Raw genomic sequence first — 115343 nt, forward strand, 5'->3', positions numbered from 1 at the left:
GGAGTCATCCGCCGGGCGATCCTTTTGCGATCAATGCCGGTGCTGGAGACCTTGCCCACGGCCGACCTGGGCAACGTTGACGTTCTGATGGTCTCCGGCTCGCGCGACCCGTTGGGCGACGGCTCCCGGCTGGCGGATTGGCTCGCAGCATCCGGCGCGACGCTGGACATGCACGTCGTCGAAGCAGTGCATGAGCTTACACCGGAGGATACGGCGGTCGCACAGGAATGGTTTGGCAGGAACAACGGAGAAGATCATGGCTGACATTGAAATCAGCAAGGAACAAACCGGGGAGCGGCATGGACGCTATGTAGCCCGCATAGAGGGGATCGACGCAGAGGCCGAGATCACCTTCACGAAGAGGGGCGCCGATCTGATCAGCGCCGATCACACGGGTGCGCCGGAGACGATGAGGGGAACTGGCGCTGCCGCTGCTTTGGTTTCCTTCATGGTGGAAGACGCACGCAGAAACGGCTTCAGGATTCTGCCGATATGTCCCTATGTCCGCGCGCAATATCGCAAGCATCCCGAGTGGGCCGACGTCATGACGATGCCTCCGGGCGCGGAGCCCAATCCCGGGAAGCACGGTTGATCCATCCGGATTTGTAGCTCGCTCGCGGCTGACGTGTCGGAGTGGTACAACGAGGGAAGCACCGTCACGATGCTGCCGGAGACGGTGCGGCCGAATCCTGGCGGGAGGGGGCCTCGTGCCGCATGAGAAAACGCTCAATGGAGCGGATGATCGCGATCAACAGCAGATTGATCACCAGATAGAGCACCCCGGCGATGGCGAAAATCTCGAAGATCGCGAAGGTCTGGCTCATCAGCCGCTTGGCATAGCCGGTGATTTCGAGCACCGTGATTGTCGATGCGAGGCTGGTGCCCTTGACGACGAGAATGAGTTCGTTGCCATAGGCCGGCAGCGCCTGGCGGATGGCGAGCGGAAACTCGATGCGCCGGAACCGTAAGATGCGCGACATGCCGCACGCTTGGGCCGCCTCGACAAGCCCGACCGGAACCGACATCAATCCGCCGCGCAGGATTTCGGATGTATAGGCGGCCGTGTTCAGCGCCAGCGCCAGCACGGCGCAGCGCGCACCGTCGCTGATCACCCACCACAGAGCCGCGTTGTCCTTGATCAGGGAAAGCTGGCCGAGCCCGTAATAGAACAGGAATATCTGCACCAGCAGCGGCGTCCCGCGAAAGACGTTGCTGTAATATTTGGCGAAGCCTGACAGGAGGCGGTTGGAGGACAGGCGCATCAGCGCCAGGCCGAGACCCAGATTGAAGCCGATCAGCACCGAAACGAACGTCAGCGCCGCCGTGACCCATAGGCCCTTGAGCAGAACGGGAACCGCAAGCTGGATGAGGTCCATCATACTACTTTCTCGTCCGCAGCCTGAGCAGGCGTTCGATCCCGTCGAACCCTGCCTGACTTGCAAGCGTGATGAGGAGATAAACCACTGCCGCGATCAGATAGAAGATGAACGGATGGCGGGTGGAATTGGCGCCGATGAATGAAATGCGCATCAATTCCTGAAGGCCGACCACCGAGACCAGCGCCGTGTCCTTGATGGTGGTCTGCCAGACATTGTTGATGCCGGGAACGGCGATGCGCAGCATCTGCGGCGCGATGATGCGGCGGAAGATCCGGCCGCCGGGCAGTCCGAGCGCGCGAGCGGCCTCGATATGCCCATTGGGGATGGCGCCGAGCGCCCCGCGCACGACCTCGGTCGAATAGGCGCCTGAAATGGCGCCGATGGCGATGACCGCGATAACGAACGCATAGCCGCTCTCGGCGACGCCGGCATAGCCGAAAGCGGTCACGACCCTGGTCACGAATTCAACCGAACTGAAAAACAGCAGGTAGATGATCAGCAGTTCGGGCACGCCACGCACCAGCGACGTATAGACATCGACCAGCAGCGAAAGCGGAAATATCCGGGCCCACTTGATCAGGCCGCAGACAATGCCGATCACCAGCCCGGCCGCCATGCTGACGAGACCGACGAGGATCGTTATCGAAGCGCCGCGCAAGATCGCGGGCACCCAACCCGCTTCCCAAACCTGCCAGAGACCGAATTCCATGTGAGTGCCCTAGTCTGCGCGAATGATACGAAGCCCGGATGCATGCGCCCGGTTGCCCGGGCACATGCGATAGAAGTCCACGGCGTTATTGGCAGGGCCGGGAAATGTCCGTCTTGAACCATTTCTGGCTGGCCTTGCCGACCGAACCATCGGCGATCAGCTCGCAAAGCCCCTTGTCGATCTTGGCCTTGAGTTCGGTGTTGTCCTGCGCGATGCCGACGCCGATGCCCTCGCCAAGCGTCGGATCGAACGTGCTCTTGATCTCGACACCGACCAGTTGGAAGTTCTTGCCATCCGGCTTGTCCAGAAAGTCCTGCAAGGCGGATTGATCGGCGAAAGCGGCGTCGATACGGCCGCTCGCAAGGTCGATCTGCATCTGGTCGAGCGTATCGTAGGTTTTCAGGTCGGCGTTCGGCGCACGCTTCTCGAGGAAATGCGCGTGCGTCGTGCCGGCCTGCACGCCAACCTTCTTGCCGTCGAGCGATTTCAGCAGCGTGTCGACGTCGGTGATGGCGGCCAGATCGGAGTCCTTGGCCGCGACGAACATATTGGCCAGTTCGGCGTATCCGACGCTGAAATTGATCTCCTTCTTGCGATCGGCGGTGATCGACATGCCCGAGATGATGACGTCGAATCGCTTGGCCTTCAGCGCCGGGATCAACCCGTCGAAGGCCTGCACGACGAAGTGGCACTTCACTTGTAGCTTGGTGCAGAGCAAGGCGCCGACATCGGCGTCGAAACCGGTAACATTGCCATTGGCGTCGGACATGCTCCATGGCGGGTAGGCGCCTTCCGTTCCGATGGACAATTCGCCTTCGGCGGCCAATGCGCTGCCCATGCCTCCCGCGAGAAAGGCGAGCAGCGTCAAGACTTTCAGTTTCATGTCAGTTCCCCTTGTTGTTGATCTTCATTGCCGTTGTCCGGTGCGAACCGAACGCTTCGAGGGTGCGGTTTTTCCTCACAGCGTGCGCGCCAGGAACTGACGCAGACGCTCCGAGCGCGGGCTGCCGAACAGCTCCGCGGGTGCACCCTCTTCCTCCACCTTTCCCTGGTGGAGAAACAGGACCTTGTGGGAGACCTCGCGCGCGAACTGCATCTCATGCGTCACGAGGATCATGGTGTTGCCTTCCTCCGCCAGTTGACGGATCACCCGCAGCACCTCGCCGACCAATTCGGGATCGAGCGCCGATGTCGGTTCGTCGAAAAGAATGACCTTGGGCCGCATCGCAAGCGTTCGGGCGATCGCCGCCCGCTGCTGCTGGCCGCCGGAAAGCTGGCCCGGATAGTGGGCGTGCTTGTCGGCAAGACCAACCTTCTTCAACAGGGCGTGGGCGTGTTCGATGGCCTTCTCGCGGGGCTCCTTCAGCACATGCCTGGGCGCCTCGATGATGTTCTCGACCACCGTCATGTGCGGCCAGAGATTGAAGTTCTGGAAGACCATCCCGACGCGGGCGCGGATGCGTTCGACCTGCGCCATGTCGGCCGGCCCGACACGGCCGTTGGACAACGGCTTCATCTTGATGACCTCGCCGTCGATGGCGACCTTGCCGCCATCCGGCTGCTCCAGAAGGTTGATGCAGCGCAGGAACGTGCTCTTGCCGGATCCGGACGAGCCGATCATGGAAATCACCTCGCCGGCATGCGCGGTGAGATTGACGCCCTTCAACACCAGAAGAGAGCCGAAGCTCTTGTGAAGTTCGTCGATCTGCACGGCTGGCGTCGTGGGCTTCGGTTCCTGGGCGGGAGCCTCGGCAACCATCGCGGCGCGAACGGTTGGCGACGTTTGTTCGCTCCCGATGGCCTCGTCCTGGCCTATCTCGACAGCCTCCAGGTCCGCCAGCGCACGGTCGAAGTATCGCAGGCTGCTCGACAGGCAGGTCCGCTGCCAATCCGCGTCGGCCGGAATGAAGGCCGAGCGCAGCGTGTCCCGGATGCGCCTGCCCAGCGGCGAATCGAGCTTGCCGAACAGATGCAGCCAGTTGTCGGCTTGCACCGCTTCCATCACGGTCGGACCGTCCAGCGTGCCGCATTCGATGACAAGCGGCAGCACCCGCGCCTTCGGCATCGCCTTGCGGACGGCATCGGAGACATAGCCGGTCGCAGTTGCGGCGATGCCGGTTCCCGTCTTGGCGCCCGGACCGGTAAGGACTGTCGCAAGCGCCGGCCCGAAGATGGATTTGCCCCAGGCAAGGCCGGGATGCTCGGAACTCGCCACCGAAAGCAGAGCCGGATAACCATAGGGCCCGGCGCCGGTATGCAGGTCGAAGACGATGACCTGACGCGCGCCGCCGGCAAAGGTCTTGAGGATTTCGTTCAAGGTTCGGTTCGACCAGACGGGACCGCCGCCGCCGTAATACAGTCCGTCTGCGAATTCATACTGGCCGGCCTCGACGATTGCCGCCAGCCCGGGATGCCCGAGTTTCTTGCGCGCCGCGGCGAGCTTCTCGTCGGCCGCTATGCGGTCCGACCCTTCCCATTCATGGTAGGCAAGCGCATCGTGCAAGCCGGCATAGCCGTTGTTGACGGGAGCACCCGCCGCCCAGTCGATGAAGTTGCGGTTGAGGTCGACATTGTCTTCATTGACGCGCCGCGACCATGCCGTGCCCCAGGGATTGATGAGGTGGATGGCAAGGATCGCTATGTCGTCGGGCAGACGCCGCAGGTTCTTCTGGCCCAGCCACGCGGTCTGGCAGGCCGAGCCGAACGGCCCCTCGACACCATGCGTTCCGGAGATGAGCACGATCAGCTTCGGCGCATCGCGGCGACCAAGCAGCGCCACATCGGTCGCCAGAGCCTCGCCATCCGGTCCGTTCAGCGGATGGGGATATTCGGACAGTTCCGCGCCCGCCCGCTTGGCCGCTTCGCGGAATCCCTGGCGCAAGCCGGCGAAATCCGAGGCATAGGGCGGCACCTTCTCATCTTGGCGCGCCATCGGTCCCGCCGGGCGACTGGCGGCCGCGGTTAATCCGTTCATTCCCTGTCGTTCCGCCGTGGGGCTATTCATCGTTGAGATCGCTCGCGTTCTTAAGGGGCAGTCGGCGCTCGCTGCCGGAAGGGAGCGGCCTGGAGGACCGGACGAACCAGGCATCGCAGGCAAGCACCTTGTCGGGGTTCATGATCGACTGATCGTCCAGGGCTCTTTTCACCCGCTCCATCGCGGCGAGCTTCGTCGGGTCGGCTGTCGCCACCAGGGAATGGATGCGCTTCGACCCAACGCCATGCTCGGCGGAAAAGGAACCGCCAATCTCCCGAAGCTGTTGATACAGGACGTCCTCGACCGCCTTCGCGATGTAAGGAGCCAGCGGACCCTGGCGGTTGAGCACGATATGCAGGTTCCCATCGGCCAGATGTCCGAAGACATAGGGCGCGAGACCCGATTCGATCGCGGCAAGGCCGGGTATGGTCTTTTCGAGATAGGTTGAAATCTCCGACAATGGCACGGATATGTCGAAGGAAGGCGCATTGGGATGAGCGCGGTAAAGCACGCCGGTGTCCTCGCGCAGCCGCCACAAATCGTCCTCCTGCCACCGTGAGCCGGCAATGATGCCGGTCGCTTCGGGATGACGCTCCATCGTCTCCGAATAAATCCGCTCGAAATCCTCTCGCAGCGCCTCCTCACGGGCCCCGCCAAGCGACAAAAGCAGGAACAAAGGCTGCCCGGGCGCCACGCCGGCTTCGGACCATCCATGTGCGGCGGCGGCCAGCCTGAAATACGAGTTCCACATCGCCTCCGCCGCGCGCAGATGCCCGACATCCGATTCCAGCGCCATGCGGATGATCTGCAAAGCCGCGTCGACCGACGGCAGGCCGAAAAGCGCGGTGGCGGTCGCTCTCGGCGAAGGATCGAGCTTGACGACCACGCGGGTGACGATGCCGAGCGTTCCCTCGGCACCGATGAAGAGATGCTTCAGGTCGTAGCCGGCGGAATTCTTCACCACCCGGGTCAGATCGGAATAGATCAATCCGTCGGCCAGCACGGCCTCAAGGCCAAGCACGCGATGGCGCATGACGCCGTTGCGAAAGGCCATCACCCCACCGGCATTGGTGGACACCATGCCGCCGATCGTCGCCGAGCCGCGCGCTGCAAGGTCCATGCCCGGTTCCAGCCGGTGTTCGAGCGCGGCCTGCTGCAGGGCTTCCAGAGTGACGCCGGCGCCGACCACCGCCACGCGCTCGATCGGATCGAGCCGATCGATGTGGCTCAAGCGCGCCGTCGACAGGACGATCTCGCCCGGCCGCGAAATGCTGCCGCCGACCAGGCCGGTCCGCCCGCCTTGCGGCACGATGGGAACCTCGTTGCGGCGGCAGATGCGCACCACCGCCGCGACCTCCTCCGTCGACGAAGGCGTGACGACAATGCCGGCGCCGCAATCCATACCGTTCGACCCAAGGTCGATCGCCCTGGCATCGTCGCCGGTCCGCACGTTCGAGGCGCCGACGACACCGCGGATGCTGTCGACAACAGGCAATGGCACCGCCTGGCCGATCCAGCCCGTTTGCCCTGGAGAAGCGAGGCCGGTCATTGTGCCACCAATCCCTGGAGCGCCGTGATCAGCCGGTCGTTTTCCGCCGGGGAGCCGATGGTGACGCGCAAAAAGCGCTCATAGCCGGCCTCACGCCACGCCTTGACGATAATCGCCTGCTTGAGGAGACCAGCGGCAAGGCTCGAACTGTCGACCTTGCCGTCGAAGAACAGGAAGTTCGTTTGCGACCGCGCAACCTGGAAGCCAAGGCCGGCAAGCGCGGCGGCTGTGCGGGCACGCTCGGCTCTGATGCGACCCACCGACGCCTTCATCCAACCTTCGTCGGCAAGGGCAGCGACAGCGGCGGTCTGCGCCGCGGCGTTGACGTTGAACGGCGTCTTCGCGGCGGCAATCACTCTCGCCAGTTCAAGGCTGGAACAGACGGCATAACCCACGCGCAGTCCCGCCAGGCCATAAGCCTTCGAAAACGTCCGCAGCACGACATGGTCGATAGAACTGTCGCGCAGAACCTCGATGCCGTCCGGCGCGCCGGGATCGGCAAACTCGAAATACGCCTCGTCGAGGACGAGAAGCGTGCCGGGCCGAACGGCGCCGATCAGCCGTCGCAAGCTGGAGCGGTCGAGACCGGGGCCGACCGGGTTCCAGGGCGAGGATATGAAGACCACTCGCGGCACGGCGGCGATCGCCGTTTCGAGCGCGGCAAGGTCGAAGCTCATCTCCGGCGTCATGGCGATCTTGACGACATCAGCACCGGCCGCCAGCGGCTCTATCTCATGCAAGCCGAAGCTCGGCACCGTCGTCACCACCGAGGCGCCCGGCACCAGGACGGCACGCGAGATGGCGGCGATCATCTCCTCGGAGCCATTGCCGACGACAATCAGGTTGGGGTCGACCGTCAGTCTATCGCCAAGTGCCGCCCGCAACGCCGTGCAGGCCGGATCGGCATAACGCCATGGCTCAAACGACGAGGAGGCCAGCGCGGCGGTGACGGCGGGAGAACAACCGTCGGGGTTTTCGTTGCTGGCAAGCCGGGCGATGTCGTGGCGCCCGCTCAGAGCCCGCGCCATCGCGATGTTCATGCCGGCATTGTAGGACGGCAATGCCGCGACATGCGGATTGAGTGGCAGGCTTGACGCTGGTTTGACCGACTGTTCCAAATCCGACTTCCGTTTCCCCCGGCCACGCGCGGCACGACGATCTTGTCAAATATCCAGGACGACTGATCCGCGCGGCTTCGAGCAGCACAGCAGCACTTCGCCTGCCCTAAGTTCGTCCAGCGGTTCTTCGAAATAGGCGACCTCGCCCGAGACCAGCCGCGACTTGCAAGTGCCGCATATGCCGGTCCGGCAGCTGAATTCCGGTGTCAGGCCTTGATCCTCGGCGAAGTCGAGCAGCGATGCCGCCGAGCCATCCCAGACAGCCCGGAGGCCCGACTTTCGGAACTCCACTGTTATCGCCTCGCCATCCGCTTCGATACTTGCCGGCTGCACGGGACCCGGGAGGACTCGCACCGCGTCCGGCTCGAGCACCGTCGCCGGGCCAAAGAATTCGTAAGCGATACGATGCTTCGGCACGCCAAGCCCGCGCAACAGGCCGTAGATCGCCTGCATGAACGGCGGTGGCCCGCAAAGATAGAAATCATAGTCATCGATCGGCAGCAGGCGCTGCAGCACGTCTCGCGAAATCATGCCCTCGGTGTGGAAGCGCCGCTCGGCCCTGTCGCGCTCGGACGGCGATCGGTAGCAGTAATGGGCGATCAGCCCGGGCCGGGTGGCGACAAGGCCCGCCACCTCGTCGCGCAACGCATGCACCTCGCCATTCTCGCAGGCATGAATGAAGGTGGCATGGCGGCCCGGCGTCAAGGCCAGCGCATGCAGCATCGAGACCATCGGCGTCAGCCCGACGCCGCCGCTGAGCAGCACCACCGGGCGGGTGCTGGTCCTGTCGAGCACGAAATCGCCGCGCGGCCCTTCAGCTTGAAGCACATCGCCGACATCGATCCGGTCATGCAGGAAGCACGAGCCTGTCCCGTCGCGAAGCCCCGGGGCGGGTGCGACCTCGCGTTTGACGCTGATCCGGTAGCGGCCCTTGCTGGCCGGCGAACAGGAGACGCTGTAGTTGCGCAGCACGTATTGCCTTTCGCCGGCGGCATTCCCAGGCACCGGAATGCGAAACACCAGGAACTGGCCTGGCTCGAAAGCGCGCCAGTCGCGTGGATTGACCGGCTCGAAATGAAACGACGTGATGACGGCGCTCTCCTTCACCTTCGCGACCACCTTCAGGTCGCGAAACCCGCTGCTTGCGATAGTGTCGCGGGCGGTGAATGCGTTCATTCGGCGGCCGCCAATTCCTGGCTCTCGCTGGCGATCAGCTTGGCCAGATTGCGGCGGAAGCGCAGCGGCCCGACGTCGATCTTCAGATCGAGATTGGGTGTGTGCTTGTTCGCCATGCCCTTGTGCACGGCATTGAGCACGACGCGATCCTCGTCGAAGGCGCCACGCACGGATGTGGCGAACTGGCGCGAAACCTCCAGGTCGTCGGGCGCGAAATTGCGCATCTGGAACCAGTAGTATTTCGTCTGGTTCTCATCGACCGGCGTCATGAAGTTGTAGCTGTCCATGAGGAACACATCCTCGTGCAGCGGCTTGCCCTCGCCGCCAGTGCGGGCCGGCACGAAGATCGCCTTGATGATCGCGTTTGAGGGGTAACGCACCTCATAGTGCTGCTTGCGGTCGCATTTGCCGCTGAATTTGAGAAAGGGCGCATAGAAGGGCGCCGGCTCGGCATCGACCACCCAGCGCCACACGGTCACACCGTCCGCGCCGACCGTCGTTTCGAGCGGCGCATCCTCCATGGCCTGGACGCCGCCGAAGGAAGATTGGTGGACCCATGACACATGCGAGGGATCGAGCAAATTATCGGTCATGTAGAGATAATTGCAATCCAGCGACATCGACTCGCCGCGGTTGACGCCCCATGCCGGATCGCCCCAGTGGTCGACCTCGAAAATCAAGGCGGGATCGGCCTTGGCCGCCTCGCCCATCCATATCCAGAGCAGTCCGTAGCGTTCGGCGATCGGATAGGAGCGGACGCACGCGACATGCGGTATCTTTTCCGCGCCCGGCACACGCGTGCAGGTTCCCGTGCTGTCGAAGGTCAGGCCGTGATAGCCGCATTCGACCGTGTCGCCCTTGATGCGGCCCATGGACAAAGGCAGCTTGCGATGCGGACATGCGTCTTCGAGCGCCGCCACCTGCCCATCGGTCCGTCGGTAGAGGACAATGTCCTCGCCGAGGATTCGGGTTGGCACCAGCCGGTCGGCGACCTCATGATCCCATGCGGCAACGTACCAGCAGTTTCGAAGAAACATGGCGTCCTCCCCAGCTTGTGAACACGAAAACGAATATCGTGCGAGCCTGGGGCGACATAGGGCTTGCATCTGCGTTCTATTTTAGAAAAACTAAATCAAGCTGGCCCTAGGATCGTTGCCCAGGTGAACAAGACGCCCCCGTTGCGTGCGATACAGGCCTTCGAGGCTTTCGGCAGGTGCGGCAGCGTGACTGCCGCGGCAAACGAGCTTGGAGTGTCGGTCGGCGCGGTCAGCCAACAGATACGCAAGGCCGAAGATGCCCTGGAGGCGAGGCTGTTGGAACGGCGCGGCAGGAGCGTGGCCCTCACGGCGTTGGGCCGTGTCTATCACGCAGCGGTTTCCGTCGGATTCGAACAGATTCGCGAGGCTCAGGATGTCATCGAACGGGCCCGCTCCGCGGACACTTTGACCATCTCCTGCCTGCCATCACTGGCCAGCAAATGGATCGGCCCGCAACTGCTGGATTGGCAGGCCAGCCATGCCGGCGCGACGGTGCGCCTGGTTGGCGCCGAGACAGAGCCCCGATTGGACACAGAAGAGTTCGACTTCCGTATTTCCTACGGTGACAAGTATCGTGATTTCAACCACTACACCGAACTGTTCACGGATTGGGTGGTGCCGGCATGCTCGCCAGCGCTGCTCGCAAAGCATCCTGTGCGCAAACCCGCCGACATTCTCGATCTGCCGCTTCTCAGCATAGAGTGGGCTCGCGACCACCGCTCACCGCCAAGTTGGGCGGAATGGGCCGCAAGCATCGGGGCATCGTACCGAAAGGTTTCGGGCGAGGTCGCCTTCTCCTTGTCGAGCGCCGCGATCGATGCCGCGACGAACGGAAGGGGCATAGTGCTGGCGCAACTTTCGATGGCCGCCGAGGATATCGCGTCCGGCCGGCTCATTGTCCCTTTCGATCAGCGGCTAAAATTGTCTCAGGCCTATTTCCTTGCCTGGGACCGTGCAGCCTTGCAAAAGCCCTTCGGTCCGGAACTGCGCGCATGGATCGTTTCGATTTCCAAGCGGATGGGCGCGGCATTAAGCTAATGTCCTCATGTCCCGCTCTCGGTCGCCGCCGAGCGGCGGATGCGAAGGCGTGTGCCGCAGTGGTCTTTCAACCGTTAATGTGTGGAGCGAGAAGATCTTTGAGACCGATGTTTCGAAACATCTCGCGGCGCATGCGATCGCCGATCCTGAACACTTCTTCTGCCCCATCCTGTGAGGGATCAACGAAGACGCGATAGGGCCGTTTTCCGAACGGCGCATTCACGACGTCGGCAATTGCTATTGCGACAGCCGAGGCATCGGCGTCTGCGGGTTCCAATGCGGCCAAACCTTTCAGCGCCTGGTCAGCGACCCCCGCATAAGGGCCGCTCTCATAGGCCGCGACCACGCCTTTATCGGCTGGCGTGCCAGAATGAGCGAAGTGGTTAGTGCCCTTGGTGAAGGCGCCCGGAACCACGATTGAGGTTTCAACGCCCCAGCGTGCGACTTCGCTCGCATAGGATACAGCGAGCGAATCCATAGCAGCTTTGGCGGCGAAATACGGTGCTAGAAACGGCGGTGTCCCACCGCGCGTGGATGAGGACGAAACCCAGACCAACAGGCCACGCCCTTGTTTGCGAAGCTGCGGCAACGCCACCCGGTTGATGCGCTGCGTCGAAAGAACGTTGATGTCATATAGTTCGGCATATTGCTCGGGCGTGAAGGCCTCTGCTGGTCCAAACACCATATGGCCAGCGTTATGCACGATAACGTCGAGCCGGCCATTGTCCGCGATTATCTTGGTAACCCCGGCGGTCACGGACGGATCAGAACTGACGTCAAGTTCGACCGTCCTCAGGTCAACGCCCAACTCCTTTGCATAAGCCTCAACCTCTGCAACTCGCGGCGCGTTGCGCCCGGTGGTCTCCCGCATTGAAGCGTAGACCGTGTGGCCCGCTTGAGCGAGTGCTCGGGCGGACAGCAGGCCGAAGCCGCTAGATGCGCCGGTGACAAGGATCACTTCTTTCATGGTGAGGCTCCTAGACAGTGAGTGGGGATAAGCTTGAGGGGGTTCCCGTCAGCACATTCCGCCGTTCGCGCGAATCGTCTGGCCGTTGATCCAGCCGCCCTCAGGGCCAGCGAGAAAGCCGACGACGCGCGCAATATCCTGGGGCTGGCCGAGACGTTCGAGCGGATTCATCTTCGCCATGTGATCGATGAGTTCCGGGCTCTTTCCGCTCAGGAAGAGGTCAGTGGCGACAGGGCCGGGCGCGATCGCGTTCACACTGATGCCGCGGCCGCGCATTTCCTGAGCTAAGACCTGGGTCAGGCCTTCGACAGCGGCCTTGGTAGCGATATAAACCCCATAGGTCGGCAGGCGAACGCCGATGACACTGGATGAGAAATTGATAATGCGTCCACCGACTCGCAAGCGCTTTGCCGCTTCACGGCAGACGTTGAACGTGCCCTTTAGATTGATTGCGATGGTCTGGTCGAATGTCTTGTCGTCGAGGTCGGCGATTTTAGCGAGCTTCAGGATGCCGGCACAGTTGACGACAACATCGACCCCGCCAAAGGCATTCTCGGCCGCGTCGAACATAGCGATGACCGCCGCGGGATTGGCGACGTCAGCCTGTGCGACGATCGCTTCGCCGCCCGACGCTGCAATCTTGTCGGCAACTTCCCGGGCTGGACCCGCACTGCCAGCATAATTCACGACGATCTTAAACCCGTTCATCGCGAGGTGAAGGGCGAGTTCTGCACCGATACCGCGCGATGAGCCGGTGATTAGTGCAACCTTTCCAGTCTTGCTCATGTGTTGCTCCTTCATGTCTTGCATCGCCATCAAAGGCGGTGGCCGGGAGCAATCTAGGACTTGAGTGAGGCTAAAAAAAATGCATAACTTTCACTGAAAGGATAACTGAAAGTATGCCTATATGGCTTTCGACACTAGATTGCTGAGCGGGGTCGGCGTTCTCTCAGCCGTGGTCGAGGCTGGCAGTTTCGCCCGAGCAGGTGAAGCCATGGGCCTAACTCAGCCCGCGGTGAGTCGCGCCGTAGCTCGCCTAGAGGAGCGGGTCGGCATCCGAATCTTCAATCGCACCTCTCGTGCGATCTCGCTAACTGACGAAGGTCGGCGCTTCTATGAAGCAATCGCGCCACTTCTCGCCGGAATCGAGGATGCATCAGTGACGGCCAGCGGGTCAAAGGCGGTTGTTCGAGGGCGGCTAAGAGTCAACACGGACGGTACATTCGGTCACTATATATTAGCGCGGCGAATGAACGAATTCCTTGACCGTTTCCCTGATCTTTCCGTCGAAATAAGTGTGCGCGACAGAATGGGCGATCTGGTCGCAGACGGCTTCGACGTCGCGATCCGTTTCGGAGAACCAGAGTCCTCTTCCCTAAAAGCTAGGTTATTGCTCGAAACGCGTGTCCTGACGTGTGCTTCCACCGCCTATCTTGCGCGCCGAGGCGAGCCCAAGCATCCGAGGGATTTGGAGAAAGGGCATCAATGCATATTAATCCGCGATCCGACGACGGGGCGTCCCTTTGAGTGGGAGTTTCAGCGAGGCCGGGAAGTTGTTCCATTCGAGGCTCCCGGGCGGCTGATGGTCAACGACACAGCCTCCTTAGTTGGGGCTTGCGTCGGGGGAGTTGGCATCGCGCAATTGCTGGAGCTCTATGTCAAAGATCTGCTCTCGGAGGGGCGAGTTGTCCAGTTGCTTCCGGACTGGGTAGACGAGACTTTCCCTCTCTATGCCTATCATCATGCGTCGAATTTAGTCTCCGCCAAAGTTCGCGCCTTTCTAGATTTCGTACAGGAATTGACCGTCTGATACAGAAACATAGGCACATCAGCAATCGCGTCCTCGGCGCGTCTTAAGAGCTGGATCCCCACTTTGCGCCCGATAGAGCGCGCGGCGATCTAGCGTTTCACAAAGGCCAGCAGGTTCTGGTTGATAACGTCGGCGTTCGTCGTGCACATACCATGTGGGTAGGCTAGTGCCCGCCTAAGGTGGATTGAGTGCATCTCCCAGATGGATTTCCAAACCACTCCAATCAAAATCGGATCTAAGCGAAAGAGACGACACGGAGACAAACCGTGTCGCCCCGGATCGCTCCTCTACTTTGCGATATGCTCGCGAATGCCATCGGCGATTTGCCGCAATGCTGCATCCGTCGATGGAACATGACGTAGCGCGTTCAGAAGCACGAAATCGTGTATCGTACCATTGTAGCGCACGGCAGCTACGTCGACGCCGGCCTGCTCCAGCTTGTGGGCATAGGCCTCCCCTTCGTCGCGAAGAGGATCGTTTTCGGCGGTGATGACGAGCGCTGGTGGCAAGCCCTTCAACTGATCGAGCGTGGCGCGTAGCGGCGAGACGTAAGGATTGTCGCGTGTCTTGGCGTCGGGTGCATAGAGATCCCAGCCGTACTTCATGAATGAGCGCGCCAGAAAGCGGTCCGTGCCATAGTCCAGATAGGACTGGGTATCGACGCTGGCGTCCGTAGCGGGGATGAGCAGCACCTGATAGCTGATTTTCGGACCATTGCGATCTTTCGCCATCAGTGACAGGGCTGCAGTCATATTGCCGCCGACCGAGTTGCCAGCGACCGCGATGTGCTTCCCATCAGCACCGAACTCGCCGGCATGGGCAGCAACCCACTGGAGCGCGGCGTAGGACTCCTCCAATTGGGTCGGGAATTTGGCCGTCGGCAGCGGCGTATATTCGACGAACACACCAATCTGGCCCGATCCAACCACCAGATCGCGCAGCAGGCGCTTATGGTTCTCGTAGTTGCCGACAATCCAAACGCCACCATGGATAAAGAGCAAGACACCCGTCTTCCCACTCACCTTCTCAGGCTTCATGACGTAAAGCTTCACTTGGTGCCCGTTCTGCGTGATGGTCTTCTCCGCCGTGGTGACGCCGGACATGTCAACCTGCGTCTGGTTCTGGAGTCCCGTCAGAATCTCCTGCGGCTTCGGCTGAGGCAGTTCCCAGAAGGGGCTAGGGTCCTTGTTGATCTGCTCCAGGAACGAACGAACCTGCGGATCAATGTTCGGGTCGCTGACGACGTTCGGGGCGGCAAGGGCAGATTGGGTCATGATCGTGGCTCCTGCAAACAGAGAGATGAACTTCAAGAGGCGGGATAGATGCTCTCGGATGGTCGGCGGCCCGGAGCCGTCGTTCTGGATAGTGGTGATAATCACTGCTGGTCTCCTTTGTGGCCCTGTGTAGGGCATGACGCCCTTCGAAGGGCTTCCGATGGCCGCCTCCTGAAAGGGTTCGGGTTTGGGGCATTTGGTTGCGGCTAGCCGTTCACGCTGCGCCAGGCTCAAGCGCAGTTGCAGACGTTGCTCGGCATACTGGACCTGACATCGCGGTCTCGCATCGAACCGTCGAGATCGAGCACCCTCTCCCTCTCCGTTGCTACGGTATTGGCGGCCATTCTGGTCGCGTCACGTAATTCAACTCGATAGAAATCCGCACCAGTCGAACGGCTTTATTTCTCAAACGGTTGGTGGTCCCACTCCTTGTCTGACATCACCGTCAGGGTTGGCGGCGAGAGATAGTGTAGGAGTTGCGTATAACTAAAAGAAATGCATAGTGATCAATGAAATAATGACTAAAAGTATGTCTTGAGCCGGTCAGATCTGACGCAAATCCCTTCCGGTGCCTTGGGACAGCCTTGAAATCATTCTCTGGAGTGTCCGATATGCCGTTTACGCGCAGCGTAGCCGCCGGAATTCCCAACGGCTGATGGCCGAGTTGCTCCGATCCTGGCGAACGCCAGTAGATCTGTCACCGGAGTTCGAGCCACGCAACTCGCCGCGAACAGGATCCGGGCTATTGCACAATCTGTCTGCCGTCCGCGCCGAAGCACGCGTCAGACGCCTTGTGCGATGTACACGCGAGAACGCGATAGAACGTGTCCGATGCCCTCTCGGGCTTCTGACGCCATTCCCGAGCAATCTGCCCCGCATCGCTGGCCATCGCTTGGTCAACACTTGGCGACGTCAAAACAGAAAAGCTCGCGGAAATTGCCGTTTGGTTCGTCCCGATCGATGGTGTCGCTATCAGGTAGCTTTTTCTCCCCGGCCGCTGCCGTACGATCACAAGCGCCACCGCGATTGTTCGCTTGTCTTGAAGCTTCCCCTCGCGCGGGCCAGTCTGGATCCGCGAAGGCTGGCAACGCTCGATCCCGGTTGGAGTGCAAGGTTCGCGTCTTTTCTGACCAAGCAGGATCCTGAAATCTTGAAGGGCGAAGTCGAGAACGCGGAAGATACACTTCGTGGTGCGATTTTATGGCGCTAACGAGAAGTCGAAACGGCAATGATCGTGCTGGCCTTCGCAGGCGCAGTGTATCTCCTCCGCTTCGATCTTGCCCCACTTCGCCGCCGAGTGACGAAGCAGAAACGAAAGCGCGCCGGTGACAAAGCCCTCGAACATGTAGCAGACGCGCTGGCCGGGTCGGTGCCCGGCCTCGAGGGCAAAGATCGAATTCCTGAGGCTGATGCTTCCGCGACTGCCGGCAACGTCCAACATATCGATCGAGAACTGGCCCCAGCCGCGCTGCGACAGGCGCTGGAAATAGTGGCGGAATGTCGCCTCGCGATCGAGGCCCTTGCCACGGACTTGCGCCTCGCACCATTCGATGGCGGACTTTGCCGTCGCCTGACGCAGGATGGCGCGGTAGGTCTCGCGACCGAGGGCTTCCTCGACCGCGAGATGATTGTTCACGAGGAAGTGCCTGGGCAGATAGACCATGGGCAGCTCGTCGGTCCGCCAGATGCCGCTTGTCTCATCGACATCGATCGGAACCTGCGGCTGCATGATCTCAGGCTGCCTGCCGCTGCGCGGCGACGGAGGCGGACTGATCCTTGTAAAGCTCGCCATCCTTCATGATGACGACGAGGTTCTTCTCATGCACCATCATGTCGAGGTCCTTCAGCGGGTCGCCATTGACCAGCAGGAGATCGGCGATGAAGCCTTCCTTGACCATGCCAAGCTCATCGCCAAGGCCCATCACCTGGCCGCCGAGCCGTGTGCCGCACTGCAAGGCTTCGCTGGGCGAATAACCGAGCAGGTCTACGAAATGCTTGAGGTCGCGCGCATTGGTGCCTTGCGGCGTCTGCGCGAAACCGTAGTCGCCGCCGATCAACGCGCGCACGCCGCGCTTGCGGAGTTCCGTGTAGACCTTGCGGCTGTCGTCCAGGATGCGCTGCATGCCGAACTTCACCGCCATCTCATGGGTGAAGCCGAAGGGCTCGCCCTCATAGAGCGTGCCGTAGATGATGCCGATGGCCGGGCCGACGAAGATGCGGTCCTTGGCCGATTCCAGCGCGTCCAGCGCCTCCTCGTCGGCGGATTCGCAGTGGTAGATGACGTCGACGCCGCATTTGACCGCGCGCTTGACCGAGCCGGCGGCGCGGGCATGGCAGTTGATCTTCTTGCCGAAGTCACGCGCCACCTGCACCGCCGTCCGCACTTCGGCCTCGCTCATGACGGTAAGGCCGCCATGCGCCGCGGGGCTCAGATCATCGCCGGAGATATTGATCTTGATGTTGTCGGCGCCTTCGCGGCAGCAGAGCCGCACCGCCTTGGTGATCTCCTCGACACCATCGGCGATCATGCCGAAGCTCTCGTGGTACATATGCTGCTGGCGCTCGTCGCCGAGGCCGCCGGTGACCGTAATCTCCGGGCTGCCGGCGCGCATGCGCGGACCCGGCAAGCGGCCGGCATTGATCTCATTGCGGATGACGATGTCGAGCCTGAGCTTCGAGGTTGCCGCACTATAGGCACTGGTGAACCCATGGTCGAGCAAGGTCTTGGCATTGCGCATGGTGAGCAGAAGATGCTCCTCGGGCGGGATCAGGCCGAGATCGGAATCCTTGATCGCGCCGCCAAAGGAGATATGGGCATGGCCTTCGACGAGGCCAGGCATCAGCGTCATACCGCGGCATTCAACCGTCGTCGCACCGTCGCCGGACAATTGATCTGGCGTGCGCGCAATGGTGACGATGCGGCCATTGTCGACCAGCAGATCGGCCGGATAGGCGTCGGCGCCCGTGCCGTCCCAGATCATGGCATTTCTAAACATCACTCTTGTCATGACATCGTCCTTTCGGGTTTGGCGGGGTTATTGGTTGACGGCTTGCCGGGCGGCAACGTCGTCGGCCACGAAATTGGAGAGGATGCCGACGCCTTCGAGTTCGACCTCGCAGACATCGCCATGCTTCATGAACAACTGCGGCTTGCGCGCCACGCCGACGCCCGATGGCGTGCCGGTGACGAGAATGTCGCCCGGCTCCAGCGTGATGGCTTCGCTGATGATCGAGATCAGCGAGACGACGTCGAAGATCATGTCGTCGGTCGAGGCGTTCTGGACGACCTCACCGTTGAGACGCGTCTGGATGCGCAGGCCCTTGCCGCCCGGCGGCAACTCGTCTGATGTCACGAAGATCGGACCGAAACAGCCGGTGCCGTCGAAATTCTTGCCGACGGTCCATTGCGGCGCCTTGGTCTGGAAGTCGCGGATGGAGGCATCGTTGAAGATGGAATAGCCGGCGACGTGGCTCAACGCCTGGGATGGCGCGATGTGGCGGCCGGCCTTGCCGATGACGGCCACCATCTCGCCCTCATAGTCGAGCTGGATCGACGCTTCCGGACGGCGGATGGCAGCACCATGCCCGATCAGGCTGGTCGAGAAGCGGGCGAACAAAGTGGGATAGGTCGGCGGCACGAAGCCGCTCTCGATCGAATGATCGACATAGTTCAGGCCGACACAGATGATCTTGCCGGGCCTTGAGATCGGCGGCAGCCATTCTACCGATTCCGGATCGATCCGGCGCCCGCAGGCCAGCCGCCCGCCAGCGGCATGCAACGCCTGCACGCCATCAGCGATCAACTCGTCAAGCCATCCGGGAAACATCGCGTCGCTTGCGTCGATGCCGCGGAACTCGCCTGCCGGCAAGGCGATCGCCAGCCCAGGTCCCCGCGGCGATTTATAGGCTGCAAATCGCACTGGTCTTTTCCTCGCTTCTGAAGACTGGACTTTGTTGAGAAATTATATATCTGTCAACATAGAATATATTATTTTGCATTCTGACTTCTGCCAGAGATAATGTATCAAGGCTCCTCGATGGACGGATTCGCCGCAGGCAAACGGATGGCTAGGGAAGGCTCGATCAATCTCACCCAGGGCGCGTATGAAGATCTGCGCGCCGATCTCTTGTCGTGCCGGATCGAACCGGGCAGCCGGCTCAAGGTCCAGGAGCTCTGCGACAGGCTGTCCGTCAGCCTTGGCGCTATACGCGAGGCGCTGTCGCGGCTGACCTCCGAGGGCCTCGTCGTGGCCGAACCGCAGCGTGGCTTTCGTGCCGCTCCGATCTCGGCCGAGGACCTGCTCGATCTTACCAAGACGCGCATCCAGATCGAGACTTTGTGCATCCGCCGCGCCATCGAGGTTGGCGACGTCGTCTGGGAATCGCAACTGGTGGCCGCTCTCCACAGGCTGTCGCGCACCCCCGAGCACACGCCCGACGATCCCGTGCATTCGAGCGACGAATGGGCGACCGCGCACGCAGCCTTCCACAAGGCGCTTGTCGCCGGCTGCGATAGCCATTGGCTGCTGCGCCTGCGCGACCAGCTTTACGACCAGAGCGAGCGCTACCGCCGCCGTTCGGTCTCGCTGGCGCCAAGAGCCCGCAACATCGGCAAGGAACATCAGGACCTCGCCGCTGCCGTGCTCGACCGCGATGCAGAAAAGGCAGCCGAACTGCTGGCGGCGCATCTGGCTGTCACCACCGACATCCTGCTTGCGGCGGAGACCTCCGACCTTCCGGCACGCAAGACGACGGTGCGGGCGTAGCGTTTCATCCAACTTTCTCCGGAAGTACAAAACGCCGTCCGTGCAACTGGACGGCGTTTTGCATCGCCGCCTACTGTCGCAGATTGGTCCAGATGCGGTCATAGGCGCGGATCGCCTTCTCGTCGCATGACGGCGCGAAGGTGATCTTGAGATCGGCCGGCGGATTGAATTCGGGCGAGCCGCCGACATCGGGCGCCAGGAGCTTGTTCGATCCAGCGATCGCGCTCTGGTAGCCGGTATATTTCTGCTGCAGCGCGATGTTTTGCGGATCCATCAGAAAATTGAGGAACTTCTTGGCGTTCTCGACATTGGGCGCGCTGGTCGGCACGGCGACATTATCCATCCAGCCGACAACGCCTTCCTTGGGATAGACGTATTTGACCGTCGATTTCTGCTGTCGCGTCGCCAGCGCCTTGCCCGACCATTGCTCGTGCATGACCGTCTCGCCGGCAACCTGGCGCTCGACGATACCATCGGAATTGTAGACCTTCACAAAGGGCTTCTGCGCCTCGAGCAAGGCGTCAAGTTCCTTGAGGTCGGCTGGATTGCTGTTGCACTGGTCCTTGCCGAGATAGACCAGCGCCAGCGACATCACTTCGGTCGGCGAGCCGAACATGCCGACCTTGCCCTTGAGTTCCGCCGGCGGATCGAACAGCGGTTTCAGGCTGTCGGTCGGGCCTTTGTAGACTGATGTGTCGACCGAATAGGAGGTGGTACCCCACACCCATGGCACGGTGTATTTAGCATCGGGATCCCAGGGACGGTGCTGCCATTTCGGATCGACGTTTTTAAAATTCGGCATCGCGCCCGCATCGACTTCTTGGAACAGCTTCTGCTTGACGAAGATCGGCACGAAGTCGTTGCTGATGATCATCACGTCATAGCCGGCAGCACCCGAACTCAGCTTGGCGAGTGCGGTCTCGTTGGAATCGTAGGTGTCGATGGTGACCTTGATCCCGGTCTCTGCCTCGAACTTCTTGATCATTTCGTCCGAGGTATAGTCGGTCCAGTTGTAGATATGCAGTTCACCGGCATCGGCGAGTGCGGTGGTGGTGATCGCCCCCAGCATGGCGGCGGCCAAGGCTGTTTTCGAAAGTCCTTCCTTCCATTTGGTCACGGTCGTTCTCCTCTGACTGGTTTCTTTGTTGTGACTTCTTGTTTGACCATGATCTCCTCCGAAAACCGGTTCCCACTTTTCAGGATCATGGTCAGGCAAATCGGTTGCGCCGTCCGACGAGCAGGGCCGCCGCGACGAAGATGATGGAAGCGGTAAGAAGGATGGTGGAGATGGCGTTGACCTCGGGCGTCACGCCAAGCCGCATCATGCCGTAGATGTAGACCGGCAGAGTGGTCGAGCCGGCGCTCGACACCATCATCGAGATCAGGAAATCATCGAGCGAGACGACGAAGGCCATGATGGCGCCTGCCAGAATCGCCGGGGTCAGCAAGGGCAGCGTGATCCGGCGAAACAGCCGCCACTCGTCGGCATAGAGGTCGCGTCCCGCCTCCTCCAGCGTGCCGCCCATGTCGCGCAGCCGCGCCTGGATCGGCAGCAACGCGAACGGGATGCAAAAGACGGTATGGGCGATCATCAGGTTGATCAGCCCGTGATGCATGCCGAGCCCGGAAAAGAAGATCAATGTGGTGATCGCCACCACGATCTCCGGCACCACCAGCGGCATGGCGATCAGAGCGGTTGCCGCGCCGCGCCCGAAACGCAGCCGGCCGCGTTCGAGCGCCAGAGCACCGGCCGTGGCGATGGCCGTCGAGGCGATGGTGGCAACGATAGCGATGATGAGGCTGTTAAAGGCGGCATCGCGGATCGCGCCATTGTTGGCGACCGCGATGAACCATTTGAAACTGAAGCCGGACCACACGGTGACCAGCCGGCTCGAATTGAAGGCGTAGATCACCAGGATCAGCAGCGGCGCGTAGAAGAACACGAATATCAGAGCGGTGTAGACCGACAGGCCCGGCGTGTGCCGCCAGTCGAACGGTTTTGCGCCATTCATCGCCGTTGCTCCCCGGCTTTACGCGAGCGGATGACAAAGACGGTCAGCACGACGATAGTAACCACGGTTGAAAGCGCTGCACCAAAAGGCCAGTTGCGCGACGAGGTGAACTGCATCTGGATCAGGCTGCCGATCAGCAACTTCTTGCCGCCGCCGAGCAGGTCCGGCGCCAGGAACGAGCCCAGCGCCGGCGCGAAGACAAGCGTCGCGCCGGCCAAGGCGCCGGGCCTCGCCAGCGGCCAGACGATGCGGCGGAAGACGGCGGTGCGGCTGGCGTAGAGATCGTAAGCGGCCTCGATCAGCCTGGAGTCGAGGCGCTCCAGCGTCGAATAGATCGGCAGCACCATGAAAGGCAGGAAGGTGTAGACGAGACCGAGCAGGATCGACCCGTCATTGTAGAGCAGCGGCAATGGATCGGAGATGATCCCGGCATGACGCAGCGCGCCATTGGCCAGGCCCTCGTCGCGCAGGATCAGGATCCAGCAATAGGTGCGGATCAGCGTGTTGATCCAGAACGGCAGCGTGACGGCGAACAGAAGCACCCGACGCCGCTCCGGCGTCTGGCAGACGATATACCATGCGACCGGCAGGCCGAGCACGAGGCAGATCAAGGTGGTGGCGACAGCGAGATAGACCGAGCGCAGGATGATCAGAGCATAGCTCGGCGAGAACACCAGGCTGTCGTCGAAATCGCGCTGGTAGAGGAATTGCAGATAGGCGTCAAAAGTTGGCGGCTGGGTTACGCCGCCATAGGGGTTGGCGGTCATGAAGGAATAACCGACCGCCAGGAACAGCGGCAGGACCATGAAGATGCCGATGACCAGCATGGCCGGCGCAATCAAAAGATAGGTGCGGTTCGGGCCCATGTCAGTTCGCCAGTTCGCGTTCGACATGGCGCGCCCAGTCGACGACGACGCTGTCGCCTGTCGACAGCGTCGCACCGCCGCGCGTGCGCGAATGCAGCTTTGCTCCCTCCTCCAGCACGATCTCGTAGAGCGTGTCGGAGCCAAGGAAGGTGATGGCCGAGACCGCGCCCCTGGCATGTCCCCGGACGCCATCCAAGGCCGGCGAGACGACGATGTGTTCAGGCCGCACGACGATCGTCTTTGCCGGATCGCGGCCAAGGGCGGCACCCGGCAAAAGGTTGGACTCGCCGATGAAGTCGGCGACGAAGCGGTCCTGCGGATTGTCGTAGATATCCTTGGGCGTACCGATCTGCAGCACGTCGCCGCCGCACATCACGGCGATGCGGTCAGACATGGCCAGCGCCTCCTCCTGGTCGTGGGTGACCAGCACGAAGGTGATGCCGGTTTCGCGCTGCAGCCGCTTCAATTCGCTCTGCATGCCCTTACGCAGCTTGAGATCGAGCGCCGAAAGCGGCTCGTCGAGCAGAAGCACGCTGGGCTTCGGCGCCAGCGCGCGCGCCACCGCGACGCGCTGTTGCTGACCACCCGACAATTGCGCCGGGCGCCGCGCGGCGAAGCCTTGCAGCCGCACCATTTCAAGCGCTTCTCTGACGCGGTCATCGATCAGCGATTTCGGCGCGTTCTGCATTTCCAGCCCGAACGCGACATTCTCGGCCACGCTCATATGCGGGAACAGAGCGTAGCTCTGGAACACCGTGTTGACCGGCCGCTTCTGCGGCGGCAGCGCGGCGACGTCGCTGCCGGCGATGCGGATGGCGCCTGAACTCGGCGCTTCGAAGCCGGCGATCAGGCGCAGCAAGGTTGTCTTGCCGCAGCCCGACGGGCCGAGCAGCGTGAAGAACTCGTTGTCGTAGATCTCCAGGCTGACTTCATTCAGCGCGCGGACCGGATCGGCGTCCCTGGTCACGAAGGATTTTGACACGCTCTGGATGTCGATCATGACCGGCACATTCCTGGGACTGCATGGAGATGGCCCTCTCGTCGAAGGTCATCACGGTCGTCTGGCGCCGCATCTAAAAATTCGCTCCAAAATTATATTTGTCAACGGATAATATATTGTTTTTGGGTTTTGACACGTGAAAGTGTGGCGGAGCCGTTGTCGTCTGTGCGGAGCCTTCAGAGCACCTTGCCACTTTCGGGATCGAGAAGGTGCATGTGGCCCATGCCGAGCGACAGCGTCGCCATCTCGCCCGGTTTCGGCGTCGCCGCCGGGTCGATGCGCGCCGTCGCCTCGGCGCCGGCGATCAGAACATGCAGCAGCGTCTCCATACCCATCGGCTCGACGACCTCGACCGGCACCTTGATGCCGACGGTGTCAGGCCGCTCGCGATGCTCGGTGATGTGCTCGGGCCTCAGGCCGAATTCGAGCTCGCGCCCGACATGGCCAGCATAGCGCGCGGTGCGGGAATCCGGCACGGCGAGCGCGGTGTCGTCGCCCAGCACCACCGCCAGCCCGTCGCCGCGCGCCTCCAGCCGGCATTTGAAGAAGTTCATGCCGGGGCTGCCGATGAAGCCGGCGACAAAGCGGCTGGCCGGCTCGTGGTAGAGGTCGTTGGGCGGCCCGATCTGTTCGATGCGGCCCTTGTTCATCACCACGACACGGTCGGCCAGCGTCATCGCCTCGACCTGGTCGTGCGTGACATAGACGGTGGTGGTGGCGACCATCTGGTGCAGCTTCTTGATCTCGGCGCGCATCTTGACCCGGAGCTTGGCATCGAGATTGGAGAGCGGCTCGTCGAACAGGAAAACTTTCGGCTGCCGCACCATGGCGCGGCCCATGGCGACACGCTGGCGCTGACCTCCAGACAATTGGTGCGGTTTGCGCTGCAGGAGTTCGCTGAGATCGAGGATGTCGGCGACGCGGGCGATACGTTGTGTCACCTCCGCTTCCGGCACCTTGCGGATGCGCAGGCCGAAAGCCATGTTCTGCGCCACCGTCATCTGAGGATAGAGCGCATAGCTCTGGAACACCATCGCGATATCGCGATCCCTGGGCTGGACATTGTTGACCAGCTTGCCGCCAATATGGATCTCGCCGCCGCTTGGCCTCTCCAGTCCAGCCACCATGCGTAATGTCGTCGACTTGCCGCATCCGGACGGTCCGACGAGAACGACGAATTCGCCCTTGTCGATGTCGAGATCAATATCGTGCACGACCTTCAGATTCTGGAAGCTCTTGGAAATCTTGCGTAGTTCGACGTCGGACATGGCGCTATTCCTTTGCCGTGGGCGCGAACATGTCGAGCGCCAGTGCCGCGGTTCCGATCACGCCGGCATCATTGCCGTGCTCGGCAGCCACGATCACCGGCGGGCGTCCGGGCTTGAGCAGCACGAAATCCCTGACGTTCAGTGCGATGCGGTCGGTGAAGAAGGGACCGGCCAGCGACAGGCCGCCGCCGATGATCGCCGCCTCGATGTTGAGCATGTTCGACATGATGCCGATCATCTGGCCGAGCCAGCGCGCCACCTCGTCGACCACCTGCAGCGCGACCGCATCGCCATCCTTGGCGAGGTCGACAACGGTCTCGGCGTTCCTTGCGTCGGTGTCCGGCTCCAGCTGGCGGTAGCGGTTGACCAGGGCGCGGGCGCTGGCCAGATTCTCGACCATGCCCGGCACCGGATCGGCGATATCGGTGCGGGCCGGGTCGAGCGAGATGCAGCCGAACTGCGGCGGCAACCCATCCGGGCCGTCGATGACCTTGCGGTCGATGACCATGGCACCACCGATTCCGGTGCCGAGCGTGAGCAACGCAAAGCGTGAGAACGGACGTCCGGCACCGTGGCGCATTTCGCCATGGGTGGCGCTGACGGCATCGTTGCGGACGACGGCTGGCACACCGAAGCGAATGGCGAACAGTTTCGACAGCGACCCCTTGAGCAGCGCCGGGATCGCGGGACAGCGCCCGTTGAGCATGCCGGTCTCGGGATTTGGCGTGCCTGGAACGCCGATGCCGATCGCGGCGATGCCGGGATGCGCCTTGCTCAGCTTTTCGGTCGCCTCGGTAACCAGATGAACGAAATCGGCGAATTCGATGTCGCGATGCACAGGGACTGTGTCGCGCGCCAGGACCTTGCCCGAACCGTCGACCACGCCGAGCTTGACCAGACTGCCGCCGATATCGATTCCGATCGCGGTTACCATCAGGCTTCCTTGCGGATGCGCACGTTGAGCCGCTTTCCCAGGTTGGGGTAGATCATCTTGTCCGGATCGATACCGCGCGCGATCGCCAGCTCGCAGCCATACCATTGCAGCGGGATGGGCGCCCAGCAGCCGGCGAGCCATTGCTGTTCCGGCGCGAGCGGCCAACTGACATCCAGGTCGAAGCGGGTCGGATGGCCGGAAAGGTTGAGAACGACAGCGCGCGGCCCGAGTTCGGCCAGGGCTTCGCCCAGATTGGCGGCGACCTTCGCCTCGATCTCGGTCTGCGCGATGGCGATCACCAGGCTCTTGTCGGTTGTGCCGTAGACATGCCCGTGCAAAGCCTCCTCGGTGTCGAAGGCCGCGGTCGGTACGCCACTGATCTCGGCGATCTTGAGCGATGCCTCGAGCGCGGTGCCGAGATGTGTCGCCTGTCCGGCGACCAGGATGTAGTCGGGTACACCAAACCGGGCGACCAGATCCTTAGCTGCCGCAAGACCGGTTTCGGCCGTCTGCTCCAGTTGCGCGAGCAGCTCCGACAGATCGACCGTCTTGTTGGCAAGCTTTGCGGCGACCGCCAGCACCGAAATGACGGTCGCGGTATAACCCATGGTCTTGGGCCCGACCATTTCCGGACCGATCGGCATGACGATGACCTCGGCACCCGCCCGGGTGATGAGGCTGTCGGCCTCGCCGGTGATGACGAGCGTCGGGAAGCCGCGCTCCACCGACAGGCGCACCGCCTCGATCGTGGTGATGCTCATGCCGGATTGTGAGGCGGCCAGAACCAGCGTGCGCTGGTCCGATGCCTTTGGCGGCAGACGCAAGAAAGCCTCCGGCTCCTTGGCGATTACCGAAGCGCCTGTGCCCTCCTCCAGCGCCTCGGCGCCGGCCAGCAGTGCATTCATGGAGGAGCCAGTGCCGAGTAGCACAATCCGCGCTGGCCTCTGGCGCAGGCTGTCGAAGTTGGCGAGATCCGCACCGATCGCGGCGGGTAGATCGGTTAGGGTCGAAGGCTGCCGTCGGATGTAATTGCCTATCTGCATCTTGGTGTTCCATCAGTTCGAAATTGCTGGTGCGTGGGAAATTATTTGCTGTAGCCCTTGCTGAGGCCGCTGATGAATTGCCGCGAGAACAGAGTGAACAGCAGAACCAGCGGCACCGCACCCAGCGTGAGTGCGGCGAGCAGTGCTGGATAGTCGTTCATGAACTGGCCAACGAACTGCTGCACGCCGAGCGTCACCGTCTGGTTCTGCCGGCTTGGCGCCAGGATCAATGGGAACCAGAGGTCGTTCCAGACCGGCAGCATGGTCAGCGCGGCAACAGCCGCGAGGCCCGGCCTGACAAGGGGCACCACGATCCAGAAGGTGCGCAGCTCACTCGCGCCATCCATGCGAGCCGCTTCCTTGAGATCGGTGGGCACGGTGCGGAAATAGGTGACCATCAGCGTCACCGCGATGGGGATGCTCATGGCGGTGTAGACGAGGATGAGCGCGGCGAGCGTGTCTATCAGCTTCCAGGCGAGCATCATCTGGATCAGCGGGATGGTGCCGAGCCGGATCGGCAGCATGATGCCGAGCACGAACAGGCCGCCGAGCAGCGATGCCAGCCGATTGCGGTACTCGACCAGGGCAAAGGCAGCGAGCGTCGACAGCACCACCGTCAGCACGATCGTCGTCACCGTGACGATCAGGCTATTGCGGTAGTTGACGATGAAATTGCCCCGCGTAAGGACCCGCTTATAGCCTTCGAGGCTGAAGGTCTTGGCCGTGGGCAGGTCGAACGGCCCGCCGAAGATCGCCGGCGTCGTCTTCAGCGAGTTGACGATGACGATCAGTACCGGCCCGATAGCAAGCAGCACGAAGACGATCAGCAGCGCATGCACGATCACGTGCTCCATCGTCCACGGCTCGCGGTGCTGGCGGCGGGCGGCCGGTATTGTGAGATCGGATGTACGGCCAGGGGTGCTCATCCCAGCTCCTAGACCGAATAGGATTTCAGGCGACGCTGGATCAGCCGGAAATAGGCCGCGGTCACCAACAACACAGTGAGGAAAATGACCGTCGCGACCGCGGCACCAAGATCAAGATCGGCAAGCTGTCCGCTCGAACCGAAGAAGGTCCGGTAGAAATAGGTACCGAGAATATCGGTGCTGTAGTTCGGGCCGGGCGCCGAACCGTTGAGCGCGAACACCAGGTCGAAACCGTTGAATGTCCAGATGTATGTGAGGATGGCGATCAAGCCGAATTGCGGTGCGATCAGCGGAAACTTGATCTTCCAGAAGGTCGTCCAGCCGCCGGCGCCATCGATGTTGGCGGCCTCAACGAGTTCGTTGGGCACCGCCAGCAGGGCGCTGTAAAGGAAGACCATGGGAATGCCGAAATACTGCCAGACCGACATCAACGAGATGGTGGTGAGCGCGGTCGATTCCGTTCCCAGCAATGGAAAGCCGACCAGACCCCATAGCGGGTTGATGATCAGACGCCAGACGAAGCCGACGATGACCACCGACAGTGTCGCCGGGATGAACAGCAGCGTGCGGTAGATGCCTTCCGAGCGCGCCAGCTTGCCCGATGTGAGCAACGCAGCCAGCAGCAGCCCCATCGGCACTTCGACAATCAAATGGATGGCGAAATACTGCATATTGTTGAGCAACGCATTCCAGAAACGGGCACTGATGGTCGGGTGTGTGAACAGGCGTTCGTAATTGGCGAGGCCGACAAAAACGTCACCCGAGACGCCGCTGGTCTGGAAGAAGCTCATGACGATCGACGTCGCCAGCGGCAGCACTGCAAAGACCAGATAGACGGCCAGAGCCGGCAGCACGAACAGCAGCAGGTTTCGGTGGGCGGCAGCAGGAGATATCAACTGGGAACCTCATGTTCACGCCGGCGTGGATGGCTTCGGCCTGCCGGAGCTTGCGCATGCCCCGCCACCTGGCAAGGCATGCGCGAAGCATTGCCGGATTACTTCTTCTGCGGCCCGTACCAAGAGGCAAGACCCGCCTGGAGTTCGGTCGCAACCTGCTGCGGCGTGACGTCGGACTTGGTGAACATCACCTGCAGGAGACGCCAGGTCTCATCGTCGAGCGGCGGCGTACCGGCACTCAGGCGGTCCAGAGCCAAGCGCGGGGTCAGTTGAGCACCCTTCTTGAGATCGGCGAAATCCTGCGCCAGCTTGTTCTTGTAGGTGACCGGTTTGCTGCTCATGGCAAAGAAGCCCGGGGCCGCGTTGACATACAGTTCCTGGAACTCCGGTCCGGCGACCCAGTCGAGGAAGGTTTTTGCTGCATCCTTGTGCGTGCTCTTGGCGTTGATGCCGATGCCCATGTCGGGCATTTCCTGCAGATAGCGCTGGTCGCCAGTCTTGGGCACCGGCGGCCCGAACACGCCAATGTTGAGGCCGGTCGAGGTTGCCTGGTTGATGTCCCATGAGCCGTCGGGAAGGATCGCCGCCTTGCCGAGCGTGAACAACTGCGTCATGTCGGCATAGTTCAGGCTCTCCTGGCCGGCGGGCAGGAACGGCTTCCAGGCCTCGAAAGCGGCGATGGCATCGACGAACTCAGGATCCGTCAGCTTCTTCTTGCCATCGATCAGGCCAAGCCGTCCCTCCTCGCCTTTCCAGTAGGCCGGGCCGATGCTGTAGAGCCCATTGTAGGCCAGTTGCCAGGACTCCGCCGAACCGTAGGCCAACGGCGTGTAGCGGCCGTCCTTCTTGATCGCCTGCAGCACATCGATGAACTCGGCACTGGTGGTCGGCACCTTGAGGCCGAGTTCCTTGAAGATGTCGGCGTTGTAGTAGAAACCGGCGAGCACCGCGGCGACCGGCAAGCAATAGGTTTTGTCGTCGGCGCCGGTCCAGGCCGCCCTGGAGGTCTTGTCGAAATTCGCCAGACCCGGAAGCCCTTCCAGCGGCTCGAAATAGCCGCGCTTGATCCATTCGCGATTCACGTCGAAGGGGCGGCAGGTGATCAGGTCGCCGCCGGCGCCGCCTTCGATCTGCGACTGGATGGCGGCATTGTATTCGTTGGTGTTGATGGGCGCGAACTCGACCTTGATATCGGGATGCTTGGCCTCGAAGGCAGGCAGGATGGTGTCCTGCCAAACCGCGATGTCCTCGGTGCGCCAGCTGTTCAAGGTGATGGTGACAGGGTCGGCATAGGCCATGCCGACGCCGCCGGAAAACATTACGCCAAACGTCATCGCCAGCGGGATTGCTGTCCGTATCGAACGCATTTTGGGGCTCCTCCCTCAACACGGTGCTTCGTGTGGATTCACGATTTTGCACTGTTGCCTCGGACCATACCTACTGATACATCTTGTGACAAGTGGTATTGTGTTGTCTTTTTGCAGCGCCGACCTCATTCGGGTCGAACACAGCCGGATCGCCGCGCTACTGGATTGGAACTTCTGGGGAGGAATTGATGATTGGAGTTGGAATTCTAGGCTCAGGCTTCATTGCCGAGACTTATGCGGACTCCCTGCTCGACGTGCGCAACGCCGAACTCGTGGCGTGCTCTTCGCGCGGCTTCGAGCGTGCCGCCGCCTTCGCCACGAAATGGGGTCCCAAGGTCACCGCCCACAAAGACATGGAGGCGCTTTGCGCCGATCCTGCGGTCGACCTTGTGGTCATCGCGCTGCCCAACGAGATCCATCTCGAAGCCGTCAGGATCGCCGCGCGCCACGCCAAAGCCGTCATCTGCACCAAGCCGCTGGCGCGCACGGGAAGGGAAGCCCAGGAAATTCTTGAGATCGTCCGGCGTGCCGGCGTCTGGCACGGCTATGCCGAGAGCGCCGTTTTCTCGCCCAACATCGAAAAGGCATATCAAATGGTGAAGGCAGGCGGCATCGGCGACCTGCTGACCATGAGGGCCCGCGAGGCGCATTCGGGGCCGCATGCCCCGCACTTCTGGAACGCTGAGCTCGCTGGCGGCGGTGCACTGCTCGACATGGGCTGTCACACCGTCGAAAGCGCCCGCCATTTCTTCGGCAAGGATAATCTCGTGACTGAGGTGATGGCTTGGGGCGCCACCATGGTCCATGGTGACAAGACCACGGGAGAAGATACGGCGATCGCGCTGTTGAAATTCGCAGGCGGCCAGCTCGCCACCATCGAATCGTCTTGGATCGAGAAAGGCGGCATGCAGCTGCGCCACGAGTTGGTTGGCTCAGCCGGCCGTATCGTCACGGACACGTCCGTCGGTCCTGTTTGGGGCTTCATCGAGAAACCGGTGGGTTACCTCGTGGAGAAAGCGGACGCCGAGACCGGTTGGGTGTATCCCGTTCCGGAGGAAACAAGGGCGTACGGCTTTTCGCAGCAGATGCGGCACTTCTGCGACCATTTCGCGGCAGGCACGGCGCCGTCAGAGACCTTCGAGGACGGTGCCGTCGTCAACCAGATAATTGACGCCTGCTATCGGTCGATGCGAACGGGCGTGTGGGAAAGGGTAAAGGCGGATGGATGACTGAGATGGAGGGCGCTCCGCTGCAGTCGGATGGGCCAGAGCCGCTGTGGCGGCTGGCGGCCGACGCGATCCTGCATGAGATTGCTACCGGCAAGCTTGCTTCAGGCGCGCGCCTGCCGCCCGAGCGCGATCTGTTCACCCGCATGTCGATCAGCCGGGTCACCCTGCGCCGAGCGCTGCAGAGCCTCGTCGAGGAGGGTGTGCTTACTCCTTCGCATGGGCGTGGCTGGTATGTATCGGCCAAGGTGCCGAAGGAATTTCCCAACACGCTTGAATCCTTCAGCGAGACCGCAAGACGTCTTGGCCTGACGCCCTCCTCCGATGTGTTGCGCGCCGAGGAAGCGCCAGCCTCGCTGGACGAGGCCGAGGAGCTCTCGATCGCGCCCGGCGCGACCTTGTTCCATCTGGAAAGAATCCGACGCCTGGACCAGGTTCCAGTCGCCGTCGATACCTCGTTCTTCGCCGTCGCCCTCTTTCCCGATCTTGGCCGTATCGACTTTCGGAATGCGTCGCTGTTCGGCCTGCTGATCGATGCCGGCGTCGACCTGGCGCGCGCCGAAACCACGATCGAAGCGCGCGGCGCCGATCCTGCACTCGCGCGCCATCTCGACCTTGACGTCGGCAAATCCACCCTGGTGATGCGCCAACTCATCGTCGATTCGGCCGGTCGGCCGCTCCTGTCCTCGACAATCCGCTACGCTGGCGACCGTTACCGCCTTCGGACGTCATTCTCCCGCGCGGGCAAGGCCGCCGTCCCCCGTGTCCCGCTGCCACGGTTCACGGCTTGAATTCAGCAAGCTTTGTCGAGGATCCTGATTCCAACTCCGACACAACCGAACGGTGCCGACTTCGCGGGCGCCTTCCCAATATGTCCGAGTATCCCGCCAACGTCCCCGTGCCGAACAGCAATCTGCTGCTCTCTGCGGCGTCCATCCATCGAGGCGGTCTGTTTTCCCAAAGTCACAAGCGACCGACGTCAATGACAGCCTCGGCGAAAGCCTGCGGTGCTTCCTGTGGCAGATTGTGTCCGATGCCACCCTTGATCGGGCGGTGCGAATACTTCCCGGTGAACATTTTGGCGTAAGCGCTGGCGTCCGGATGGGGAGCGCCATTTGCGTCGCCCTCGAGTGTGATCGTGGGAACGGTGATAACCGGCGCCCTCGCCAACCGCCGCTCCAACTCATCGTATTGCGGTTCGCCGTCAGCCAGGCCTAACCGCCAGCGATAGTTGTGAATCACTATTGGGACATGATCCGGATTGTCGAAGGCGGTGGCACTGCGCTCGAAGGTGGCATCGTCAAAGTTCCACCGCGGAGAAGCCGTCTGCCAGATCAGTCTCGCGAAATCGCGCCTGTATTTCTCATAGCCGGCGCGGCCACGATCGGTGGCAAAGTAGTACTGGTACCACCATTGCAGCTCTGCCTTGGGCGGCAAAGGCACCATGCCGAGTTGCTGATTGCCGATCAGGTAGCCACTCACTGAAACCATCGATTGGCAGCGCTCCGGCCAGAGCGCGGCAACGATGTTCGCGGTTCTCGCACCCCAGTCGCAGCCACCGATCGTGGCCTTTTCGATGCCAAGCGCGTCCATTAACGCGATCACATCAGCGGCGATTACCGACTGCTGCCCATTGCGCGCTGTCTCATTCGACCGGAAGCGTGTCGATCCGTGACCGCGCAGATAGGGCACGATCACCCGGTACCCTTTCGCAGCCAGCAGCGGCGCCACGTCGACATAAGTATGAATGTCGTAGGGCCAGCCGTGCAAGAGGAGGACCGCAGGCCCGTCGCGAGGGCCTGCTTCGGCGTATCCGACATTCAGCGGCCCGGCGTTGATCTGCTTCAGCGTTCCGAACGATGCTCTGGCTCCAGCCCCGACCGCAGGCGCCGCTGTTGCAGCTGTTGTCGCGGCAGATGTCACCTTGCCGAATTGAAGCATGGCGACCGAAAGCGCTGCCAAGCCAAAGAAGTAGCGGCGATGTTTGTTTATTGCGAACGGCTGCATTGGACACTCCCGTCACTGATGATTGCGGAACGGCCAGGACATGACTCCGAAGTGTACCGGTTTGGCGGAGGATCATGATCAAACAGACAGATAGGCCTCATTCCGGTTCTATCGGAATGGAACAGGCTCTAGCCGAATGTGAAGGCAAAGACCTCCACGCTGGGGCCGGAAAACTGGATTTCGAACTCTCGATCGGCGATCGGCGTCGGTTGACGGATCAATTGATACAGACGCTGTTCGGTGACCAGGCCCTGCCCTTGCCCACCGTCCCTGTCCGCCCCCTGAGAGGTGACTGGGGTGCAAGCACCCCATTCACTTCAGATTTCCTGGCGTAGCGGCCGGAAGGCTGTCCTCAACTCGTCACAGAAGACTTTCGGCTGTTCCCAGGCGGCAAAGTGCGTGCCCTTGGCAATCTTGTTGTAGTGGATAAGCTTGGGATAGGCCTGCTTCGCCCAGCTCTGCGGGACTTGATAGATTTCGTCGGCGAAAGCACTTACAGCGACCGGGATCTGGACGCCCCTTACATCGAAGAAGCCGCCTCCGTTCGAGACCTGTGTGGTGTCCCAGTAGAGACGCGCCGAGGAGATGGCAGTGTTTGTAAGCCAATAGAGCGTGACGTTGTCGAGGATGTCGTCGCGCGTCAGCCCTTCGGACTGACCGGCAAACACGCGGGCGATCAGTTTCTCACTGGCGTCGTCGTGATCGATCATCCAAGCCGCGAGGCCGATCGGCGAGTCGGCGATGCTGTAGAGCGTCTGCGGGCGGTTGCCCATCTCGATCGCGTAGCCCAGTCCTTTGCCGTAGAAGAGGCTCAACTGGTCCCAGGCCTTGCGCTCCTCGGCCGTCAGATCGGCAGGCGGCGGCTCGTGGAACGCGAGCGCTTTCGAGATGTTTGCCGGAACAGTGGCCGCCATGTTGGTGTGGATACCGAGCAATCCCGGCGGCTGCTGCAGGGCCATCAGCTCCGTGACGGCGTTCCCCCAATCGCCGCCCTGCGCCACGTACTTCGTATAGCCAAGGCGTTGCATGAGCGTGGCCCAAGCCATGGCGATGCGCACTGGGTGCCAACCAGGCGCCGTCGGCTTGCCTGAAAAGCCATGCCCCGGAAGCGACGGGATTACCAGATCGAAGGCATCAGAGGCGGTCCCGCCATGGGCTGTCGGATTGGTGAGCGGATCGATGATCTTCAGTTGCTCGATGATGGACCCTGGCCAACCATGCGTGACGATCAGCGGCAGGGCACCTTCATGCTTCGACCGCACATGAATGAAGTGAATGTCGAGTCCATCGATCTCGGTCACGAACTGCGGCAGGTCGTTCAGCCGCGCCTCGATCTTTCGCCAATCGTGCTCTGTAGCCCAATAGCGCGCGAGTTGCTGCATCGTGGCGAGTTGCACGCCTTGCGATGTGTCTGAGACAGTCTCCTGGTCTGGCCACTTGTTTGCCTTGATCCGCCGGCGCAAATCGGTCAATTCCGCGTCCGAAAAATGTATATGAAACGGACGAATTGCATCCTTGCCGGCTGATTGCCCGGCGACCTTTGTTGCACTTGCCTGGGCCATACCCTTCTCCTTTTGAATTTGTGCGGCGTGAAGCGCTTTGGGGAATAGTCCCAAAGCAGCGGCGGCAGCCGCGGCGGCGACAACTTCGCGGCGAGTCGCCGGTAACGAAGTTACTGACATAACGTTCTCCTAGACATTCGATCTGTTCGGTACGGATATAACTGTCAGCGACGGGAAATCTATTACACGATGGTGTCGATGATACTTTCGAATGAGTCGATGAAACCGATGCAATGGAGCCTGATCACTAGCCCTTGTCTTTTCGATTTGCGTGGCAGCAAATGACCCGATCCGCCTGCCATGGCACATCGGAGGTCAATCCCGAGATCGACACTGCCGGCCATAGCCCGGAGGCGCAGATGCAAGCCTCCAAGCCGGGCGGAAGAATGGGATCGCTCGAAGTTCTTCTGGTCGTCGTTGCCGGCGATCGGACCAGATGGCGTGCAGAGACTTTCTGCCTGTAGGTGGTCAGGCCGGGAGCTTGAGAGCGCTGCTGTCGATCGGCATCTTTCGGAGGCGTTTTCCCGTGGCGGCAAAGATTGCGTTGGCCACGGCTGGGACGATCGCCGAGGTTCCGGTCTCGCCCATCCCGCCTGGCGCTTCGGTGCTGGGGATGATGTGAACTTCGACGGTCGGAGCTTCGTCTATGCGAAGAATTTCATATGTATCGAAGTTAGACTGTTCGACCCGGCCATTCTTCAGGGTTATCTCGCCATGAAATGCCGCCGTGATGCCAAACATGACTGCGCTCTGAATCTGTGCCTCGACCGTGTTGGGATTAACGACCATCCCGCAATCGACTGCGCAGACCACGCGCCTGACGCGAACCTTGCCGTCTTTCGAGACTTCGACCTCGGCAATCTGTGCGAGATAGCTGGCGAATGCATGCTGGACCGATGCGCCGCGACCGACACGTTCGGGTAGCTTCTCGCCCCAGCCGGCTTTTTCAGCAGCCAATTGCAGCACGGCCTTCGCGCGAGGCGTTTTGTCGAGAAGGGATAGCCGGTAAGCCACCGGGTCCTGCTTCGCGGCTGCGGCAAGCTCGTCCATGAAGCTCTCGGTCACGAACACATTGTGGGACGGTCCGACACTGCGCCAAAACGCGGTCTGAATGCCTGGCGGCTCCACCCGAACATATTCGACGTGCAAATTGGGTAGATCATAGACAAGATCTATCGCGCCCTCGGTGGTGTCGGAATCGAGCCCGTTCTTGAACACGGGAGGCGCCCATCTCGCGATCACCGAGGAACCAGCAAAACGGTTGCTCCAGGCGACCGGCATTCCTGCCTTGTCGAGACCGGCAGACAGCCGGTCGACGAACATTGGACGGTACATGTCGTGCTGAATGTCTTCCTCACGCGTCCATATGACCTTGATCGGTCCATCGACCTGTTTAGCGATCTCGACGGCACGAGCGACACCATCGACTTCGAGCCTACGACCGAAACCGCCGCCGATCAGGTGATTGTGTACGACGACCCGATCAAGCGGCAGACCCGCCACCTTCGCGGCGACAGCCTGAACGCGTCCTAGAACCTGGCTGCCCACCCAGATTTCGCAGCCATCCTTGTGCAGATGGACAGTGCAATTCATCGGCTCCATTGTCGCATGCGCGAGGAACGGTACCTGGTAGCCTGCTTCAACTTTGACGAGAGCGCCCGCCATCGCCGCATCGACGTCACCGACCGTCTGCGCAACGGTGCCCGGACCCAGTATCGCCTGCTCCAGCGCAGCGGCGACTGCTTCCGTGGTCAGGGCGGCGTTGGGTCCATCATCCCATTCGATCACCAGCGCATCGAGGCCCTTTTTCGCGGCACCCATGTGATCCGCCACAACGGCAACGGCATCCGCGAGCCGAACGATCTGTCGCACGCCGCTGACCGCCTTTGCCGCGGTATCGTTCACGCTCCTCACACGGCCGCCGAATACAGGCGATTGCGATAGCGTTACGATCTTCACGCCCGGCGGGCGGGCGTCGATGCCGAAGACCGCGGTTCCATTCACTTTGGCCGGCAGGTCAAGACGTTTGGCCGGTGTGCCGATGAGCTTGAACTCGTGCGGCAGCTTCAATGCAACGTTTTCTGGAATTGGCATTCGCGCCGCGTCGGTGCCGAGTTCGCCGAAGCCGAGACGTCGCCCTGTCGCGGCATGGATCACTTCACCACGCTCGGCATGGCAAGTCGCGGGATCGACATTCCAGCGCGTTGCCGCCGCCGAGATTAGCATTTGACGCGCGGCCGCGCCGGCCTGGCGAAGCGGCTTCCAGGCTCCTCGGATCGCATTCGAATTGCCGGTCGCCTGAACCCCGATGAGCGGGTTGGCGTAGAGCTTCTCATTGGGCGGCGCATGTTCCAGCCTCACCTGCCCCAATTCGACCTCCAGCTCTTCGGCGATGAGCATCGGAATCGACGTGTAGGTTCCCTGCCCCATTTCGACATAGGGCATCGTCAGCACGATCTGCCCATCGCTGCCGACGCGGATGAAGGCATTGGGGATGAACGTGCCGGCGTCGGCTGCCTCGGCCTCGCCGTTTGCCATTGGCAGGCCAAGACCGAGAACCAGGCCGCCTCCCGCAGCCGCGGCTACTTGCAAAAAGCCCCGCCGCGAGATGCCGTTTACCCTTGGTTGATGCCGAGGGGTAACTTGAGCTTCACCGTGACTGATCATGACTACCCTCCCCTCAACCTGCGGCGGCCTGTTTGATCGCATCGCGGATGCGAACATAAGTCCCACAGCGGCAGATGTTTCCTGACATCGCGTCATCGATGTCGCTGTCTGTCGGATGGGGGTTGCTGGCAAGCAACGCCGCCGCGGACATGATCTGTCCCGACTGGCAGTAACCGCACTGTGGCACTTCGAGGTCGAGCCAGGCCTGCTGTATCTTGGCGCCTGTCGCCGTCTTACCGACCGCTTCGATTGTCGTGATCGACGATTCGCCGATGCTGTCGATTGTGGTGATGCATGAGCGGAGTGGCTCGCCGTCGACATGCACGGTGCACGCACCACACAGCGCCTTGCCGCATCCGAATTTCGTGCCTGTCATTCCGAGCACGTCACGCAACACCCAAAGAAGCGGCGTGTCGTCATCGACATCGACGTTGTGCGTCTCACCGTTGACTTTGATGGCGAAGGGCATGGCTTCCTCCCTGGACCCTATAGTGGCGAGAGCGGCTCGCGCGTTGATGCGAGGATGCAGGAGCAGCACGCATGGATCGATTGTACGATGGTGTCGGCGATACCTTGGTATTGGGCGGTGTTTGTCAGCATGTCCGACCGCAGGAGGCTCCTAGGCCATCGTGTGAGCCACCCGCTTGGGCGCGGAAGAGACCTTCTAGTGCCCGATGTCGAGCTTGGCGGCGATATTGACAAGGTCGGCAAGGGAGTTGGCGTCCATCTTGCGCATGACCCGGCCCCGGTGCGCCTTTACGGTGATCTCGCTGATCCCGAGTTCGAAGGCGACCTGCTTGTTCAAAAGGCCAGTGACCACAAGCGCCATAACCTCCTGCTCACGGCGGCTGAGAGAGGCGTAATGGTCGCGCAGCGACTGCATCTCGGCACTGGCGGCAAGTGCAATTCGACTGCGGTCGATTGCCTGCTCGATTGCAGCCAACAGAACATCGTCAGAGAAGGGCTTTGTCAGAAACTCCACCGCTCCGGCTTTCATCGCCCGCACAGTCATCGGCACGTCACCATAGCCGGTGAGAAAGATAATCGGCATGTCCGCGCGCTCAACGGAAACCATTTTCTGCAAATCGAAACCATTGAGATCGGGAAGGTTTACGTCCAGGACCAGGCAATTCGGGACTGTCACCCGTGGGTGAGCGAGGAATTGCCGTGCGGACCCGAAAATTTCCGGCTGCCAGCCTGCCGAGCGGACTACCAGTTCCAGGGATTCGCGAACAGAAATGTCGTCGTCGACGATAAACACAATAGGCGTCTCTCCTGGCATGGATGCCGTTCCCCCTTCGTTTCGTGCGGTCTCCGAATGCATCGCAGCCATCCTCCAGTGATTGACCCTAGCGTAATGCCAAGTTCAGCGCGTGCTTAAGCTCTATATCGCTGAAAGGCTTGAACAGGCATTCCACCGCGCCCAGTCTTATAAGACGTTGGCGCACTGCATCATCTCTCTGGGCAGTGATGAAAACAATGGGAATGGATCGGCCGAGGCGCACCAGTTCCCGCAGCAATTCTGGGCCTGTCATGCCAGGCATACCGACGTCAAGGAGAAGGCAGCCGGCGGTTCCAATACCATCCGAGGCCAAAAACTCTTCCGCCGAAGAGAAAACTTTAGCGCCATAACCAAGCTCCTTGACAAGATCCGGCAAAGACTCGCGTATAGACTCGTCGTCATCGACAACGCACACAACCGGACGCCTAGCGTTCATGAATCTCCACCATTTTTTTGGTCCTGCTGACGAGGGCGCCCGTGGCGTCAGCGTCATCGGTCGTGATTTTGTTCTGGAAGGCCTCGCAAACAGCGAAACTGACCGCTCGGGCTATTCTTCGGTCGTGCGAAGTCGATGGCCCTGCTGACTGCTTCAAAGTGCCCTGCCCTTCAGTGCGACGGCGTCGGAATGGTTTAGGCTGCGGTTTGAAATCAAACTGACGGCCAAGACCCTGCGACCGTTCAATGGCTTCTCCAAGCATCAGACACACGGTGCCGGACCGGGCTGCAAGAGCGTAAGACGGACTGGCAAAAAACAGCGCGAGCAAGTCATGGCGCTGTCGGGCTCGCGGCCACCGAATTCGATCGCCATTGCCGTCCTCATCAGCTGCATGTGCGCCTGTGACAGTGCGCTGCTGCTCTGTCCGCGTCTATAGTCCCTTGGTGTCGGTTCTGGTTCTTTGCATGGTCGGCCAATCTGAACAGACACGAAGACGTCACGGATACCTTCCTGCAATGGATTTGCGGCGGCTCTTGGTCGATCTGTCTGCGCAGCCTTCCCAATCCCGATTTGAGCGCCCTGGCGACCAGCATCGGTCACGCAGCTGCTCTTCACCGAGAATCCAACTTGGCGGCAGGGGGGCGCGCATTGAGCGTGGTAAGATCAATTCAAAGGTACTGCATACACCTAAGTGTAATTGAATCCGTTCGCCGAACCTCAAACTATGTGGGTAGCCAAACCGTTCATCCAAAAAGGGAAGTCATGTCGGCAATCTCGTTATCACTAATGCGGGGCGAATTTGTCATGGCGCTTGCTGCGGGGCTGGTCCTGCTGCCGGCGATTGCCCGCGCCCAGGACGTCGAGGCGGGCAAAACTGTCTTCAAGAGATGCAGTGCCTGTCACAATGCGGAATCTGACAGCAACAAGATCGGCCCGACCCTCAAGGGGGTCGTCGGCCGGAACGCAGGTAGTCTGCCCGGCTTCAGTTTTTCCCAAAAGATGAAGGAAGCCGGAGCGAATGGGCTGGTTTGGAACGAGGCTGCGCTGGCCGAATTTCTGGCAAGCCCAAAGACCAAAGTCCCCGGCAACAGCATGACTTTCGCCGGGCTCAGAAATTCCGATGATGTAAAAAATGTAATCGCCTATCTGAAGAGCACGTCCCAATAACGGCTTGACGCGCGGGCCGACAAACTGATCCCCGTATGAAAAGCGGCCGGAACTCCCGGCGGATCGAATGTAACCATCGCGGGTAAATCATGCAGGAGCAGCTCTATCTTGATGACTTGGCCGTAGGCCGTCGGTTTGCCACCGGCACGCATCTCATCGATTCATCCCAGATCAAGCGGTTCGCCGCCGAATACGATCCGCAGCCGTTTCATCTCGATGAGGAGGCCGCGAACAACACCTTCTTCCATGGCCTCGCCGCCAGCGGCTGGCAAGTAGTTGCCATAACGATGCGGCTTATCGTCAGCAGCGGGCTTCCGATAGCAGGTGGCAACATCGGGGCGGGAGCTGAGATATCCTGGCCCAGGCCCACCCGACCGGGCGACGTTCTGCGGGCGACCGGGGAAATTGTCGACGTCCAGCCTTCGCGGTCAAAGCCCGACCGCGGCATGCTCACCTTGAAAATCGAGACGTTCAACCAGAAGGATGAGGTCGTTCAGGTAATGATTGTCAGGCAACTCGTCTTCCGGCGGCCGCCACAACCGGGCTAGGTATGGGTCCGCTGACGTCCACGACCGTCTCGGCTAACGTCCTGTGGTAGGTGTACACGATTCCACCCTTGGAGTGCGATGATGCGTTATATATCGGTCGACGTTGGATGCACGCGCGGGAACCTCCACGCGCCGGCGATTATCCCAGGTCGATCAGCCACGGTATTCAACGGGCTGGTGTCGCTTCCGAGACCTATTTTGCCGGCTTGGACAGCGTGAGCAATTGCGGACCTCGGCGCGCACATTGATCGATACGGCCTAATCTTCCCAGCCAAGATTCCGAGGGACGAAGAGACGCAAAGGATCGCGCAAATTCGTTGCTCTCGAGAGAGAGAGAGAGAGAGAGAGAGGCATATGGGGCGACCGGCAAAGCAACGGACGACTGGCATTTCCCCGGCAACGCGATACGATTTCTCCTGAGTGGCCTGGCTCCATCCGTGGCCGCCGGAGTTCGCGATATGGTGTCCGATCCACCCAGTGGCGCGCGTGCGGGTATCGGCTCTCAGGCCGTCTGGGAGGACGGCGAACGCGTTTTCCGCCGTGGCTGGCGACCGGATGAGAGCGGAAGGCAGCACGCTGTGCTGTTTGTGCAGCCCGCAACCGACCACCCTTCCCGTTCAAGCCTTGATCGTCTCGCCCATGAATACGAACTCAAGGATCAGCTCGACGAGACGTGGGCAGCGCGGCCATTGGACCTTGTGCACGGCGCCGGCCGCGTCGTGCTGGTACTCGAAGATGCAGGTGGCGAGCCACTCGACACGCTGCTTGGCGTCCCCATGGAGATGGGACATTTCCTGGGCCTCGCCATCGCAATCGCGACGGCGATTGGCAAGCTCCATCAGCGCAGTCTCGTCCACAAGGACATCAAGCCAGCCAATATTCTGGTCAACGCGCCGAGCAACGAGGTGCGGCTGACCGGGTTCGGCATCGCCTCTCGCCTATCGCGCGAGCGGCAGCAGCCTCACCCTCCGGAGACCATCGCCGGCACGCTCGCCTTTATGGCGCCAGAGCAGACGGGACGGATGAACCGGTCAATCGACTCCCGCAGCGACCTCTACGCACTCGGCGTCACGTTCTACCAAATGCTCACCGGCGTTTTGCCGTTTGCCGCTTCGGATCCTATGGAATGGGTCCACTGTCATCTGGCCAGGCGGCCGATGGCACCTACCGAACGGCTCAAAGAAATTCCAGGCGTCGTCTCGGCGATCGTCATGAAGCTGCTCGCGAAAAGGGCGGAAGACCGCTATCACACGGCCACCGGCCTCGAACGCGATCTTCGCCGCTGCCAGAGGGAATGGCAGGCACAGCGCCGGGCTAACGACTTTTCGCTTGGCGAACACGACACGCCCGACCGGCTGCTGATTCCAGAAAAACTCTACGGGCGGCGGCGCGAAGTGGAGACCCTGCTCGCTTCCTTTGATCGCGTCGTCAAAGGCGGCCCGCTGGAATTGGTCCTTGTGTCGGGCTATTCCGGTATCGGCAAGTCTTCAGTCGTCAATGAATTGCAGCCGGTGCTGGTACCACCACGCGGCCTTTTCGCTTCCGGCAAATTCGATCAGTACAACCGCAACATTCCTTACGCGACGTTGGCACAGGCCTTTCAAAGCCTCCTCCGGCCGCTGCTTGGCAAAAGCGAGGCCGACCTCGCGTCCTGGCGCGAGGCATTGCGGGCGGCACTCGGACCGAATGCAGGACTGATTGTCGATCTCGTCCCTGAAGTGAAGCTCATCATCGGAGAGCCACCACCGATCCCTGAGCTTCCGCCACAGGAAACGCAACGGCGTTTCCAGCTGGTGTTCCAACGATTCATCGAACTCTTCGCTCGGCCCGAGCATCCGTTGGCGCTTTTCCTGGATGACCTGCAATGGCTCGACGCGGCAACGCTCGATCTGTTGGAAGACCTGTTAAGTCGTGACCTGCGCAATCTCTTGCTTATTGGCGCCTACCGCGACAATGAAGTCACGGCATCACATCCTCTCATGGCTAAACTGGAGGCTATTCGGGCAACCGGCCGTGTTCAAAGCATCAGGCTCAATCCGCTGACGGTCGAAGATTTGGGAAGGCTTGTCGCCGACTCGCTTCATTGCACTGCGGAGCACGCCACCCCGCTCGCACAGCTGGTGCATGCGAAAACCGATGGCAATCCATTCTTCGTGATCCAATTCCTTCAGGCGCTGGCCGAGGAGGATCTTTTAGTCTTCGAACACGTGCAGGGGCGATGGTCCTGGAATCTCGCTGGCATCCACGCCAAACAATACACGGACAACGTTGTCGAGTTCCTGGCGCCACAGCTGACGCGACTACCGCTCGATACGCAGACCGCTTTGCGCCAGCTCGCTTGCCTGGGCAACACTGCTGATCTCGCAACGCTCTCGCTGGTTCTGCAGATGCCAGAGGAACAGGTGCATGCGACTCTGTGGGAGGGCCTGGGACAACAATTGATCGACCGTCTGGATCGTACCTACAAGTTCGTGCACGACCGTGTGCAGGAAGCCGCTTACGCATTGATCCCCGAGGAGCCGCGCTCCTTGGCGCATTTGCGAATAGGGCGACTGCTCGCGGCGCATATCCCCCCAGAACGGCAAGATGACGAAATCTTCACCATCGTCAGCCAGTTCGATCGAGCCGGGACATTGATCACTGATGAGGAGGAACGCGAGCAGGTCGCCGCATTCAACCTGATCGCGGGCAAGCGGGCCAAGGCGGCAAGCGCCGCCAGCGATGCGTTGCGGTATCTCGCGACCGGCCGGTCCTTGCTCGGGAACGACGGATGGACACGACAGTACAGGCTCGTCTTCGACCTTGAGCTTCATCTTGCGGAGTGCGAGTATCTTATCGGTCGGCTGGCGGACGCGGAGCAACGCCTCACAGCGCTGTCGAGGAAGGCGCAAAATGCCACCGACTCTGGCGCCGTCGTCCATCTGCAGGTCAATCTCTACATGGTGCTGGACCGAAGCGACGATGCCGTCGTCATCGGCCTTGCTATCTGAGGCAGCATCAACCTCGATGGTCGCTGCATCCGACATCCGAAGGGGTCAGGCAGGAGTGCAGTCGATTATGGCGGCGGATCGAAGCCCGCTCGATCGAGGCGTTGCTCGATCTGCCATTGATGAGCGATCCAGAGCAGCGGGCGACAATGAATGTGCTCACCGCGCTGATTGGGGCGGCGCAGTTCACTGACTTGAATCTCTTCCATCTCATCATCATTCGGATGGTGGCCCTCAGCCTTGAACACGGCAACATCGAAGGTTCGTGCCTCGCCTACGCTGTGCTTGGCAGCGTGCCAAGTTTCTATCCGGACCAATCCCAGGCCGGCTTTCGCGTCGGCAAAATGGCGCTGGATCTTGTCGAGAGACACGGGTTCGACCGTATCAGAGGCATGGCCTACTATGGATTTACCCTGTTCACGGCACACTGGACGCAGCCCCTGGCCACCTGCCAAGGATTGTTCCGACGCGCCTTCGAAGCCGCTCGCGATGTCGGGGATCTCACGATCGCGTCCTTCGCCCGCGTCGACTTGGTCACCAATCTTCTGGCAACTGGAGAGGCGCTTGACGCCGTAGAGCGAGAGGCAAAAAGCGCGCTCGCTTTCGTGCAAAGTGTAGGGTTCGGACTGATTGGCGATGTCATCGTGACGCAGCTTGGTCTTATTCGGACGCTGCGCGGACAAACCCCCAACCTAGGCTCGTTCGATGACGAGGAATTTCGCGAGAGCGACTTCGAGCAACATCTGGAAGGCGACGCCCGCCTGGCCATCGCGGCATCGCGGTACTGGATTCGAAAGCTGCAAGCCAAAGTCCATGCCGGCGACTACGCCGCCGCGGTGGAAGCTGCCTCGAAGTCAGCATCGCTGTTGTGGACGCTGCCAGCTCAACAGGAGCTGCCCGAATATCATTTCTATGCGGCTCTTGCTTGGGCAGGGCATTGTGACTCCACCGTAGCCGAGGAGCGGCACCAAGCATTGCAGGAGTTGAGGGCCCACAAGGGGCAAATCGCCGTATGGTCACAGAACGGGCCTGAGAATTTCGCTAATCGGGCAGCGCTGCTCGGCGCCGAATTGGCTCGACTCGAAGGACGAGAAGACGAAGCGATGCGACTTTACGAGCAAGCGGTACGCTTGGCACGGGAGCAAAGCTTTATTCACACGGAAGCGCTGGCCAACGAACTGGCCGCGCGATTCTGGGCTGCCCGCGGCTTCGAAACCGTTGCGCACGCGTATCTACGAGATGCCCGTTACGGCTATCTCCGCTGGGGCGCGGATGGAAAAGTGAGGCAACTCGAGCGGTTGTACCCTGATCTCAAGCATGAGCAGCCGACCCCCGCCCCTACGTCTACGATCACCGCACCCGTCGAGCATCTCGATCTCGCGACGGTCATCGAAGTCTCTCAGGCAATCTCGAGCGAGATGATCTTGGAAAAGCTGGTCGACAGGCTCATGCGCTTGGCTGTCGAGCACGCCGGCGCTGAGCGGGGCCTCCTGATTTCCCCCAACGGCGAGGAACTGCAGATCGATGCGGAAGCCACGGCGTACGGGAAGGACCTGGCCGTCCATGTAGGGCAACACCGTGCAAGCAACGCCGCCGCGCTACCAGAGTCACTTGTTCGCTACGCGATGCGCACACGGGATACGGTGATTCTCGACGATGCCTCGTCCCAGCACCCGTTTTCAGCCGATACCTACATCGTTCAGCATCGCGCCCGCTCGATTCTCGGTCTCCCATTGATCAATCAGGGAAAATCCATTGGCATTCTCTACCTGGAAAACACTCTGATGCCACACGTCTTCACGCCCGACCGCGTCACGGTGTTGAAGGTGCTTGCATCGCAAGCTGCTATAGCGCTCGAGAATTCGCGGCTTTATCGCGACCTTGCGGAAAGCGAGCGAAGTTTGCGCTCGGCAATTGACGGAATACCTGGTCTGGTCGCTATCCTGGCTCCGAACGGCGAGGTCGAAGCCGTCAATCTCCAAATCATCGAGTATTGTGGTCGATCCCTAGAGGAGTTGAGGAACTGGGGCACAGACGGAACCGTCCACCACGAAGACCTTCCCCGACTCGCTGAAATTTTCACGAGATCGATGGCCGCCGGGGTGCCCTACCAAATCGAACAACGTCTGCGCCGGTTTGACGGCGAATATCGGTGGTTTGAAAATCGCGGTATCCCTATTCGCGACGATGCCGGGCGTATTGCCCGTTGGTACATCTTGCTGACCGACATCGAGGATCGCACGCAAGCGCTGGCGCGATTGCAGCAGATGCAATCGGATTTCGCCCGCATGAACCGCGTGGGCATCATGGGAGAACTGGCGGCGTCGCTATCTCACGAAATCACGCAGCCGATCGCCAGTGCACGCAACAATGCCCGCGCGGCGCTCAATTTCATGGACAAGCAGCCGCCGGATCTGAGCGAGGTCAGGGAGGCGCTGGGCGGCGTTGTAGGCGACACCGACCGGGCTGGAGACATTATTGGTCGAATCCGCGATCAGGTGAGGAAAGCACCGCCGCGAAAGGACTATGTTGACCTCAATACCGCCATAAGCGAGGTGATCGCATTGGCGCGGAGCTCAATTGTCAGCAGCGGTGTCCAGGTTCGGACCCGCTTTGCGGATGGATTGCCCCCGGTTCATGCCGATCGCGTTCAAATTCAACAAGTCATGCTGAACCTGATCCTGAACGCGGCCGAGGCAATGGGTTCGATGAAGGAAGGTGCACGCGAGTTGTCGATCAGTACCGAGCAAGACCGCACAGGCGCCCTCGTCACGGTTCGTGATTCCGGGCCGGGCATCCAACCGGCTCAACTGGAGCGCGTTTTCGACGCGTTTTACACGACCAAGTCCCTTGGAACGGGGATGGGGCTGTCGATCTGCCGATCGATCGTAGCCGCCCATGGGGGCCGGCTTTGGGCAGAGGAAAACGAACCGCACGGCGCCGTGTTCAAGTTCACCGTCCCCGGCCACGAAGCGGGATCATAAGCTCATGCTTGTTCAGCCCGCGTGAGAGCCGCGCGAAGGCACTCAGGGCCATCATGGGGCTTGTCATCAGCAGCCGGTTTCCGATAGCGGGCGGCATCGCCGGTCGGTATAGTCAACCGAATTCATCCGTGGCGCCGGAGTTTGCAATATGGTGTCCGATCCACCCAGTGGCGCGTACGAGGGCATCGGCTCTCAGGCCGCATGGGAGGACGGCGAACGCGCCTTTCGCCGCGGCTGGCGGCCGGACGAGAGTGGAAAGCAGCGCCCCGTGCTGTTTGTACAGCCCGCGACGGACCATCAGTCACGCTCTGGCCTCGATCGTCTCATCCACGAATTCGAATTGAAGGATAAGCTCGATCGGGCGTGGGCCGTGCGGCCGTTAGAGCTCGTGCACGACGCCGGCCGGACCATCCTGGTGCTCGAGGATGTCGGCGGTGAGCCGCTGGCGCGGCTGCTCGCCGCGCCGATGGAAGTGGGACGCTTCTTGCAGCTGGCGACCGGTATTGCCGCAGCTCTCGGCAAGCTCCATCAGCGCGGGCTCATTCACAAGGACATCAAACCGGCCAATGTCTTGGTCAACGCTGCAACCGGTGAGGTATGGCTGACGGGGTTTGGTATCGCCTCACGTTTGGCCCGCGAGCGCCAGCCCCTCGACGCTCCCGAAACGATCGCCGGTACGTTCGCCTACATGGCGCCTGAGCAGACCGGACGGATGAACCGGTCAATCGATTCCCGCAGCGATTTGTACGCGCTCGGCATCTCCTTCTACCAAATGCTCGCCGGTGGTTTGCCGTTTACGGCGGCCGAGCCCATGGAATGGGTGCACTGCCACCTCGCTAGGCAGCCGGTGGAACTCACGGGGCAGCGGAGCGATATCCCCGGCACCGTGTCGGCGGTCGTCATGAAGCTGCTCGCCAAAAGGGCCGAAGACCGCTATCAGACCGCCTCCGGTCTCGAAAGCGACCTTCGCAGATGCCAGGCCGAATGGGGGGCGCAGCACCGGATTGACGACTTTTCACTCGGCGCACGCGACACGCCGGACCAGTTACGGATTCCCGAGAAACTCTACGGTCGGCGAGAAGAAGTCGAAACCTTGCTCGCCTCCTTTGATCGCGTCGTCAAAGGAGGCGCCCCCGAGCTGGTCCTGGTATCGGGATATTCCGGTATCGGAAAGTCTTCGCTCGTCAACGAGTTGCAGCCGGCGCTCATACCGCCGCGGGGTCTTTTCGCTTCCGGCAAGTTCGATCAGCATAAGCGCGATATTCCTTACTCGACGCTGGTGCAGGCCTTTCAGGGTCTGATCAGACCGCTGCTCGGCAAGAGCGAAACGGACCTTGTGCCTTGGCGCGAAGCGTTGCGCGAGACGCTGGGACCCAACGCACGACTGATTGTGGATCTCATTCCTGAAGTAAAGCTCATCATCGGTGAGCCGCCGCCGGTCCCGGAGGTTCCACCCCAGGACGCGCAACGGCGCTTTCAACTGGTTTTACGGCGATTCCTGACTGTGTTCGCTCGGCAGGAACATCCGTTGGCACTCTTTCTCGATGACTTGCAATGGCTTGACGAGGCCACCCTCAGCCTGCTGCAAGAACTGTTGAGCCAGTCCGATCTGCGCCATCTCCTCCTCATCGGTGCCTTCCGAAACAATGAAGTGACCGCGGCGCATCCGCTCATGCGCAAGCTGGAGGCGATTCGAGCAACGGGAAGGGTGCAGGACATCAAGTTGGGTCCGCTCGCGCCCAACGATCTCAGAAACCTTGTCGCGGACTCGTTCCATTGCGATGCCGCTGAGCAGGCTGGGCCACTCGCGGAGCTGGTGCTCGCCAAGACCGAAGGCAATCCGTTTTTCGTGATTCAGTTTCTTCACCTGCTCGCCGACGAGCGTCTTCTTGCGTTCGATCATGGACAGGCTCGATGGTCCTTCGATCTTGGCGGCATCCACGCCAAACAGTACACGGACAATGTCGTGGGGCTTCTGGCCGGGAAGCTGACGCGGCTACCGCTCGACACGCAGGAAGCCTTGCGGCAGCTCGCTTGCCTCGGCAACATCGCCGACGCCACGATGCTCTCGATGGTTCTGGGAACGCCCGAGGAAGACGTACACGCAGCGCTCCGGGAGGCCCTGCGTCAACAATTGATCGAGCGCCTCGATCACTCCTACAAGTTCGTTCATGACCGCGTCCAAGAAGCCGCCTATGCGCTGATTCCGGAAAAGTCACGCGCCGAGGCGCATCTGACCATCGGCCGCCTGCTCGTGGGGCACACGCCACCGGAAAAGCGCGACGAGGCAATTTTCGAAATCGTCAACCAGCTCAATCGCGGCACTCCGTTAATCACGTCACTTAAGGAACGCGAGCAGCTCGCAGAGCTGAATCTGGCCGCCGGCAAGCGCGCCAAAGCGTCGTCGGCCTATGGCTCCGCGCTGACGTATCTCACCGCCGGCGCAGCCCTGTTGCCGGTCGACGCGTGGGAGCGCCGACAGGAGCTGGCGTTTGAACTGGAGTTGCACCCGGCGGACTGCGAGGTCTGCACCGGCGCCTTGCAGGCCGCCGAAGAGCGCCTGAATTCGCTCGCAGCGCGTGTTGTCGGCACGGTCCAACGATGCGCCGCCGGACGCCGGCTTGTGGATCTGTACGCCATGCTTGGGGCGGGCGAGCAGGCCGTCACCGTCGCCCTGGAGTGCTTGCGGGGTGTTGGTATCGATTGGTCGCCGCATCCCAGCGAAGAAGAAACGCGCCGCGAATATGAGCGCATCTGGTTACTGCTTGGAAATCGCGCGATCGAGGATGTCGTGAACCTGCCGCTGATGCAGGATCCCGAGGCTTTTGCGACGCTCGACATGCTGACGAAACTGAGTCTTCCAGCCGAGTACATTGACGAGAATTTGGTCGCGCTCAGCATCTGCAGAGCAACTAATCTAAGTCTGGAGCGTGGGAACAGCGACGCCGCACCGGTGAGCTACGCGGCAACGGGATTGATAGCCAGCGCCCACTTTGGCGACCAAGAAAAAGGTTATCGACTCGGGAAGATGGCCTGCGATCTGGTCGAGCGTCGCGGACTGAATCATTTTGGGGGGCGGGTCTACAACCGCTTTGCGGTGGTGGTTCCGTGGACACGGCCGCTTGCGGAGGCGATCGATCCAGCGCGTCGTGCTTTTCAGATGGCGAAGCGGCACGGCGAACCTGCATTTGCTGCATTTTCGTGCCGCAGTCTCATTTCCATTCTTCTTGCTCTGGGTCATCCACTCGATCAAGTCGAGGATGAGGCCGAGCAGGGATTGGAGTTCGTGCTTCCGTTTGGATTCTTTCTCGACCGGATGTCCGCACCGCTCGCTCTCGTCCGGACGCTCCGCGGAAAGACCACGAAGTTCGGTTCACTCGATGACGGTTGGTTCAAGGAACGCGCGTTTGAGGAGCGCGCGACAGGTCAACCCGCCGGCGCTTTCCTGGAATGTCACTACTGGATCCGAAAACTCCAGGCTCGCTTCTTCGCCAGCGATTACCTGTCGGCGATCGGTGCAGCGGAGAAAGTGGACACTTGGTACGCGACGTCCGCACCGCTATCGCTCCTTATGTTGGAGAAGACGGAATATCACTTCTACGCGGCACTCTCTCACGCGTCACTTTGCCAATCCGCAGACTCCGACCCGTCCGACAGGCACAGGGTGGCGCTCGCGACCCACGAGCGGGAGCTTCGGGGCTGGGCAGCGAACTCCCCGCAGAATTTCGAAGGCCGTGCAGCGCTGGTCGGCGCCGAGATTGCCCGGATCGAGGGGCGCCCGCTCGAAGCCATGGACCTGTACGAGTGCGCCATCGCGTCGGCACGGGCAAACGGCTTTATCAACGACGAAGCCATCGCCAACGAGTTGACTGCACGCTTTTATGCGGCGCGTGGCTACGCGACGATTGCGGCCACTTACTTGCGGGAAGCGCGCTCCGGTTATCTACGCTGGGGAGCCGATGGCAAAGTCAGGCAACTCGAGGCGCTTTATCCCTCATTGCGAGAGTTCGAACCGGCGCGTACCGCCGTTGCGACTATTGCAGCCTCGGTCGAGCAGCTGGACTTCGCGACCGTGGTCAAGGTGTCGCAAGCCGTCTCCAGTGAGATGGAGCTGGAGAAACTTATCGACGCGCTGATGCATCTCGCGATCGAGCACGCAGGTGCCGAAAGGGGCCTCTTGCTGCTATCGCACGGGGATGACCTGCGACACGTGGCGGTAGCAACGACCGGCCCGGACGGCATCATCGTTCGTCAGGGAGACGAACTGTCAGCGGCGTTTCCAGGATCCATCGTCCGCTACGTCATGCGATCGCGGGAAAACGTGATCGTCGACGACGCCTCGGCTCACCCGGCCTATTCCTCAGATCCTTACGTCCAAGAACAACACGCAAGGTCCATCCTATGCATGCCGCTTGTCAATGAAGCCAAAGTTGGTGGGGTTCTTTACCTTGAGAACGATCTAACGTCACACGCCTTTACGCCCGATCGCGTCACCGTGCTGAAGGTCCTTGCCTCGCAAGCGGCAATCTCGATCGAGAATTCCCGATTGTACCGCGCTCTCGCGGAACGCGAGGCGATCATCAGGCGCCGCGAGGAGGCCACTCGGGTTGCCCTGGAAACTGTCGCGGAGGGCGGCCCGCTAAAAGGAACGCTGGAATTGCTCTGTCACACGATGGAGCAGGAGTCAGTCGACAGTGTCATTGCATGCATCCATCCGGTAAACGAGGACGCGACGATGTTTCGCGACACCGCAGCGCCGAGTCTTGACGAGAATTATCGCAAGGCCATCGACGGATTGCCCGTGTCATCGATGATAGGGCCGTGCTGCTACGCAGTAGCCACGCGACAAGCCGTCGTCGTACCCAACCTGGCGGCCGATCCGAAGTGGGTTAAATTCCAGGATTACGCCAGGCCATTCGGCATTCGATCCTGCGAGTCCACGCCGATCTTTTCCAACGAGGGCAAGGTACTCGGAACGTTTGCGCTCTTCTACCTTGATGTTCGCGACTCGAGTCCACGCGACAAGCGGATAGTGGAATTGTTCACCAGTGCCGCGGCAGTTGCAATCGAGCGAAGTCGCGCGGAAGCGGCGTTGCGCGAGCTCAACGAAACGCTCGAACAACGCGTACAAGCCGAGACGCGGGAGCGGCTGCAAATATGGAACGTATCTCAGGACTTGCTGGTGATTGCCGCGATGGATGGAACACTTTTTAGTATCAATCCGGCTTGGACTGCTACGCTAGGCTGGCCAGTAGAGGATTTGCTTGGCAAATCGTCCGAATGGCTCCTCCACCCGGCCGATCGAGAAAAAACCCGCGCTGCGCTTGGTCAGCTTGCCAAAGGCCACAAGCACTTCGAAAACCGCCTGCGTGGAAAGAGCGGCTCCTATCATTGGATGTCGTGGACAGTGACGGCGGATAGCGGACGAACTTATGGGGTGGCACGCGATATTACCGAGCAAAAGCGGGCGGAAGAGGCGCTCGCGGCAAGCGAGCGTAGTCTCAGGCTCATTATCGACACGATTCCGGCACTGGCCTGGTCGGCACGGCCGGACGGTTCGGCCGAGTTCTTCAATCAGCAATATCTCAACTACATTGGGTCCCCGGCGGAGCAGCTTCTGGATTGGGGTTGGACGGCCGCAGTTCATCCGGATGACCTGAACGGGCTGGCTGTCACATGGAAAACCCTGTTGGCCTCGGGAATGCCGGGAGAGGCCGAAGTGCGACTGCGCCGCCATGATGGGGAATATCGATGGTTTTTGTTCCGCACCATGCCCTTGCGCGACGACGATGGAAACATCGTCAAATGGTACGGCTTCAACACCGACATCGAGGATCGCACGCAAGCGCTGGCGCGATTGCAGCAGATGCAATCGGATTTCGCCCGCATGAACCGCGTGGGCATCATGGGAGAACTGGCGGCGTCGCTGTCTCACGAAATCACGCAGCCGATCGCCAGTGCACGCAACAACGCCCGCGCGGCGCTCAATTTCATGGACAAGCAACCGCCGGATCTGAGCGAGGTCAGGGAGGCGCTGGGCGGCGTTGTGGGCGACACCGACCGGGCCGGAGACATTATTGGTCGAATCCGCGATCAGGTAAGGAAAGCACCGCCGCGAAAGGACTATGTTGACCTCAATACCGCCCTAAGCGAGGTGATCGCATTGGCGCGGAGCTCAATCGTCAGCAGCGGTGTCCAGGTTCGGACCCGCTTTGCGGATGGATTGCCCCCGGTTCATGCCGATCGCGTTCAAATTCAACAAGTCATGCTGAATCTGATCCTGAACGCGGCCGAGGCAATGGGTTCGATGAAGGAAGGTGCACGCGAGTTGTCGATCAGTACCGAGCAGGACCGCACAGGCGCCCTCGTTGCGGTTCGTGATTCCGGGCCGGGCATCCAACCGGCTCAACTGGAGCGCGTTTTCGACGCGTTTTACACGACCAAGTCCCTTGGAACGGGAATGGGGCTGTCGATCTGCCGATCGATCGTAGTCGCCCATGGGGGCCGGCTTTGGGCAGAGGAAAACGAACCGCACGGCGCCGTATTCAAGTTCACCGTCCCTGGCCACGAAGCGGGATCATAAGCTCATGCTTGTTCAGCCCGCGTGAGAGCGGCGCGAAGGCACTCCGTCAGTTTCTGTTCATCAACCGGCTTGCGAAGGTAGCAGAGAACTCCATCATTCGCGGCACGGATCTGGTCAGCGTCATCGGGGTAGGCCGTTACGAGGATCGTTGGTATGGTGCTCTCTTGTTCGACGAGGTGCCGGAAGAGTTCAATCCCGGTCATCTCGGGCATGTTGATGTCGGCGATCAGGCACCCCGTTTCGGCGAGATAGGGAGATGCCAGCAACTCGGCCGGCGACGCAAAAGCTTCTGCGAAATAGCCAAGCGATTTGATGAGTCTTCGCATGGATTCGCGAAAGTACCGATCGTCATCGACCACCGAAACCAATTGCTTTTTGGTCATGCTGCCTCCGACAGCGCGCTCGAGCCAGTCGTGCCGGCAGACAATGCCTAGCTCCTCACGTTCTAGTTTGATTTGTACGAGGAATGCCATTGGCGCGCTGGCGCCTTGCCATAAATCTTGGTTTAGGTGACGTGCGCAAGAATTGGGGTGTTCAGGCTCACGGACAGCCACTAAAATAGCCGTATGGCGAAGCAGCCGAACCGAGCCTATTTCAGTGATCTCTTAATTCCGAGCAACAGCGATGTCTGACGCAAATTCCCGCGTCTTGGTCATCGACGACGACCCGGACCTACGTGCCTCGGTCGGTCGTCTGTTGCGTTCGGTCGGCATCGATTTTCAGCTCTTTGCGTCTATTTCCGATTTCCTCGGAGCCGAACTGCCCGATGTCCCCATCTGCTTGGTGCTGGATATCAGAATGCCGGGACAAAGCGGTCTCGATCTGCAACAGGAACTTGGTCGGGCAAAAAGGGACCTGCCGATCATCTTCATCACTGGGCATGGCGACATTCCGATGTCCGTCCAGGCGATGAAAAGGGGGGCCATTGAATTCCTGACCAAGCCATTCCGCGATCAGGACCTCCTCGATGCCATTCAAGTGGGCTTGTCACGCGATCGGGCGCGACGCGAAAGTGATCAAGCCCTGGCGGACCTGAAGAAGCGTTTCGCATCGCTGAGCCCGAGAGAACGCGAAATCTTGATCCAGGTGGCGCGCGGCCGTCTCAGCAAACAAATCGCGTACAATATCGGCATCGCGGAAGCCACCGTCAAAGTGCATCGCAGCAGAGCGATGCAGAAGATGAAGGCAGGTTCGCTTCCTGAACTCGGGCAGATGGCCGACAAACTCAAGCTGATAGTCGACGAGCCGCTACGCTCCTAGGGCAATTCCAGGATTGCGTGAAAGCAAAGAGTTAGAGCGGGTCGGACTCCATCAAACACTGAACCGCTCCAAGTCGCAAAACCATCCACTTCGGGCGACACAATGGTCGCGCCGGCGGACCAGCGGTCTCCCAGGGCAACAATCTGGTGTGGCAGCAGCCGGGTTCGGTGACATCGTCGCGCGTCGCGCGTATAAACTTTGGCTTACGAGTCTCAACCACTTTGTCATCACCCGCTACCCGCGTGCAATAGCTGACGCTCCCTCCAGACGGTCAATATCCTTACCTGTAAACCAGCTTTCAAACTCAACTTTCGAAGGACAAGTGAGGTTGCCATGCGCTCATCAAGCCTTCGCGAATTCGACGACTGCGACACCTGTCCAAGGGCCTCACGCATGAGGCCGGAGGAGGTTGTCGAAGAGTGGACCAGCGTTCGAAATTGCATCGGACACCGAGCCTGCCGTCCATATCTAAGCAAGGCGGGAAACCCGGGCACGTGAATGCAATGATGCTGTGTTCGATTCACCGACAGAACAACTCAAAGTGTTTAATCAAGCTATTTTGTACGTTTGCGATGCGCTGACGCATCGTGCATTCGAAGGGATGCGAAAGAATGGCCACGGGGGACATCGATCTCGGCCGCGTTTTTGACGCGCTATCAATCATGGTATGGATGGCCTTACCCGACGGGCAGATCGATTTTGTCAATCGATGCTGGTCGGAATTCATCGGCCTCGGCCTGGAAGATATCCGTGCATCGAAATGGCAAGCTTTCGTTCACCCGGAAGATCTCGAGCGGCTGCTTGAAAGATGGCGATTGATCGTGGCATCCGGCACGGCGGGGGAGATGGAGGCGCGTGTTGGTCGCTTCGACGGGCAGTATCATTGGATCAACTTCCAATGCAATCCAATCCGCGGCACGGCCGGAGACATTCTCAAATGGTGTGGAGTGGCCACAGACGTCGAGGATGCACGGCGCGCCGAGGAAAAGCTGCGGCGGCGTAGGCTTGATCTCCAGACAATCATCGACAGCATTCCAATTCCAGTCGCGGTAACGACACCTTCGGGCGAGGTCGAGGGACTCAATCAACTTACACTCGACTATTTCGGTAGAACGCTCGATGAACTCAAAGGTTGGAAGAGCTCGGACGTTGTGCACCCGGACGACCTGGAGCGGACGGTGGCCGCACAGTTGGAAGCGCATCGGACGAGCACTCCCTACAATGTCGAGAGCCGCCATCGTCGTGCCGACAATGTTTACCGCTGGTACAACGTTCTGGGGCTGCCTCTTCGGGATTCGCAAGGCGAGATCGTCCGCTGGCTTCACCTGCTGATCGACATCGATGATCGAAGACGAGCGGAGGATGCGCTACGTGAAAGCGAGCGGAATTCGAAGCTGATCGTCAACACCATCTCAGCAGGATTTTGCGTCTTGTCGCCAGCCGGCGAAGTCGAGGCACTGAACGATCAATTGCTCGAATACTTCGGCAAATCGAAAAAGAAATTGAAGCATTGGCAAAACGCCGACGTGGTTCATCCTGATGACCGTCAGCGCATCACTCAAACGATCGAGCACTCGTTCGCGACAGGTGACCCATTCGATACGGAACAAAGACTTCGCGGAAAGGATGGCGTCTACCGTTGGTTTCGAGTTCGCGGTTTGCCTATCCGGGATACGGACAACCGGATCGTCCGGTGGTACGTCCTGCACATCGACATCGACGAAAAGAAACGGGCCGAGCAGGCTGTCGCAACCAGCGAACGCAATCTGAAAGCCATAGTCGACACCATTCCAGTGTTGGCCTGGTCCGCGCGCCCGGATGGATCCGCCGAGTTTTTCAACCAGCACTATCTCGATTACATCGGTCTATCCGACGAGCAGGCTCAGGGCTGGGGCTGGGCGGCCACGGTTCATCCAGATGATATGCCCGGGCTGGCCGGCACCTGGCAGGCCATATTGGCAGCGGGCGCCCCGGGCGAAGCGGAAGCGCGCCTTCGCCGCCACGATGGTGAGTATCGATTGTTCCTGTTCCGGGCTAATCCGCTGCGCGACGAGCACGGCACTGTCGTCAAATGGCATGGCGTCAACATTGACATCGAAGATCGCCGGCGCAGCGAAGAAAGTTTCCGTACCATCGTCGAAACCACGCCCGAATGCGTCAAAGTGGTCGCGCGTGATGGGACTGTGCTAAGGACCAATCAGGCTGGCGCGATAATGGCGGGCGTGCCCTCGCCTGACGTCGTGGTCGGACACAATTTCTTCGATTTCGTGGTTCCCGAGCATCGCGATCAATATCGTCTATTTCACGAGCGTGTCTGCGACGGACAGAAGGGCTTTCTGGAGTTTGACCTCGTCAGTCTGCAAGGCGTCCTCCGGCACGTCGAAACCCATGCTGCTCCCATGCTTGGCAGCGATGGCTCGGTCATGCAACTTGGAGTCACGCGCGACATTACCGAGCGGAAAAAGGCCGAGGAGAGATTGCGACGCAGTCAGGCCTTTTTGGCCGAAGGTCAGCAACTGGCTCGCATGGGAAATTTTTCGTGGTGCATCTCTGCAGGCGAGATCGTATGGTCGGAGCAACTTTACCGCATCTTTGCGTTCGATTCAAAAGACCCTGTGACGATGGAGCTAGTCGCATCGCGGCTCCATCCTGAGGATTTGCCACTCATGGCTGATTTTCTGGAACGTGCGCAATATGGCGCGCATGACTTGGATTATCAGCTTCGCATTTTGATGCCCGACCGCTCAGTCAAGTACCTGCATTTGATTGCGCATCTGGCACGGGATCATCCCGGTCGCCTGGAATACACCGGGGCCGTTATGGACATCACTCAGCGCCGGCTGGCAGAAGAAGCGCTCAGCAAGGCTCAATCGGAACTTGCCCACGTCACCAGGGTTACAAGTCTGGGAGTTTTGACAGCGTCGATCGCCCACGAGATCAATCAGCCACTCTCGGGTATTGTAACGAATGCCAGCACCTGCCTTCGCATGCTGTCTGCCGCCCCCCCAAACATAGCAATGGCGCAGGAGACCGCACGACGCACCGTGCGCGATGGGAACCGCGCCGCTGAAATGATCGCACGATTGCGTTCGCTGTTTAGCAAGAAAACTGTCGAAATCGAACCGGTAGATCTCAACGAGGTGGCGCGCGAGGTGATCGCTTTGGCCAAAAACGACCTTCAGCGAGACAAGGTGGTTGTGCATACCGAACTTGCGAATGGCATTAGGCCTGTTGGCGGTGACCGTGTGCAGCTTCAGCAGGTGATCATGAACCTGCTGCGTAACGCATCCGATGCAATGGCCAGCGTCGTCGACCGCCCAAGACGCCTGCTTGTTCGAACGGAGCCGGCCGACAATGATCAGGTGAAGTTGATGGTGCAGGACGCGGGTGTTGGATTCGGGCCGGAGGGAACGACACGCCTGTTCGAGACTTTCTACACCACCAAAAGCGACGGCATGGGGATCGGCTTATCTATAAGCCGCTCGATCGTGGAAAGCCTCGGCGGGCGGCTATGGGCCGAAGCGAACGCCGGCCCGGGAGCCACATTCTCGTTCTCTATCCCGGAATATTCCGGGGACGGGGTGCAGGACAACTTTGCCATCCTCCCCTCCGTCCGCAATGGGCGAGGTTCAATGGAACTTCGTGCCAGTCATCATTGACGCCAAATCGGCACAATGTGGCTGGGTGCCTACGATGTGGATTGCGGTTCGGCTGCAGGACCCTTGGGTCGGCGGCGGTCGGCTATGTAGCCTCCATCCCACCAAGAGGTGACGAAGCCCGCATACGCGTCGGCGGCGTCCTCCCAAATGAAATGTCCTGCCTCAATGATCGCAAGATCACTGTTGGGCAGGCGTTCAACCAGGAACTCTGCATTGGCCAACGGAACAACCTGATCGTGACGGCCAGCAATCACGCGCACCGGAGTTGGTATCTGCCGCAGCAAGTCACGGAGTATCGGGAGGTCGCGAGGGTACGCCCGGACGTACTGCATCGATTCGGCAAAGCGGGTGCCTGCGTATGAAGCCAGGTAGTCCTCGAATGCAGCTTGCGAGAGTGTGTATCGTTCGAGCGTACTCGTGGCGGCGCGCACGATATCGCGGCCATCGATGCGACGATATGGATCCAGGGAAGGCGCCTCAACCCAGTCCTTCAGCACCCCGCCAAGTTGCAGGGGAACGGCAGTGCCGCCTGTCCCGACGATGATACTGCGGAATCTCTCAGGCGTGCGGGCGGCCGCGAAAAGCACCGCGGGAGTGCCAACGTCGGGTCCAACGACATGTGGTTGCTCCAGTCCCAATTCATCCGCCAGTCTTATGACGAATTCGCCCATCGCCGACGGTGACATCAGCGAGTCCCGTCGTTCCGACTGGCCAAACCCCGGCAAGTCGACCGCGATGAGATGTGCGTGCTCGGCAAGCCGCGACCATATCGCTTCGAAAGCGTATATGCTTTCGGGCCAGGGGCTGAGCAGGAGCGCTTGCACCTTGCCACGCTCTTTCGAGCTCTCGGCGATGCGGATGGACAACCCATCGATCGAATGAAACAGGGGCTGGATGGAAAGATGCGAAGCTTGCATGAGCTCATTCCTTCAAAATGAAGTCTCTCTTTTCAAAATCGCGACGCAGCATTTCAAATGAGCTGAAAACACGCAATTGCACAAAGGTATGCGCGACACCTTTGTATCGATTTCAGGAAAAAGGCGGAGGACACCGATGCCGAAGCACGGCTTTTGGTTGCGAGAGCCCCGGTTTGGAGACGGCGCGAAAGCGCCCCCTCAATGGTGAAAACTGAGCACAAGACACGTTCAGAGGTTGAACAAATGTCTGATCCTGGCGGTCAGATGCGGAACGGATTTCAGGGCCGCGCCGCCATGGCGTTGATCGAATTTGGACAGCTCGACAGCCGTTTTCTTCGACAGAAGGGCGCCGAGCTCGTCGGCGATGGCCGGTCGGTCCCGTATCAGCGGCGCCAGCCCCTCCTGGGTAATTTCGTACACGACGACGGCGGTGAGCGCGGTGATGGACCCGAACTCGCCCGCACCAGTCAGCAGACCACCCTCTCCGAAGAAGTCGCCCGGCGCTAGCCTCGTGAGTTCGGTCGTTTCGCCCGCCGGGTCGTCGCTCCGTCGTGTGACAATTGCGACACCGCTGCGCATGATCATCAGCGACTGCGACACGTTTTTCTGTTCGATCAGCACGTCGCCCTTGCGAAAGGTGCGACGCGTCATGGTCGAAGCGAGGGTCTCCTTCTCTTCCTCGGTCAGGTGGGCAAACAGCGGAACCACATCCAGCAATCGCAACTGCGTGGTACGCAAACCGGCTGGCACCGCGCCCGTGGCCGACGCGGCGGCTGTAACACCGCCATTCGCGGGCTGGGCAAGAACCAGTCCTGCAGCCTTGGCATGGCGGTAGATCAGATCGAATACTTCTGTTCTCGCCGTGCCCACGGCCGACACGTCGGCAACTCTGGACGTCACCTCCAACTCGACCGCATTCGCATCGAGAGCTGTCACGTGGATGCTGGGTTCGGGAAGCGTCAGGATTGAATTGCTGCTCAGCAGGACTGAACGCATCACCTCGACCATGGCCGATGGCGCGGTCGACGGTCGGAAGCGTACGCTAAGCGTCATGCCGTGGCTGGGCTCGGGACTGCTGAGATTGGTGAGCCTCGCTTTGGCGAGATCGCTATTGGGAACGATGACGAGATCATTTGCGCTGGTCAGCAGATGCGTTGCTCTCCAGTTTGTCTCGACAACCTTGCCTTCGACCGCATCGCCGAGGGCGAGCCAGTCACCGACCCCATAGGGCCTGTCAAGACTAAGCGCGATCCCGGAAAACACGTCGCTCAAGGTGCTTTGCAGGGCAAGCCCAAGGATCAGCGCCACGATGCCGGACGTGGCAATCAACGTACCGACCGGCGCATTGAAAACATACGTCACGATGGACAGCACGGCGCCGATGTAGATCACGCCAACAATGAGATCCTGCAGGAATCGGCCCTCGCGGGCTCGCCCCTCGAAAATCAGAAAAACACGGACGACGCTGATCAGCGCCCATGCAGCGCTGGTCCACCATGTGATCTTGGCGAGCCCGAGGAAAAAACGCTGGAAGCTGGACGCGCCCGGCGGCCCCGGCGCGTACGGTACGATGCCGTGGGACATCAGAAGGATGGTGAGAACAGCCAACAAGGCCAATTGGCCGATGAGGTGGAACCGGGGGCGATTGCGAAGCATCACCCGTGTGGTGACGGCACCGATGACGGCAAGCGCTCCCGTCCTCACGATAGGGTCGGCGACCACCTGGGTGATGTCACCATAACTCGGCATTGGCTCCGGACTCCGTGCGCGGCTACTGTTGCCTGAGAAGGTGCGACCACCGCTGCCGGTCATCTGGCGGCAGTTGAACGCCGGCAGAGACTCTAGGTGAACGAAAAGTCGCTCAGATCGGCGGCGATCATAGGCAGGTCGCGTACCAAGACGTCTTTCAAAAGGTCATTCATGGCTTGCAGCCGGGGATCCCGTTTGTTCGCATCCGGCGCGTGAACCGTATTGGTGAGCTCGCGCGTATCGTCGCGGATTTTCTTGACCCGCAGTCATGGTGAGCGGGCAGAATGTCGTAGCGCTTCGGTCTCGCCTCTGGCCGAGTTCTCGACCACGACTTCACTGATTTGTACGATCGGCGTCCGATCGGTGAAATTGCGGATGTCGCCCGAGATCTCCTGGGCGTGCGGGCCATACGAGGACTGGTACGCCTGCACTGAATCGCAGAGCAGGTGACACATTGCGACATACGCAGCCGGGATTTCTGCCGTCCAGTCCGCCAGCTTCCTGTCGATCGCGTAATATTTCAAGGCCGGCCCCATCCTGCTCTTGATGAGCGGCAGGTGTTTGTCACGATAGTAGTCGTGATCGAACCGCGTCCCGAGGCTGGCGGGATACATGACACTGACTTTGATCATCGCTTCTCTCCGCGGGTTGTCATTCGGGCACTTGCACGTGGGAGGCTTTCGCCTGGGTCGCCGCGGTTGTGACTTCGGCTTTTGACACGATGGCATGCGCCTGCTGGAGCGCATGGCGTGTCGGCCGGTTCGCGATATTGGCGCGCGCGAGTTCGAGCGCCCGCTTCAGGTTGTTTCCGCTGCTGGCGTAGAACTCCGCGGCATGGTCCGCGAATGCGAGCAAATGTGTCTCAAGAAGCTTTTCGAAGCCAAATCGTGCGGCCTCGAGCTGTGCCTCGGCCTCCTCGAATCTCTCTTGCGCGATCAAAACGTCGGCAAGACGCCACCGCACCTCCGGATCGCTGCTCGATAGCACTGGCAGGAGTAGCGCCTCGGCGTCGTCGGTCCGGCCTTGATTGGCATGTATTTCCGCAAGATGCACGCGGGCCCTCACATAGACCGGCACGTAAGCGATGGCGCGCCGATACCAGCGCGCGGCCAGATTGAGGTCCGGTACCGGATTGAGTTCACCCCACAACATGCCAAGCTGAAAGCAGACCCAGGCCGGCGGGAAAGGCGACGTGCCGGCATATGCATCAAATGCTTGCCGATACACCGCCTCCGCTTCGGTAAAGCGCTCCAGATCGGCAAGCACGGCACCGAGAGGCACGAGATCCTCCAGTCGCGCGCCTGCTCTTGCAATGCGGCGCCGGGCGTCAAGCACGCGGTCAAGCTCCATGCCACGGGCCTGGTCGATCGCCAACGCCTGGCGGTCTGCTGCCTCGCGCGGCGCGCCCAGCACGGTGGCGCGCGCCAAGTGCATCGTTGCGTCCGCGAAGCGATGCCCTGTCGAGGCTACCTCGGCCTGAACGAGTGCCGCCCGAAAGGATTCTTCCGCATCTGAAAGTCGCGCGGCGAGTGCTTCCAGGCGGTCGAGCGCTTCCACGTCCCCAGCGAACTGGATCCTCAGCCTCTCCATATCCACGATGGCTTCGGCAATATCTGGAAGCGTCGGGTCTTGCCGGAAGCGCATCCATGCATGGCGGCGCGCACTTTCCAGGTTGATGGCCGCAATTTCCCCGTCGGTGGCCTGCGGCCAGGACGCTGTCGATGAAGCCGCCGCGCTCATGGCAAAATCAGGAGAGCGATGCCCGCGAACGAAATGGCGGCGCCGGTGACCTGTGCCAGTTGACGGCCCGTGGCCGGACCGGTCCTGCCAATCGCGATACCCAAACCAACGCCGGTCGCATGAAGCAGCACGGTGGCGCAAACGAAGCCGAGCCCGTAGGTCAGCCCCGACATGCTTTCCGGCATTTCTGTGCCATGAGCGTGACCATGGAAGATTGCGAAAAATCCAACAAGGAATGTGGCAACCAGCGTCGGCACGCTAAGCTGAAACGCGACGGCCAGACCCAGCACGATAACCGACATGGCGATGCCGATTTCCGCGAACGGTAGTTTGACGCCGGCCATGCCAGCGACGCCCGCTAGCGCCAAGACGGAAACAAACGTCAAAGGCACCAACCACCGCGCCCGGCCTCCCAAATGAGCGGCGAACAAACCGACCGCGATCATTGCCAGAATATGGTCCATCCCGCTGAACGGATGTGTCCAGCCGGACGCAAAGCCGTGCGTGAGGCCAACAATGCCGGGATGAGCCGACGCAGCGACGGGCACGAAAACGATGACAGCGGCGCATTCCCCCAGTATAGCGCGGTTCATTGCCGTTCGGCCTCCGGTTCGGTTCTGTTCAACGATTGGGGTCATGTCGCACCTCCAAAGCGGGATTTCAGGCTTCCCAGACCAGTTTTGAGCAGCGTCGCCACCCTGGCTCTCACGACGATGTCGGGTTGATTGTCGGCCTGGTACTGCACGCTCCATTCGGCAACGCAACCGTCGCCCCTCGGCGTGACCTTTATCGTGCCGATGTAGTGGCAAGCGGGAATCCCGGCCACCAAGGTGTAGCGATAGAGCCGTTTCGCATTGTCGACTTCCTCAAGCCGTTCGACGACTTCCCCGCCATCGCGCGCCTCGATCCTTCGGAGCTGACCAGTACCGGCGCCGGTCAGGCGAACCTGGGCGACCAACGGATGCCAGTCGAGGTTGAACTGTCCGATGACCGACCACACCGCGTCGGCGGCCGCCGCAAGCTCGACGCAATCCTCGACGCTTTGCAGGTCTGTGTTGGGCATCGCGAAATACGGAAACACCTTCATGCCGGGCTTCGTCGCTTGGGTCGCCCCACCCTGGAGAAACTTCCGATCGCGGTTGACGAGCCAGGTGAGCAGGATGTCGATCACGTTCGCATCGATCGTGCGGCCGCCGCCGGTCTGATAAGGTCGGCCGTAAAGCGTGCTCTTCTCGATTTCGAGATGGCTTTCGTCAGTGATAGGCTTGGCCACATCGAACAGCAGAAAATCGTCGAGGAAGATGTTGGCGTTGGCGGAGAGCGCTTCCGGCGTCCAATCGGCTTTGCCGTCACGCATGTCCCAGTCGGCGAAGCTGTCCTTCAGGCGCTGAAGGAAAAGCGGTTGCAGCTCTTTCGAAATCTCGAATGGCTTCTGCTGATTCCACAGGTCGCGGATGTCCTCCGCGCCCCGCAACCCGGGATTGGTGAGGCGAATATTCGTCTGCTCTGGCTTTCCGACCCAATCGATGCGGGCAACCGGATGTGAGACGTTGCCTGCCGGCGAGCGGGCGGGGACAGTCTCGGCGATCGCCCCGAACAATGAGCCGGCAGCGGGATTGAGTAGGCGATGTGTGTCGAACTCCACGACCGCGCAGAGCACGTTGTCGTGCTGGAGCAGATTTGGAACCTTCCTGAGATCGGAGGCGATTACCGCGAGATAAAAGGGGTCGGAGCGCAGCCCGGCGAACACGCGCACATCGCCTTCCGGAGTCGATGCGCCCTTTTCGTCGTTCACAATGAGCGACAGCTCGCGACCGTCCGGCAAAGTGCACGTGCCGCGCTGGACGACATTTCCCGCGGCATCGCGCTCCAGCACCTCGAACCTGAAGCTGAAGCGAATTTCCTTGTGCGCAGGTTGAAACTTCGCCGCCTCGCCAACGCCGGCAACGGTCACGCGGCGAACGGCAATCGCGTGATCGATGACGTTCGAGAAGATCGCACTTTCGCCGGCGGAAGGGAAAACGCACATCGCAAGCACGGTGCGCACCGGGTTCTCCGGACTGATGAAGGCGAAGAGGTCGGTGACGTCGGCTGGGGGATCGCCGATCGAGCGCGGACCGTCAACATGATCTGACATCATCAACCTCCATTCATCGGCTCGGTCGCCACGACTTCAAGCCGACTCCAGCGGATGCGCCGGTTCATGCTGCTTGAACTCAGCGGCATGGAGATTGACGAAGTCGCGCATGCTCGTGGGTGCTTCGCCGGTGAGTTTGCGCAGGGTGTCCGTCATGCGGTCGTAACGCCCCTGCTTGGTCAGCTCAGTCATGGCTGAGAGATGCCTGATGACGAATTCAGGAAACCGCATCTGACGAAGGTTTTCGCTCCACCCTGGGAGTGGGACGTCGTGATATCGGATCGGCCGGCCGAGCGCCTCGGAGAAGAGACGCGCGTAGTGGTCCAGATCGGCCGATTCCGGCCCGGTCAAATCGTAGATCTGCCCGATATGCGGGGTGGGATCGTCGAGGATCACCGCCACCGCGCGCGCCACGTCCACCGCGGAGATCGGAGAGGTCTTGCCGCTGCCGAACGGCAGAGCCAACGCATCGGAGGCCCGCACACCGGCGGCGGCGAGTTGAAGAAAGAAGCCCTCAAGAAAGACTGTCGGCCGCATGGTGACAACCGGCAGTCCCGACCACGACAGAGCCTGCTCCGACAGCCAGTGCAGCTTGTGCTGCGGACTGTCGGTAGTCTCGCTAATGCTCATCTGGGAGACCGTCATCTGCGACATGTTCACGAACACCTCGACGCCGTAATGGCGCGCCACCGCGGCGGTGTTGAGTGTGGCTTCCAGGTAGGCCGCCGAGGTAGACATTCCAAAATAGATGCGCCGGCAGCCTTGGATGGCGCGATGCATCGAGGCAAGGTCCGTCAGGTCGCCCACAACGACCTCCGCGCCGATTCGTCGTAAGGCCTCGGCGCGCTCGTCCTCACGCCGAACCATGGCGCGCACCTTGTACCCCCTCGCGAGCAGAAATCCCGTGAGGTTGCGCCCGATGCCACCCACAGCGCCGGCTGCTCCGGTCACGAGAATCGGGTTGTTATGTCTATGTTTGGTCGTCATGTCGCTGGCCTTTGGATACATTCAAAAGACGAATTGGTGGGAGCTCCGCGCCTGGGTCGAGTCACTTGCGATCCGCCGAAGCTCTAGTTCGAATATTCCCAGAAATCGTCTGGAATAGAGCTTCCCATGGCAGCCCGCATGGCATCCCGAAACAGTTTCGCTGCCGGCATTGGACGAAAAGCTATTGCGCGATCGACGATGAGCCCCTCATCGTTTTCTTCGATAATATCGAAGCTTTCCAGCTCGTGACCCTGAATTTTTCCCTTCCACCTCAGCAGGGTTCTTCGGTCGTCCAGCTTCCACTCGCCCGTATAGGCACCTTCTCGTAGTATAGTCGAGGTCGCGAAGATCTTGGCAACGACCGCACGACCCTCGATGGTCCGAATTAATACTGGGCTGTGAAAAACAACATTTGCAGCGAGAATTGCCTCGTAGTCAGCCACGGTGGCGTGGCCTGACTCCCGAAGTTTTCGAATTGCATGCATGGCGGATGATCCTTCGATGGGTAACGACCCCACGGTTGCTTCTTGGTGATGTTGGCGGGTCAAGCCGGCATCACCCGTCTTAAAAAGCCGCGTCAGGAGACAACAACATGGTTGGACATCTTACCGTCCCTTCAAGCCGCAACGCGGATCAGCTTTTTGTTCACAAATTCGCCGATGCCCAGATGCGACAGCTCGCGGCCATACCCGGAGTTCTTCACGCCCCCGAACGGGAGGTCAGCTGCGGTGCCGGTCACCTCGTTGATGAAAACCATTCCGGACTCGATCTGGCGCGCAACACGTTTTGCGCGTTCGATGTCTTTGGCAATCACCGTCGCACCGAGGCCGAAGGGTGAATCATTGGCCAGTTGCACGGCCTCTTCGTCACTCTTGACGCGAAAGACCATGGCGACCGGGGCGAAGAACTCCTGTCGATAGGCGGGATTGTCCGGCTTTACGTCGACGAGGATAGTAGGGGCGAGGAAGAACCCGCGCTGATCGAGCTTCTTTCCGCCCAGCAACACCTTGGCGCCCCTTATAACTGCAGTGTCGATCTGGTTCAGGACGTTGTTGAGCGCTCCGTCCGTACAAAGGGGCGCCAGCGAGGTTTCAGGGTCCATGGGATCACCAGCCTGCAGTTTCTCAAACCCGGCCTTGAATCCGTCAAGGAACGCGTCGGCCATGCTTTCCGGAACGATGAAGCGCTTTGCCGCGATGCAGGTTTGACCGGCGTTTTTCATTCGACCGAACACGGCCAATTCCACGGCCGTGTCGAGGTCGGCATCATCAAGGACGATGAATGGGTCGCTGCCGCCGAGTTCCATCGTGCTCTTCTTCAATGCCTGGCCTGCTTCGGAAGCGACTGCCGACCCCGCCCTTTCACTGCCGGTCAGCGCAACGCCCCTGATCCGTCCATCTGCGATGATCTGTGCCGCTTGCTCGTTGGTCGCAAACACATTTGTCCAGGTTCCTTCCGGAGCGCCGGCGTCGAGAAAAAGCTTCTCGAACGCCAGCGCGCATTTCGGCACATTCGGAGCATGCTTGCAGATGATGGTGTTGCCGAGCATCAGGTTCGGCGCCGCTACGCGAACCAGCTGATAGTAAGGGTAGTTCCAGGGCTCGATGCAGAAAAGCACGCCCAACGGCGCGTTCTCGATAAAGGCCTCCCCGTTTCTGACCTGGAGTTTCTCCGGAGCAAGGAACGCATCCGCGTTATCCGCAAAGTAGTCGAGGATGTCTGCACACAGCCCGACCTCGGACCGCGCTTCTCGGAACAACTTGCCCATCTCGAGAGTGCTGAGTTTGGCGTATCTCTCGACGTCGTCGCGCAGAATCGAGGCCGCCTTCTTGACGACGGCTTTGCGAGCCGCAAGCGATCTCCGGCTCCAGTCGGTCGCGTATACCGTCTCCGCTTTGGCGATAATCGTTTCGATTTCGCCATCAGTGTGCAGCGGGAACGTTTGAACCAGATGCTCGGTGTAGGGATTAATCGTTTGATACAGCATGGAAGGCTACCTCTGCTTCCTTTGGGTTGCCGTTCTCAGCCACCCTGATTCCCGATCCACTTCAACGCGGACATGCTCGGCATGAAGAAATACTCGCCGCCCTTGAGCACGTTGAACGTTTGGATGCCGTGGACGCGCCGGCGGACGGGCGCCTTCGGGATCGTGAAGGTCGCGTCTTCCGGTTGGAGCCCGACGATTGGATCGCGCTCGTTGTTCGCGCCGATGAAATCGCCGTCGTTGATCCACTCCTTTTGCAGGAATTCGATCGTGTCCATCGCCTTGGCGCTCATGAACAGGAAGATGGCGCCGCGCGGCACGTGATCGTCTTCGTCGGACAGTTGGTTCGGGTCGTAGGGCCGTCCGTAGGTCGTGCCGCGCCGGATCAGGCGATGGATGTTGACGTCAGTCAGCCGCTGAAGCTGCGTGTCCCTCGGATTCATGCGCCGGATGTGGGAGCTAAAGGGTATCTGCTGGCCCCGGGAATCGCTCGCATAGTCGAAATCGTTGTTGCGTTGTGGATCGGCGCCGAGCGCTGGATTGTCCTTGTCAGGCGCCAGTGCCAGCGGCGCGCCGCTGCGCCAGCGGCCGACCAGCTTGGCGGCCAGCAATTCCCGCTCTTCCTCAGTGCTACCGTGCTCCCGCAGGAAGCGATTGAACGAGGCGACGAGCGAATGATACTTGCGATAGCCGACATAGGTTCCATTGCGACCAAGGATATCGGGTTGCGGCATCGGCAACGGGACGCCGGTCTCGCCGGGGTATCCCAGGATGAACTCCCCCGCCTTGATCGGGCGGCCCTGGCCCGGTAGCGGATCGACGCCGCTGCCCTCGACCGGCGGCTGGTCGATGCCGTCCTTATAACCCAGCGAATTGCGGTCATCCGGTTGGGCGCCGAAATCCTGCATCACCACGACGCTGACGCCCGAGAAACCCTCGTACTGATCGCGTGCGACAGCAAGCGCGCGCTGGCGCATCTCCTCGGTATCGCTGAATGCACTGATCCCGATGTGGACCTGAGCGTTGCCGTACGGCGCATCCCAGTGTTTCGGATCGTTCAGATCCACATCGCCAAGTTCCTTGGCGCGGGCCGCCATCCCAACACGGAATGTTTCGGGAAAGCTCTGCAGGGAGTCTTGGGGGAGACCCAGTGCTTCCAGGCCCGCATAAGTGATCCCAACCCCGAGCCAGGCATTTGCGGCGATCCGCCAGCCGGCGGCAGAGTCGACGTAAGGTGTCAGCCGCCGAAGAAAGGCCCGGCCCGCCGCCGCATCATCGACCCGCAACAGAATGTGCATGCCGAAATATGGCGCCGGCCTCTGCCTGAGCACAGTTGCCTGGATCTCATGCAGATCGAGCGTTGGAACGTGCGCCGGCGGGTTCTCGCCGACGGAGTCCTTGATGGACAACATGGACTTATCCCTTATGAGCCTGAGGAGTTGCGTCCCGCACGGACTCCCAAGCGAGTTCGCGGCTGCGGCTATCCGATTTCATCGAGGAATTCGTCGACGGCCTTGCCGAGCTTTTCGAGCCTTCTTGCCTCCGGGACGGTGAGGTTCGACGAAGCGACATACCAGGCGTCAGCAGTAATCTGATTGCCAGCGATCCAGTCCTTGATTGCGGGATCATGCATCCCCTTTGGCGGGTATCCCACCATATTGCTGAATAGGACGTCGAGCGCGTCGGGAATCTTGGTAGAGAAGTCGTCGATATAGGCGTCCCAGTCGCCGTCATACGTTGTGGCAAACAGCAGCCTCGTGTCGTTATCGAGGAATACGAAGCGCATGTCGTGCAAGGTACCCACCTTGTCCGCGCCCTGGAAATTGCCGCCCAAGACTTTGAGCAGAGCCCGGAGCCGCTTGGCGCCTCCCGGTGCAAAGGTGACAATCGACGTGAGTTCGGACACTTTGCCCTGACGCAGCCCGGTACGCCCTGCGCTCGCGGCTCTCTGCTGCCCATCAGCGGCCGCAGTGCTGAGTTCGGCGACCATCTTTTCAAGTCCGATGCGGCCCACCTCCGGCGCGTCGGCGTAAAGCCCGCGTACCTTGTCGATCAAGTCAGCGACCGTCTCGTGTTCCGACATCGTGCGTGCCTGTGCTTGCGCTGCCATTGTACTTCTCTCTTTGCGTTTCGGTGGTTCGTCCCCTCGCGGTCGCCTAGCCGATCTTGTCCAGGAATTCGTCCACAGCCTTGCCGATGCGCTGGAGCCGCTGAATCTCGGCTACCGTCAGATCCGGATAGGCGACATACCAGCCCTCCGCCGTGATCTGGTGCTTGACGAGGTAGTCCTTCGCTCCCGGGCTGCGAATGCCGGGCCAGCCATCCCAAGCGGAGTCGATGATGTCGAGATAGTCGGGAATTTTCGCCACGAAGTCGTCGATATAGGTGTCCCAATCGCCATCGTAGGCCGTGGCGAAAAGCAGTCTCGTGTCGTTATCGAAGAACACGAAGCGCATGGTGTGAAGCGTGCCTACCTTGTCGGCGCCTTGCGAGAGGTTGCCACCCAATAGCCTCAGGAACGCGCGCAAACGCTGCGCGCCACCTTGTGCGAGCGGGACGATGATCGTCAACTCAGAGACCTTGCCGAGGCGCGCGCCGACACGACCGGCGCTTTCTATCGGCGGCGGCGGATCCGAAGCTTGGGACTTCAGCACTTGAACTGCGTTCTCCAGTGCCTTCTTGCCGATCTCCGGTGCATCAGCGAACAGTTCCCGGAACTGCTGGATCTTCTTCTCGACCGTCGAGTCCTGTTCTGGTTTAAGCGCGGTGGCGGTGGCCATTTGAATCTCCCGGTTGTCAGCCTTGGCCTCTAATTGGCCCCGAAAGTGCCGCAGGGACCAGTAAAGCCATGCAAATCGCGCCAAATTCTTGCTAAGGTTACGCTTGATCGGGGTGCGTCGGATCAGATACGCTTCGTCTTGAGGGATCCCGGATCAGAGCCTGCGCTGACGTGGCGCGCCGCTGATGAAAGTGCTCCGGCCCTATTGGAAATGGTCACGGGGAGCCGCAGGCCCAGCTGCCGCCAGGCAGCCAACGGGTTGCTGGTCTCATCGACACCCAATTGGCTCGCCGTGGAGACTGCCGGGATCACATGTCGGCATTTGCGCCAGCGCAGGCCAAATTCACGCGAGATAGCCGGAAACGCCGTCCCACAACAATTTCAACGCCGTCACGACCAGCAATCCGTAGCAGGCCCTGTAAAGCTGATGTTGGTCCAGCCTTCCGTGCATCCGCCAACCAAGCCAGACGCCGGCGGGGATGGCAGGCAGGCAAGCCGCCATCAATATCCAGACGTTGCCTTCCGGTTTCACCAGCAGCAGCCACGGCATCGCTTTGGTCGCGTTGCCGACAGTGAAGAACAGGCTCGTCGTCCCTGCGTAGACTTCCTTGCCGAGGCCAAGCGGCAATAGATACATCGCAAGCGGAGGTCCGCCCGAATGCGCCACCATGGTGGTGATGCCCGATGCCAGACCGGCGGCAACTGCCTTTGCCGACGAACGCGGACGGATACTCACAGTCGCGCCTCCGACAAACCATAGACCGACAAAGAGCAGGGTGATGGCCGCCATCAGGATCGCTATGGCGCGGTGGTCCAGGACACGAAACAGCAGATAGCCCAGCGCTATCCCGATCACGAGTCCCGGTAACAGCAGCACAAGGTCCTGCTTCGACCAGGTCGAGGGCTTCCAATAGCGCAACGCGAACAGGTCCATCGCGATGAACAGCGGCGCGAGGAGGCCACCGGCTGTCACCGGGTCCATCACGATCGACAGCAGCGGAATGCCAATGATGGCGAAGCCGCCGCCGAAGGCACCTCTCATGAAACTGATCAGAAACACCCCGACAGAGGCGACAAGAACCGTGGCAGCCGTCAATTCCAAGCGTCCGCCTCCAAAGAAATATTCAAGTTCCATGGGGCGCGTCGTTACTTTGCCGGCTACCGACGAGAATCCCATGCAATCGTTGACGCGCCCATGCGGATTTGAATGTCGCCTCCGACCTCCCGCGCTTCGTAGACGTTGAGCGGCCTGATCGCCGGGCCGTCGATCACCGCTCCGGTCGGAATGTCGAACCGGGAGCCGTGGCATTGGCACATGACGGTCTTCCCGGTGAGTTGCCCGCCGGACAGCGGGCATGCCTGCGGAGCGCACGTGCACAGGTCGTCGAACGCGTAAAGGCTATCGTCAATCCGCACGAGAGAAATTCGCAGCTTGTGGTCGTCCGAATAATAAGGGACGACTAGGTTGTTGGGGATCGCGACGCCCGGCGCGATCGAAAGCAGAATATCAGCAGCGAGCATCGTCATCGCCTTCTCCTTCACAATAAGGGCACTCGGGTTCAATAAGGATACTCGGGGATGATGTCGGACTTCTTGGCGTCGAGGCGCAACTCGCCTGGAGCCCCGGCGGGCACGAAGGGCCGGTACGGCATGATCGGGTCGAGGCGTATATAGCCGGCCCCCAGCGGAGGCCTTGTGTCCGGATCTCCCTTGTTCGGCCAGAGCGACATTGCGCGCTCGGCAAGGGCTGTGATCGTCAGCGACGGGTTCACACCGGGATTGGCTGGCATCACGCTCCCGTCCATGACGTGAAGCCCGGGCTGCCCGAACACGCGCTGATAGGGATCGACAGCGCCAGTCGTACTGCTGTCGCCAAGCGGAATCCCGCCAGTGAAATGGGCTGTGGCCGTGCGGTTGATGACCTCGGTGACCAGCGCCCCCTGGCCGCTGTCCATTTTCTTTGCCAGTCGGTCGGCGAACTCCTCGACGACCGGAATGTGCACCGAGGGCGGCGCCCCGGAGCCGCGCCGGCTCCGCAACAGGCCGTCATGCCAGTACAGGTCGATCGACGTATCGGTCGTCTGCATGCACAGCATGATGGCCGCCCGCTCGGGCCAGTGACGCGGATCCGCGACGCCAAGCACCTGGGCCGGGTGTTCGACCAACTCCTTGAGCCACGACAGCGTCGGATGTTTCTGCTCGCCATGCTGATGGTGGGTGAAAAGGAGCGCGAATAGCGAGCTTCCGGCCCCGTAGTAGACGGGCTCGATGCTCGTCACCGGATCTGGCCAGACGCCGCAAGTGATTGCGACCGATCCCGGCGTGATGTGAATCTTTTCCGGATCGCGCTTCCATTGTCCGTAAGGCCGGGTGATCTCGAGGAGCTGTTCGGAATTCGTCCGTGCCCGTTTGCCCAGCTCACTCGATAGACCCCTCAAGCGGCCTTCATGCTGCATGTGATGAAGGAGCTTCGACGAGCCATACGCGTGGGCAGCGACGATCACCTGCTCGGCGGTGTATGTGTGGTGGTGCAGATGCGCCGCGCGCTGGGCCCAACCGGGATGGCGCGCATGCACCTCGAGCCCGCCACCATCGAGCGGGGAGAGGTCGTAAACTTCGTGCAGCTCATGGATCTCCGCGCCGAGCTTTTCCGCCAGATAGAGATAGTTGGTCGTCACCTTGTTCTTGGCGTTGTGGCCACAACCGACTTGGCAGTTGCCGCATGAAATGCATCCGGTGCGCCGAGGTCCGACACCGCCGAAATACGGATCATCCTCCTCGACGCCCGGCCGACCGAAGTACACCCCCACCGGTGCCTTGTTGAAGGTTTCCCCTCTCCCCATCTCGGTCGCGACCTGCTGCATGTAGCGATCAACGTCGGTCGGCATGTACGGATAGCGAACGACGCCGAGCATCCGCCTTGCCTGGTCGTAACAGGGCGCCAGTTCGTCGGCCCAGTCGGTGATACCTGCCCATCCTGGCGCATCGAAGAACTTTTTCGGAGGGACATAGAGGGTGTTGCCATAGACATGCGAGCCGCCGCCGACGCCCGACCCACAGAGGAGGAGTACGTCGTCCAGATATTCCATTCTCTGGATCCCGTATAACTCTGCCGCGGGGAACCACAGATAGTCCTTCAGATCCCAGTTGGTCTTCGCAATGTCTTCGTCTTTCCAGCGCCGGCCGGCCTCCATAACGCCCACACGGTAGCCCTTCTCGGCGGCGCGGAACGCGGCAACGCTTCCACCGAACCCGGAGCCGATGATCACCACATCATAGTCGAAGGTGGCCATGAACACTTTCCTTCCGGCTTGTTGGTGGACCCAATGATCTAGCACTCAAGTCCCGAGGAGGGCCCGATCGGGTCGGGCGGCTGGAATAAACCGCGGCTGCGCTACGTGGGGCCGCGGTCTGAAAACGTGGCGGTTTCCAGGCGCCCTCCAAGCTTCGGCGCCGTTCGACTTACAATCGCAAGCGGCGTTCTTCGGTGATGCGCCTCGGCGACCGAGGCTACGAACTTGTAGCCACGCCCGGGGATGTTGATGATGAAGCGGTTTCCGTCTCGTCCGTCACGCAGCGTCCTGCGCAATGCGGAAATATGGACCGTCAAATTGGCAGGCCCCACAAAGACATCGGGCCAAACGCGCGCCATCAATTCTTGCTTGCTAATCAATTCGCCAGGACGTTCGAGCAAGGCAATCAGGATTTCCAGCGCGCGGCTTCCCAACGGCGCTGGTCTGTCGCCCTCCAGCAGAAGAAACTGTGCCGGAAGCAGACGAAATGGCCCGAATGAAACTTCGGTTGGCGCGGTGCGAACCGGCTCGGCTCCGTTCGTCAAGAGTGGCCCCTCCACGTCCGGAGTTTGAACGACGCGTCCATCATGAAGCCCCTGCTCGCGATGGAATTCAGACACCGCCGGCGCTTGGGGCCAGCGCGAATATCCGAAGTCCGGTGCTGATCCTGATGCGCGCATGGTGATCTCGTTTTGGAACCAGGTTTGAGACAAAGATGTTCGTGGCGTAATCTGATCGTTTGAGGGAGCGCGAGCAATTGCACGTAGGTATCGACAAATGAGCGAGCGAATTAGCCCGCCTGAGCTCAAATGCAGGTCGCATTGCTAGTCCACGACATTTCCGGCGAAATCGTTTTGATTTCTGATCTCCTCAGCGGATTGGCTGCCGGAGATATTTCTCCGCGCGCGGGATTGTCCCCACGCCGCCCGATCGGTTGTTGCCGACGGCCTCATATTGGCCTCAAACTTGCCGATCTGAGCGGCTAAACCCGTGAAGGCTTGTTCTGTCGAGCTACCCCGAGCAAATTCTCCATCCGGCTATGGGAATTTACCGATTGCTTTTAACGCGACGAAAGCTGGAGCGGCGAATTTCGGGAGCCACCGTTCAGTGAACAAAGACCAATGGCGGATCCAACGACCGGAGTTCGATTTTAATCATGTGTCGGCGAGCAAGTCCCGGTCGCTTGAATCCCGCCGCTTTGACATTCCAGGGCTTCGCAAATCATCTGCCCCAGATTTCGGGCCCGACTTCCGGCCAGGACTGGCTCGTGGCAGGTATAGTATTCGTTTTTAGGCCTGCCTGCCTGTGTGTGGCATGTTTCCGGATCGAAGCAGTAAAGTTGTTGTCGATATTTGCAGAGAGGTGCGCTGGCGACTTGTAGACATCCTCCGAACCGTAGTGATCGCTACCGGCGAACGCAGTGGCAGTGGCAGTGGCAACAAGCATGGCGGCGGCGCCAAGAACAATCCTGGTCATTTCAAGTACTCCTGATTTCAGTGTCTCTGTCCGTCAAGTGGCGCGCCCTAGGAGGAAATCGCGTCACTCGGACCGGCAACAAAGCTTGCTGGTAAGCCTTGATCGCGTTGTCGTTTCGCCATCCACGCCAGGTCGATGACCGAGGGCTCGCGTCAGTCCCAGAACCGTCGGCGCGCCTCGCGGACGGCGTCCGATCGTGAAAGGCCGATGTCCTTCAGCTGGTCGACGCCGATTTCGAGCAGCGCCATTCGCGAGCGCCGTCTCTCGGATTGCCGCTTCAGTAACGCCAGAATGGACGCGGCGTCGAAAAGCGATCCGCCTGGCGAAGCGTCATACTCGTTATCCTCGGCTATCCGGTAGGCCTTGTCGGTGGTGACCACTGTCGTTTCCTCATTCTATTACTTGTGGCGATCAATGTTGTGCCGCTGTTGCCGGCAGCCCATTGCACGATGGTATCGGCAATACTTTTGGATCGTTTCCGACTGGCATGCGCCCGACGCCAAAGCAGACGCAGGAAAAAGGGCCGACCACGTCGCAAAGCCTTCGTGGTCAATCGTTCCAGATCAGCTGGCCGAAGTCGGGCCGGGGACCGGCTATTCGATGGTATAGCCGTCGTCCTCGGATCGACGATGACGTGCCTGGTTGCCCCTGGCCTGTGAATGGGCGCGGTAGACAATTTGCCTAACCCGTCCAGGTGGTCGCCGTCAGCTGTGAGTAGTGGTCGCTGCCGGCAAAGGCCGAGCCGGATGTGGCAAGTACCGCGGCGGCGACAAGCGCCAGCCTGGTCACTCCATTCTCCTGATATCGGGTTTGTGAAGGATAGGGCCGCGTTAGCGGCCCCAGATCCCCTGGCCCGGTTCGTCCTGGAAGATACCAGTCGCGGAGTTGACATGGTTGTGCTTGACCGAGCTGTGGATAGACCCGGTGAGGCTACGGTCGATATTGCTGGAAACCGGTGCCGGCTGCCAGTTCACATTCTCCGACCCATAGTGGTCGCTGCCAGCAAACGCGGTGCCGGTCGCAAGAAGAAATGCGGCGGCGGTAAAAGCGATCTTGTTCATTTAAAATACTCCTGGATTTAGTGATCTGTCCGTCAAGCAACGCAACATGGGAGGAAGTTTACCGTCGCTCGGACCGCCAGGAGATGGCCATGCGCCACGGCCGCTTCCATCATACAAAGGTGTTGCACCTAAGGTCTAAGCGGGGCGGAAGATTGCCGGACAGGTTATTTTTATATTTATCCTCAAGCACTTAGACGCTTACAGCGGATTACGTTTCCGAACCGCGCTCTGTCGCTCATTGTTCGCACACAAACAATCCGCAGTGTCGAATCGAACTGCTCGGTTCGCCATGAGCGATACGATGGTGGGATGGCCAGCCGCAGCAATCGGGTGTCGACCCATCCGGCATCACCGCCCGCGAAGGCCGCTCCGGCGCGTTTTGGGAGCCGGCTGGCAACTCAGCCGATCTGGCATCAGCCTCATCGCGGTGCTGTTGCCCTGGAAGGTCCATCAATCGCCATTCAAAATCCCTTCAGGCGCAAGCTGGCCCCGTTCGAACCGATGGAGCCGTTCGGCCCGACCGAACCGATACGAAGGCATCGCGGACACCTTCGTGCAATGGATTTACCGCCGCTGCTGGCCGATCCTTTGGCGCATCGGATCGGCATCAAGCCACAGGAGTACGTCATGACCGCAATTTCGACATCAACCGCGATAACCGATTCCTCTGTCGGACTTTCCGGGTGCCGGCTGTTCTCGAGGCTGGGACCGGAACACTCAAGCCGATCGGAGCCATCAGCCAAAGAGCCGGGGAAGAACCCAGGGCTGTCGATAGCATCGCTCGGCCGACTGGCTGCGAAAAAGGCGCTCTCGAGCGACGGTGAAACCGTGGAGATGACGGGAACGACAATCGTTGAGGCCTCCATTGACAAGATCGACCTCGCCCAATGGTTTCATGGGCCTGTCGAGCCCCACGGACGTTCGACGCCTGCCCTTGCGTCCGGATCGATGGCTGCTCTCGACGGCAAGCCTATGTCGGTCCAGGTCGAACTCATCGGGGGCAGCCTGATAATGCAGTACTACGTCGAGACAAACGCCAGCAAAGACAATCTGGTGCTGGAATCGCATTCCGACCTGTTTACGTCGCAAGGACCCACGTCCATCCACATACGATGGGAAGTGAGCGTGACGGCGCTCGAAGGCGGAAGGTCCAAACTCACAAACCGCGTCCAATCAAGGACTTCCCAGGCGTTCATGGCCTTCCTTGACCGGCAAGGCATTGAGATAGAGGCATTCCGTTCACAGTGCCTTCCCGCGCCTGAACTGAGAGCCCTTGCAAAAAGCATCGGCCGCGCTGCCGCTCGAAGCTAAAGGCGTCGGTTCGAGAAGGAGTTCGCCTTCATGAGCAGCACGTTTCCATCTTCAGCGGTAGCACAGGCGGTTCACGCCAGCGAGCCCACAGCGCGCCGGCCCTTTCGTGACCTGCACCCATCGAGGAACAGGCGGGCACAATAGTGCGCCCGTTCAACGATCTCACGCTGATCAGGCGGCTGGCGCTGGCCCAGCATCAGCGCTCGCTGCGGCTCCATGATCATCATGCCCCTGAGCATGCCGACGGCCGTCGACGGATCATCGATTTCGATTTCGCCGCTGTCGCGCTGCCGAGTGAGCCAGCTTTCCATGGTGTGGATCGTGCGGCCGACGGCGAGTTCGGCGAAAGCAGCGGCAATCTCGGGAAAATGATCGCGTTCGGCAAAGACAAGCCGCAAGGTGGACACCGTGTCCCCGTCGAGCGTCAAGGTGGCGTAGGCGATAAGTATCTGCTCGAGCGCTTCCTCGATCGGGAGCGTCTCCAGATGCGCTTCGTCCAGTTCCAGCATGAAGCGCGAGATCCGGTCGGAGATGACCGATCGGAACAACTCCGCCTTGGTCGGTATCAGACGATACATGGTCTTGGTCGAAACCCCCGCTCGCTCGGCTATGCGGCTCATGCTCGCTCGGGCATAGCCGCTGGCATTGAACTCCTGGCGTGCCGCCGTGACGACGAACTGGCGGGTCTCTTCGTCTGATCGCAACTGCGGGCGGCCGCGCCTTGAGACTTTGGTATTATGGACCATGATTGTTTTCCAAATTCATTGACAAGCTTCACGATCAGGCTCATATAAGAAAATATAAGTTTTCCTAAATAGCGCAAGCCCGATTTCCGCGCAAGGCGGCAACAGAAAGGAACAGACCATGAGCCGGCACCAGAGGGACTTTACCATGGAGAAATCCCTGCCAGCCGGTGAAGCGGCGCCAGGAATAGAAATGCCCCGCGACGCAGATGTCCGCGAGGCGGTTGCCGGCATGCGTGGCGGGCAACCAAAGCGGCTGCTGCGTCGGCTGCTCTTTGCCGGGGTGGCCGTTGCCGCTCTCGCAGGCGGTGCGCATTGGGGCTGGCAGTACTGGACTGTCGGCCGCTTCCTGGTCTCTACCGATGATGCCTATGTGAAGGCCGACAGTACGACCATTGCGCCCAAGGTTTCGGGATATATAGCGGCGGTGTTGGTCGGTGACAACGATGCGGTAAAGGCCGGACAGGTGCTGGCGCGCATTGACGACCGTGATTTCCAGGTGAGCCTCGAACAGGCCAAAGCCCAGGTCGAGGCGGCCGAAGCCAACATCGCCAGCAAGCAGGCGGCCGTCGCCGCCCAGCAGTCGCAAATCGAGGCGGCGCGGGCGACAATCACGGTCGATCAGGCAAACGAGACATTCGCCGAGCAGGAAGACCAACGCCATGCCGAACTGGCCAAGAAGGGCTTCGGCAGCATCCAGAACGCGCAGCAGGCCGCGTCCCAGATCGCCGCCGCCCGTGCCGCGGTGAGCCGCGATACGGCTGTGCTCGCCAATGCGACCAAGGAACTCGATGTCCTCAAGGCCGAGCTTGGCCAGGTCAGAGCCGCGCTCGCCAGTGCCAAGGCGGCCAAGGATCAGGCCGAACTCAATCTCTCATACACTGAAATCACCGCGCCCATCGGCGGCATGATAGGCAACCGCACCTTGCGCGTCGGTCAGTTCGTGCAGGCCGGCACGCAGCTTATGGCCGTTGTGCCGACCGACGGGGCCTATATCATCGCAAACTACAAGGAAACACAGCTCGCCAATGTGAAGGCGGGGCAGCCTGTCGAGATTGAGGTCGACAGCTTCCCAGGGCAGGTATTGAGCGGTCATATCGACAGCCTAGCGCCGGCGAGCGGCCAGGAGTTTGCTCTCCTGCCACCGGACAACGCCACCGGCAACTTCACCAAGGTAGTGCAGCGCATTCCCGTCAAGATCGTCCTGGACCCTGGGCTCTTAGTGGAATTGCGCCCGGGCATGTCGGTCTACCCGACCATCGACACCAAGTCGTCCACGACCGAGATCGCCTCGGCCTCCGGACGTTTCAACTGATGCTTCTCGACCGGCCCGTAGGAGGGCGTAATGTCCACGACGACACAAACTGCCGCGGCTTCGCCCACGGAGCCCCGCGCCTTTCCGCCAGTCCCCTCCGAGACAGCGACGACCGCGGCCTGGATAGCAGTGTTCGCCGGCATGATCGGCGCCTTCATGGCGATCCTCAACATCCAGATCACCAACGCGTCCCTGCTCGATATCGAAGGCGGGATCGGCACCGGCGTCGACAACGGCGCCTGGATCTCGACGTCCTATCTGATCGGCGAGATCATTGTGATCCCGCTCACCGACTATCTCAGCCGTGTTTTCTCCTTCCGGCGCTACATTCTGGTGAATGCGGTGCTGTTTCCGCTGTTCTCGGCGGCTTGTGCATTCGCTCACGACCTCGGCTCGATGATCCTGCTGCGCGGCCTGCAGGGCTTCGCCGGCGGCGTGCTGATCCCGATGGCGTTCACCATGGTTCTGACCAAGCTGCCCAAGTCGCAGCAACCATTCGGGCTGGCTTTGTTTGCGCTCTCCGTCACCTTCGCGCCGGCAATCGGGCCGACGATCGGCGGCTTTCTGACCGAAAATTATGGATGGCAGACAATCTTCTTCGTCAACACGCCACCCAGCATCATAATGGTCGTGGCACTCTATTTCACGCTCGAAAAGAAGCCCATGCAGCTGTCGCTTCTGAAAGAAGGCGACTGGGCAGGGATCGCTACAATGGCGATCGGGCTGGCTGCACTGCAGACCGTGCTCGAAGAGGGCAACAAGGACGACTGGTTCCAGTCGCCGTTCATCGTAAAGCTCGCCTTGACGGCGGCGGTATTCCTTTCGGCTTTCATCCTCATTGAGCTCAAGGTGGAGAAGCCGCTGGTCCAGCTCCGCCTTCTGAAGCGCCGCAACTTCGGCATCGGCATAATCGTCAATGTCTTGGTCGGCATCGCGCTGTTCGGAACCGTCTATATCCTGCCTCAGTATCTCGGCCAGGTGCAGCACTATAACGCGGAGCAGATCGGCTTGGTGTTGGCATGGACCGGCCTGCCGCAGCTTCTCATAATTCCATTTGTGCCATCCCTGCTGAAGCATTTCAACGCGCGCTCCGTCGGGTTCGTCGGCATCAGTATCTTCGCCGTCAGCTGTTTCATGAACGTTCATCTGTCGCTCGACAGCGCCGGAGATCAGTTCCTCCTGCCGAACATCGTGCGCGCCATCGGTCAGGCGCTGGTGTTGACTCCAATCACCGTCATCACGACCGCGGGCATTTCGCCGAGCGAGGCGGGTGCCGCGTCGGGTCTCTCGAACATGCTGCGCAACCTCGGTGGAGCGGTCGGCACGGCTACGTTGGCCACGGTGCTGACCAAGCGCGAGCAGTTCCACTCCAATGTCATCGGTCAGTCCGTGACCCTGTATCGAGACGAGGTGCGCGACAGGATCGACCAGCTCACACAGTACTTTCTCGCTCATGGGGTAACGGATATGGCTGTCGCACGGCACAAGGCCATCGGCGTGATCGGCGCCACCGTGCATCGCCAGGCGCTCATTTTCGGATTCAGCGACACCTTCGGCGTGATCGGTATCGTCCTCGCGCTTGCCGCGGTCGCCCTCCTCTTCACCAAAAAGATCGAGCTGGGTGGCGGAGGCGGTGCTCACTAATCACGCGGAACAATCCGAAAGCAGCGGCGACATCTTCGTGGAATTATACCGTATGTCGTCGAGTCATCGCAAACTAAGGGCTTCGCCGGCGGCCGAGGCAGCCGCCGGCGAAGCCCAGACTGGTCACGGTCGTTGCCGAATCTCTCGATCATGGGAACATCGGATTCTCACGACAGAGCATCTCGCAGCGAGGCCGTAGGTCTTCGTGCCCGACATCGGGTCGCCCTATTGGGCGGTTGCCGCATCCTCGATGACCTTCGCCACGGCGTCGGGATGCGAGATCATAACCACATGCGAGGCGCCCTTGACGACCACGGTTTCACGAGAATGCGCGCGCTCGGCCATCCAGGCATGCAGTTTCGGGGGGATCGCGGTGTCGTGGTCGCCATAGACGAACCAAGACGGGATGGTCCCCCAGGCGGGGTCCGTCGCCGCTTCGCCGAACGCGATATCGGTGATGGGTCGCTGCGTCGCCGCCGCCAACTTGGCTTCTGCTTTGGGCAGGTCCGGCGCGAAGGCCTGCTGGAACTTGTCTTGCCGAACATAGAGATCGCTGCCACCGCCCGGCAGAGGCACCGGCGTCGCGAGCGTGTCGGGGCCGAGCAGGCTCCCTGGAAACTTGCTATCGAGGCCGCCTGCGCTTTCTCCCGCTTGCGGCGCGAAGGCCGCGACATAGACGAGAGCCTTCACGTTGGCCTGCCCGTTCGCCGCATTGCTGATCACCATGCCGCCATAGGAATGCCCGACCAACACGACCGGCGCCTTGATGGTTGCGAGGAGGCCGTGGACGATGTCGGCGTCGCCTTTGACGCTGCGCAGCGGGTTGGCGGCGGCAACGACCGGATAGCCGTGCTTCTCGAGAATGGCGATGACGCCGTACCAGCTCGACGAATCGGCAAAGGCGCCATGCACCAGGACGATTGTCGGCTTGGCCGGCTGGGCAGTTGCCGTGGCCCCCGTGAGCACGAGACCGGCAAATGCTAGAGTTGCAGCGAGAATTTTCATCTTAGGTTCCTTTTCTTCGACCGATAGGTTCAAACCGGGGACGTTGTCGATGCGATAGCGTCGCCGTGACGCTCGTGCGTCCGCATGCCCTCATTTGATGACGAGCGCCGCGTACCCTGATTTTCCAGGTGATACCCCGAGCGCGGGTGCGATCTAACCATGAGTTGTTTGTCGCGGCGATTGGACGAAGGTGTCGCCGGCTGCCGCCTGCGGCCGGCTCGACGTCTGCCCGCAGGCGCGATCACGCGGGATGCGTGCGAACCGATCGATGGCCGCTCCCCGATGCAGGACCAGCCGCGGCAGCATCCTCACCACCATCCGGCACGCGTCGCGGGTGCCCTGCCCAGGAGAACCCGGCTCACGACCAGAACCCACAGCAAAAGCAGAATGGGAGAGACGAACCGCGAATAGGCCCCATCGGGCGCCCAGATTCCGTGGCCTAGCCATGTGGTACCGCCCAGCAGTCCGAGCACGACAGCCGCTACACCGGCTGCGAAAAGTGCGTTGGAAATCAATCTGGCCCGCCAAAGGCCGAACGCTCCTGACATGATCAGCATCGCGCGTGGAAACGACGTCAGCACACCGAGAACCCACGCGAAGTCGTTCAGTCCGGATAGGAGCGTGTGATCTTGTGAACCGGCGATCGAGTAGGCGAGCGCCGTACCCATTGTTATCTGCAGGAGGATCAGGGCCCCGAGCATGGCGCTGGCGGCGGTCGCGGCCGCGCCCCAGCCATCTTGTCCTGCATCCGCCAAGGTGGTCCGCAGCGCTGCCGCGAACCACAGAAGATTGAGAACCGCCAGGCCGGAAAAAATCGACGCGATCAGGATCCGCGCGCGATCTCCATCGTAGAAAGCGACGAGGGCATCAGCCGACGAACCGACCTGCGGCTGATATCCATGGATCACGTAAGCGATGATGAAGAGGCCGACGGACTGGATGCCGCTAGAGCGCCACAAGCGCTCCCAGAAGGCTGGGGTGACGTACACGCTGGTAGACGGGGTCATCACTGGTGCGGACGTGCTCATGAGTATCTCCGATGGTTCCATTGTGCTGACAAACATTGCGCAAGTGCTCTGGTGAATTCTGGTTTGGTCTCCTCCGCACGGGCGGAGCACAAAGCTTGTCCGGTGGCCCTCAGGTCAGTGATCGTCCAGCTCGCCCAGCAATCCAGCCAAATCCATCTCCGCCTCCCGGGTCTGGAAGCCGCGCTTGAACGCCGACTGGAAGCGGGCCTGGCCCTCTGGGCTGCGTGAGGCCTCGCCAAAGAGGTCGGAATCGCGTCGAAAAGCCTCGACTGGCGCGAGCGCGATGTCATTGACGCGATTCTTGACCATGGCGAGGCTTGCAGCTGGAAATCTTGCAATCCGGTGAGCGAGCGATCCGACGAAATCGCCGAGGACGTCGGCGGGCATCGCGCGATTGATCCAGCCGTACCTCTCGGCCAGATCGGCGTCGAAGTCCCTCGCGCTCAACATAACCTCCAGCGCGCGCGCACGCCCCATCAGACGCACCAGGTGCTGAATGCCTCCTGCGCCGGGGACCGCTCCGAATGCCGCTTCCGGCTGCGCGAAGATCGCTGCCCCCTGGGCGGCGAAGCGCATGTCGCACGCCAGGACAAACTCGCTGCCCGCGGCGCGTACGCGGCCTTCAATCTGCGCGATGGTAACCAGTCGGCTCGCACTCAGCCGGCGGAACATGAGCCCGATCGACGCCTCGCCCGTGAGCTTCGCGGCCTCCTCACGGTACTGCTGGATTTGGGTCACATCGACATGGGGAATGAAATAGTCCGGGTCAGCGCTTCTGAACACGAGCACCTTGATGCCGCTGTCGGCCTCGGCCTGCTGAATGAGGGAAACCAGGTCGCGCACCATCGCCGGCCCCAGAAGGTTCATCGGCGGTGCGGCAATATCCGCGAACAGAACGGCGCCTTCCCTGCGCACCTTGAACGTTTCGAAGACCGCCGTGGCGCCCGATGGCGTGCCGGGAGCCGGAAGGCGATTGTGATCGATGCGGTCGGCCACGTCGAATGTTTCCACTGGATGGCTCCAAATTTTCAAGACGTCGAAAGGCGGCTGAGCAGCGCGAGCCTTGCGGGCGCCGCGCTCAGCACGAGTGCCGAAGTCCGATGCTGGTCCTGATGCGTGCGTGGTGACCCCGTTTGGGGACCGGATATTTCCGCAGAGATTTTGGCAGGCCTAATGTGATCGCTTGGAGGCCCGCCAGCAATTGCACCTAGGTATCGGCCAGACCAGCAAGCGGCGGCGCTGCCGGGCCAATGTGCGAGATTCAACAGCCGGCGGATCGCGGAAACAGCCGCGCTGGAGCTGAAGGGCGATGGAAGCTAAGGCGCCCAAGAACGGTGCTAGCGCGGCAAATGACAGCGAAACGGCCGCATTCCCATCAGTGGCCGCCCTCGATGGCTTCCTCAGCTCGTCCAGCGGCGCTAATTGTGGCCGGGGTCATCTGTATGCCGGTGGCCAAGCCTGGATTGATCTGTTCCGGCTCCGGGGCCGCTTCCGCTTCCCATGCCGGGACAGATTGCGACGGGTCACCGTCGGTCGGGGCGGTGGCAACACAGTCTGGCCGCACCGAGGGTCCGTCCAGAACGTTCAACACGCTCGCTTGCGCCCGGTCGAACCAGGTCGAGCGATCGGAGGCGTCCCGGACCGTCACGGTGGCGGTCATGCCGGATACGAGCGGCACACCGGGCGGCACTTCGTCGATGGCAATGCGCACCGGAACGCGCTGCGCCAACCGCACCCAGGTATAGATCGGATCGACGTTTGGAAGTCCCTGTGCGCCGGCGGTTGCGTTGGCGACGCTGAGGCCACGGGTGATCGTATTGACATGCCCGATGATCGGCGCCTGGTAGCCGATCAATTTCGCCTCGACGCGAGCTCCGGTACAGACTCGCGCCATCTTGGTCTCTTCAAAATATCCGTCGATCCAGAAGCTGTCGGTGTCGATGATCGAGACGTTGGTGATGCCCTGGCGAGCATAGTCGCCGGCGCGCAGCAGCAGGTTGGTCACGTATCCGTTCACCGGACTGCGAACCTCGGTGCGCTTCAGATTTATGTCAGCCTGGGCGACCTGCTGCTGCGCGGCTTCGAACGCGGCCTCGGCCTGAATCGCATTGCCGGCGTAGATTTGCTGCTGCTCGGGAGTTGTGGCAACGCTCGATAATTTACGCTGTCGTTCCGATTGCCGCTCCTTCACCTGCAAATCGGCGGCTCTTTGCTGCAGCGTCGCCCTGCTGGTGCGCAGAGCCACGTTAAAATCGAACGGATCGATCACGTAGAGGAGATCGCCTTTGTGCACGAACTGATTGTCCGCAACGTGCAGATCCTTGATCCGGCCAGAAACTTCGGGAGCCACGCTCGCGACCTGAACGCGGACACGCCCGTCTCGCGTCCATGGGGCCGTCAGATAGTGGTCCCAGGCCAGAAGGGAAACCAGCACGGCGGCCAGCGCCACGACCAGAGTGGCCAGCCGCTTTGCCGTTGCGAGCAACGCTTCTTGCACGGGATGTCGCTTCTGCACGGGGCCACCTTGCGGCACGAGAGCCGTCTGAGCACGGTCTTGCGGTGGGGCCGGCGCAAGAAGGTAGAGGTTCTCGGTCGGTGCTGCCCCCTCTGTTTGCGTCGATGGAGGACTAGGTGACTCCGTCGCCTGGACCGCCGGCGTTTCCCGGACAAGATCCATCTTGAGCTGCGTTTCCATTGACATTCTCCATCAGGCCAGAAGCACAAGGGCTCCGAGAACGGTCACATAGAGGCTGAACTCGGCGATCGACACGTGGCTGAAAATCCTAGCGAAGCCGATGAGGTGCAAGACCGGCCGAAGCACCAGCACGATAGCGAGCGCCGCGACCGCGTAGACAACGAAAGGAGCGAACAGGACTCCGCCGATCACGAGTTCATGAAAGTCGTGCGTCATGACCCGCGTCCGTAAATATCGGGAGCGTCGGTGGGCGGCCGGTCGAGAACGGCATTGGCAATGACGAGCGTCGCACTCGTCGCGGCTGCGACGTCGCCAGCCCCGGCACGCCCACTCAGGCTGTGGGCGGAGGCGCGGATGTATTGTGGATCAAGCGCGGTCAGAGTTGCGTGCGCCTGCTCGACCAAGCCAGCCGCCGCGCCATGCGTCGGCCGAGCAAGCTGGGCTGCGCGCAAGCGGATCACCGCTGCTTGATCGAAGCAAGCCAGCGCTTGCTCGACGGAAGCTCGGTACTCCGCATCGGTCGGGCCGGCCGCGGCGATCTGTCCGACCCGTACGGCATCGCGAAAGGCAGCCTCTTCGGGCGCGTAGCGTTGATCCGCGCCACCCGACAGCAGGCGAATGTCATCTCGAGCCGATGCAAGCAGCCAGCGCCTGCGCTGGCTGTCCGATATGGGAGGAATGAGGTATTGGGTCGCGAGCAACAAGCCCGTCGCGACACAGATAAAGAATGAAATGAAGAGGAACGACTGCGGATTGTAAGTTTGCGGATTGCTCGCCGCCAAGATGGCCGAAATGAAGATCAGGTTGATTTTGCCGAGGCCGGACAGGATCGGGTTTGACAGGGTCACCAGGAGCGCCGCTCCGATCAGGAACGGAGCAAGGCCGATCGCCAGCAGCGGGAAGTCGGACACGCCATTGAGAACGAAGAATTCGAGGATGCCGGCCAGAGCGACCGCGATCGGTGCTCCGACAAAGGCGATCGCGGCGAATGCCCGCGGCGCAGGCGTCGTCGCGCTCAGTCCCAGGGTGACCGCGACCAGCGAGAGCGCGGAACTCGCGCTCGGCCAGCCCGCCAGAACAAAGAAGAGCGAAGCTGCCGCGACGCATGCTGCCGCCCGGATACCGTTTTCCATCGCCATGCGCTGCGAGCGGTAGAGCGGCGCCCGCCATGACCACGGTGGACGAACGGCGGATTTCAGCGCGGAAAAATGCAGGCGAACCTGCGTGTCCCGCCGCAGCAGTTCCTGCAGCGCCCATCCAGATGATGTCGACGCGGCGCCGGACAAAACGAGGTCATCCTCGTTCAGCGGGGTCCGCAAAGGCTCGCCGGCATCCAAATCGAACAAGGAAGCCAGTCGCTGGCGCAGAGCTGGATCGAAGGTCGCGGGAAGCACCTCCAAGGCACGCACAGCTTGCAACTCGGCTATAAGCGCGACCATCGCGCTCCGAGCCGCATCGCTTCTCACGGGGCCGCTGCTCGACTCCGTGGCGAGGCTTGAAATATCCGGGCGCAGCGCGACGATCGCTCTGATCAAGGTCGCGACCGCCACCGTATCGGTGGCCTGGCCGCGAATGGCGGCTCGCGCATAACTTCGCACCCGGCGGTGAAGGACCGCGAGTTGTGTTCCAAGTTGCGGATGACGGTCGGGGGCCAACAGCAGATCGTTCACGAGCGTGATCGACAGCACCCCCACCGCAATCGCGGCACCGCGCTCCATTGCTGCTTCAAAGACACTCTGTGGATTGTCGATCTGCTGGATGGCGATGAACGCGACGGTGTATCCCGATAGGACCGCTGCGTAGGCGCGGTACCCGTCGAGCAGTCCGCACGCATAGATGCAAAGGCCCATCCATGCCGCGAATGCCACGAGCAGCAACTCCCTCGTCTGGGAAAGCGAACCCACGATCGCGATCGAGGCGACCACCCCGATGACAGTCGCAATCAAGCGATAGCCGGCCTTTTCCAGCGCCTGCCCGCGCGTCGGCTCCGCCAAAATCATCACGGTGAGCATGGCCGAGGACGGAACCTCGAGCTGGAGCCAGAAACTTACCAACAAGGCGACGATCGCGGCCATCCAGATGCGGACCGCAAAGGCCCATGACCAGACAGGAAATCCGGCGACAGTGAAGGGCGATTGTGCCGTGGTTGCGCTCACGTCCGAAATCCAATCTTGAGAAATTCCCCGCGGCCCGCGCGCTCGCGCAACCCTGCGCCTGACGGCGCATCTGAGGTGGGAAGATCGAGATCGATGACCCGAAAGAGCCGGTAGAAGGACGTCAAGGTCGAACCTCCTAGAAAGCCCGCCGACCGCGGCGAGGCCGTTGCATGGCTCCGGATCATCCGAGGACCACACCAACGATCGAGAACGCGATCCACAATCCGAACAGCGGCATGAGTATCCATCGCGCCTGGCTGACGCTGGTCTCCCTGGGCGCTCTGATTGTCATGGTGTCGGAATTGAAAAATCGTCGATCGTTCATGGCGCATCTCCTCTGTCGGATACGCTAGAGATCGACTTAAGGCGCCCGCAAATCTATCACACGATGGTGTTGGCAATACTTTTGGATTGGTCCGCAACGAACCAATATCAAGGCATGATGGAGGATCGGAGGGCCGACGCGGGTCCATTTGTTGGGCAATTTGGACTGAGTCGACTTGGACTAAGTGAGGAAGCGGCAGCCACCGATACCTTCGCTCAATTGACCGCCCTTGGGACCGTTACCACTCTCAAGGCAGCCAAACTCAAGCCAGCCAAATTCAAGGAGCCCGACATGAGCACTCTCGCAGCAACCAAGGAAGTTTCAACTGGGGCCGCCACTGCGCCCCGCGTCGACTTGAAGTTGGAAGTCGTCGTCATCCCTGTGTCCGACATCGATCGTGCCAAGGCCTTCTATACGGGCCTCGGCTGGAGGCTCGACGCCGACTTCGTCAAAGGTGATGCGTTCCGGGTCGTGCAATTCACGCCGCCCGGTTCGCTGGGTTCGATCCACTTCGGCAAGGGTCTCACTTCGGCCGCGCCAGGATCGCAAAATCTCTATCTCGTCGTATCCGACATCGAGGCCGCACGCGCCGCGCTCATAGCGCGCGGCGCCGGTGTAAGTGAAGTGTTCCACCGCGCCGCCGTTGGCGGCCCTGCTATTCCGGGCGTTGATCCGGAGCGCCGCACCTACAACTCGTTTGCCACCTTCCGTGATCCGGACGGCAACAGCTGGCTGCTGCAGGAGATCACCACCCGACTCCCCGGACGCGTGGACTCGGGCGACACAGCGTATAGTTCGGCGGGCGAACTCGAGGCCGCGCTGCTACGCGCGGCGACCGCCCATGGCGAGCACGAGAAGCGCGACGGTGGCCGCCACGATGTGAACTGGCCGGCATGGTACGCCGAGTACATGGTCGCCGAGCGGGCCGGCAGGCCGTTGCCGCAGTAGGATTCCTGGCATCAGCAGTCCGTTGGCCTGCTTGCCAGCCGCTCACGCGGCAAGCGTTGGCGACGATCCGGTCGGCGGCATCGGCCGGAAGCGCGTCGATGAACATCCGTTTGAAAGCGTGCGCCGGGAACGGGGCGCGCTTTTGCCGTGCCTTGCGATCATGTCGATTCTTCAAGCCGACTGTGCATTGCCCGAACCGATCCGAAAGTATTACCGATACCAACGTGCAATGGATTTGCCTCGGCCGACAGTCGATTTGTGTAGCGCATCGTAACGCACCGACCGAAGAGAGGAGCACGTCATGTCACCCATTTCGCTATCGCCCAACCGGCGCGAAGTTCTCGCTGCCACCGCCGCCGCCGGGGTCATCAGCCTGCTGCCTCAGGCGCTGCATGCGGCGACTGACGCGGAGGCGATCCGCCCGTTCACTTTCAGCTTTCCGGACGAGGACCTCGCCGATCTCCGCCGGCGCGTCGCCGCAACCCGCTGGCCGAAATCGGAAACGGTCGCGGACGCGAGCCAGGGCGTGCAGTTGTCGACGATCCAGAAAGTCGCGCGGTATTGGGCGACGGACTACGACTGGAAAAGGTGCGAAGCGCAATTAAAGGCCCTGCCCCATTTTGTGACCGAGATCGACGGGCTTGACATCCACTTCATCCACGTCCGTTCGAAGCATGAAAATGCGTTGCCGCTCATCGTCACGCATGGCTGGCCCGGCTCGATCATCGAGCAGCTGAAAATCATCGATCCCTTGACCAATCCGACCAAGCATGGCGCGAGCGCATCGGATGCGTTCGACATCGTGGTTCCGTCGCTGCCGGGCTACGGATTCTCAGGCAAGCCAACCGTCACAGGTTGGGACACACCACGCATTGCACGCGCCTGGGTCACGCTAATGAAGCGGCTCGGCTACACGAATTTCGTCGCCGCTGGCGGCGACGTGGGCGCGCAGGTCGGCGACGAATTGGGCGTGCAGGCACCTCCCGGATTGCTTGGCGTTCACTCGAACATGCCGGGGACCCTTCCTGCCGATATCTCCAAGGCGCTCAATCTTCACGAGCCGGCGCCCGCCGGGCTCTCCGCCGACGAGCAGAATGCGTGGAACCAACTCGAACTCTTCTACAAGAAGGGGTTGGGCTACGCCAACGAGATGTCACTACGCCCCCAGACGCTATACGCGCTCGAGGATTCGCCGGTTGGCCTGGCGGCCTGGATCCTCGATCACGACGCGGGCAGCTACGCGATGATCGCGCGCTCGATCGACGGACAACCCGAAGGCCTCACCCCTGACGACGTTCTCGACAACATCACGTTCTACTGGTTGACCAAGACGGCGGTGTCATTGGCGCGTCTCTACTGGGACGCCAGCGCCACGGCGAAGAAGGGCTTTTTCGACGTCAAGGGCGTGAACACCATCCCATTCGCGGTGAGCGCGTTTCCGGGCGAGATCTATACCGCCCCAAAGAGCTGGGCGGAAAAGGCCTACCCCAAGCTCATTCATTACAACAAGCTTCCCAAAGGCACGCACTTCGCTGCCTGGGAACAGCCGCAATTCTATTCAGAGGAAGTTCGCGCAAGTTTCCGGCAGTTGCGGTCAGCCTGAGATCCCCCCGAGCGGAACATGAGTGTTCCGCTCTCCTCCCGGGACGTGGAGCGGGACTGCAATCCCGCTCCACGTTGCCCTAGTCTTGACCAAGCGCCGCTGGTTCGAAATCGATGACGTCGAGAGGTCGCGCTGGAATTCTTGAGCTGAACACGCTATATGACCATCTACATGGTCAGGAGAATGGCATGGATGAGATCAATCTGGCAGACGCCAAGGCCCATCTGAGCGAGTTGATCGACCGGGTCGAGGCGGGCGATTCAATCAACATCACCCGGCGCGGCAAGCCGGTTGCACGGCTCACCGCCGTGGCCAAGCCTCGCAAACCAATCGACGCTGCCGTGCTCCGGTCTCTGACGGCGATTATGCAACCGCAGACTGAAAGCGCTGCTGATCTGGTGCGAGCGATGCGGGACGGCGACCGCTACTGATGCTTTATCTCGACACGTCGCTGATCGTCGCGGCGCTCTCCAATGAAGCGATGACGCCGCGTGTTCAGGCCTGGCTGGCGGAGCAGGATGCGGCGCAGCTTCTGATCAGCGACTGGACCATCACCGAGACGTCTTCGGCCATGGCGATCAAGCTGCGGACCGGCCAGATCAGCCTGGAACAGCGCGCCGGGGTGCTCGCCATGTTCAACAAGCTGGTCGCCGAGAGCTTCACCGTGCTCGGCGTGACGGGCTGGCAATTCCGGACCGCGGCGAAATTTGCCGATCAGCATATGCTTGGGCTTCGAGCCGGCGATGCGCTGCATCTCGCCATTGCATCGGAGCATGGCGCCACAGTGCACACGCTCGATCAGCGGCTCAGTGAGGCCGGTCCAGCGCTTGGGGTGCCGACGCAGTTGCTGACATGAAGCAGGCCCTCTCGCTGCTTTTACCTGTCACTCCCACTCGATTGTTTTGACGCGGTTAGGCCCTTTACCGCGTCTTTTTGGGTGTGGGCCCTAGCACTATCACTACAGTGCATTCGCCGGAACAGAAGCAAACAACTGGAAACAGGCTGAGTGCCTGGGCCTAATCAAGCAGCGCTGCTAATTGCGCGCGGCGTAGATACGCTTGACACCGAAAAGCCGTGGACGGGCAATCGAATTGCCGCCGGATTCGCGACGAGCAGAAGCGGGCGATCGTGCAGGAAACGGGGAAGCCCACGCCGTCGTGGCGCAGGTTTGCCGCTGCTGCGGCCGAGGTCGAACGGCGGAGCCGTTGCCTACTGACAGCCAATTGTCAGCTTCGTCGTGGGATAATGCGTCCCAAGCGATCCAGAATGGATTCGCCAGTGCATAAGCCAAGCTGGATTGAAACGCGGATGAAAAAGATTGCCCTGTCGCTGTTCGTGATCGCCGCCTCCGGCGCCTATGTCTGGGAACAACCCGGCAAGGCCCAGACGGACGATATGCTTGGTTCGGCGCTTCCTGCCGACGCTACGGAGCGAGATGCCGGGCAGCCAGCCATCCCCGCAACACCCGCGGATACCGCCCCTAGTCCAGCGCCAGCCTTGCTCGAGCCTCGCCGGCAGAGCACGCGGCTGGAGCCCCGTGTCGACGTGCCGTCGTCGGCGATCAGCAAGGAAACGACGGCGGCCATTCCGATGCCCGCACCAGAGCCGGAGCAAGCCGCGGTCAGGCTATCGCAGGCGTCGCGGCTGCCGGCCTCGCTGTCCACGGCCCCGGCACCGGAGCCAGCCGTGGCCAAACCTCAGCCGAGCGTCGCTGCTGAAACGCAGGAGACTTCGTCATTCGCCGTAACTCCCGCCGTGTACATCCCTATCCCACAATCGCGGCCGGACTATCCCCAGGCACCGGCTCGCGTCATCCGCGCAGGAATGAAGGCGATCGCGACAAGTCCGGCCACGCACGGTTTCAGGGACGGAACATATGCCGGTCCCGTTACGGACGCCTATTACGGCCCCATGCAGATCCAGGTTTCCATACAGGGCGGCCGTCTGACCGCGCTGAAAGTGCTGAAATATCCGTCGGACCGGAGCACCTCCGTCCGCATCAACAGACAGGCGCTGCCCATGTTGCGCGACGAGGCGATCAGCGCGCAAAGCGCCAATGTGGACATCATCTCAGGCGCAACGCTGAGCAGCAGGGCCTTCATCCAATCGCTCCACGGCGCGCTCAGGAAGGCTTCTTCCTAATTCGATGCACGAAACCCGCGTTCTGATGGGAATGCCCATTACGGTCGACATCGGTGGCGCATCTGGCGCGCTGATCGAGGACGTCTTCGGCTATTTCGACCGGATCGACCGGCGCTTCAGCACGTACAAGACCGACAGCGAGATTTCCGCCATCAATCGCGGCGACGTTCCGGTCAAGGATTGGAGCCGCGAGATGATGGAAGTGCTGGCACTTGCCGAGCGCACGAAGAACGAGACGGGCGGTTACTTCGACATTCGCAGGCCGGACGGCTCGCTCGATCCTTCGGGAATCGTCAAAGGGTGGGCAATCCGCAACGCCGCGGGCCTCGTTCGCCAAGCGGGCGGCAAGGACTTCTTCATCGAAGCCGGCGGCGACGTCCAGTCGAGCGGTAAGAACGCCTCCGGAACCGACTGGAGCATCGGCATCCGCAATCCCTTCAAAATGGATGAAATCGTCAAGGTCCTCTACCCGCGTGGTCTCGGCGTCGCGACCTCCGGCACCTATGCGCGCGGACAACACATCTACAACCCGCATGGGTTCGATGATCCGATCACCGGGATTGTCAGCCTGACGGTTGTCGGACCCGACGTGCTCGACGCCGACCGCTTCGCCACCGCCGCCTTCGCAATGGGCCGGAAGGGCATCCACTTCATCGAGCAGGTTTCCGGCCTCGAGGGCTATGTCATCGACATCGACGGTCGGGCAACGCTGACAACCGGTTTCGGAGACCTATGCGAACCATGATCAAGGCGCTCGACCGATCCCTCGATCACCTGACCATGTACAGGCTGGTGCTCTATTATCTGACGGCCCTGCTGGTCACGGCCTTCGCCTTCACCTTTGCCAAGCTCGTGCCCTACGATCCACTCGCGCTCGCCTTTACCTCCGCGCTGACGCTCGCGGTTTGCTGGATCACCAACAAAGCCTTCGAACTGGTCTTCGAGGTTCCGGCAAACAAGGAGTCCGTCTACATCACCGCGCTCATCCTTGCCCTCATCCTCGATCCGGTGGCCGCAACGGACCTCACGGGCATTGGCGCCGTGGCATTCGCCTCCGTCTGGGCGATCTCATCCAAGTTCATCTTCGCAGTCGGGCGGAAGCATGTTTTCAACCCGGCGGCGCTCGGCGTGGCGCTGTCGGCGCTGCTTCTGGACAAGCCCGCCACCTGGTGGGCCGGCGGCAATTCATGGCTGCTCCCCTTCGTGCTGGTCGGCGGCATTCTCGTTGTGCGAAAGCTGCGGCGCCTGGATCTCGTCGCGGCCTTCCTGATCGTGGCGCTGATCACCATCCTGGCCACGACAGAGCCATCGCTCTATGGCGAGGCGCTCAAGGAGACGCTGACCTCGTCGCCGCTGCTGTTCTTCGCCTTCGTGATGCTGACCGAGCCGTTGACGGCGCCTACCACGCGTTGGCCACGCATCGCCTTCGCGGCGGTCGTCGGTTTCCTGTTCGCTCCCAACGTGCATATCGGCTCGTTCTATTTCACGCCGGAGCTGGCGTTGCTCGCTGGCAATGTGTTTGCTTACGCGGCAGGGCCGAAGGGCCGCTTCGTGCTGACATTGGAACGCATAGAGCGCTCCGCCATCGACAGTTACGACTTCGTCTTCAGTTCGCCGCGAAAGCTGGCCTTCGAGGCGGGCCAATATCTCGAGTGGACGCTCGGCATGAACCGCTCCGACAATCGGGGCAACCGCCGCTATTTCACCATCGCCTCGGCGCCGACCGAGGAAACCGTCCGTCTGGGCGTGAAATTCTACCCGCAATCGAGCGCCTTCAAGCGCGAACTGATCGCCATGAAGCCCGGCGGCAGAATCCATGCCGCGCAGTTGGCAGGCAACTTCACCCTTCCGGCGAACCATGGAACAAAGATCGCCTTCCTGGCCGGTGGGATCGGCATCACCCCATTCCGCTCCATGTTGCAACATCTGCTCGACCGCGACGAGAGACGCCCGATCGTCGTTCTCTACGGAACCGAGGGACAGCAGGATATCGCCTATCGCGATGTGCTCGGCACCGCCAGGCAAAAACTCGGCATCAGGACAATCCATGCCGTCGCACGGGGCGCCGAGCGCGGCCAGTATCCAGGCTATATCGACGAGCGCCTGATACGCCTGGCGGTCCCCGACTATCTCGAACGGACGTTCTACATTTCCGGCCCACAGGCCATGGTCAAGGCGCTTCGCCAGAAGCTTCGCGCCATGGGCGTGCGCCGTTCAAGGATAAAGGTCGACTACTTCCCCGGCTTTGCCTGACGAGCAGTCACCCGTGCCTTGGGACCGAAATGGTCACGATCAGGCCCGGGTCGGCATTTGCCATGGCAAGGCTTCCGCCGTAGGCTTCCACGATGTCCGAAACGATAGCGAGGCCAAGGCCGCTGCTGCCGCCCTTGCTGTCCAGTTGAACCCCGCGAGACAGGACGGATTGCCGGTCCGCGTCCGGGATGCCTGGCCCGTCATCAGCAACGGCGATAATTACGGCCGCGGCTGTCACGGATGCCGCTATGCGTACCGATGATCGTGCAAAGCGCGTGGCATTCTCAACGAGATTGCCGAGTATCTCCGACAGATCTCCTTCATCGATCGGCGCGACAAGATCATCGGCGACATCGATCTCGAAGGAAAGACGCTTGCCGCCAGGCGTCCGTTTTACCACGCCGACCACGCCGGCCGCGGTCTCGAAGACGCGGCAAGTGGCCTTGCCGAAAATGCCGGGTGCAAGGCGGGCCCGGGCCAGTTCCCGCTCGACGTGTCGCCGGATCGCGCTGGCGCTTCTTTCAATATCGCCGGCTAGCTCCGTCTCGCCCTTCTTCCGCAGCGCGCGAATGTCCGCTGAGAGCACCTGCAATGGCGTCTTGAGCCCATGCGCCAGATCGGTCGCGCGTGAGCGGGCGCGTAGAAGCGCCTTGTCCTGGGCCTCAAGCAAGCGGTTTATCTCATCGGCGAGCGGTTGCACCTCCCGAGGCGCCGCCACTTCGAGCCGCGTCGCGCGCTGGGCGACAACGTTTCGGACCGCGACCCGCAGGCTTTCCAGCGGGGCGAGACCCACAGTGATCTGGATGAAGAATGCGGCCATTAGGGCCAGGGCAAGAACGATCAGGGCCGGCGCGAGATCGCGGACATATTCGCTCACCGCCACTTCCACGCTGCGGTGGTTCTCGGCGACGATGGCACGAAACGATCGGCCGCCGGGATCGATGACCGTACGCGCGACCGCGATTGCGAGCTCTCCCTCCGGCCCTTTGAACTCCTTGATTTCCTTGAGCTCGCCACCGATCTGGTGTGCGTGCAGTGCAAGGGTCGCATCCCATAACGAACGCGAGCGGACAAGATAGCTCGATGCGATGTCCTCCACCTGCCAATAGTGGCCGGACAGAGGAATGGAAAAACGCGGGTCGGTCAGCGGCGCCTGGACAGAGAGGTGGCCGTCGGCACCGTAAGCGGTGGCGCCGATCAGTTCGTTGAGGTCTACGGTGAGCTCACTGACGATACGCCGTTCTACATTCAGTTCGAACAGATAGCGCAACCCAACGCCTGCGATGGCAAGGGCGATGAGAATTGAAATCGTGGCCGCCAGCCAGAGCCTGAACCGGATCGAGTTTCCCATCAGCTGCCATCATCGGCTATCAGATAGCCGAAGCCGCGCCTTGTCTTGATGATGTCGCTGCCGAGCTTCCTGCGCAGGCGGGCAACGATGACCTCGATCGCATTGGGATCACGATCGTTGCCGGAATCGTACAGATGCTCCGTCAGTTCGGTCGGTGCCACGACGCGCCCGCCATGATGCATCAGGTACGCCAGAAGCCTGTACTCGAGAGGCGAGAGTGAAACAGGGGCACCTTGGACCGAAACACGCATTTGAAGAGTGTCGAGAAGCAAGGGTCCGGATCTGAGCACCGGCGCTGCCTGGCCTGTCGAACGGCGCAGGATCGCCCGCAATCGCGCCAGCAGTTCCTCCATTTCGAAAGGTTTGGGCAGGTAGTCGTCGGCGCCCGCATTGATGCCTTCGACGCGCTCCGTCCACATGCCTCGCGCCGTCAGGATGAGGACTGGAAACCGGCGACCGTTGGCTCGCCATCGTTTGAGGACGGTTAGACCATCGAGCTTGGGCAAGCCGAGATCCAGTATGGCCGCGTCATAGTTCTCGACATCGCCCGCAAACCAGGCTTCTTCACCCTCGCGCACCACATCGACGGCCATCCCGGACGCCTTCAGCGCTGCAGCGACGTCCGCCGCGATCCGGGGTTCGTCCTCGGCCAGGAGGATTCTCAACGGTCGCCCCCTTCGCCTCTTACGATCACGCCGGCTCCAGCATCAACATCCACAAGCTTGCGGCGGCCGTCCGCGCCGACAACCTGCAAGCGATAGATCCATTTGCTCCCAAGGCGGACAAGGTCGACGGCAACAACATCGCCGGGCGCCTTGGCGCGCACGATATCCAGAATCCTGGCAAAGCCCTTGATTTGGCCATGCTCGTAAAGGTCCCTTGCCCGGTCGTGATCGCCGTCGTCATCCTCGCCGGCTCGCGCTGCGAGCGGCTGGGCGGCGGCGAGCCCAATAAGGCCAGCCACGACAAGTCGTTTGAGAATGGTTGTCATCAACCAGGCATCTCGCACACAAAGGCTGTCAATCCGCTGTCAGCCATCGTCCAGCAGACAGCAAAGGTTCGTACCCAGCAAGCTCGACTCGAATATTGCGGATGCTGCGATTGCCGACAACCCGGCAATCACCGATCAATCGAGGCCGGTCCGCGATCAGTAAGCAGATCGTGGGGCCTACGCGCCCTGCTCCAGGCCGACATCGGTCACATCAGCTTGTCGAGCGTGACAGGCAGGTCGCGAATGCGCTTCCCGGTGGCGTTGTAAACCGCGTTGGCGACCGCGGCGCCGGTGCCTGTAATGCCGATTTCGCCGATGCCATGAGCGCCCATCGGCGTGTGCGGATCGGCGATGTCGGTCCAGATCACCTCGATCGGCGGAACATCCAGATGCACCGGCACGTGATAATCGGCCAGGCTGGCGTTCATGATGCGACCGTTGCGCTCGTCGAACTCGGTTTCCTCCATCAGCGCCAGTCCGAGGCCCATGATAATGCCGCCGCGGAACTGGCTTGCAGCCGTCTTCGGGTTGAGGATCCGGCCGCAATCGAATGAGCCGAGTACACGGTTGACCCGCGTCTCACCGGTCACGGCATTGACGCGCACCTCGCAAAAGATGGCGCTGTAAGAGTGCATCGACCAGTGTTGCAGTTCAAGCGGCGCAGGCGCGCTCGCCTCGGCCACAACCTCGTCGCGTCCCGCACGCGACAGGATGGAAGCGTAGCTCTCGTGGCGTTCCGGCTCATCGAGCTTGGCCAGGCCTGCATCGTAGCCGCCGACCTGGTCGGCGCCGAGCCCCGCCAGCGGCGAATCGTTTCCCGCGAGCTTGAGCAACTCGGTCACAAGCACGCGCTGGGCGGCGATTACGGCCGCTCCGATGGATGCCGTCTGCTGCGAGCCACCCGCCAGGATCACACCGGGAAGGGTCGAATCCCCGTATTCGATCGAAACAGAATGAAGCGGCAGGCCAAGCCTTTCGGCGGCGACGGATAAGTTCACGGTAGCCGTGCCCATTCCCATCTCATGCGCCGCCACCGCCACCGTCGCCCGGCCGTCGCGGGTGAGCGTGATGCGAGCCGCGCCACCAGGCATGCGGTAATAGGGATAGGTGCCGGTCGCGCACCCCATGCCGACCAGCCATTCTCCTTCACGGCGCGTCCCGGGCGCGGTTCGCTGGCTCCACCCAAAGCGCTCGGCGCCAGCCCGATAGGCTTCGACGATATGCCTTGACGAAAAGGGAGTGCCTTCGGTCGGATCCTTCTCCGGCTCGTTGCGGATGCGCAGTTCGATCGGGTCCATGCCGAGTTCTTCGGCCAGTTCGTCAATGGCACATTCGAGCCCGAATGTGCCGACAGCTTCGCCGGGCGCCCGCATGAAGGTGTTAGCCGCCATGTCTATATACGCCACCTCGACATCGAGCTTGAAGGTGTCGGCGGCATAGCCGCTGCGCGTCGCAATAATAAACGGCTCGGGAAAGGCATTGTGCCGGGTCATCACGGTGACGCCAGTGTGGATGATCGAGGTAAAACGGCCATCCGGCTGCGCGCCGATCGCCACATGCTGTTCGGTCAGGCCGCGGCCGCCGACCACCCTGAACACGCCTTCGCGCGACAGGGCGATCCGCACCGGCCGGCCGGCAAGCTTCGCCGCCGCCGCACCCAGCACCTGGTGCTGCCACAGGCACTTCGAGCCGAAGCCGCCGCCCACATAGGGCGACGTGACATTCACCTGCTTCTCGTCGATGTCGAAGATCTTCGCCAAGGACCAGGCGGTGTGCGCCACGCCTTGCGAGGCATCATGCACCCTCAGTTCCTCGCCATTCCATGCCATAGTCGCGGCGTGCGGCTCGATGGCATTGTGGTTTTGGCGAGGTGTGCGGTAGGTCACGGATATCTTGTGCGGGGCCGCAGCCAATTGCGCCTCGGCATCGCCGATTTCCAGCTTCAGCGGTTCGCCCATGAATTGACCCGGCTCGGTGCCCTGCGCCTTGGCAGCGGCCAGCGAAGTGGTCGCCGGCTCGGCCTCGTATTCGACGCGGATCAGTGACTTGGCATGATCCGCCTGCTCCTGGGTTTCTGCCAGGACGACGGCGATCGGTTGGCCGTTCCAGTGAATACGATCGTCCTGCATGACCGCCAGATTATCGCCGCCCGCCGCCTTGGCATTCGTCATGAACAGCGGCGTCGGCTTCATGGGCGGCGCATTGAGGTGCGTCATCACCAGAACCACGCCCGGCGCTTCCGACGCAGCCTTGATGTCCAGGGCAGCGATCCGGCCCTTGGCGATCGTGCTGAACGCCACAGCCGCGTAGGTCATGTCGGCGAGCGGGAACTCGGCGGAGAAACGGGCCGCGCCCTTGACCTTGAGAGGCCCGTCGATCCGCGACATGGGTTTGCCGACATGCCCATGCTGGTGATGGATGAGCGGATCGGGCTTCCCGCCTGGCAACCAGCTGTCGGGTGCCAGTTCAATGGCTTTCTTCATCAGGCCCTGGGCCGCGCCCTTGGCCGCCTCGCCGGCTTGTTCCAGGATGCTCATGCGGCTTCTCCCGCCAATTCGCCAAGCACGCTGACGATGGTGCGCTTGGCCAGTTCGATCTTGAACGCGTTGTCACGCAACGGAACGGCGTCCGCGAGTTCCGCTTCCGCGGCCGCCCGAAAGGCCTCGGCGGTAACAGGACCGTCTTTCAGCGCCGCCTCGGCCTTCCAGGCCCGCCAGGGCTTGTGCGCCACTCCGCCGAGGGCGAGGCGCACCGCCTTGACGGCACCGTTCTCCACCCGCAGCGCCGCGGCGACGGAGACAAGGGCAAAAGCATAGCTCGCGCGGTCGCGCACCTTGCGATAGGTTGAAGCCATTGTCAGCGGCGGCAGTTCGACGGCGGTGATCAACTCGCCTGGCTCCAGAACCGTCTCGATTTCGGGGTGTTCGCCTGGCAGGCGGTGAAGATCGGTCAGCGGCAGTGTCCGCTTGCCTGTCCTGCCTTCGAGATGGACCTTGGCATCGAGCGCGGCCAGCGCCACGCACATGTCCGAAGGATGCGTCGCGACACAGGCCGGCGAGGCCCCCAGAATTGCGTGCATGCGATTGAAGCCGTCCGCGGCATCGCAGCCTTGTCCGGGGGTTCTCTTGTTGCAGCGCGATCCCTCGTCGTCGTAGAAATACGCGCAGCGTGTGCGTTGCAGGATGTTGCCACCCACCGTCGCCATGTTGCGGATCTGAGCGGAGGCGCCGGCAAGGATGGCGCGGGCCAGAACGGGATAGCGCTCGCGCACCGCGCGGTGCTCGGCCAAGGCGGTGTTCCGGACTGCCGCTCCGATCAGCAATCCGCCCTCATGCTCATCTATGTTTGCCGGCAGCCCGGTCACATCCACCAGGATGGCCGGGCGCTCGATCGTCTCGCGCATCAAGTCCACCAGATTGGTGCCGCCGCCAAGATATTTGGCTGCCTCAAGGCCTGCTCTCTGTACCGCCTCGGCCGCGTTTGTCGCTCGGGAGTATTGGAACGGGGTCATGCTGCCATCTCCGGGCTATCGGGCCGGTAAGGCTGCGCGGCCTCCTTGCTGATAAACGTCGCGGCGATCGCATCGATGATGCCGTTATGCGCGCCGCACCGGCACAGATTGCCGCTCATGCGCTCTGCCAGCTCTTCGCGGCTGGCAGGGATTGAACCGGCTCTCAGATCGCCGGTCACGTGGCTGGGAAGGCCCCGCCCCAACTCCGCCACCATGCCGATGGCGGAGCAGATCTGTCCCGGCGTGCAATAGCCGCACTGGAAACCGTCGCGGTCGATAAACGCCTGCTGAAGCGGATGAAGCTCGTCTCCTTGCGCAAGACCCTCGACAGTGGTGACAGCGCGCCCTTCGGCCTGCACGGCAAGGGTCAGGCAGGAAACCACGCGTTCGCCGTCGAGCAGGACCGTACAGGCCCCGCACGCGCCCTGATTGCAGCCCTTTTTTGTGCCCGTGAGCCGGAGTTCCTCGCGCAGAAGATCAAGCAGTGAAACCCGTGGGTCGGCGGGCAGTGGCACGGCTGAGCCGTTGACGATAATGGACATGGCGACCTCGCTATCGGCGTAGAGAAGGTTACTTGGCGCTCGCGACGGAGGGGTCAACCCACGTCGAGACATCCGATAGCGATTGAGTGCAATCTTCGCTGCCTGGCCCGAGGGCCAGGACGCAAGGACTGTTCAGCCTCGGTGCGTCGTCACAGTTTGACGGCACCTTCCCTGGCCCATAGGCGCAGCTTGCGACAGGCCTCGATGAACGGCTGCACCGAGGCGGCGGAATCGAATTCGATGAGACCCACATCCGCCTCAAGAGCGATTGAGACCGGGCGTCACTCGCGGCCACGCTGCCTTGCATTCCGTGGCCGCGAGTATTTTTCTTATGCTGTACTCGTGAAAGCGAGGCGGCAGTCATCGGGCCATCTTCAGTCGTTCACATAGGCGCCAGGCTGGCGGCCGCCCTTTGCCGCTTTTTGGTAGTGGGTCAGTACAACCCTGCCGAATGCACTTGCGCACGTAAAGAGCGGATCGAAGGAAACCCCGACATCAAGCATGTCAGCACGTCATTTTCGGAACGCCAGAATCTTAAGATGCGCATGCACATGCGCCGCTTCACGCGCCTGACCAACGGCTTCTCAAAGAAGGTTGAGGCTCACGCAAATGCTGTTGCCCTGCACTTCATGTATTATAATTTTGTGCGAATTCATGCTTCTCTGCGCGTAACCCGGCGATGGCCGCTGGCGTCACCGACAAGCTTTGGGAGATCGCGGATATCGTGGCACTGATCGAGGCGAAGGAAGCTGAAAGGCCGGTCGTGCGCGGCCGTTACGAGAAGCGGGCAGTAGCATGACACTGAGGCAAAGGGTCTCGCTCGCCTCAAAAATCACGCTGTCCTATGTGTTCGGCGTGATTGGAGGTTTGTTAGCCGTGTCAAATCCTTCGCCGGAGATTCCATGGTCTGAGACACTTTCGCTTTTCGTCGTTTATGTTGCGGCCGGCTTCCTAATGTCTTGGCCGCTTTACTTAGCAGCAGTTGCTGCAGCCATCGCTTTCCCACGCTCTGTTGCCGCAAGACCGGGAACGTGGACTTCAGCGGCGGTTCTTATCGCAGCAAGTTTTTCTTTTTTGATCCTTCCGTGTGACGGGCATTTCAGATCACTCGCTACGCTAGGGGCACTCGCTGCTCTGCTCGCCGGCTTTTGTTTCTATTGCATAGCAAGGCCGACGGGTCAGATTTCAAACTGACCCACTACCCCGCTTTTGCATCCTTTGAGTGTTCGGCTATAGAGGGACCAGCGCCGGAGGTCTTCTCAATGGCCGGGCTCGGTGTTGCCTGCGGTCTTTGGTTTTGGCCGTTCGACTGAAGGGTTCGATCCTCCACTTCGCCTTGTTTTCGCGTGAGGCCCATTGCGCCGCCAGGCTTATGATTGCCGGCCGGTTGGGTGATGAATAACATCGCTGCTGAAAGAGGGTTCCATCACAGGCCGGCGGAAATTGCCGCTGTTTCCATGCAAAATCATAACGAGCGGTTGCGCCTCTAATCCGGATAGCGCCAGGCACTGGCCCCAGTGCGGCGAGACAATGCTGATGGCGCCCCATCAGCGGGATCATCTCGAAAAAGCCGTGAACGTGTTTCGGCTCCCTTGTTGATCCGATCGTCGGACTCGATCGGGGCGTCCTGCTCGTTGATCGCCTCAGCGATGTATTCCGGGAGATCGCCCACCTCGTCGCGAATGTCGTCAGGATCGATGCCTACCGCGTGGCTTGACTTCACTCAATCCGAGGGCCCGATAAGCCAAGGTCGGAATTCACGGGTTAATCCCTCAAAGCGACCCTTGCGGGCTGCTATTTTGGTGTGGAAGTTGCATTGACGGACTCTACCGACCTGGGTTCGGAGGACATTGTGAGCTTAAGGCGCTGTTGGCGAAGACGTGCCGTTTTCGCCAGCCTCGCCTGGCGTTCAGCCTCCAGCACCAATTTGGACTCTCTGTTCGCTCTTTCTATTTTTTCCCTGTCGATTTTTCGACGTTTCAAGCCAACCTCCCTGCCTCCATCGATTCCGGTGCAAAAATGCGACGAGCAGCCAAATGTTCCGCACGAATCAGGGTTCCACTGGGCAAGACCGCCGCCAGTCGATAATTGCGCTTGCCTTGCGGTTGCAGCCATCGTGCCACATGCTGAATGTGGAAATTCAAATTGCTCGTGAGAATGACCGATGCGGACATCGCTCTACGATCTCAGCGTGCCAACCTTCCTGCAGACCGTGAGATCCATCGGAGGTTTCCTCGACCGTGCGGCCACGCATTTCTCGAACACCGGTGTCGATCCCGATAACATCGTGCACACCCGCCTCTTCGATGACATGGCACCCTTCCATTTTCAGATCGAGGCGGCGTGGCATCATTCCGTTTGGGGGGTCGAGGCCCTCAAGTCCGGCGCGTTCACCCCTCCCGCCTTGGTCGGACCTGTTCCCTTCGCTGACCTGCAGGCCATGATCGGCAAGGCAGAAATGATGCTGGAGGCGTTCATCCCCGATGAGGTCAACGGCTGCTCGGGCAAGCACCTGGACCTTCAGATCGGCCCGCGAAGGCTTGCCTTCACCGCGGAGACCTTCATCCTCTCTTTCTCGCTGCCAAATTTCTATTTCCATGCCGTCACCGCATACAACATCCTGCGTTCGCGAGGCGTGCCGCTCGGTAAGCATGATTACGAGGGTCGGCTGCGCACCAGATCATCCTGAGATGAAATCTAGCCTCAACGGAAGGACCTCGGCACTCCACCAGTTTCTGCTAGTCTGACTTGCCCGGCAGTATCGAACCCAGAACCTGCCTGACGGTCCCGCGAATAACACCGGTTTCACTGGGATCGCCCTTTGCAAGCGACGATGTCAGGTTTTTGATCTGGTCGAAGGTGAAATGCGGGGGAAGTGGCGGGACCTCGGGATCGGTCTTGACCTCAAGGACGACGGGGTAATCGGACGCGAATGCTTCGTCCCAGGCCGGTCCGAGGTCTTCTGGGCGATCGACAAACAAGCCTTTAAGACCGATCAGTTCGGCAAACCGATGATAGGGCACGTCCGGGATACGCTGCGACGCCTCGAACTTCGGGTCGCCTTCCATGACCCGCTGCTCCCAAGTAACTTGATTGAGATCCTGGTTGTTGAAGACGCAGATGATGAACCGGCCGTCCGGCCAGGACGACTTCCAGTATTTGGCGACGGTGATCAGTTCCGCCATGTTGTTCATCTGCATGGCTCCATCGCCAACAAGCCCCACCACCGGCCGGTCCGGGTGCGCGAACTTGGCGGCGATCGCGTAAGGGACAGCGGCGCCCATCGAGGCGAGGCCGCCGGAGAGTGATGCCATCATCCCCGGCCTGATCCTGACGTCACGCGCGTACCAATTCGCGCAGGATCCGGAATCGCTCGTCAGAATGACATTGTCCGGCAATCTCGGCGAAAGCTCCCATGCCACCAGTTGCGGATTGACTGGGTCGGCTTTTGTCTTGGCTCGCTTCTCCAGAAGTTTCCACCAGTCGGCTACGCTCTTCTCGATCTGTTTGCGCCACTTGTTTTTCTTCTGCTTCAACAATGGCAGCAGAGCCTTGAGCGTCTCAGTTGCATCGCCGACAAGATTGACGTCCATCGGATAGCGCAAGGACATCATGCCGGGCTTAAGATCGATCTGGACGCCTTTGGCCTGACCTTCTTTTGGCAGGAACTCCGAATAAGGAAAGCCGGATCCGACCATCAGCAACGTGTCGCAGTCCCGCATCAGGTCCCAGGAGGGTTCCGTTCCGAGCAACCCGATCGAGCCAGTTACCCAAGGGAGAAAATCCGGTAAAGCCGCCTTGCCGAGAAGCGCCTTTGCGGCACCCGCGCCAAGGCGATCGGCGATGTCGATCACCTCTTGCGTCGCGGCAAGGGCACCAGCGCCGACGAGGATTGCGACACGCTCGCCTTCGTTGAGGATATCGGCGGCCGCTTTCAAATCATCCGCGTGTGGAATAACCAACGGCTTGCGATAGCCGACGCCGGAATGCACCGTGCCGTGAGCGCGGGACGGTTCCTCATAAGGCATCTCCTGCAAGTCGTTCGGCAGGACGAGCGCCGTCACGGTTCGGTTTGCCAGCGCAATGCGAACGGCCCGGTCAACGAGGTGACGGACCTGTGCGGGCACGGCGGCCTGATGGACGAAATCTCCCGCCACATCCTTGAACAGCGAGGCAAGATCGACTTCTTGCTGGTAGTGGCCGCCGATCGCGCTACGCGCCTGCTGGCCGACAATGGCCAAGACGGGCTGGTGGTCAAGGCGCGCATCATAAAGACCTGTCACGAGGTGCGTCGCGCCGGGACCGGAAGTTGCTATGCAGACGCCAAGTCCGCCAGAAAACTTGGCGTAGGCCGACGCCATGAACGCGGCCATTTCCTCATGTCGTGCCTGGACGAATTCAATCTTCCCATCCGCACGGTTGAGGGCCCCGAAGACGCCGTTGATGCCGTCACCCGGGTATCCGAACATCCGCCGTACGCCCCAGGCGTGGAGGCGCGAGATCAGGAAATCGCCAACAGTTTTGGACATGAGAGGAGCCTTTCGATCATGGCTGGAAAGGGAATTAACCAGCGTGGCGACGTCCCGTTCCCAGCCTCGCCACTGTTCGCCGGCTCTTGGTCCGAGCCATCGGTCCGCCGAGCTCCTTATCGATCAATGGTGTTCACCGCTCCCAGAAGCTTCCCTGCCCGCCGGGGTTCAGCTCCCAGCGACACGCCGGGCGGCTGCCTCGGGATCATCGCGTGCCAATTCAGACGGACCTTGTTGCAGAGCCTGGTCTCGACCGACTTCCTTGCCAATCTTGTAAGCGGCATAGACGATGCCGAGACCGATCAAAAACCTGAACATGGAAAATCTCCTTCGGCGGGAAACCCAATCGTTGACGGGTGGTTCCGGCATGCGTGCGATGACATTGCGCGCGGGCAAGGGGTTTGGCCAAAGCCCCCGCGCCTATTCGCCCAATATGATCCCGGAAGCTACGATTTGAGCCGTGCGCCCTGTTAGCCTTCCGCGTTTCACGAGCGTGGGTTTGACATAGGGTTTTCTCGTCATCACAGATCCACTGGCGCCGGATACCGTTTACCTGCCAAGGCGGCATTGCGGCTTAAACGGTCTTCGCGCGCCAGTGTTCCACAGGAGACTCACATGGTTCTGCTGATGAACAAACGCGATATGCAACGGCTTGGGTTTCCGAGGGGGGCGAGATCGATCTGAATCGGCAGCCGAGGACGGGGTCGAGCGATGTGTCCGGGGCCTGAGGGTCATGTGCCCGCGGCCAAATCGGTGCCGGTAAGGTTGGTTTCGCGTGGCGGATAGCAGGCAGCGGTCTTCCTTGCCCGACGCAAAAAGACCGCCAGTGAAGCCCTCGACCTTCGTGCGTCCAGCCAGGAGGCAGAAATCGGCCAGATCACGGCCGTGACCGCCGAACGACGTCACACCAACTCAATTGCCGTTAGCGCGAAAGTGCTGCCTTTGACCTATGAGTGGGAGTGGCTTGCAGCATTCCTTTTCCTTGTCGCGGCGGCCTTCTTCGCAGAGGCCGACCTCTCGGCCGCGGAACGAGATGCCTGGGCTTTGCCGCCCTTCTCTCCCCCCTTGTGAGCCGCGGGGTGGCCGGTGTGCTTTCCACGTCCCGATCCGCCCTCTTTCTTGCCGCCGCCGTCATCCTTGTTTACCGTTGCCCAAGCACGACGTTCGGCTTCCTTTTCCGATACCCCGCGATGCTCGTAGCCCTCGGCTATGTGATCAGCTTTGCGCTCCTGCTTGTCAGTGTATTTCGACTTGTCGCCACGTGGCATCGTGACCTCCTGTTCTCTAACGGTTGCGAACGAACACATCCCGGTTTGGTTCCAGATTGCCAAGACATCCGAGCGCGATGCCGCCGGGCGATCGAATATCGACCAAGCCCCACCCTTGTCGGACTCTCGGGCTGCCGCATCACCGAACCCGGCGTGGCCGATCGCTTCCAATCAGCTGCCTTGCAAATTCGCCCGTCCAGAAATGCAGCCATGCCCGGCGAGCACCGCCGACTGCACCCGGCAAGCACCAGGCGGTCCAACCCGCCGGAGCCCACAACGCGGCGGGGTCAATCGCTTCGTGACGTTTTTCGGCGGCGTGTGCGCCGCTTGGCGACGATTTTGAGCGGCACAGGCGGCGCCGAAGCCAGCGCGCCCAAGGCCGCCTGTACCATACCGGACGCGACGAAATCGGCGCTGATGTCCTTGGCCAGATTGTCGGCGTCCTCCTTGTCGGCCCCGTCGAATTTGAACCATAGCGCGATCCCGACCCTGAGGTCCGCTTTGGCCCGCTTCAGTCGGCGCACCAGAAAGCGGGCATGCTTGACGGAATCCTGGTTGAGGAAGCCGACCACCACTGTATCGACGCCGCCCAACTCAAGGCGACGAATTGTCGACGGCTCCAAGTCTACAAAGCTCGCCCTTGACACCGTGGCGCCCTGCACTTCCAACACCTGCGCCAGCATCGCCGCCGCCGCGTCGTCGAGTGGACCGCGGCCGCCAGCGCAAAGCACCCTCAATCCCGAGCCATCCGGCAATTCGGCATAGCCATTGTTCGCGGTCTCATTGTTCTCGAGCGACCCCGCATCCTCGCCGACAACCGGGGCTTCCTCCTCGTCCATCTCGTGTTGAGCGCTGTCTTCGAGGTTCGCGACCAGCGTCAGCGCGCTGGCTGCGACCTGCTGAATCTGCTGGTCGTCCATTACGCCACGGACGCGGTCCTTCTCACCGAGCAGCAAGGCGGGCAGGGCCACCTTATCGTAGAATTCGACCAGATAATTCTCCTCGAGAGTTTCCTCGGCATGGTCTGTTGCCTCGTCAGGATCGCCTGCCAGCAGCCGTTGGTACAGCCGCGCGTGGGCGTCCAGTACCGGCTCGTTGCCGAACAGCACATCGAGGAATTCGAACTGCGGTACATGCCGGCCAAGCACCACCAGACAAACCGTGAGCGGTGTCGACAGGACCAATCCCAGCGGACCCCATAGCCATGTCCAGAAGATTGCCGCAACGATGATGGCCAATGGCGAAAGCCCCGTGCGCGATCCATACAGCCAAGGCTCGATGACATTCCCGGTAATCAACTCCATCACCACGAATAGAGCTGCCGTCCACAACACAAGCGACCATCCTGGCGCCACCGCCAGCGCAAGGAAGAGGGGCAGAAGCGCGCCGATCACGGGTCCGATATAGGGAACGAAACGAAGGGCCAGCGCCAGCAGTCCCCACAGGAGCGCGTTGGGGATGCCCAACACCCATAGCCCGATCGCAATCGGGATCGCGTAGATCAGGTTGACGACCAATTGCATCAGCAAGTAGCGCCCTACCCGCGAGCCGGCGTCCTGCAGCGCCTGCGTCGTCCGATGAAGGTCACCGTAGCCAACAAGGCGAATGAAACGGTCGCGTAGATCTTCCCGCTCCAGAAGCATGAAGATGACGACGATGACGATCAAGCCAGCTGACCCCAAAGGGCTGATCAGCGGACCGATGATGTTCTGGAGGATTTCGAGCGGCTTTTCCTTGGCGACGATTTCAACCGGCACCGGGTCGCGTTTCGGGGTTTGCGGGGAGGCTGGAAGCGAAGGCTCTTGCCTGTTGATCTCCTGGCCAACCCGCTCGACTACACTGCTCAATCTCGAGATCACGCCGCCGCCCACTCCCGTCTCTTTGAGAGAACGGACCTTGGTGAGGATGTTTGACTGGTAAAGCGAAATGTTCTGAGCGAGTTCGCTGACCTGCGAGGCGACAATAAAGCTGAACAGCGCCAGAACCGCGAATGCCCCGAGCACGCTCAGGATGACCGCGGCAAGGCGCGGCATGCCTGCCCGTTTGAGCGCCGAGACCAGAGGAGCGAGTGCAAAGGTCAGGAGCAGCGCGATCGCGATCGGCAAGAATACTTCTCGTCCGAAATACAACGCCGCAACAGTGGTTACGACAGTGGCGACGGTCGGCAACGCCGTGCGCCGACGCGCTAAGGAAAGGGGTCCTCCCAGTCCGGAACTGGGGGAGATGCCGTTACGATCGATCGCCAAGAAATTCCTCCGCCTGCCCACCAAGATCATAAACGCTAAAGTGGGATATGTTTTCCATCAAATAGCGGTTTCCCTGGCCGGAACGAGGGCGCATCGAGAGCCATGTCTATGGGCACGACGCCTGCGGCAATGCACTCCCTATGGCTTTGCCCGACCGCGCGAAAGCCCCGTCGGTACGCATCACAGGGCCGGCACTGAGCCCAACACCCAACCCGGCCAAATCGATGGCCCTCAAAATCAACACGCCGCACGCGCAAAAGCGAGCACCGACCTGGAACATCACAGGGCGCATGACGTTTGGCACCGTAATGCAATCAAGGAGGACCGTCTCATGGACTGGAATCGTGTCGAAGGAAATTGGAAGCAGGTCAAAGGCAAGGTCAAAGAACAGTGGGGCAAGCTTACTGACGACGACCTCGACCGTATTGCCGGCAAACGTGATCAACTCGAAGGCAAGATCCAGGAGCGCTACGGCATCGAGAAGGATCGTGTGCGGCGCGATATTGACGATTGGTACCGACGGCAAGACTGGTAGGTATCGCCTGGCACGCCGTGTGAGCTTCTTCTTACCGGCGACCGGCATGGGAACGCTGCAGCCGACGCAGCTCGCGGTTGCATCCCGGGGCCGCGTTATGATGCGCTCACCTCCTCCGCTGGGCCGCCTCGCGACGCTCTCTACACCCCATTGCTCTTGCTGGCGCGCCGCGTGGTGTCAAGCGGCCGGCGTCCTCACTTGGCTAGGCCGTTTTGAGTCCTTTAGACTCCACATTTGCGATCGCTAAAAAAATGGTTTCGAGCAAATCCTTGTCGTGGAAGGGTTTGCCGAGCAAGGGCACATCCGCCGGTCGATCGGCGATCTGGCTAGCATCGGCATAGCCGGTTATGATAACCGCAGGCCAGTCGGAGCGCAGAGTGCGTGCGAAGCGGATAACATCCACGCCCGATACGAGTGGCATGGCAAAGTCGGTAACGATGACGTCGAAATCATTAGGAGCGCGCTCGATCAACGCCAATGCCTCGGGCCCCCCTGCGGCGCAGGTCACATCAAAACCACGCTGACGAAGAGACTCGGCTGTCAGCTGCCGCAACGCGTTACTATCATCGATCAGAATGATCGATGGGCGCCTCGCATCGGCGTCCAGGCGCATATATCCGATGTCGGTCTCGGCAGCAGGACTGTCTGGCTCCGCGACGGAGCGTGGCAGCCAGAGTTGCATGCTCGTTCCACGATCAACGACGCTGTCTATGCGAAGCGCACCGCCGGATTGCCTCATAAAGCCATAGACCGTACTGAGGCCCAGACCGGTCCCTTTCCCGACCGGCTTTGTCGTGAAGAAAGGTTCAACGACCTTGGCGAGAATATCAGGAGCTATGCCAGACCCTGTATCCTTGACCGTCACAACGACATAGTCACCCGCCGAAACATCCGCCGAAGACCTTCTAAGTGAACGGTTGTGCGCTTGCACGGTTATCGTACCGCCGGAGGGCATGGCATCACGCGCGTTGAAAACCAGATTCATTAAAGCTAGCTCGAGCTGTCCGGCATCGACGTGCACCGGCCACACCGTGTCGTCGATTTGCCAGTCGAATCGGACCAACGCTCCCAAAACAGGTGCGACCAACCCGTTCATGCTGTCGCCCAGCACTGCCAGGCGCACCGCTTCCGGCTTTAAGGTCTGCCGTCGGGAGAAAGCCAGCATTCGCGTGACCAGGTCAGCTCCTTGTTTCGCGGAACGCCGCATCAAGTCGAGGACCTGCCGTGCTTGACCGTCCAATGTCGCGCGGCGTTCGAGCAACCCCAATCCACTGAGAATTGCAGCCAGCAGGTTATTGAAGTCATGCGCCAGGCCACCCGTCAGTTTGCCGATGGCGTCGAGACGTTGTGATTGTAGCAGTTGATCCTCGAGGCCACGCTGATCGGTAACGTCGAGCAGCGTCCCGAGGATTTCGGACTCGCGGCCGTCAGCGCCGTTCGACATGACGCCTTGATCAAGAAAGATGCGATACTCGCCGTTGGCGCACTTCCAGCGGAATTCGCACGTGTACGAGCCAGCCGTTTTGGCCGCCAGAAGTGCCTGCTCGAGCCGTGCCAGATCGTCGGGATGGACCCGCTTGAGCCCGAATCCTGGATCGGAAGTCAGATCCGCAGGCGAAAAGCCGGTCAAACGCTCGACACCTTTGGTGACAAAGCGCGTCGCAAAGGGCGGCTCGGCCGTCCGCGCGTGAAAGCAGACAGGCAGCGAACTCAGTATGGCATCCTGCCGTTCCTCTGCGCTGCGCAGAGCCCGTTCCGCCTGAAGCTTTTCCTTCTGCGCCTGCAGCGCCTGCGCCAGCAGTCCCTGCTCAATTCCCGCCTTCCGTTGGATTTCGATCGTCTTTTCGTGAAGCTCGACAAAAACCGCGACCTTCGAACGCAGCATGGTCGGATCAAATGGCTTGAACACATAATCCACCGCGCCGGCATCATAGCCGCGCAGCATATGGGCGTCCTCCTTGTTGATCGCGGTGAGAAAGATGATTGGCGTGCGTTTGGACTGTTCGCGCTGTCGGATAAGCGCGGCTGTTTCATATCCATCCAGCCCTGGCATGAGGACATCGAGCAGGATAACGGCGAAGTCTTCCTTCAGCAGAAAGCGTAGGGCCTCTTCGCCCGATTGGGCGCAGATGACGTCGCCGGTGGTGGCGAGCACTTCGCTGATTGCCAGCAGATTGCGCTCATCGTCGTCCACGGCGAGAATACGTGCTCGTGCCGGTCCTTCCGGCAGTTGGACGACCCCAGGTTTTCTTGCTCTGCTTCTTTGCAATTTTTGCATCGAATAGCCGTCAGTTCGCTGCCACGAGCATTTTTTCCGGGGTGTCGCCGCGTGACCGGGAACGCCCAATCCAGACACGAAGCAGCGCCAGCAAGAGATCGAGATCGACTGGCTTGGCGATGTAGTCGGAAGCCCCCGCGTCCAAGCATTTTTGCCGATCACCCTTCATCGCTTTGGCCGTAACCGAAATCAGCGGAATGTGAGCTATCGAGGATGTGGTGCGGATTTGCCGCATCGTCTCGTAGCCGTCCATTTCCGGCATCATGATATCGATCAACGCTGCATCGACGTCAGGCGTCTGTTCCAGCAGCGCTATGCCGTCGCGGCCTCGTTCAGCGTGCAGAACTTGGATCCCATAGGTCTCCAGAACGCTGGTGAGGGAATAAATGTTGCGAATGTCGTCGTCGACGATCAGAACCTTCGCACCGGTGAGATCGGACTTGGCGTCCTGTTCTGTTTCGATCATGCTTTCTTCGCGGCCTTCTCCCGGAAGGGTGGCTGAAATATGCAGCGCCAACTGGGCGAAATTCTCGGCGCGCGGCGCATTCGCAAAAGCCGGATTCAGCGACAGGACCGGGTCAAGCGCATCGGGATGGGGGGCAAAGAACAAAAGTTTCGGCAAGGCTTCGCCGAATTGGCCGGTGACCTCGTCTAGTGCCTGCGCATTGTCTTTGGCCGAGCGTCCAAACCCGAGCACGACGGCATCATACGAGGCGATCCCGACGTCGTCCGCATTTGCCGCGATCCGACCAACCGCGGTGACCGAGGTGACGCCGTCGCGGATCGCTTCGACCAGCGATAGCCGGCGATCCGGATCGGGGTCGGCGACCAGAACGCGGCGTTGGATACGCAGCTTTCTGGAATGAATGTCCTGAAACACCTGCATCAGTTCATCCGATGATACGGGCTTAGTGGAAATGCTGGAGGCGCCCTTGCGCGCGAGGCTATTAATATCTCCCGCACCCGAGATAACGTGGACGGGGATTGTCCTCGTCTTCTGATCATGGCGTAACAGATCAAAAAGCACCCAGCCGTCGATATCCGAAAGCCCGAGATCAAGCGTAATGGCATCGGGAACCAGCTTGCGCGCCAATGCCAAAGTGCCGGAACCAGCGTTTGACAAGACGCCTTTCAACCCGGCCGAACGTGCGAGGCCAAGCAACAAGCCTCCAAAGGTCGGGTCGTCCTCAACGATCAGAACGACCCGATCGGTCGGCGAAATAGAATCGCGGTCATCGATTAACTCGGCCGAAGGTGGACTGTTGGGGGATGCTGGCGCCGCGACTTCGTCCACCACAGGAAGCAAGGCCGATTGCACTGTCGCCATTCTGGGGCCGTCGAACGGAATAACCAGCGTGAACGTCGATCCTTTGCCCGGTGTGCTTTCGACGCGCAATTCGCCGCCAAGCAACCGGGCGATCTCCCGACTGATAGAGAGCCCCAGGCCCGTACCGCCATATTTACGACTGGTGGTGCCGTCGGCTTGCTGAAAGGCTTCGAAAATAAGCTTTTGCTTATCCTCAGGTATGCCAATGCCGGTGTCGGTCACGGCAATCGCGAGAGCCTTTATCGGGTGCGCGGCTCGGTTGCGGCGGCCAGCCTTCTCGACCCGGAAGTTCAAACCGACCTCACCTTCGGAGGTGAATTTGAATGCGTTCGAAAGCAGGTTGAGGACAATCTGCTGCAATCGCTTCTCGTCCGTGCGGACAGTATCTGGAAGGGCTGGGTCGACCGTTATGGTGAAGCCAAGTCCCTTGTCGGCCGCCAGTTGACGGAACGTGCGCTCCATATGCTGGCGCAGGTGTGACACCGGCATATCGTTGATATCGATGGAGACCGTCCCGGATTCGATTTTCGACAGATCGAGGATGTCGTTGATGAGGCTGAGAAGATCGGTTCCGGCGGAATTGATCGTGCGCGCGAACTCTACCTGCTTTTCGTTGAGATTGCCCTGCTGGTTGGTCGCCAGGAGATTTGAGAGAATAAGCAGTGAATTGAGTGGCGTGCGCAGTTCGTGACTCATATTGGCCAGGAACTCGGACTTGTATTTCGAAGTCAGCGCCAGCTGCTCGGCTTTCTCCTCCAATGCGCGTCGCGCCATCTCGATTTCGAGATTCTTATTTTCCACCTGCTTCTTTTCGTTTTCGAGCAGCTGTGCCTTTTCCTGCAGCTCCTCGTTCGTGGCATGCAGCTCTTCCTGCTTCTTGGTCAGTTCAGTCTGGCGCGCTTGTAATTCCGAGGTCAGCAGTTGCGACTGCTTGAGCAGGCCTTCGGTGCGCATAGTCGCGGCTATGGTGTTGAGAACGATGCCGACGGACTCCATC

General features: G+C 60.9%; 97 protein-coding genes and 3 pseudogenes (1 of these 100 running past the window's edge). 28 read left to right on the forward strand and 72 right to left on the reverse strand.

The window, feature by feature from the left end; all coding sequences use genetic code 11:
- Both FJ548_RS00005 and FJ548_RS00010 read left to right on the forward strand, forming a co-directional pair.
- Window positions 1–264: pseudogene (locus FJ548_RS00005) on the forward strand (ring-cleaving dioxygenase); the annotation flags it as partial.
- On the forward strand, window positions 254–592 hold the full coding sequence (locus tag FJ548_RS00010) for a GNAT family N-acetyltransferase (RefSeq protein WP_210241976.1): 339 nt from the start codon (window positions 254–256) through the stop codon (window positions 590–592). The pseudogene FJ548_RS00005 and the gene FJ548_RS00010, both read left to right, overlap by 11 nt.
- Before the next feature lie 64 nt (window positions 593–656).
- On the opposite strand, the gene FJ548_RS00015 is transcribed toward FJ548_RS00010, so the two are convergent.
- From FJ548_RS00015 to FJ548_RS00050, 8 genes are all read right to left on the reverse strand, one after another.
- Entirely contained in the window at window positions 657–1376 is a 720-nt protein-coding gene (locus FJ548_RS00015; RefSeq protein ID WP_181165761.1) for an ABC transporter permease, read from the reverse strand.
- Between the two features lie 4 nt (window positions 1377–1380).
- Window positions 1381–2088 (reverse strand): ABC transporter permease subunit, encoded by a 708-nt coding sequence (locus FJ548_RS00020; RefSeq protein ID WP_140613051.1) that lies wholly within the window; start codon window positions 2086–2088, stop codon window positions 1381–1383.
- An 85-nt stretch (window positions 2089–2173) separates the two neighbouring features.
- Window positions 2174–2971, reverse strand: coding sequence for a transporter substrate-binding domain-containing protein (locus FJ548_RS00025; protein WP_140613052.1), 798 nt, complete (start codon window positions 2969–2971; stop codon window positions 2174–2176).
- Window positions 2972–3046: 75 nt separating this feature from the next.
- On the reverse strand, window positions 3047–5020 hold the full coding sequence (locus FJ548_RS30650; protein ID WP_281407036.1) for a DUF2817 domain-containing protein: 1974 nt from the start codon (window positions 5018–5020) through the stop codon (window positions 3047–3049).
- Window positions 5021–5084: 64 nt separating this feature from the next.
- Window positions 5085–6611 carry an FAD-binding oxidoreductase gene (locus FJ548_RS00035; protein WP_140776114.1) on the reverse strand — a complete coding sequence of 509 codons (1527 nt, stop codon included), beginning with the start codon at window positions 6609–6611 and terminating at the stop codon, window positions 5085–5087.
- On the reverse strand, window positions 6608–7729 hold the full coding sequence (gene hisC / locus FJ548_RS00040; RefSeq protein WP_140776116.1) for a histidinol-phosphate transaminase: 1122 nt from the start codon (window positions 7727–7729) through the stop codon (window positions 6608–6610). Before hisC ends, FJ548_RS00035 begins: the two co-directional genes overlap by 4 nt.
- Window positions 7730–7774: 45 nt before the next feature.
- The gene (locus FJ548_RS00045; RefSeq protein ID WP_140613056.1) at window positions 7775–8905 is read right to left on the reverse strand and encodes a 2Fe-2S iron-sulfur cluster-binding protein; all 1131 of its coding nucleotides are present in this window, start codon (window positions 8903–8905) and stop codon (window positions 7775–7777) included.
- Window positions 8902–9942: an aromatic ring-hydroxylating dioxygenase subunit alpha gene (locus FJ548_RS00050; protein WP_140613057.1), complete on the reverse strand. Its 1041-nt coding sequence runs from the start codon at window positions 9940–9942 to the stop codon at window positions 8902–8904. Before FJ548_RS00050 ends, FJ548_RS00045 begins: the two co-directional genes overlap by 4 nt.
- Window positions 9943–10065: 123 nt before the next feature.
- Between FJ548_RS00050 and FJ548_RS00055 the strand changes: the two genes are divergently transcribed.
- Window positions 10066–10980 carry a LysR substrate-binding domain-containing protein gene (locus tag FJ548_RS00055; RefSeq protein ID WP_140613074.1) on the forward strand — a complete coding sequence of 305 codons (915 nt, stop codon included), beginning with the start codon at window positions 10066–10068 and terminating at the stop codon, window positions 10978–10980.
- A gap of 67 nt (window positions 10981–11047) precedes the next feature.
- Here FJ548_RS00055 and FJ548_RS00060 read toward each other — a convergent pair whose 3' ends face one another.
- Both FJ548_RS00060 and FJ548_RS00065 read right to left on the reverse strand, forming a co-directional pair.
- The gene (locus FJ548_RS00060) at window positions 11048–11947 is read right to left on the reverse strand and encodes an SDR family oxidoreductase (protein WP_140776118.1); all 900 of its coding nucleotides are present in this window, start codon (window positions 11945–11947) and stop codon (window positions 11048–11050) included.
- A 48-nt stretch (window positions 11948–11995) separates the two neighbouring features.
- The gene (locus FJ548_RS00065) at window positions 11996–12733 is read right to left on the reverse strand and encodes an SDR family oxidoreductase (RefSeq protein WP_140776120.1); all 738 of its coding nucleotides are present in this window, start codon (window positions 12731–12733) and stop codon (window positions 11996–11998) included.
- A 121-nt stretch (window positions 12734–12854) separates the two neighbouring features.
- On the opposite strand from FJ548_RS00065, the gene FJ548_RS00070 reads away from it, so the two are divergent.
- Window positions 12855–13757, forward strand: a complete 903-nt coding sequence (locus tag FJ548_RS00070) for a LysR family transcriptional regulator (RefSeq protein ID WP_140695744.1) — start codon at window positions 12855–12857, stop codon at window positions 13755–13757.
- A 287-nt stretch (window positions 13758–14044) separates the two neighbouring features.
- On the opposite strand, the gene FJ548_RS00075 is transcribed toward FJ548_RS00070, so the two are convergent.
- From FJ548_RS00075 to FJ548_RS00090, 4 genes are all read right to left on the reverse strand, one after another.
- Window positions 14045–15136, reverse strand: coding sequence for an alpha/beta hydrolase (locus FJ548_RS00075; protein ID WP_246673375.1), 1092 nt, complete (start codon window positions 15134–15136; stop codon window positions 14045–14047).
- A gap of 1093 nt (window positions 15137–16229) precedes the next feature.
- The gene (locus FJ548_RS00080) at window positions 16230–16760 is read right to left on the reverse strand and encodes a 4-vinyl reductase (protein ID WP_140776122.1); all 531 of its coding nucleotides are present in this window, start codon (window positions 16758–16760) and stop codon (window positions 16230–16232) included.
- Between the two features lie 4 nt (window positions 16761–16764).
- The gene (locus FJ548_RS00085) at window positions 16765–18039 is read right to left on the reverse strand and encodes an amidohydrolase family protein (protein ID WP_140776124.1); all 1275 of its coding nucleotides are present in this window, start codon (window positions 18037–18039) and stop codon (window positions 16765–16767) included.
- A 27-nt stretch (window positions 18040–18066) separates the two neighbouring features.
- Entirely contained in the window at window positions 18067–18951 is an 885-nt protein-coding gene (locus FJ548_RS00090) for a fumarylacetoacetate hydrolase family protein (RefSeq protein ID WP_140776126.1), read from the reverse strand.
- 144 nt (window positions 18952–19095) lie between these two features.
- On the opposite strand from FJ548_RS00090, the gene FJ548_RS00095 reads away from it, so the two are divergent.
- Window positions 19096–19797 (forward strand): FCD domain-containing protein, encoded by a 702-nt coding sequence (locus tag FJ548_RS00095; RefSeq protein WP_140613061.1) that lies wholly within the window; start codon window positions 19096–19098, stop codon window positions 19795–19797.
- A gap of 70 nt (window positions 19798–19867) precedes the next feature.
- On the opposite strand, the gene FJ548_RS00100 is transcribed toward FJ548_RS00095, so the two are convergent.
- From FJ548_RS00100 to FJ548_RS00145, 10 genes are all read right to left on the reverse strand, one after another.
- Window positions 19868–20914 (reverse strand): extracellular solute-binding protein, encoded by a 1047-nt coding sequence (locus FJ548_RS00100; protein ID WP_140776128.1) that lies wholly within the window; start codon window positions 20912–20914, stop codon window positions 19868–19870.
- A 91-nt stretch (window positions 20915–21005) separates the two neighbouring features.
- Window positions 21006–21809 (reverse strand): ABC transporter permease, encoded by an 804-nt coding sequence (locus FJ548_RS00105; protein ID WP_140776130.1) that lies wholly within the window; start codon window positions 21807–21809, stop codon window positions 21006–21008.
- Window positions 21806–22675, reverse strand: a complete 870-nt coding sequence (locus FJ548_RS00110) for an ABC transporter permease (RefSeq protein ID WP_140776132.1) — start codon at window positions 22673–22675, stop codon at window positions 21806–21808. Before FJ548_RS00110 ends, FJ548_RS00105 begins: the two co-directional genes overlap by 4 nt.
- A 1-nt stretch (window position 22676) precedes the next feature.
- Window positions 22677–23675: an ABC transporter ATP-binding protein gene (locus FJ548_RS00115; RefSeq protein ID WP_140695723.1), complete on the reverse strand. Its 999-nt coding sequence runs from the start codon at window positions 23673–23675 to the stop codon at window positions 22677–22679.
- 176 nt (window positions 23676–23851) lie between these two features.
- Window positions 23852–24943, reverse strand: coding sequence for a sn-glycerol-3-phosphate ABC transporter ATP-binding protein UgpC (ugpC, locus tag FJ548_RS00120; protein WP_140776134.1), 1092 nt, complete (start codon window positions 24941–24943; stop codon window positions 23852–23854).
- Window positions 24944–24947: 4 nt separating this feature from the next.
- The gene (locus FJ548_RS00125; protein WP_181168670.1) at window positions 24948–25877 is read right to left on the reverse strand and encodes an ROK family protein; all 930 of its coding nucleotides are present in this window, start codon (window positions 25875–25877) and stop codon (window positions 24948–24950) included.
- Complete coding sequence (locus FJ548_RS00130) at window positions 25877–26920, reverse strand: SIS domain-containing protein (RefSeq protein ID WP_140776138.1); 1044 nt, start codon at window positions 26918–26920, stop codon at window positions 25877–25879. The genes FJ548_RS00125 and FJ548_RS00130 overlap by 1 nt, the downstream gene beginning before the upstream one ends.
- A gap of 41 nt (window positions 26921–26961) precedes the next feature.
- The gene (locus tag FJ548_RS00135) at window positions 26962–27774 is read right to left on the reverse strand and encodes a carbohydrate ABC transporter permease (protein WP_140776445.1); all 813 of its coding nucleotides are present in this window, start codon (window positions 27772–27774) and stop codon (window positions 26962–26964) included.
- Window positions 27775–27854: 80 nt separating this feature from the next.
- Window positions 27855–28742 (reverse strand): sugar ABC transporter permease, encoded by an 888-nt coding sequence (locus FJ548_RS00140; RefSeq protein WP_140776140.1) that lies wholly within the window; start codon window positions 28740–28742, stop codon window positions 27855–27857.
- A gap of 98 nt (window positions 28743–28840) precedes the next feature.
- Window positions 28841–30109, reverse strand: coding sequence for an ABC transporter substrate-binding protein (locus tag FJ548_RS00145; RefSeq protein ID WP_140613070.1), 1269 nt, complete (start codon window positions 30107–30109; stop codon window positions 28841–28843).
- A gap of 188 nt (window positions 30110–30297) precedes the next feature.
- Here FJ548_RS00145 and FJ548_RS00150 point away from each other — a divergent pair, with 188 nt between their 5' ends.
- On the forward strand, window positions 30298–31338 hold the full coding sequence (locus FJ548_RS00150) for a Gfo/Idh/MocA family oxidoreductase (protein WP_140776142.1): 1041 nt from the start codon (window positions 30298–30300) through the stop codon (window positions 31336–31338).
- Entirely contained in the window at window positions 31335–32126 is a 792-nt protein-coding gene (locus FJ548_RS00155) for a GntR family transcriptional regulator (RefSeq protein WP_140695708.1), read from the forward strand. Before FJ548_RS00150 ends, FJ548_RS00155 begins: the two co-directional genes overlap by 4 nt.
- A 172-nt stretch (window positions 32127–32298) precedes the next feature.
- Here the strand turns inward: FJ548_RS00155 and FJ548_RS00160 are convergent, their stop codons facing one another.
- The 3 genes and pseudogenes from FJ548_RS00160 to FJ548_RS00165 all read right to left on the reverse strand — a co-directional run bounded on the left by FJ548_RS00160 (window position 32299) and on the right by FJ548_RS00165 (window position 35024).
- Window positions 32299–33342, reverse strand: a complete 1044-nt coding sequence (locus FJ548_RS00160) for an alpha/beta hydrolase (RefSeq protein WP_140613072.1) — start codon at window positions 33340–33342, stop codon at window positions 32299–32301.
- A gap of 128 nt (window positions 33343–33470) precedes the next feature.
- Window positions 33471–33620: pseudogene (locus FJ548_RS29715) on the reverse strand (hypothetical protein); the annotation flags it as partial.
- 39 nt (window positions 33621–33659) lie between these two features.
- A complete protein-coding gene (locus tag FJ548_RS00165) occupies window positions 33660–35024 on the reverse strand; it encodes an epoxide hydrolase family protein (protein ID WP_140695702.1) in 1365 nt (454 codons plus the stop codon).
- 161 nt (window positions 35025–35185) lie between these two features.
- Between FJ548_RS00165 and FJ548_RS00170 the strand changes: the two genes are divergently transcribed.
- Window positions 35186–35368, forward strand: coding sequence for a hypothetical protein (locus FJ548_RS00170; protein WP_140776144.1), 183 nt, complete (start codon window positions 35186–35188; stop codon window positions 35366–35368).
- A 4-nt stretch (window positions 35369–35372) separates the two neighbouring features.
- Here FJ548_RS00170 and FJ548_RS00175 read toward each other — a convergent pair whose 3' ends face one another.
- The 4 genes from FJ548_RS00175 to FJ548_RS00190 all read right to left on the reverse strand — a co-directional run bounded on the left by FJ548_RS00175 (window position 35373) and on the right by FJ548_RS00190 (window position 39289).
- Complete coding sequence (locus tag FJ548_RS00175) at window positions 35373–37571, reverse strand: xanthine dehydrogenase family protein molybdopterin-binding subunit (RefSeq protein WP_140613482.1); 2199 nt, start codon at window positions 37569–37571, stop codon at window positions 35373–35375.
- Between the two features lie 13 nt (window positions 37572–37584).
- A complete protein-coding gene (locus tag FJ548_RS00180) occupies window positions 37585–38040 on the reverse strand; it encodes a (2Fe-2S)-binding protein (RefSeq protein ID WP_140613481.1) in 456 nt (151 codons plus the stop codon).
- Between the two features lie 195 nt (window positions 38041–38235).
- A complete protein-coding gene (locus FJ548_RS00185) occupies window positions 38236–38895 on the reverse strand; it encodes a response regulator (RefSeq protein ID WP_246671657.1) in 660 nt (219 codons plus the stop codon).
- A gap of 25 nt (window positions 38896–38920) precedes the next feature.
- On the reverse strand, window positions 38921–39289 hold the full coding sequence (locus FJ548_RS00190; RefSeq protein ID WP_140613480.1) for a response regulator: 369 nt from the start codon (window positions 39287–39289) through the stop codon (window positions 38921–38923).
- A gap of 804 nt (window positions 39290–40093) precedes the next feature.
- Here FJ548_RS00190 and FJ548_RS00195 point away from each other — a divergent pair.
- From FJ548_RS00195 to FJ548_RS00210, 5 genes are all read left to right on the forward strand, one after another.
- Entirely contained in the window at window positions 40094–40456 is a 363-nt protein-coding gene (locus tag FJ548_RS00195; RefSeq protein ID WP_246673374.1) for a cytochrome c family protein, read from the forward strand.
- Between the two features lie 89 nt (window positions 40457–40545).
- On the forward strand, window positions 40546–41004 hold the full coding sequence (locus FJ548_RS00200; RefSeq protein ID WP_140613479.1) for a MaoC family dehydratase: 459 nt from the start codon (window positions 40546–40548) through the stop codon (window positions 41002–41004).
- A 458-nt stretch (window positions 41005–41462) separates the two neighbouring features.
- Window positions 41463–43994, forward strand: a complete 2532-nt coding sequence (locus tag FJ548_RS30200) for a serine/threonine-protein kinase PknK (protein WP_246678515.1) — start codon at window positions 41463–41465, stop codon at window positions 43992–43994.
- A 101-nt stretch (window positions 43995–44095) separates the two neighbouring features.
- On the forward strand, window positions 44096–46975 hold the full coding sequence (locus FJ548_RS30205; RefSeq protein WP_246678516.1) for an ATP-binding protein: 2880 nt from the start codon (window positions 44096–44098) through the stop codon (window positions 46973–46975).
- 148 nt (window positions 46976–47123) lie between these two features.
- On the forward strand, window positions 47124–53558 hold the full coding sequence (locus FJ548_RS00210) for an AAA family ATPase (RefSeq protein WP_140776146.1): 6435 nt from the start codon (window positions 47124–47126) through the stop codon (window positions 53556–53558).
- 2 nt (window positions 53559–53560) lie between these two features.
- On the opposite strand, the gene FJ548_RS00215 is transcribed toward FJ548_RS00210, so the two are convergent.
- Window positions 53561–53941, reverse strand: a complete 381-nt coding sequence (locus FJ548_RS00215; RefSeq protein WP_140608621.1) for a response regulator — start codon at window positions 53939–53941, stop codon at window positions 53561–53563.
- 241 nt (window positions 53942–54182) lie between these two features.
- Here FJ548_RS00215 and FJ548_RS00220 point away from each other — a divergent pair, with 241 nt between their 5' ends.
- A complete protein-coding gene (locus FJ548_RS00220) occupies window positions 54183–54818 on the forward strand; it encodes a response regulator (protein ID WP_140608619.1) in 636 nt (211 codons plus the stop codon).
- 611 nt (window positions 54819–55429) lie between these two features.
- The gene (locus FJ548_RS00225; protein WP_140776148.1) at window positions 55430–58477 is read left to right on the forward strand and encodes a PAS domain S-box protein; all 3048 of its coding nucleotides are present in this window, start codon (window positions 55430–55432) and stop codon (window positions 58475–58477) included.
- Window positions 58478–58506: 29 nt separating this feature from the next.
- On the opposite strand, the gene FJ548_RS00230 is transcribed toward FJ548_RS00225, so the two are convergent.
- From FJ548_RS00230 to FJ548_RS00320, 19 genes are all read right to left on the reverse strand, one after another.
- On the reverse strand, window positions 58507–59394 hold the full coding sequence (locus FJ548_RS00230) for an alpha/beta hydrolase (protein ID WP_140608615.1): 888 nt from the start codon (window positions 59392–59394) through the stop codon (window positions 58507–58509).
- A 228-nt stretch (window positions 59395–59622) separates the two neighbouring features.
- Window positions 59623–61143 (reverse strand): mechanosensitive ion channel family protein, encoded by a 1521-nt coding sequence (locus tag FJ548_RS00235; protein WP_140776150.1) that lies wholly within the window; start codon window positions 61141–61143, stop codon window positions 59623–59625.
- A gap of 266 nt (window positions 61144–61409) precedes the next feature.
- A complete protein-coding gene (locus FJ548_RS00240; RefSeq protein ID WP_140776152.1) occupies window positions 61410–61775 on the reverse strand; it encodes an EthD family reductase in 366 nt (121 codons plus the stop codon).
- Window positions 61776–61794: 19 nt separating this feature from the next.
- Window positions 61795–62883 (reverse strand): hypothetical protein, encoded by a 1089-nt coding sequence (locus tag FJ548_RS00245; protein ID WP_140776154.1) that lies wholly within the window; start codon window positions 62881–62883, stop codon window positions 61795–61797.
- On the reverse strand, window positions 62880–63521 hold the full coding sequence (locus FJ548_RS00250; protein ID WP_348640838.1) for a HupE/UreJ family protein: 642 nt from the start codon (window positions 63519–63521) through the stop codon (window positions 62880–62882). The genes FJ548_RS00245 and FJ548_RS00250 overlap by 4 nt, the downstream gene beginning before the upstream one ends.
- Entirely contained in the window at window positions 63518–65023 is a 1506-nt protein-coding gene (locus FJ548_RS00255; protein WP_140776156.1) for a DUF4331 family protein, read from the reverse strand. The genes FJ548_RS00250 and FJ548_RS00255 overlap by 4 nt, the downstream gene beginning before the upstream one ends.
- 33 nt (window positions 65024–65056) lie before the next feature.
- The gene (locus FJ548_RS00260) at window positions 65057–66007 is read right to left on the reverse strand and encodes an NAD(P)H-binding protein (protein WP_140608604.1); all 951 of its coding nucleotides are present in this window, start codon (window positions 66005–66007) and stop codon (window positions 65057–65059) included.
- 83 nt (window positions 66008–66090) lie between these two features.
- Window positions 66091–66555 carry a hypothetical protein gene (locus FJ548_RS00265; RefSeq protein ID WP_246678517.1) on the reverse strand — a complete coding sequence of 155 codons (465 nt, stop codon included), beginning with the start codon at window positions 66553–66555 and terminating at the stop codon, window positions 66091–66093.
- Window positions 66556–66623: 68 nt separating this feature from the next.
- Window positions 66624–67994, reverse strand: coding sequence for an NAD-dependent succinate-semialdehyde dehydrogenase (locus FJ548_RS00270; protein ID WP_140776158.1), 1371 nt, complete (start codon window positions 67992–67994; stop codon window positions 66624–66626).
- A 35-nt stretch (window positions 67995–68029) separates the two neighbouring features.
- On the reverse strand, window positions 68030–69403 hold the full coding sequence (locus tag FJ548_RS00275) for a peroxidase (protein ID WP_140776160.1): 1374 nt from the start codon (window positions 69401–69403) through the stop codon (window positions 68030–68032).
- Between the two features lie 68 nt (window positions 69404–69471).
- Window positions 69472–70101, reverse strand: a complete 630-nt coding sequence (locus tag FJ548_RS00280) for a hypothetical protein (RefSeq protein ID WP_140776162.1) — start codon at window positions 70099–70101, stop codon at window positions 69472–69474.
- 46 nt (window positions 70102–70147) lie between these two features.
- Complete coding sequence (locus FJ548_RS00285; RefSeq protein WP_140776164.1) at window positions 70148–70771, reverse strand: hypothetical protein; 624 nt, start codon at window positions 70769–70771, stop codon at window positions 70148–70150.
- Window positions 70772–71113: 342 nt separating this feature from the next.
- A complete protein-coding gene (locus FJ548_RS00290; RefSeq protein ID WP_210242628.1) occupies window positions 71114–71872 on the reverse strand; it encodes a sulfite exporter TauE/SafE family protein in 759 nt (252 codons plus the stop codon).
- A gap of 56 nt (window positions 71873–71928) precedes the next feature.
- Window positions 71929–72297, reverse strand: a complete 369-nt coding sequence (locus FJ548_RS00295; protein ID WP_140776168.1) for a Rieske (2Fe-2S) protein — start codon at window positions 72295–72297, stop codon at window positions 71929–71931.
- Between the two features lie 32 nt (window positions 72298–72329).
- Window positions 72330–74063, reverse strand: a complete 1734-nt coding sequence (locus FJ548_RS00300; RefSeq protein WP_140776169.1) for a GMC family oxidoreductase — start codon at window positions 74061–74063, stop codon at window positions 72330–72332.
- Window positions 74064–74164: 101 nt separating this feature from the next.
- The gene (locus FJ548_RS00305; protein ID WP_140776171.1) at window positions 74165–74743 is read right to left on the reverse strand and encodes a transcriptional regulator; all 579 of its coding nucleotides are present in this window, start codon (window positions 74741–74743) and stop codon (window positions 74165–74167) included.
- Window positions 74744–75284: 541 nt separating this feature from the next.
- A complete protein-coding gene (locus tag FJ548_RS00310) occupies window positions 75285–75539 on the reverse strand; it encodes a DUF680 domain-containing protein (protein ID WP_140776173.1) in 255 nt (84 codons plus the stop codon).
- A 152-nt stretch (window positions 75540–75691) separates the two neighbouring features.
- Window positions 75692–75919 carry a DUF1127 domain-containing protein gene (locus FJ548_RS30210; protein ID WP_246678518.1) on the reverse strand — a complete coding sequence of 76 codons (228 nt, stop codon included), beginning with the start codon at window positions 75917–75919 and terminating at the stop codon, window positions 75692–75694.
- A gap of 450 nt (window positions 75920–76369) precedes the next feature.
- The gene (locus tag FJ548_RS00320) at window positions 76370–76600 is read right to left on the reverse strand and encodes a DUF680 domain-containing protein (protein WP_140776175.1); all 231 of its coding nucleotides are present in this window, start codon (window positions 76598–76600) and stop codon (window positions 76370–76372) included.
- Window positions 76601–76909: 309 nt separating this feature from the next.
- Between FJ548_RS00320 and FJ548_RS00325 the strand changes: the two genes are divergently transcribed.
- Window positions 76910–77911, forward strand: a complete 1002-nt coding sequence (locus FJ548_RS00325) for a hypothetical protein (RefSeq protein WP_140776177.1) — start codon at window positions 76910–76912, stop codon at window positions 77909–77911.
- A gap of 71 nt (window positions 77912–77982) precedes the next feature.
- Here FJ548_RS00325 and FJ548_RS00330 read toward each other — a convergent pair whose 3' ends face one another.
- A complete protein-coding gene (locus FJ548_RS00330) occupies window positions 77983–78657 on the reverse strand; it encodes a TetR/AcrR family transcriptional regulator (protein WP_140776179.1) in 675 nt (224 codons plus the stop codon).
- A 229-nt stretch (window positions 78658–78886) separates the two neighbouring features.
- Between FJ548_RS00330 and FJ548_RS00335 the strand changes: the two genes are divergently transcribed.
- Window positions 78887–79969, forward strand: coding sequence for an HlyD family secretion protein (locus FJ548_RS00335; RefSeq protein ID WP_246678531.1), 1083 nt, complete (start codon window positions 78887–78889; stop codon window positions 79967–79969).
- A 30-nt stretch (window positions 79970–79999) separates the two neighbouring features.
- Window positions 80000–81613, forward strand: coding sequence for an MDR family MFS transporter (locus FJ548_RS00340; RefSeq protein WP_140608572.1), 1614 nt, complete (start codon window positions 80000–80002; stop codon window positions 81611–81613).
- 225 nt (window positions 81614–81838) lie between these two features.
- On the opposite strand, the gene FJ548_RS00345 is transcribed toward FJ548_RS00340, so the two are convergent.
- From FJ548_RS00345 to FJ548_RS29720, 7 genes are all read right to left on the reverse strand, one after another.
- Window positions 81839–82618, reverse strand: a complete 780-nt coding sequence (locus FJ548_RS00345) for an alpha/beta hydrolase (RefSeq protein ID WP_140608570.1) — start codon at window positions 82616–82618, stop codon at window positions 81839–81841.
- A 308-nt stretch (window positions 82619–82926) separates the two neighbouring features.
- Window positions 82927–83646, reverse strand: a complete 720-nt coding sequence (locus FJ548_RS00350) for a hypothetical protein (RefSeq protein ID WP_140608568.1) — start codon at window positions 83644–83646, stop codon at window positions 82927–82929.
- 114 nt (window positions 83647–83760) lie between these two features.
- Window positions 83761–84657, reverse strand: coding sequence for an enoyl-CoA hydratase/isomerase family protein (locus tag FJ548_RS00355; RefSeq protein ID WP_140608566.1), 897 nt, complete (start codon window positions 84655–84657; stop codon window positions 83761–83763).
- A 364-nt stretch (window positions 84658–85021) separates the two neighbouring features.
- The gene (locus tag FJ548_RS00360) at window positions 85022–86341 is read right to left on the reverse strand and encodes an HlyD family secretion protein (protein ID WP_246671456.1); all 1320 of its coding nucleotides are present in this window, start codon (window positions 86339–86341) and stop codon (window positions 85022–85024) included.
- 12 nt (window positions 86342–86353) lie between these two features.
- Window positions 86354–86557 carry a DUF1656 domain-containing protein gene (locus tag FJ548_RS00365; RefSeq protein WP_140608564.1) on the reverse strand — a complete coding sequence of 68 codons (204 nt, stop codon included), beginning with the start codon at window positions 86555–86557 and terminating at the stop codon, window positions 86354–86356.
- Window positions 86554–88497: an FUSC family protein gene (locus tag FJ548_RS00370; protein WP_246671455.1), complete on the reverse strand. Its 1944-nt coding sequence runs from the start codon at window positions 88495–88497 to the stop codon at window positions 86554–86556. Before FJ548_RS00370 ends, FJ548_RS00365 begins: the two co-directional genes overlap by 4 nt.
- A gap of 181 nt (window positions 88498–88678) precedes the next feature.
- A complete protein-coding gene (locus FJ548_RS29720; RefSeq protein WP_181165559.1) occupies window positions 88679–88822 on the reverse strand; it encodes a hypothetical protein in 144 nt (47 codons plus the stop codon).
- A 291-nt stretch (window positions 88823–89113) separates the two neighbouring features.
- On the opposite strand from FJ548_RS29720, the gene FJ548_RS00375 reads away from it, so the two are divergent.
- The 7 genes from FJ548_RS00375 (at window position 89114) to FJ548_RS00405 (ending at window position 95768) form a co-directional block, all read left to right on the forward strand.
- Window positions 89114–89770, forward strand: a complete 657-nt coding sequence (locus tag FJ548_RS00375; RefSeq protein WP_140776183.1) for a VOC family protein — start codon at window positions 89114–89116, stop codon at window positions 89768–89770.
- Between the two features lie 301 nt (window positions 89771–90071).
- Window positions 90072–91373, forward strand: coding sequence for an epoxide hydrolase family protein (locus FJ548_RS00380; protein WP_140776185.1), 1302 nt, complete (start codon window positions 90072–90074; stop codon window positions 91371–91373).
- A gap of 188 nt (window positions 91374–91561) precedes the next feature.
- The gene (locus FJ548_RS00385; RefSeq protein ID WP_140776187.1) at window positions 91562–91804 is read left to right on the forward strand and encodes a type II toxin-antitoxin system prevent-host-death family antitoxin; all 243 of its coding nucleotides are present in this window, start codon (window positions 91562–91564) and stop codon (window positions 91802–91804) included.
- Complete coding sequence (locus tag FJ548_RS00390) at window positions 91804–92229, forward strand: type II toxin-antitoxin system VapC family toxin (protein ID WP_140608556.1); 426 nt, start codon at window positions 91804–91806, stop codon at window positions 92227–92229. Before FJ548_RS00385 ends, FJ548_RS00390 begins: the two co-directional genes overlap by 1 nt.
- A 218-nt stretch (window positions 92230–92447) precedes the next feature.
- On the forward strand, window positions 92448–93515 hold the full coding sequence (locus FJ548_RS00395) for an FMN-binding protein (RefSeq protein ID WP_246678519.1): 1068 nt from the start codon (window positions 92448–92450) through the stop codon (window positions 93513–93515).
- Between the two features lie 25 nt (window positions 93516–93540).
- Window positions 93541–94260, forward strand: coding sequence for an FAD:protein FMN transferase (locus FJ548_RS00400; protein ID WP_246671453.1), 720 nt, complete (start codon window positions 93541–93543; stop codon window positions 94258–94260).
- Complete coding sequence (locus FJ548_RS00405) at window positions 94248–95768, forward strand: RnfABCDGE type electron transport complex subunit D (protein ID WP_246671452.1); 1521 nt, start codon at window positions 94248–94250, stop codon at window positions 95766–95768. Before FJ548_RS00400 ends, FJ548_RS00405 begins: the two co-directional genes overlap by 13 nt.
- Window positions 95769–95775: 7 nt before the next feature.
- Here FJ548_RS00405 and FJ548_RS00410 read toward each other — a convergent pair whose 3' ends face one another.
- The 6 genes from FJ548_RS00410 to FJ548_RS00435 all read right to left on the reverse strand — a co-directional run bounded on the left by FJ548_RS00410 (window position 95776) and on the right by FJ548_RS00435 (window position 102163).
- Complete coding sequence (locus FJ548_RS00410; protein ID WP_140608552.1) at window positions 95776–97119, reverse strand: HAMP domain-containing sensor histidine kinase; 1344 nt, start codon at window positions 97117–97119, stop codon at window positions 95776–95778.
- On the reverse strand, window positions 97119–97784 hold the full coding sequence (locus FJ548_RS00415) for a response regulator transcription factor (protein ID WP_140608550.1): 666 nt from the start codon (window positions 97782–97784) through the stop codon (window positions 97119–97121). The genes FJ548_RS00410 and FJ548_RS00415 overlap by 1 nt, the downstream gene beginning before the upstream one ends.
- Window positions 97781–98110, reverse strand: a complete 330-nt coding sequence (locus FJ548_RS00420; RefSeq protein WP_140608548.1) for a PepSY domain-containing protein — start codon at window positions 98108–98110, stop codon at window positions 97781–97783. Before FJ548_RS00420 ends, FJ548_RS00415 begins: the two co-directional genes overlap by 4 nt.
- Window positions 98111–98316: 206 nt before the next feature.
- A complete protein-coding gene (locus FJ548_RS00425; protein ID WP_246678532.1) occupies window positions 98317–100593 on the reverse strand; it encodes a xanthine dehydrogenase family protein molybdopterin-binding subunit in 2277 nt (758 codons plus the stop codon).
- A 50-nt stretch (window positions 100594–100643) separates the two neighbouring features.
- Window positions 100644–101621 (reverse strand): xanthine dehydrogenase family protein subunit M, encoded by a 978-nt coding sequence (locus FJ548_RS00430; RefSeq protein ID WP_140608544.1) that lies wholly within the window; start codon window positions 101619–101621, stop codon window positions 100644–100646.
- Complete coding sequence (locus FJ548_RS00435) at window positions 101618–102163, reverse strand: 2Fe-2S iron-sulfur cluster-binding protein (RefSeq protein WP_140608542.1); 546 nt, start codon at window positions 102161–102163, stop codon at window positions 101618–101620. The genes FJ548_RS00430 and FJ548_RS00435 overlap by 4 nt, the downstream gene beginning before the upstream one ends.
- Before the next feature lie 434 nt (window positions 102164–102597).
- Here FJ548_RS00435 and FJ548_RS30215 point away from each other — a divergent pair.
- Window positions 102598–102962 (forward strand): annotated as a pseudogene (locus FJ548_RS30215) (IS1 family transposase); the annotation flags it as partial.
- A 687-nt stretch (window positions 102963–103649) separates the two neighbouring features.
- Here FJ548_RS30215 and FJ548_RS00450 read toward each other — a convergent pair.
- Window positions 103650–103886, reverse strand: a complete 237-nt coding sequence (locus tag FJ548_RS00450) for a hypothetical protein (RefSeq protein WP_140776191.1) — start codon at window positions 103884–103886, stop codon at window positions 103650–103652.
- A 441-nt stretch (window positions 103887–104327) separates the two neighbouring features.
- Here FJ548_RS00450 and FJ548_RS00455 point away from each other — a divergent pair, with 441 nt between their 5' ends.
- Window positions 104328–104852, forward strand: a complete 525-nt coding sequence (locus FJ548_RS00455; RefSeq protein ID WP_140776193.1) for a DUF1993 domain-containing protein — start codon at window positions 104328–104330, stop codon at window positions 104850–104852.
- A 49-nt stretch (window positions 104853–104901) separates the two neighbouring features.
- On the opposite strand, the gene FJ548_RS00460 is transcribed toward FJ548_RS00455, so the two are convergent.
- The 4 genes from FJ548_RS00460 to FJ548_RS00470 all read right to left on the reverse strand — a co-directional run bounded on the left by FJ548_RS00460 (window position 104902) and on the right by FJ548_RS00470 (window position 110185).
- Entirely contained in the window at window positions 104902–106692 is a 1791-nt protein-coding gene (locus tag FJ548_RS00460; RefSeq protein ID WP_140776195.1) for a thiamine pyrophosphate-requiring protein, read from the reverse strand.
- Window positions 106693–106860: 168 nt separating this feature from the next.
- Window positions 106861–107010 (reverse strand): hypothetical protein, encoded by a 150-nt coding sequence (locus FJ548_RS29725; RefSeq protein WP_181165557.1) that lies wholly within the window; start codon window positions 107008–107010, stop codon window positions 106861–106863.
- Window positions 107011–107639: 629 nt separating this feature from the next.
- Window positions 107640–107960, reverse strand: a complete 321-nt coding sequence (locus FJ548_RS00465; protein WP_140608534.1) for a plasmid stabilization protein — start codon at window positions 107958–107960, stop codon at window positions 107640–107642.
- Between the two features lie 287 nt (window positions 107961–108247).
- Window positions 108248–110185, reverse strand: a complete 1938-nt coding sequence (locus FJ548_RS00470) for an AI-2E family transporter (protein ID WP_246678533.1) — start codon at window positions 110183–110185, stop codon at window positions 108248–108250.
- A 352-nt stretch (window positions 110186–110537) separates the two neighbouring features.
- Between FJ548_RS00470 and FJ548_RS00475 the strand changes: the two genes are divergently transcribed.
- Window positions 110538–110741 carry a CsbD family protein gene (locus FJ548_RS00475; RefSeq protein WP_140690704.1) on the forward strand — a complete coding sequence of 68 codons (204 nt, stop codon included), beginning with the start codon at window positions 110538–110540 and terminating at the stop codon, window positions 110739–110741.
- Window positions 110742–110943: 202 nt separating this feature from the next.
- Here the strand turns inward: FJ548_RS00475 and FJ548_RS00480 are convergent, their stop codons facing one another.
- Together FJ548_RS00480 and FJ548_RS00485 are read right to left on the reverse strand one after the other, a co-directional pair.
- On the reverse strand, window positions 110944–112935 hold the full coding sequence (locus tag FJ548_RS00480) for a response regulator (protein ID WP_246678521.1): 1992 nt from the start codon (window positions 112933–112935) through the stop codon (window positions 110944–110946).
- A 94-nt stretch (window positions 112936–113029) separates the two neighbouring features.
- Window positions 113030–115343, reverse strand: the 3' portion of a protein-coding gene (locus FJ548_RS00485; protein WP_140776453.1) for a HAMP domain-containing protein. It continues 3398 nt past the right edge of the window; the window shows 2314 of its 5712 coding nt (coding positions 3399–5712); its start codon lies beyond the right edge, outside the window; the stop codon is at window positions 113030–113032.

Source organism: Mesorhizobium sp. B2-4-17, assembly GCF_006441275.1.
Classification (GTDB): Bacteria; Pseudomonadota; Alphaproteobacteria; order Rhizobiales; family Rhizobiaceae; genus Mesorhizobium.

Coding starts and splice junctions, on each gene's coding strand:
- FJ548_RS00015 (WP_181165761.1), bottom strand. CDS start 1,376: ATGGACCTCATCCAGCTTGCGGTTCCCGTTCTGCTCAAGGGCCTATGG.
- FJ548_RS00020 (WP_140613051.1), bottom strand. CDS start 2,088: ATGGAATTCGGTCTCTGGCAGGTTTGGGAAGCGGGTTGGGTGCCCGCG.
- FJ548_RS00025 (WP_140613052.1), bottom strand. CDS start 2,971: ATGAAACTGAAAGTCTTGACGCTGCTCGCCTTTCTCGCGGGAGGCATG.
- FJ548_RS30650 (WP_281407036.1), bottom strand. CDS start 5,020: ATGGCGCGCCAAGATGAGAAGGTGCCGCCCTATGCCTCGGATTTCGCC.
- FJ548_RS00035 (WP_140776114.1), bottom strand. CDS start 6,611: ATGACCGGCCTCGCTTCTCCAGGGCAAACGGGCTGGATCGGCCAGGCG.
- FJ548_RS00045 (WP_140613056.1), bottom strand. CDS start 8,905: ATGAACGCATTCACCGCCCGCGACACTATCGCAAGCAGCGGGTTTCGC.
- FJ548_RS00050 (WP_140613057.1), bottom strand. CDS start 9,942: ATGTTTCTTCGAAACTGCTGGTACGTTGCCGCATGGGATCATGAGGTC.
- FJ548_RS00060 (WP_140776118.1), bottom strand. CDS start 11,947: ATGAAAGAAGTGATCCTTGTCACCGGCGCATCTAGCGGCTTCGGCCTG.
- FJ548_RS00065 (WP_140776120.1), bottom strand. CDS start 12,733: ATGAGCAAGACTGGAAAGGTTGCACTAATCACCGGCTCATCGCGCGGT.
- FJ548_RS00070 (WP_140695744.1), top strand. CDS start 12,855: ATGGCTTTCGACACTAGATTGCTGAGCGGGGTCGGCGTTCTCTCAGCC.
- FJ548_RS00080 (WP_140776122.1), bottom strand. CDS start 16,760: ATGCAGCCGCAGGTTCCGATCGATGTCGATGAGACAAGCGGCATCTGG.
- FJ548_RS00085 (WP_140776124.1), bottom strand. CDS start 18,039: ATGACAAGAGTGATGTTTAGAAATGCCATGATCTGGGACGGCACGGGC.
- FJ548_RS00095 (WP_140613061.1), top strand. CDS start 19,096: ATGGCTAGGGAAGGCTCGATCAATCTCACCCAGGGCGCGTATGAAGAT.
- FJ548_RS00105 (WP_140776130.1), bottom strand. CDS start 21,809: ATGAATGGCGCAAAACCGTTCGACTGGCGGCACACGCCGGGCCTGTCG.
- FJ548_RS00110 (WP_140776132.1), bottom strand. CDS start 22,675: ATGGGCCCGAACCGCACCTATCTTTTGATTGCGCCGGCCATGCTGGTC.
- FJ548_RS00115 (WP_140695723.1), bottom strand. CDS start 23,675: ATGATCGACATCCAGAGCGTGTCAAAATCCTTCGTGACCAGGGACGCC.
- ugpC (WP_140776134.1), bottom strand. CDS start 24,943: ATGTCCGACGTCGAACTACGCAAGATTTCCAAGAGCTTCCAGAATCTG.
- FJ548_RS00125 (WP_181168670.1), bottom strand. CDS start 25,877: ATGGTAACCGCGATCGGAATCGATATCGGCGGCAGTCTGGTCAAGCTC.
- FJ548_RS00130 (WP_140776138.1), bottom strand. CDS start 26,920: ATGCAGATAGGCAATTACATCCGACGGCAGCCTTCGACCCTAACCGAT.
- FJ548_RS00135 (WP_140776445.1), bottom strand. CDS start 27,774: ATGGAGCACGTGATCGTGCATGCGCTGCTGATCGTCTTCGTGCTGCTT.
- FJ548_RS00145 (WP_140613070.1), bottom strand. CDS start 30,109: ATGCGTTCGATACGGACAGCAATCCCGCTGGCGATGACGTTTGGCGTA.
- FJ548_RS00150 (WP_140776142.1), top strand. CDS start 30,298: ATGATTGGAGTTGGAATTCTAGGCTCAGGCTTCATTGCCGAGACTTAT.
- FJ548_RS00155 (WP_140695708.1), top strand. CDS start 31,335: ATGACTGAGATGGAGGGCGCTCCGCTGCAGTCGGATGGGCCAGAGCCG.
- FJ548_RS00160 (WP_140613072.1), bottom strand. CDS start 33,342: ATGCAGCCGTTCGCAATAAACAAACATCGCCGCTACTTCTTTGGCTTG.
- FJ548_RS00165 (WP_140695702.1), bottom strand. CDS start 35,024: ATGTCAGTAACTTCGTTACCGGCGACTCGCCGCGAAGTTGTCGCCGCC.
- FJ548_RS00170 (WP_140776144.1), top strand. CDS start 35,186: ATGACCCGATCCGCCTGCCATGGCACATCGGAGGTCAATCCCGAGATC.
- FJ548_RS00175 (WP_140613482.1), bottom strand. CDS start 37,571: ATGATCAGTCACGGTGAAGCTCAAGTTACCCCTCGGCATCAACCAAGG.
- FJ548_RS00180 (WP_140613481.1), bottom strand. CDS start 38,040: ATGCCCTTCGCCATCAAAGTCAACGGTGAGACGCACAACGTCGATGTC.
- FJ548_RS00185 (WP_246671657.1), bottom strand. CDS start 38,895: ATGCATTCGGAGACCGCACGAAACGAAGGGGGAACGGCATCCATGCCA.
- FJ548_RS00190 (WP_140613480.1), bottom strand. CDS start 39,289: ATGAACGCTAGGCGTCCGGTTGTGTGCGTTGTCGATGACGACGAGTCT.
- FJ548_RS00195 (WP_246673374.1), top strand. CDS start 40,094: ATGGCGCTTGCTGCGGGGCTGGTCCTGCTGCCGGCGATTGCCCGCGCC.
- FJ548_RS00200 (WP_140613479.1), top strand. CDS start 40,546: ATGCAGGAGCAGCTCTATCTTGATGACTTGGCCGTAGGCCGTCGGTTT.
- FJ548_RS30200 (WP_246678515.1), top strand. CDS start 41,463: ATGGTGTCCGATCCACCCAGTGGCGCGCGTGCGGGTATCGGCTCTCAG.
- FJ548_RS00210 (WP_140776146.1), top strand. CDS start 47,124: ATGGTGTCCGATCCACCCAGTGGCGCGTACGAGGGCATCGGCTCTCAG.
- FJ548_RS00215 (WP_140608621.1), bottom strand. CDS start 53,941: ATGACCAAAAAGCAATTGGTTTCGGTGGTCGATGACGATCGGTACTTT.
- FJ548_RS00220 (WP_140608619.1), top strand. CDS start 54,183: ATGTCTGACGCAAATTCCCGCGTCTTGGTCATCGACGACGACCCGGAC.
- FJ548_RS00225 (WP_140776148.1), top strand. CDS start 55,430: ATGGCCACGGGGGACATCGATCTCGGCCGCGTTTTTGACGCGCTATCA.
- FJ548_RS00230 (WP_140608615.1), bottom strand. CDS start 59,394: ATGCAAGCTTCGCATCTTTCCATCCAGCCCCTGTTTCATTCGATCGAT.
- FJ548_RS00235 (WP_140776150.1), bottom strand. CDS start 61,143: ATGCCGAGTTATGGTGACATCACCCAGGTGGTCGCCGACCCTATCGTG.
- FJ548_RS00240 (WP_140776152.1), bottom strand. CDS start 61,775: ATGATCAAAGTCAGTGTCATGTATCCCGCCAGCCTCGGGACGCGGTTC.
- FJ548_RS00245 (WP_140776154.1), bottom strand. CDS start 62,883: ATGAGCGCGGCGGCTTCATCGACAGCGTCCTGGCCGCAGGCCACCGAC.
- FJ548_RS00250 (WP_348640838.1), bottom strand. CDS start 63,521: ATGACCCCAATCGTTGAACAGAACCGAACCGGAGGCCGAACGGCAATG.
- FJ548_RS00255 (WP_140776156.1), bottom strand. CDS start 65,023: ATGATGTCAGATCATGTTGACGGTCCGCGCTCGATCGGCGATCCCCCA.
- FJ548_RS00260 (WP_140608604.1), bottom strand. CDS start 66,007: ATGACGACCAAACATAGACATAACAACCCGATTCTCGTGACCGGAGCA.
- FJ548_RS00270 (WP_140776158.1), bottom strand. CDS start 67,994: ATGCTGTATCAAACGATTAATCCCTACACCGAGCATCTGGTTCAAACG.
- FJ548_RS00275 (WP_140776160.1), bottom strand. CDS start 69,403: ATGTTGTCCATCAAGGACTCCGTCGGCGAGAACCCGCCGGCGCACGTT.
- FJ548_RS00280 (WP_140776162.1), bottom strand. CDS start 70,101: ATGGCAGCGCAAGCACAGGCACGCACGATGTCGGAACACGAGACGGTC.
- FJ548_RS00285 (WP_140776164.1), bottom strand. CDS start 70,771: ATGGCCACCGCCACCGCGCTTAAACCAGAACAGGACTCGACGGTCGAG.
- FJ548_RS00295 (WP_140776168.1), bottom strand. CDS start 72,297: ATGACGATGCTCGCTGCTGATATTCTGCTTTCGATCGCGCCGGGCGTC.
- FJ548_RS00300 (WP_140776169.1), bottom strand. CDS start 74,063: ATGGCCACCTTCGACTATGATGTGGTGATCATCGGCTCCGGGTTCGGT.
- FJ548_RS00305 (WP_140776171.1), bottom strand. CDS start 74,743: ATGCGCGCATCAGGATCAGCACCGGACTTCGGATATTCGCGCTGGCCC.
- FJ548_RS00310 (WP_140776173.1), bottom strand. CDS start 75,539: ATGACCAGGATTGTTCTTGGCGCCGCCGCCATGCTTGTTGCCACTGCC.
- FJ548_RS00320 (WP_140776175.1), bottom strand. CDS start 76,600: ATGAACAAGATCGCTTTTACCGCCGCCGCATTTCTTCTTGCGACCGGC.
- FJ548_RS00325 (WP_140776177.1), top strand. CDS start 76,910: ATGGCCAGCCGCAGCAATCGGGTGTCGACCCATCCGGCATCACCGCCC.
- FJ548_RS00330 (WP_140776179.1), bottom strand. CDS start 78,657: ATGGTCCATAATACCAAAGTCTCAAGGCGCGGCCGCCCGCAGTTGCGA.
- FJ548_RS00335 (WP_246678531.1), top strand. CDS start 78,887: ATGCGTGGCGGGCAACCAAAGCGGCTGCTGCGTCGGCTGCTCTTTGCC.
- FJ548_RS00340 (WP_140608572.1), top strand. CDS start 80,000: ATGTCCACGACGACACAAACTGCCGCGGCTTCGCCCACGGAGCCCCGC.
- FJ548_RS00345 (WP_140608570.1), bottom strand. CDS start 82,618: ATGAAAATTCTCGCTGCAACTCTAGCATTTGCCGGTCTCGTGCTCACG.
- FJ548_RS00350 (WP_140608568.1), bottom strand. CDS start 83,646: ATGAGCACGTCCGCACCAGTGATGACCCCGTCTACCAGCGTGTACGTC.
- FJ548_RS00360 (WP_246671456.1), bottom strand. CDS start 86,341: ATGGAAACGCAGCTCAAGATGGATCTTGTCCGGGAAACGCCGGCGGTC.
- FJ548_RS00365 (WP_140608564.1), bottom strand. CDS start 86,557: ATGACGCACGACTTTCATGAACTCGTGATCGGCGGAGTCCTGTTCGCT.
- FJ548_RS29720 (WP_181165559.1), bottom strand. CDS start 88,822: ATGAACGATCGACGATTTTTCAATTCCGACACCATGACAATCAGAGCG.
- FJ548_RS00375 (WP_140776183.1), top strand. CDS start 89,114: ATGAGCACTCTCGCAGCAACCAAGGAAGTTTCAACTGGGGCCGCCACT.
- FJ548_RS00380 (WP_140776185.1), top strand. CDS start 90,072: ATGTCACCCATTTCGCTATCGCCCAACCGGCGCGAAGTTCTCGCTGCC.
- FJ548_RS00385 (WP_140776187.1), top strand. CDS start 91,562: ATGGATGAGATCAATCTGGCAGACGCCAAGGCCCATCTGAGCGAGTTG.
- FJ548_RS00390 (WP_140608556.1), top strand. CDS start 91,804: ATGCTTTATCTCGACACGTCGCTGATCGTCGCGGCGCTCTCCAATGAA.
- FJ548_RS00400 (WP_246671453.1), top strand. CDS start 93,541: ATGGGAATGCCCATTACGGTCGACATCGGTGGCGCATCTGGCGCGCTG.
- FJ548_RS00405 (WP_246671452.1), top strand. CDS start 94,248: ATGCGAACCATGATCAAGGCGCTCGACCGATCCCTCGATCACCTGACC.
- FJ548_RS00410 (WP_140608552.1), bottom strand. CDS start 97,119: ATGGGAAACTCGATCCGGTTCAGGCTCTGGCTGGCGGCCACGATTTCA.
- FJ548_RS00420 (WP_140608548.1), bottom strand. CDS start 98,110: ATGACAACCATTCTCAAACGACTTGTCGTGGCTGGCCTTATTGGGCTC.
- FJ548_RS00425 (WP_246678532.1), bottom strand. CDS start 100,593: ATGAAGAAAGCCATTGAACTGGCACCCGACAGCTGGTTGCCAGGCGGG.
- FJ548_RS00430 (WP_140608544.1), bottom strand. CDS start 101,621: ATGACCCCGTTCCAATACTCCCGAGCGACAAACGCGGCCGAGGCGGTA.
- FJ548_RS00435 (WP_140608542.1), bottom strand. CDS start 102,163: ATGTCCATTATCGTCAACGGCTCAGCCGTGCCACTGCCCGCCGACCCA.
- FJ548_RS00455 (WP_140776193.1), top strand. CDS start 104,328: ATGCGGACATCGCTCTACGATCTCAGCGTGCCAACCTTCCTGCAGACC.
- FJ548_RS00460 (WP_140776195.1), bottom strand. CDS start 106,692: ATGTCCAAAACTGTTGGCGATTTCCTGATCTCGCGCCTCCACGCCTGG.
- FJ548_RS29725 (WP_181165557.1), bottom strand. CDS start 107,010: ATGTTCAGGTTTTTGATCGGTCTCGGCATCGTCTATGCCGCTTACAAG.
- FJ548_RS00465 (WP_140608534.1), bottom strand. CDS start 107,960: ATGCCACGTGGCGACAAGTCGAAATACACTGACAAGCAGGAGCGCAAA.
- FJ548_RS00475 (WP_140690704.1), top strand. CDS start 110,538: ATGGACTGGAATCGTGTCGAAGGAAATTGGAAGCAGGTCAAAGGCAAG.